Below are 109421 nucleotides of genomic sequence, written 5' to 3' on the forward strand. Positions count from 1 at the left end.
CGCGCAAGCGGGCGACCTCGATGGGCTGATTGATAAAGGCGATCTTGAGCCCCAGACCCGTTGCGGCCAAAGCGAAGCGCTGGCAGGCCTGGCCGACCCTGATCCATTGATCATGGTCCGATCGCTCGCCAAAAAAGATCGCGACCCCGGCGGAAGAGTCAATTTGACGGGCGTAGTTCTGATTTTCCTGCGCGACGTCGAATAGCCGGTCGAACGCGATCCGACCCAAGCCAGTGGGCAGCACCGGATTGCCGCTCGCGGCAGAGAAGAGCCCATCACCTCGAGCCATCGCACTGCGCGGGTTGAATCGGATCCACTGCTCCAGTTCACGCATGAACGCGGGGTCGTTCATCTGATCTTCGTTGCCGGCAAGGACGGTATCCCGAACCTTTATCATCCGTGTCCTGTCGGTAACGAGTGCGAGGCCTACACCTGGGATCGCAGCTGTTCGCTCGACTTCGACGAGGTCCGCCGCAGGGACGGCGCGACCGTCGTATTCGGCACGCGTCGATTGGCGTTTTGAAATGGCGTCGACCAGCGGGTCCACCTTTGGCGCGCCCATGACGTAATCGTAACGGACACCATCGCCGTCGGCCGTGAGCGAGGCCTCGCCCGGACGGCCTGTCGCCGCCGCGGCGAGTGCAAGGTTGGCCATGGCGCATCCCAGGCTGACATAGAGATGATGGTCGTCAGGGTCGACGACAGGAGTCCGCCTCCGAAAGTCAGGCCGTATCTCGATTGCTTGCCCTTCCAACCGGAACCGCCAGGGCTGCGTATTATGGCTGTTGGCCGCCAGGGTGGCGTAGCGGACCACGGCTTCAAGGTCGGGCGTCAGTTCGCTGTGCAATCGCGCGGTGAAAGCCTCATACTGGGCCATCGATCCGACCGCCGATCGCCAACCGGCTACACCGGCGCCCGCCGCGACAACCAAGGCGCCTGCGCCGACGAGCATCTTTCGCCTGTTCATCGTGCCCTCTCGGCCAAACTCGCAGGCAAGATAGTGCCAGTCGGAAGGTTGCCCTTTGATCTCCATCAAGGCCTGCTGGTCGACCATGCTGGCATGCAAGCCCTTGCATCCATAGCGAGCGGCAAAGCGCTTGCGGCAATGGCCCTTTCCTGCTCGGACCCAAGGTTCTGGCGCTCCCTAGGCAGCGCGTCCGTCGAATTCGAAGACCTGCACTGCGGCGAGGTCGACCCCCTCGAGGCAATTGATGTTGATGTAGGCGCTGCGCTCACTGCTTTGGCTGACATCCTCGGCGAAGGGATGGATGCCGCAGGTCCGGCAGAAGCGATGCGCGATCGAGCCCTTGCCAAAAGTGTATTTGCCGAGGTCGTCGCCCCAGGCGACCAACCGTAGGCTTTCATGCGGCACGGCCCAAAGCAGCGCGCCCTTGCGCGCGCAGATCGAACAATTGCAGTGCACGACGCCGCCGAGCTCGCCCTCGACCTCGAACGCCACCTTGCCGCAATGGCAGCTGCCTTTGTACAGCATCGGTCTCTTCCTATCACTGGCAGGTGCAAAGGCACGTTTGCCGAGTTATCCCTTGCGCAGGCCTGGCGGGCTGCATTCTTTGTTTTCACGCAATTCCGGACGGAAAACCGCTACACGCTTTTCCTGGAATTGCTTTAAAGACGTTGCATCCTTGCGGAGTCCGACATCGACATGCAATCCGTCCGCGACCGTCTCGAAATCATCCTGTCACGTCTTGCCAATCGCGCCGGCGACGAGAAGGTCTACACCAAGCTTTATGCCGAAGCGGCGTCCGCCGCCGCCGATGCGGCCGATGCCCGCAGGAAGGCGGGCGTAAGCCTCGGACCGCTCGATGGCGTAATCATTTCGATCAAGGATCTGTTCGATGTCGCCGGCGAGCCGACGAGGGCGGGCTCGCTGATGCGCGCCGGTGCCCAGCCAGCCGCGCGGGACGCGGCGATCGTGCGCCGGCTGCGCCAGGCAGGCGCCGTGATCCTCGGCAAGACCAGCATGACCGAGTTCGCCTTCACCGCCATCGGCGACAATCCGCATTACGGCACGCCGGGCAATGCCGCCGATGCCAGCCTGATCCCGGGCGGCTCGTCGTCCGGAGCGGCGGTCGCGGTGGGCGAGGGCAGCAGTGACATCTCCGTCGGCTCGGACACCGGCGGCTCGGTGCGCATTCCGGCCGCGCTCAACGGCGTCGTCGGCTTCAAGCCGACGGCACGGCGCGTGCCGCTCTCCGGCGCCTTTCCCTTGTCGGCGACGCTGGATTCGATCGGTCCGCTCGCCCGCAGCGTGGCGGATTGCATGGCTGCCGACGCGATCATGGCGGGCGAGGAGCCGACTGCTCTCCAGCCGATCCTGCTCGCCGGCCTGCGTGTCGGCATTCCGCGCGGCCGGCTCTTTGACGACACACAAGCCGAGCTCGCCGCAGCCTTCGAGCAGCGCATCGGCAAGATCGGACAAGTCGGCGGGTACGTCGCCGACCTGCCGATCGACGATCTCATCGCCGAGATGCGCGCAGCGACCAAAAGGGCTTCGATCGCGTCGATGGAAGGCGCGGAAGTGCATGCCGACTGGCTGGCGTCCGGCGCGTCGGTGCCGGTCGATCCGCATGTCAGCGGGCCTTTGTCGCGCGCGCTGACGGTTCCCGCTTCCGCCTACATCAGGACAATCCGCCGCCGGACAGAACTGGTTGCGGCCATGGAGGCCCGGCTGCAAGCGGTCGACGTGCTTGCCCTGCCCACCGTGCCGATGGTTGCGCCGTCGATCGCCGCCATGGCCGGCGATGAAGCGCTTCGGGACCGAACGGAAGGTCTGCTCTTACGCAACACGCAGGTCGCCAACCAGTTCGATCTGTGTGCCATCTCGCTGCCGATGCCCGGCACAAAGCTGCCGGCCGGACTGATGCTGGTGGCGAGGCATGGGCACGATCGTCGCCTTCTCGGCATCGCCGCGTCGGTGGAGGCTTTGCTGAAGGGCTGAGGCTGATGGCCCGGGCGGCGAGCCTCAATGTGCCGAGCAATGGCCGCGCTCGCTGTCCTTCGCTGCCCTCTCGATGCCCGTCGCGACCAGTGTCGGCAGGCTGTACCGCTTGCCGTTGAAACTATGCGGCCGGCTCTCGATCGTGCCGGCAACGACGACCTTGCCGGCATAGAGCTTATCCGACAGGTCGAGCGCCTTGTCCTGTTGCGGCAGGCCGTCAATGTCGACCGAGACGCCCTTGATGATCTTGCCGGAGGCGAGGTCGAGCGCGCTGTTCGAAGGGCAGGGCGCCATCACGCAGCGCAAGCCGTTGTCGCAGGGGACGTAGCTGCCCTGTCCGTCGGCACGGGCTTCGGCCCCGGACAGGCAGAAGCCAGCGATCAACAGGGCTCGCGCGGCACTTTTAGGCATAGCTGGAAGGTCGTCGTCAAATCCGGGAAAATTGAGGCAGGCGTCAGTCGCTCGGAAAGCGCTGCCGGTAGTGCTCGATCACTTCAGGGTTGCGCAGGTTGACCGGCAGCTTGTTGGCCAGCACCAGCAAGGCCTCGCCGGCGGCGCCGACGCCCATGCGCATCATCGATTCCTCGGTGATGCCGGCCATATGAGGGGTGACGATGACGTTGTCGAAGCCGAAATAGGGATGGTTCGGCGGCAGCGGCTGGGTCGCGAAGACGTCGAGCGCTGCACCCCCGATGCGACCCTTCCGCAGGGCTTCGATCAGCGCCTCGTCGTCGACCACCGGTCCGCGCGAGACATTGATCAAAAGCGCATTGGGCTTCATGCGGGCGATGCGCTCGCCGCTGATCAGGCCGCGCGTTTCCTCGGTCAGCGGACAGCAGAGCACGATGATGTCGCTCTGCTCGACCAGCGCGTCGATCGACAGGAAGCCGACGCGTTCCGGCGCCGGACGCAAGCTGCGCGTGGTCGCCACGACATTGAGGTCGAAACCGTGCGCCGCGATATGGCCGACGGCCTGACCGACCGCCCCAAGACCGACGATCCCGATCGTCTTGCCGGCGAGTTCGCTGGTCGAATTGGCGTGCTCGCGCCCTGCGAGCCAGCCCTTGGCGCGCAGGTCGCGATCCATCACGCGGAAGCGCCGCAACAGCGCAAGCGCCGTGAACATCACATGCTCGGCGACCGAGCGGGCATTGACGGCCGGCACGTTAGCCACCAGCACGCCGGTCGCGGTCGCCGCCTCGACCGGGATCATGTCCAGACCTGCGCCGTGGCGGATCGCCGCGCGCAGGTTTTTGGCGCCATCGAAGAGTTCCGGCGGCAGCGGCGCGCGCACGATGACGATGTCGGCGTCCTTCGCCTCGGCGGCCAGCGTCCTGGCATCGAGGGCGGACGCAATAGCCAGCCTGCCGGCGCCGGCCAGCATTTTGGTGGCGCGTGGATGCAGCGGATGCGTCGACAGGATCTTGGGCATCAGCGTTCAGGCCTTCTCGAGCGTCGCGCTTTTCGGCTCCGTCCAGCGACCTTCGATGATCCCCTTCCAGTAGCTCTCCGCGCCCTGCAGATGGGCGCTCATCAGCGCCTGGGCGAGGTTGCCGTCGCGGCGCAGCAGCGCCTCGTAGATCTGGATATGCTCGGCATGCGAGCGCACGCTGCGCTCGGGGTCGTTGAAATAGATCGGCAGGCGCTGCTCGCCCATCAGATAGTAGACGCTGCAGATATTGTGGAAGACGCCGTTCTTGGTCGCCCGCACGATCTCGAGGTGGAACTCGCGGTCTTCCTTGGCGAGGCCTTCGCCGGCGGCAATGCGCTCCTCGGAGGCCTTCAGGATCTCGCGCAGCCGCTCGAAATTCTCTTCCGTTGCGCGCGAGCAGGCAAGCTCGGCCGCCTTGATCTCATGGATCTTGCGCAGCTCGACGGTCTCGTAGATCTGCACCGGATCGAGCGGCAGACCGGCGCGGGCGAAAAGCGCTAACGCTTCTACGCTCGCCTGCTTGGTGTCGATATAGATGCCGGATTTGGCGCGGCGCTCGACGATGCGCATGGCTTCCAGGATCGCCAGCGCCTCACGGATCTGGCCGCGGCTGACGCCGAAATGCTCCGCCAGCTCGCGCTCCGACGGGGTGCGGCCCGACTCCTTGTCCGAGTTGGAGAACAGATAGGCGGCGAGTTCCGCAAGAAGGTTCTTTTCTTTCATCGTCAGATGCGTTGCGCGTGCGCCTCCAGGAATCGCTCCGAAATGGTGAATCCCAATCCGGGCTTTTCAGGGATCGCTATCATACCGTCCTTTGCTTCGACAGTCTCCTCGACCAGATCGTGTATCATCGGATTGGCGCCCAGCGAATATTCGACGATGAAGCTCGCGGGCGAGGCCGCGCAGACATGCAGCCCGGCAAAGAAGCAGGGTGCGCCGGCCCAAAGATGCGGCGCAAAGCGCAGGTTGAAGGCGCTGGCGATGGTGCCGATCTTCATCGCCTCGCTGATGCCGCCGCAGAATGCGGGGTCCGGCTGGAAGATGTCGGCCGATTTCAGCACCGCGAGGTCGCGGAAGGCGTAGCGCGTCGCCTCGCTCTCGCCGGTGGCGATGGGTATCGAGCCCGAGGCGCGCACCTCGGCCATGCCGGGCTTGTCGTCGGCGATCACCGGCTCCTCGAACCAGGCGAGATCGAGATCGGCGGTGAGACTGATGAAGCGCTTCGCCTCGGCGACCGTGTAAGTGCCGTGCGCGTCGACCATCAACTCGACGTCCGGGCCGATCGCTTGCCGCGCGGCACGCACGCGCGCGGCCGAAATATGCGGCGCGCCGTCCATGGCGCCGACGCGCATCTTCAGCGCCTTGAAGCCGCCTCTGGCGATGTAGGATTTGAGCTGCTCGCCGATCGCGTCGGCCCCGGCCCAACCGCCCGACGCATAGGCCTGCATGCGCTCGACCTTGCGGCCGCCGAGCAGCCGCCACACCGGCTGCCCCAACGATTTGCCGAGGATGTCCCAGAGCGCGATGTCGACGGCGCTGATCGCCGCCACGCTCATGCCGCGCCGCGCCAGCTGAGGCATGGCGTGGCCGCCATGGGCCGCAGTTTGATGGCGCACTCCATTGTAGAGCATCTCCCAGATGATGCCGATGTCGGCCGGGTCGCGGCCGATAAGCTGCGGCGCAATCTCGTGGTTCAGCATGTGGACCAGCGCGCCATAGCTGCCCGCGCTGCCGGCGGCGTTCTTGCCTTCGCCCCAGCCGACCAGGCCGTCCTCGGTCTCGATGCGCAGGATTGCGGCGTCGAACGTCGTCACCTGACCGAAGTCGCTGCGGTGCTGCCGCTCCGCTTCGATCGGTATGCGAACCCACCAGGCTTGGACGTTTCTGATACGCATCTTCATCCCCGGCCCCGCCGCCCGGCGAGGGCGGAAGGGCTAAGCTTCGATCGGATCCTCTACTTGATCAGCGGCAGCAACGTTTCGGCGGTGATGCGCATCTGGTCGGTGTAGAATTTCTCGGTGAGCACGCTGGAGCCGTGGTCCTGGATAAATTTGAGCTGTTCGGGCGAGATGTCGACCGGGTTGCGCTCCACCATCTCCGGATAGGGAGCGGCCGGCGTGCGGTCGACGGGCGCGACGAACTCATTGGTCAGCGCGCCGTCATAGCCGATCTCCTTCAACGTGCCGACGATCTTCGGCCAATCGATCTGGCCGAGGCCAGCGGCGAAGCGGTTGTTGTCGGCGACATGGAAGTCGTAGAGGCGTTTTCCGACCTGCCGGATGGCGTCATAGACGTTAAATTCCTCCATGTGGATGTGATAGGCGTCGAGGCAGACGCCGCATTCCGGGCTCACCGCGTCGGCGAGCGCCAGCGCCTGGGCGCCGCGGTTGAAGAGATAGGTCTCGAAGCGGTTGAGCGGCTCCACGGCGATCTTGACGCCGACCTTCTTGGCATGGGCGAAACATTCGCGCGTGGCGTCCACCACCCAGCCCCATTCTTCCGCCTCGGTGCCGTCCGGCACCACCTTGCCGACGGTCGCCGGGACCAGCGTGATGATCTCGCCGTCGAGTTCGCTCACCATGGTCAGCACGTCCTTGACGTATTGCACCGAGCGCTCGCGCTGGCCCTGGTTCTTGGCGGCAAGGTTGCGTTCGCCCAGCATCAGCGTCACCGCGCCCCAGCAGCGGATACCGTGCTCCTTCAGCAGCGCGCGCGTTTCCTTGATCCGGTACTGCTCGGGCTCGCCGGAAATCTCGATCGACTCATAGCCGAACTTCTTGATGCGCTTGAGCGTCACCTCCAGCGGCTCCGCCCGCATCCAGTTGTGCGTCGAAAGATGCATGGTCTATCCTTCCCAGAATTCGCCTGTCACTTTTGCCCCGACGCCTCCGAAAGAGCGCGCCGCACGATTCCTCCCCAAGGCGTTCCAGCGATTTTTCTTGAAAACTGGTTCGACCAATTGGGCCTGAGAAGACCTCTACAGCAAATTCACATGAACGGCAAGGAGACCGCACATGACGTCCTGTTCTCCATACAATATGTTGATTTCAATGGATTAAATCTTCCTCCCACGGTTGTGGTCGCTGCCTCTCCGCCGTTTGCTGTGGCTTGACCGGGTGGCTGGATTTGGTAATACCAGAATGACGCCATGTTTTGGCGCCGACACCGAACGACCAAACAGGCTGGCCCTCATTCCAATCGGCGCTATGCTTGGTCGCGAAAACCGAGAGAGGGAGGATGCCGATGCCGACGACAATGAAGGGTCCCGGCCTGTTTCTGGCGCAGTTCGCGGGCGACGCGGCGCCGTTCAATTCGTTGGCCTCGATCACCAAATGGGCAGCCGGCCTGGGCTACAAGGGCGTGCAGATCCCGACCTGGGACGGGCGCCTGTTCGACCTCAAGAAGGCGGCATCGTCGAAGGCCTATTGCGACGAGGTAAAAGGCATATGCGCCGACGCCGGCATCGAGATCACCGAGCTGTCGACGCACCTTCAGGGTCAGCTCGTCGCGGTGCATCCGGCCTATGACGCGCAGTTCGACGGTTTCGCGCCGGCCGAGGTGCACAACAATCCGAAGGCCCGGCAGAAATGGGCGGTCGAGCAGATGGAGTTCGGCGCCAAGGCGTCGAAGAATCTCGGCCTCAAGGCCTCGGTATCCTTCAGCGGCGCGCTCGCCTTCCCCTACCTCTATCCTTGGCCGCAGCGGCCGCCGGGGCTGATCGAGGAGGCCTTCGCCGAGCTCGGCAAGCGCTGGAAGCCGATCCTCGACGTCTATGACGAGAACGGCGTCGACGTCGGCTACGAGATCCATCCAGGCGAGGACGTTTTCGACGGCGCGACCTTCGAGATGTTCCTCGACGCGGTCGGCGGCCACAAGCGCTGCAACATCAATTACGACCCGTCGCACTTCCTGTTGCAGCAGCTCGACTATCTCGAATTCATCGACATCTATCATGAGCGGATCAAGGCCTTCCACGTGAAGGACGCCGAGTTCAACCCGACGGGACGGCAAGGCGTCTATTCCGGCTATCAGGGCTGGGTGAATCGCGCCGGACGCTTCCGTTCGCTGGGCGACGGGCAGGTGGATTTCAGCGGCATCTTCTCCAAGCTCACCCAGTACAACTACGATTCCTGGGCGGTGCTGGAATGGGAATGCTGTCTCAAGCATCCCGAGGACGGCGCCGCCGAAGGCGCACCCTTCATCCAGCACCACATCATCCGGGTGACCGAGAGGGCCTTCGACGATTTCGCCGGCGGCACGAGCGACAAGAAGCTGCTGCGGGCGATGATGGGAATCTAGCGCTACTTTCCCTCCCTTTGAGGGGAGGGTCGATCCGCAAAGCGGATCGGGGTGGGGTCGCCGGGCGTGGAGCTCGGCATGAACCGACCCCCCTTCGGGCCATCCTCCCCGAGGGGAGGCATATCCGAGACAACGAGGGAGACAAAAATGGTCGGCGCATCGAAGTCGGAAACGGGAGGCGGCCCGATCCGCTACGGCATGGTGGGCGGCGGGCAGGGCGCCTTCATCGGCGCGGTGCACCGGATCGCGGCGCGCATGGACAATGATTTCGTGCTGGTGGCCGGGGCGCTGTCGTCGAATCCGGAACGGGCAAAGGCTTCGGCCGAAGAACTCGGGCTCGATCCGGCGCGCAGCTACGGCTCCTATGCCGAGATGGCCAAGGCCGAAGCCAAGCGCCCGGACGGCATCGAGGCAGTGGCGATCGTGACGCCCAACAACGTGCATGTGCCTGCGGCGAAAGCCTTCCTCGAGGCCGGCATCCACGTCATCTGTGACAAGCCGCTGGCGACGTCGCTTGCCGAGGCGAAGAAGCTCGCGGCGCTGGTCGAAAAGACCGGCAAGGTGTTCGTGCTCACCCACAACTACACCGCCTATCCAATGGTGCGCCAGGCGCGCGAGATGGTAGCCAAGGGCCAGCTCGGCGACATCCGCATCGTGCAGTCGGAATATCCGCAGGACTGGCTGACGGAAGACCTCGCCGCCACCGGCCAGAAGCAGGCCTCCTGGCGCTCCGACCCGAAGCAGGCCGGCGCCGGCGGCGCGCTCGGCGACATCGGCACGCATGCCTACAACCTCGCTCGCTTCGTCTCGGGGCTGGAGCTCGATGCGCTCTCGGCCGATCTCGACGCCTTCGTGCCGGGCCGCCAACTCGACGACAACGTCAATGTGCTGCTGCGCTTCAAGCCGGTCGGCAACAAGCATCCGGCCAAGGGCATGATCTGGGCCAGCCAGGTGGCGCCTGGCCACGAGAATGGGCTGAAGCTGCGCATCTACGGTTCGAAGGGCGGGCTGGAATGGGTGCAGGCCGATCCGAACTATCTCTGGTACACGCCGTTCGGCCAGCCGAAGCAGTTGCTGACCCGCGCCGGCGCCGGCGCGATGCCGGTGGCGGCGCGCGTGACGCGCGTGCCTTCGGGCCATCCGGAGGGCTATCTCGAAGGTTTCGCCAATATCTACCAGGAAGCCGCCCGCGCCATTCGCGCGGCGCGCAAGAAAGGCGGCAAGCTGGCTAAGGATGTGATCTTCCCGACGATCGCGGACGGCGTCGAAGGCATGGCCTTCATCGAGGCCTGCGTGAAGTCGTCGAAGAAGAATGGGGCGTGGACCAAATTGTAGTCGCGGCGATCGGCGGAGTCCCCCTCACCCGGATTGCCAGCCGAATTGCAAGGGCAATTCGGGACAATCCGACCTCTCCCCCAGGGGAGAGGAGCTTGTCAGCGCCGGCGCCAACCTCTTCTCCCCTCGGGGAGAAGGTGGCCGCGCAGCGGCCGGATGAGGGGGAGTGCGGCGGGAACCGGTGGGACAAGTTAGCTGGCTGTCAAAGGGGGAGGGGTGTCGATGAAGATCGGCATGTGCATGTTCTTGTGGACGACCAGCGTTTCGAAGAAGCACGACGCGCTGCTGAAGGACATCAAGGCGACCGGCTTCGACGGCGTCGAGATACCGGTCTTCGCGGGCGGGGCCGACGACTATAAAAGGCTCGGCGAGATGCTCGATCGCATCGGCCTGGAGCGCACGGCGGTCTCGGCCATGGGCGATCCGGCGATGAACCTGATCTCGCCGGATGCCGCGACGCGCAAGGCCGGTATCGACTATATGAAGTGGGCGATCGACTGCAGCGCTGCGCTCGGCGCGGACCGATTGAGCGGGCCGCTGCATTCGACGCTCGGCGCTTTTTCCGGCAGCGGGCCGACGGCGGCCGAGAAGAAGCGTTCGATCGCTTCGCAGCGCGCCATCGGCGACCATGCCGGCAAGAAAGGCGTCACCATCGGGCTTGAGGCCCTCAACCGCTTCGAATGCTATCTGCTCAACACGATGGACGATCTGTCGGAGCATATCGACGCGATCGACCGCCCGCACATCAAGGCGATGTACGACACCTTCCACGCCAATATCGAGGAGGCCGACCCGATCGGCGCCTATACGCGCAACCGCAAAAACATCGTCCATATCCATATCTCGGAGAACGACCGCGGCGTGCCGGGGCGGGGCAACATCCCGTGGAAGGAAACCTTCGCCGCCATCCGCAAGGGCGGCTATGACGACTGGCTGACCATCGAGTCCTTCGGCCGCTCGCTGAAGGATCTGGCGGCGGCGACCAAGGTGTGGCGGGATTTCGCCGAGAGCCCCGAGGCGGTCTATCGCGAGGGGTATAAGCATATCAAGGATGGGTGGAGGAAGGCGGCGTAAGCCTTCCCTTCGTCATCCACGGGCGGAGCGGGAGCGAAGCGGACGCGGAGACCCGAGGATCCATTCCGTGATGTCGACGCTCCGCAACGGTGCAGAGCGGAATCCCGAGTAAGCGCCACTTTTTGAACCGCTGCATTGCATGGCCTATGTCACGGAATGGCAACTGTGTTCATGCGAATGCGGTTTTGTCGCGCATGATAGCGTTGAGGACGACCAAGAGCTTCCTTGCGACGGCGATGATGGCGAGTTTCTTGGAGCCTGATCGGGCGGCAAGTGCGCTGTAGAAGGACTTGAACCGGTCGCAGGTTCGGATGGCCGTGAGGGCTGCCATATAGAGGGCGCGGCGCACGCGTGATCGCCCGCCCTGGATCTGGCTCCTGCGGTTGAGCTTGCCACTCTTGTTGTCGAACGGGGCAAGGCCGGCGAGTGCGGCGATCGCCTTGGGTGAACGCTGGCCGAGCTCGGGCAGGTGCGCCAGGAGCGAGAGCGCGCCGACCTTGGAGACACCCGGCACGGAGATCATCAGCGTGTAATCGCGGGCGGTGTCCTCGGTTTGACGAATAACGTTGGCGATCCGGCTCTCGAGCGCATGGATGCGTGTGTCGAAGGCGGCAATCGTTTCTTCAAGGTCGGCAATGACAATCTCGTCGAAGGCCTCAGCGAGGTGCTTCTTCAGCGTTGCCCGCATCTCGACCAGATGGTCGCGGTAGCGGGCAAGCGATTGAAGCTGCTCGTTTTGTTCACACGGCGCCGGCTCGGCCGCCGGCTGATAGCGACGGCCATAGTCGCTCAGCATCCTGGCGTCGAGACGATCGGTCTTGGCGCGCCGTCTCGTCGACTTGGCATAGTGGTGGGTATGGGCCGGGTTGTGCCGCGAGAACGGCACGCCGGCCTTGGCCAGCGCGTGGCGCAGCAGCCGGTCATGCACGCCTGTCGCCTCCATGACGACGAAGTCTTGGCCGGGACGAAGGCCTGCCACATAGGCAGCGATCGCCTCAGCCTGGTTGTCGATGCGCCGAAAACGGCCGCTTGCCTCATCAAAAAAGTCTAGCCACTGCTTGGAGATGTCGCAGCCGACATAGTTCTGCACTATCATGTCCACGCCTCTTCCTGTGGTGCGGGGTCTGCTTGGAACAGCCCCGTGCAACTGTTCAGGTTGATGGTTCACCGGTGGGAAGGGACCGGGCCATGCCGCGGCCTGTCCGAAAGGACGACCAGGATCCACTCGGCCTCCTTCCCACTTCAACCATACACCGGAACCAACACACAGGATCCTCGGGTCTGCGCCGCGTCGCTTCGCTCCTTGCTTCGCCCGAGGATGACGAAGGCGCGAGACTACCCCTGCGCAGCCTGCAGCCTGTTGTAATCGTGCAGCGTGCGACTGAGCCTGCGGCGCAGGAAGTTCGAGATGTTGTCGAAGATGAAGACGACGAGCAGCGTCAGCAGAACCATGTAGAAGACGTTCGCCCAATTCGAGTTGGTGCGCATGGCTTCCCACAGCTTCAGGCCGATGCCGCCGGCGCCGACGGCGCCGATGATGGTGGCGCCGCGGGTGTTCGATTCCCACTGGTAGAGCGTCTGGCTGATGAAGATCGGCACCACTTCCGGCAGCACGCCGTAGCGCTGCACCAGGATGCCGTTGGCGCCGGTCGAGAGCACGCCTTCGCGCGGCTTATCGTCGATGTTCTCCAGCGCCTCGGAATAGGTTTTGCCGAGCGTGCCGATCTCGGTGAAGAAGATCGCGGCGCTTCCCGCCAGCGGGCCGGGGCCGAAGGCGCGGGTGAAGAACAGCGCCCAGATCAGCATGTCGACCGAGCGCATGAAGTCGAAGAAGCGCTTCAAGACCTGGCTGAGCAGGCCGCTCGGCGTGATGTTGCGGGCGGCGAAGAAGGCGAGCGGGAAGGCGACGATGCCACCGAGCAGCGTGCCGAGGAACGCCATGACGATGGTCTGCAGCAGCTTCGTCCAGACATCGCCATGCTGCCACTGGGCGTTGTTCCAGATGTTGTCGGCGGCTAAAGCGAGGTTCGATGTGCCCGGCTGGAGCTCAGGACCGGAGAGGATCAGCGAGAACACCTCGCCGGCCTGCTTGCCGAAGAAGGGCGAGCGTGTGTCGAAGACGAAATTCGCCCAGCCGATGAAGCGCTTGCGCACCTTGACGCGGTCGACGGTGACGCGCACCTCGCCGACAAAGCCCATCCTGGCGACGACCTCGTCGTCATGCACGGTGACCCAGTCCGGCACCGGATCTGTAACCTCCGGCTTGCCGCCGGTCAGCGATATCGGCACGGTCTGGCCGTTGGCGACGATCGTCGCCTTGGTCTTGTCGAAGGTGACGGATTTGGCCGCGCCGTCGATCTGCACGGTGTAGGTGCCGTCGGGATTCTTGATCACCCAATCCGGATCGGGATGTTCGCCGAGAGCGGAGAAGCGCGGATATTTCGGCGTGATCTCAGGCTGGTCGAGGCGGAATTCCGGCTGCAGGTCGTAGCTGATCCATTGCGACAGGAAGAGCGGCAGGCGCTCCCAGTGCGATTCCCTCAGCACCTGCGGCAGGCTGAAGAACCACAAGGCGTAGGCGAGATAAAGCAGGGTGCCGACGATCAGAAACAGCGGCCAGAAGCGCTTGTAGGCCGGCCGTTGGAACACCTGCGGGTGGCGATCCTCGATGGCTTTGATATCATCGACTGTCATGGCCATTTCAGGCACTCATCAAGAAGGCTTGTTCACCAACCAGCTTGCGGCGCAGCCAGGCGGAGAACTGGTCGACGAGGAAGATGGTGACGAAGAGAAGCAGCACCAGCGCCAGCGTCTTGGCGCCGAATCCGCGCGAGATGGCAAGCTTCAGCTCCTCGCCGATGCCGCCGCCGCCGACGGCGCCCATGATGGTCGAGATGCGCACGTTGATCTCGATCCTGAGCAGCGTGTAGGACATGAAATTGGGCAATACCTGCGGCAGGTCGGCGAAGCGCACCCGCTCGATCCAGTTGGCGCCGACCGCGCGCAGGCCTTCCTCGGGCCGCATGTCGATGTTCTCGTTGATCTCGTAGAACAGCTTGCCCAGCGCGCCGATCGAATGCAGGCCGATGGCGATGATGGCCGCGACCGGACCGATCGAGACGATGGCCGCGAACAAGCCGGCGATGACGATCTCCGGGAAGGCGCGCAGCAATTCCATGAAACGCTTGACGACGAGCCGCAGGATCGGGCTCGGCGTCAGGTTGCGCGCGGCGATGAAGGAGAAAGGCACGGCGAAGACGAAGCCGATGAAGGTCGAGACCAGCGCGACGTTCACGGTGGTCAGCATCAGCTCGAAATATTCGGGGATGTAGAAGCCTCCCCAGATATAGACGCGGCCGAGCGGGAAGTTGAATTCCTGCGTGCCCTTGTCGTGCGGCGAGGCGATGTCGAACAGGGCCCGCCAGACGTCGTTCCAGTCCTTCGGGATAAGCCAGCTCAGGAAGTCGAGGATGTGCGGCAGCCGCTCGAAGAAATGGCCGGCATTGGCTTCGTCGGCGAACCACATGGTCGCGACCATGGCGACCAGCAGCAGGCCGACGCCGAGCGCGGTGTAGAAGCGGCGCAGCGACGTCTGGCGCCGCCAGGCGTCGGCCTGCTGCCGCGTCGCTTCGGAATGAATTGTCGCTGTTGTCATGATCGGTGGATGCAAAAAGGGCGGCGTTGTTTTACGCCGCCCCTTTTTTCCTGATGCCGTCAGCCGCCGATCGCGGCTTTGCGGGCCTCGACGATGACTTTGTAGAAGTCCGGCTTCACGGGAACGTAGCCGGTGAAATCGCCGCCCTCGACACCTTCGAAGCAGGGCTTGTCCTTGGTCGGCAGTTGGGTGAAGAAGTCGGTGAGCTTGGCGGTCATGTCGGCGCCGAGCGCGGTGCGGACGACCAGCGGGCCGTTCGGGATCAGGCCCGAGCGCCACACTTCGACGAAGTCGTTCGGGTCGACGGCGCCCTTGGCGACTTCCTTGTGGAAGGTGCCGGAGGTGTAGCCGTTCTTGAAGTCGCCGATGCCGGAGGAATCGTCCACCGCCACGTCGACCTTGCCGTCGCGGACGGCAAGCACGTTGTTCTCATGGCCGCCGTTGAACTGGGTCGAGGCGAAGTAGCTCTCGTTGGAAGCGCCGGTGTCCTTCGGAATCTGGGTCAGCGGGATCAGGTAGCCCGAGGTCGAATCCGGGTCGGCATAGCCGAGCTTCTTGCCCTTGGCCGACTTGATATCGGTGATGCCGGAAGTCTTCAGCGCCAGGCCGATCGAATAGTAACCGGTCGAGCCGTCGGTCTGCTTGGTGGTGAGGATCGGGGTGACGGCGTTCGGGTCCTTGAGATAGACGCTGGCGTAGCCGGACGCGCCGAGCTCGGCGAAGTCGAGCGTGCCGCCGAGCAGGCCCTGGATGACGCCGTCATAGTCGGCGGCCGGGAACAGCGACACCTTCTCGAAGCCGAATTCGGCCTTCAGGTGATCGGCGAGGCACTGGTAGTTGCGCAGGCGGTCGGTCTCGTTCTCGCCGCCGAGGATGCCGACGCGAAACTCCTTGATGTCGGCGGCGTGGGCGGCGCTTGCCGCCATGGCCAGCAACGATACGGCGCCAAAAACCATTTTCCTGAACATTGATCTCTCTCCTGTTTTGCCGGCTTCGCGCCGGCAGCGTTCGAATTTTTGAGTTCAGCCTTTGACGCGGGCGGGCGATCCGGGTTGCTCTTGCCGAAATCCACGATTTGCCCGGAGCGGCTACGATCCGGGCGATGGACTCAATAGCCAGGGAAGGCCGGTTCGAGCGTTCCGGCGGATGCGGTGATCTTCGGCTTGATGTTGACGGCGGTCGACGTGATGGCCTCGGAGATCTCGACCCCGTTGGCGTCGGCGCCATAGACGGTGCGCACGGCATCGCGGTCGAGATCCTCCGGTGCGCCGTCGAATACGACTTTGCCGGCGGCCATGCCGATGATGCGGTTGCAGTAGGCGCGGGCGGTGTCCAGCGTGTGCAGGTTGGTGACGACGGTGATGCCTTCGCGCAAATTGATGTCGCGCAGCGAGTCCATCACCACCTTGGCGTTGAGCGGGTCGAGCGAGGCGATCGGCTCGTCGGCCAGAAGCACCTTCGGCTGCTGCATCATGGCGCGCGCGATCGCCACGCGCTGCTGCTGGCCGCCGGACAGCGTGCCGGCCGGCTGCAGCGCGGTGCGGGCGATATCGAGGCGCTCGAGCGCGGCCACCGCCTCTGCGCATTCGGTGCGCGAGAACATGCCGAGCAGGTTTGAAAGCGTCGAGCGATGGTTGAGGCGGCCGAGCAGCACGTTGGTCAGCACGTCGAGGCGCGGCACGAGGTTGAACTGCTGGAAAATCATGGCGCAGTCGCGCTGCCAGCGACGCAGCGGCGAGCCCTGCAGGCTGGAAACCTCGGCGCCGTCAAAAAAAATCGACCCCTGGCTAGGGTCGATGAGACGGTTGATCATGCGCAGAAGCGTCGACTTGCCGGCGCCGGAGCGGCCGATGATGCCGACCATCTGGCCCTGCGGGATCGAGACGTTGATGTCGCTGACAGCGGTGTTCTTGCCAAATCGTCGGGTTACGCCGCGGATTTCCAGCGTGGCCGATGATGCTGACATGGCAAGACTCCGGTACGTCGCGGTTTCGAAGGTCCGTTAACCTTCGCTAGCGCAGCCCCATGAAGCTGGGGTGTCGGATTGATGTCAGTTTTGTTACGACCCACAGGCTTGGCGGGTCATTCCAGGACAAGCAGTTCCTCGAAATGTTTCATGTCCTTGAAGCTGCAGAAGGCAGGCAGGCGCAATTCGATCACCGGAGCCTCGCGATCGAGGAACGCCAAGCACTCGTCGAACAGATCCTGCCAGGCGGACACTCGCTCGTCGGCAAGCCGGCGGATCTGATAGGCGAAAGTGATGTGGAAGACATAAGTGTCGTGGTCCGGATGGCGGTAGCCGAACGGGATCGAGAGCGCGTCGCGCCACAGGCGCAGGATACGATCGTCCTCCGCGGACGCACCGGCGACCGTAAGGCCGTTCGGGGTGACGCCGATGGCCTTGATCCTGAATGCGCCTTTGCCCTCGAAGTGCTGCAGCCGCTCGAGATAGAGGCGGGTCATGTCGTCGATGCTTGTGTCGAGCGGCACGTCGGCCGGCCAGTAGGGAAGGCGACGCCGGTATTCGATGATGCCTTGGAACAAGGTCATGTGCAGGCTGGAGATCGGCGTGAAGGCGAGGCGGTCGGCGTCGGGCATGGCGCGGATGCGCTCGCGCACCTCGATGACCGCGGCTTCCGATGGCGAGCCCGTGACCAGGTGGCTGACGACCGTGTTGCCAGGCTCGAGGAGGAAGTTGCCCGACGTGTCGTAGCGCATGCCGAGATGCACCGGCGGCGTCGGGTTGGTGCCTTCGAAGAAGGAGGCGAGCGAGGGTTTTGCTTTGTCGAGCATGACGATCTCCTTGGGGGACATCGCCTCCTGTCCGAGTCACATGTCAAAGGTGTGAAACCTTCGCACCTCTACAGCATGCGGTGCATCACGAAAGCGTCGACATAGCCTAGCTGCGGATGGTCGAACGCCTGCGGAATCGTGCCGACAATGGCGAAGCCCAGGCGCTGCCAAAGCTTCACCGCCCGCTCGTTGGTGCTGATGACGAAGTTGAACTGCATGGCTCGAAAGCCAAGTTCGGCGGCCCGTTGCAGGGAATGCTCGCACATCGCGGTGGCAATGCCGCGTCCCGTCGATGCGGCCGACGTGACGTAGCCGCAATTGGCGACATGCGCGCCGCCGCCGCGCTGGTTGGCATGGAGGAAGTAGCATCCGGCTATTTCGCCTGCATCCTCGGACACGAATACTTCGTTGCCTTCGGAAAACCAGTAGCCCAGCCCCTGGTCGCGGTTCCAGTCGCGGGGCAGCGCATAGGTTTCGCCCGCCCGCAGGACAGGTTCAAGTATGGACCAGATCGCATCTGCATCGGCCGGTGTGGCGGGACGAATGGTCGGCAAGGTCAAGAACCCACGTAGGATGGATCAAAGCCAGATCGTGGCGAGGATGCCGAAAAAGATCAGAACGACAAAGGCTGTCACGAATCCGGGCTTCACGCCAGAGGCCGGAGGTGCGGGAATGTCCCTTCACAAGGGCTGCATAAAACCCTCAAACATTCCGTATATTAGCATTGGTGCATTTTCCTGAACACCGACGAAAACGCGAGAGGCCGGCACTAGCCGCCATACTTCTCCAGGAAAGCCTCGGCCGAGAGCTCGCGGAAATCGTCGAGTGCCGAGCGCAGCCGGGCATGGTCCCAATCCCACCAGGCGAGCGCCTGGTAGCGTTCGGCGGTGCGGCGGTCGAAGCGCTCGCGGATCGGTTTTGCCGGCACGCCGGCCACGATGGTGTAAGGCGCGACATCCTTCGACACCACCGCGCCCGCGCCGACCGCGGCGCCGTCGCCGACGGTTACGCCCGGCAGGATGGTCGAGCCGTGACCGAGCCAGGTGTCGTGGCCGATGGTGACCCGTTTGGCGCGGCGCTGGGCAAAGAACTCGCTCTCATGCTCGGCATCGTCCCAGTAGTCCGAGGCGCGATAGGTGAAGTGGTGCAGCGTCGGCCGCGAGATCGGGTGGTTGGTGGCGTTGATGCGCACTGCGGCCGCGATGTTGGAGAACTTTCGAATGGTCGCGCACCAGACGGCGCAATCCTGCATCATGTAGGAATAGTCGCCGAGCTCGCTTTCCGAGACGCGGCTGCGCTCGGCGATCTCGGTCCAGCGGCCGAGCTTCGAGTTCTCGACCTCAGCCGTCTCGTGAACCAGCGGCGCCTCCGAAAGCTTCTTCGTCATGCGGCGATCTTTCCGGCGGCGAAGGCGGTGACATCGATGACGCGGTCGGCCACCGCGTCGCGCACGTCCTGGTCATGGAAGATGCCGAGCAGAGCAACGCCAGCCGCCTTCTTGGCGGCAATGAGCTCGACCACGACATCGCGGTTCCTGGCGTCGAGTGAAGCGGTCGGCTCGTCGAGCAGCAGGATCGGATGCTCGGTGATGAAGCCGCGCGCGATGTTGACGCGCTGCTGCTCGCCGCCGGAGAATGTCGCCGGCGGCAGCGCCCAGAGCTTTTCCGGCAAGTTGAGTTGCGCAAGCAAGGTGCGTGCTTTCTCCCGCGCCGCCTCTCTGTCCTCGCCGCGCTCGACCAGCGGCTCGGCGACGACGTCGAGCGCCGAAACACGCGGCACGGTGCGCAGGAACTGGCTGACATAACCGATGGTGTGGCGGCGCACGGAGAGCACGGTGCGCGGGCCGGCGGAGGCGAGGTCGATCAGCCCGCCACCGTGCTGGACGATGATCTGGCCAGCGTCGACGGCGTAATTGCCGTAGAGCATCTTCAGGATCGAGCTTTTTCCGGCGCCCGACGGGCCGCCGAGCACGGCGCATTCGCCGGCGCGGATCGAGAAGGAGACGCCCGCCACCACCGGCAGCGTGACGCCGTCGCGCAGATGCATGGTGAAGCTTTTGGCGACATCGGAAACGACGAGAGGGGTGGGCATCAGAGCGATCTCCGGTCATTCGTTGGCGGGACAGCACCCCCCTCTGCCTTCCCAGGCATCTCCCCCTCAAGGGGGGAGATCAGCTGTCGCATTCGGTTTCGCCATTCACCCACGTTGCAGAACGAGCGGGACATGAAAGCTGCCGATCTCCCCCCTTGAGGGGGAGATGGCCGGCAGGCCAGAGGGGGGTGACTTGGCGCCATCATCACACCTGTAAAATCGAAGACACGAGCAACTGCGTATACGGCGCGCGCGGGTCGTCGAGCACGCGGTCGGTGAGGCCGCTTTCGACGACGCGGCCGTCCTTCATCACCATCATGCGCTGCGACAGAAGCCGGGCCACGGCGAGGTCGTGCGTGACGACGATGGCCGCGAGGCCGAGATCGGTGACAAGCCCTCGCAACAAGTCGAGCAGGCGCGCCTGCACCGAAACGTCGAGCCCGCCGGTCGGCTCGTCCATGAACACCAGCCGCGGTCCCGTCACCAGGTTGCGGGCGATCTGCAGGCGCTGGCGCATGCCGCCGGAAAAGGCGCGCGGTTCGTCGTCGATGCGGTCCTCGTCGATCTCGACACGCGACAGCCAGTCGACGGCAGTGGCGCGTATCCTGCCGTAGTGGCGGTCGCCGACCGCCATCAGCCGCTCGCCGACATTGGCGCCGGCCGACACCGTCATGCGCAGGCCGTCGGCCGGGTTCTGATGGACAAAGCCCCAGTCGGTGCGCATCAGGAAGCGGCGTTCAGCCTCGCTCATGCGGTAGAGCTCGCGCCACTGGCCGTCACGCATGCGGTAGCTCGCCGTGCCGGAGGAGGGCAGCAGCCGCGTCGACAGGCAGTTGAGCAGTGTCGTCTTGCCCGAGCCGGACTCGCCGACCACGGCCAGCACCTCGCCCGGCCAGAGGTCGAAAGAGATCGCCTCGCAGCCCACGCGCGAGCCGTAGAATTTGGACAGCGCCGAGACGCGCAGCAGCGGTTCGTCGGTCATTGGGCCTCCTTACCCTCCCCCTTGTGGGGAGGGTCGGCGCGCAGCGCCGGGGTGGGGGTTGAGGAAGAAGAAAATTGGTCATGATCCCCACCCGCGCCTTCGGCGCGACCTCCCCACAAGGGGGAGGTAGGATCGCTGCGCCGCTTCTCGCAGTGATCGGTGTCCGAGCAGACGAACATGTGGCCGCCATGGTCATCGAGGATGACCTCGTCGAGATAGACGTTCTCGGCGCCGCAGAGCGCGCAGGGCTGGTCGAAGGTCTGCACCTCGAAGGGATGGTCCTCGAAATCGAGGCTGACGACGTCGGTGAAAGGCGGCACCGCATAGATGCGCTTCTCGCGGCCGGCGCCGAAGAGCTGCACGGCCGGCGAACGATGCATCTTCGGATTGTCGAATTTCGGCGTCGGCGACGGGTCCATCACATAGCGGCCCTCGACCTTGGCCGGATAGGCGTAAGTGGTGGCGATGCGGCCGTGCCTGGCGATGTCCTCATAGAGCTTTACATGCATGAGGCCGTATTCCTCCAGCGCGTGCATCTTGCGCGTCTCGGTCTCGCGCGGCTCGAGGAAGCGCAGCGGCTCGGGGATCGGCACCTGGAAGACCAGCACCTGATTGGCGGTGAGTGGCTGCTCGGGGATGCGGTGGCGGGTCTGGATGATGGTCGCTTGTCCCGTCTCGGTGGTGACCGCGACTTTGGCGACCTTCTTGAAGAAGGCGCGGATCGAGACGGCGTTGGTGGTGTCGTCGGCGCCCTGGTCGATGACTTTCAGCACGTCATCCGGGCCGATAATCGAGGCGGTGACCTGGACGCCGCCGGTGCCCCAGCCATAGGGCATCGGCATCTCGCGCGAGGCGAAGGGCACCTGATAGCCGGGAATGGCAATGCCCTTGAGGATCGCGCGGCGGATCATCCGCTTGGTCTGCTCGTCGAGATAGGCGAAGTTGTAGGTGGCGATGTCGGTCATGGCGATCACGTCCGCTTCGTGCTAAGAATTTGGTGCTCAAGACGCGGGAGCAGGCCCATATGGACTCTACCGGTTGGTTGCATCTTGGCGTGCTGTTGCTGGTGTTTGCCGGCATCGTGGCCTTTGTGCTTTGGAAGATGGTTCTGCCCGCGCCAAAGGCGCCTCCACGCGGCGAGACCGTTGCCGGCGCGCGTGGCTTTATCGGCCTGTGGTTCGGTGGCGGCGGACGTTAGGGTCATTCGGCCGCCTCCCGCTTCTCCTCTGCCTTGTCTTCATTTTCCCGCGCCTCGTATTCGGCGCGCATGCGGCGGACCAGGTCGAGTTCGGCCTGGAAGTCGACATAGTGCGGCAGCTTGAGGTGCTCGACGAAGCCGGTCGCCTGGACGTTGTCGGAGTGCGAGATGACGAACTCCTCGTCCTGCGCGGCGGCAATCACATCCTCGCCGAGCTCGGTGGCGCGCAACGCCCGGTCGCAGAGCGCCATGGCCATCGCCTTGCGCTCGCTCTGGCCGAAGACCAGTCCGTAGCCGCGGGTGAATTGCGGCGGCGCCTTGGCCGAGCCCTTGAACTGGTTGACCATCTGGCACTCGGTGACGCGGATCGAGCCCAACGGCACGGCGAAGGGCAGCTCGGGCACGTCGAGCTCCAGCTCGACCCCGCCGATGCGCACCTCGCCGACAAAGGGGTGATTGCGCGCGTAGCCGCGCTGCGTCGAATAGCCGAGCGCCAGCAGGAAACCCTCGTCGCCGCGCGACAGCGCCTGCAGGCGGATGTCGCGCGCCATCGGGAATTGCAGCGGCTCGCGGGTGATGTCGCCAGGCACATGGTCGAGCGGCATCTCGCCGTCGGCCTCGATCAGACCTTCATGGGCAAGGATCGCGGAGACGCGCGGCATGGCTTCCGCTTCGGCCGAGCGCTGCGCGGGCGTCTCGACTTCGGCGCCGGCGGCAAGCTCCGGATCGAGCAGCCGGTGCGTGTAATCGAAGGTCGGGCCGAGTACCTGGCCGCCGGGCAGGTCCTTGTAAGTGGCCGACACGCGCCGCTCGATCTGCATGGCGCCGGTGTCGACCGGGTTGGTGTAGCCGAAGCGCGGCAGCGTGGTGCGGTAGGCGCGCACCAGGAAGATCGCCTCGATCATGTCGCCCCGCGCCTGGACGACGGCCAAAGCCGCGAGCTCGCGGTCGTAGAGCGAGCCTTCGCTCATCACCCGGTCGACGCCGAGCGCAAGCTGCTCGACGATCTGATCGAGACGCAGGGCCGGCACCGAGCGGTCGCCGCGGCGGCGATCGGCAAGCAGGCGATGGGCGTTGGCGATTGCGGCCTCGCCGCCTTTCACCGCGACATACATGTCATGCCTCCATCGTCTTGATGCGGGTGGTGCGCGGCAGGCAAGCGAGGTGGCCGGGCGCCGCCAGGATGATGTCGACGCCGCGCGGGAAACGCTGGTTGTTCTGCTTCCACTGCTCGACGAAATGGCGCGGCATGCCAGTCGGCGCGGTCATCGCCGTCTTCTCGATGCCGGGGCCTTCGAGCAGCAGCGACGGACCGGAAGCGAGATCGTCGACCAAAAGGATCAACGTCGTTGAGCGGTCGGGATATTCCTGCGTGCCCTGCGAGAAACCGTCGAGCGCCGCCATCTCCGCCGGGTTGGCTACCAAAGCGAAATGCGCGTCGGCAGGCGTGTTGGCCAACGGCGCCCCGGTGTGGAAACCGAGCCAGGCCTTCACGGACGCTTCGGCCTGCAGCCGCGGATCGATCCAGATCGGCGTGTCGTTGTCGCATAGCGACAGCGCCACGGCGCCGGCAGTTTTAGACAGCGGCGCCGGCGGATGGGCAAGCGCCGGCAGCGCCTGGACGCTGCCCGGGCGCGCCATGGCGTCCATGATGGCGCGGAATACGACTTGAGCGTTGAAGACGGGATCGGCGAAGCCGCCTTCGATCGATTGCGTGGCGATATCCATCAGTCCTCTCCGCGCACCATGGTGAAGAAATCGACTTTCGTGGCCGCCGTCTCGACACGCCGTTTCTCGCGCGCCGCATCGAGCGCAGCGCGCAACGGCGCGACCAGCTTGGTCTCGACCGCCTCGCGATGAACGGGGTCCTGCCAGAGCGCGTCGGCGATCGCTGCGAGCCTGGCTTTGCCCTTGTCGCGGCCGAGCGCATAGGAATGGCCGACCTGTCCGGAGGGCAGCCGCACCGTTGCGCGGGTGACGGTCGCCTCGCCGACATTGAAGGGCGCGCCGCCGCCGCCAATCCTGCCACGCACCGTCACCAATCCGGTTTCCGGGCCGCGCAGCAGTTCGGCCTCCAAGGGCAGGCCGGAGCCGTTCCAAAGACGCGCGATCTCTTCGGGCGCTGCGTGCGCCAGCGTCGCCATAACGGCTTTTCGCTCGGCCTGCTCGCGCGCTTCCTGTCCTCGCATCGCTTCACTCCTCGCATGGAATGGATTTGTCTATTGATATAGACAACCATACAAATTATACTCATCACGTAACCGGAGTCCATGACGCGTGGATGACAAGGGGCGCAAAAGTTAGGGGCAAGACGTTGGGGGCGGGGAAATGACTGGGCTGGCGAGCAGCATCGAAAGGCGCAACGGCGTGTCGCTGTGGCGGCAGATCGCCGACAGGATTCTGCAGGGGATCGCCAATGGCGATTTCGTCGAGAATGCGGCGCTGCCGCCCGAGGTCGCCTTGGCCGAGCGCTACGGCGTCAACCGCCATACGGTGCGCAGCGCCATTGCCGCGCTGGTGCAGGAAGGCGTGCTAAGGGCCGAGCAGGGGCGCGGCACCTTCGTTTTGTCGCGCAAGCGCCTGTCCTATCCGATCGGCGCGCGGACTCGCTTTTCGACCGGTCTGCAAGGGCAGACGAGCGAGCGGCACATCGCGCTGTTGTCGTCATCGACCGAGCCGGCCAACCGCCGCATCGCCGAAGCGCTGGCCATCGCCAGGGGGGCGGCCGTGATCCGTCTGGAGACGCGCGGCGAGGCCGACGGGCATGCGGTGTCGCGCGCGACGACCTGGTTCGATGCCAAGCGCTTCGCCGGCATCGAGGCCGCTATGGCCGAGACGGGATCGATCACGGCCTCGCTGAAGCGCTTCGGCATCAACGATTATCTGAGGCACTCGACGGTACTGTCGGCGCGCCATGCCGACGCCGACGACCTTGCCGATCTCGATCTGCAGCCGGGCGCCATCGTGCTTGTCACGGTTGCCATCAATGTGACGCTCGACGGCCAGCCTATCCAGTTCGCGGAGTCGCGGTTTCCCGCGGAGCGGGTGGAGTTGAGGCTGTCGGCGTTGTAGCTGGCCTTGTCCGAGACCGTGACTTGATCTGACTCGCACTGATGTCAGACCAACTCCGGTCGCTACTTGTCAGCGGCCTGGCGTTTGAGGACCGCCTTCCCCCACTCCGTCGCCGCTTCGCGGCGCCACCTCTCCCCCTCCGGAGGGAGAGGAAAAGAGTCCGCTGGCGGCGGGAGAAGGAGGGAGCCTGGTTGAGGAGCGTTGGCTGCAAGGCTCGCGCCTTTCCTCTCCCCCGTCGATCGGGGGAGAGGTGTCGAGCGCAGCTCGACGGAGTGGGGGTCGACCAGCGCGGCGCGCCGTCAATTCGGGCCGGGTTCACCGCCCGTCATGTTACGACCCGACCTCGATAACCGCCTTGATCAGCCCCGACTTCTCATGCGCCCATCGCGCGAGATCGCGTGGCGTGCCGGCAAGGGTCGTGCGATGGGTGACGAGCTTGGCGAGCGGTACCGCGCCGTCGCGGATCGAGGCGGCGACGTGGTCGAAATCGGCATGCAAAGCGTTGCGGCTGCCGACCAGCGTCATCTCGCGTTTATGGAATTCGGGGTCGGAGAAGGTGATGTCGTCCTTGACGACGCTGACCAGCACCAGCGTGCCGCCATGCGCGACATGGGCGAAGGCCGATTGCACCGATTGCGTGTTGCCGGTGGCGTCGAACACAAGGTCGAAACCTTCACCGCCGGTCGCCTGACGCACCAGTTCGGTCGCCTGCGCCTTGGAGCCGTCGAGTGCCGCAAAGCCGAGCTCGCTTTGGGCGAAGCCGAGCCGCTCGGTGCTCATGTCGAGCAGGCTGACGTCGAGCCCGGCGATCCGGGCAAACAGCGCCGTGCCGAGGCCGATCGGCCCGGCGCCGATGACCAGAGTGCGCTGGCCGGGTGAGGCAAGCGAGCGCCGCACGGCGTGCGCGCCGATCGCCAGGAATTCGACCGCCGCAGCATCGGCCAGCGACAGGCCGTTCGCCGGGTAAAGGTTCTGCGCCGGCACCAGGATCTCGTCGCACATGGCGCCGTCGCGATGCACGCCCAGCACCTCGATGCTGACGCAGCAATTCGGCTTGCCGTGGCGACAGGCGATGCATTCGCCGCAGGCGAGATAGGGATTGATGATCACCGGCTCGCCCACGGAAAGGTCGACGCCTTCACCCCTCTCGACGACCGTGCCCGAGACCTCGTGGCCCATGATGCGCGGATAGGCGAGGAAAGGGTGCTTGCCTTCGAAAATGTGGTAGTCGGTGCCGCAGATGCCGACATGGCTGACGGCGATCCGCGCCCAGCCGGGCGGCGGCGCACCGGGTTCCGTACGGTCTTCGAGGACAAGGTCGCCGGGCGAGCGGCAGACGACGGCTTTCATGCGCTGATCCAGTACTTGCGAGAGCGCCGGCCTCGGTCGATCGAGGCCGGTGCCATTTCAGGGACGGTTATTTGCCGCGACGGCGCAGGCCGTCGAAGTAGACGATGACGATGATCAGCATGCCGGTGATGACGCGCTGCCAGAAGGTGTTGACGTTGAGCAGGTTGGCGCCGTTGTTGATCGTCGAAAGGATGAAGGAGCCGATCAGCGGCCCGTGCACCGAACCGATGGCGCCGAACAGCGAGGTGCCGCCGATCACCGACGAGGCGATCGCCTGCAGCTCATAGGTGTCGCCCTGAGTCGGGTTGCCGATGCCGATGCGCGAGGCGAGCAGCACGCCGACGAAGGCGGCGAGCAGGCCGGACAGGATGTAGGCCATGAAGATGGTGCGCGGCACGTTCACGCCGGACAGGCGCGCGGCCTCGGCATTGGAGCCGACCGAGAACAAATAGCGGCCCCAGCGCGTGTGGTGCAGGAAGACATAGGACGGTATCGCGACCAGGATCACCATCCAGAACAGATAGGGGATGCCGAGCAGCGAGCCGCGCGAGAAGGCTTGGAACGGGTCGCTGTTGATCGAGATCGAGTTGCCGTTGGTCATCAGCAAGCCGATGCCGCGCAGCGAGGTCATGGTGGCCAGCGTGATGATGAAGGGCGGCAGGCCCATCTTGACGATGCCGAAGCCGTGGAAGAGGCCGATGGCGACGCCGACCAGCAAAGTGATCAGCACCGCCGCCCAGATCGGCCAGCCGGCATTGATCAGAAGCGCGACGACGACGGTGGTGAAGCCGACCACGGCGCCGACCGAAAGGTCGATGCCGCCGGTGATGATGACGAAGGTCTGACCGACGGCGAGGATGGCGATCAGCGAACCCTGGCGCAGAAGGTTGGTGATGTTGAGCGCCGTGGCGAAGGACGGCGTGGCGACCGCCAGCACGATCCACATCAGCAGCAGAAGGCCAAGCAGCGTCAGCCCGAACAGGGCGTTGAAATTGCGCTTGGGTTTTTCGGCGGGGATCGCCTCGGTGCTCATTTTTGTCCTCCCGACTTTTCTTGTTTCTCGGCCAATGCCTGACCCAAAATGTCCTCGTGGCTGGCGGTGTGGAAGCCATGCGTGGCGACCAGCTTGCCGCGCCGGAACACATGCAGCGTGTCGGCGAGCTCATAGACTTCCGGCAGATAGGACGAGATCAGGATGATGCCGGCGCCGTTGGACAAAAGCGTCGAGAACAGCCGGTAGATCTCGGCCTTGGTGCCGACATCGACGCCCACCGTCGGTTCGTCGAAGATGAACAGCTTGGCGCCATGCGCCAGCCATTTGCCGATGACGATCTTCTGCTGGTTGCCGCCCGACAGGCTGGACGCGAGCGCATGACGCGTCGGCGTCTTGATGCGGAGATCCGCGATCTGGCGCTCGGCCTCGGCCTTCTCGCGCGAGCCGGAGATCAGAAGATTGCTCGAAATGCGCTTGTAGATCGGCAGGTTGAGGTTCATGCCGACCGGCAGGTTGAGGCAAAGGCCCTGGTCGCGGCGGCTTTCGGGGGCGAGGGCCATGCCGAGCCGGATCGCGTCGTGCTCGGAATTGACCTGCACCTCCTTGCCTTGCCACAGGATCTGGCCGGCAGACTTCCTGTGGCGACCATAGAGCGTGGTGACGAACTCGCTGCGGCCGGCGCCGATCAGGCCGTAGAGGCCGACGATCTCGCCCGCGCGGACAGTAACCGAGACATTTTCGAAGCCCTTGCCGGAGAGGCTCCTCGTCTCGACGATTGTCGCGCCCGGCGTGAAATGCTCCTTGTGGTAGATCTGCTCGATCGAGCGGTTGATCATCAGCTTGACCAGTTCCGGCTCGTTGGTCTCGGCGATGTCGCGGGTGCCGACGAGCGTGCCGTCGCGCAGCACCGAGACGCGGTCGGCAAGCTCGAACACCTCCTCCATGCGATGGCTGATATAGATGATGGTGACGCCTTCGCCCTTCAGCCGACGGATCAGCTTGAACAGCTGGTCGGCTTCCTTGCGGGTGAGATAGGCGGTCGGCTCGTCGAAGATCAGGAACTTGGTGCCGCGCACCGTGGCACGGGCGGCGGCGATCAGCTGCTGCTGGCCGATGGTAAGGTCGCCGAGCACGACATGCGCCGGCAGGTCGAAGCCCAGGCCGTCGATGATCTTCTGCGCTTCCTTGATCATGGCGCGCTGCTGCAGGAGGCCGAAGCGCGAATTCTCCTCGCCGAGGAACATGTTGGCGGCGACGGTAAGGTGGCGGCAGAGCACCACCTCCTGGTGGACGGCATTGATGCCGAGCGCCATCGCCTCGTGCGGCGTGGCGAGCCCTTCAGGCTTGCCCTCCCAGATCACCTCGCCGGAGGTGCGCGGCATGACGCCGGTGAGCAGCTTGATGAGCGTCGATTTGCCGGCGCCGTTCTCGCCGACGATGGCGTGGATCTCGGCTGCCTTGAAGGCAAGGTTCACCGGCTTCAGCGCATGCGTGCCGGGATAGCGCTTCTCGAGGCCCTTGAGTTCGAGGATAGTCCTGCCGGGCTCCAGCGTGGGTGCGGGGTGCAGTTCCTGCGCCGTCGACGTCATGACAATCCTCCCAGATTGATCTCAACCGGTGGGTACGCAGCGATGCGTCTAGCGCGCATCTAGAAGGCGGAGCCTAAACCAAGCGGGCAAATTGCCAAGCCGCCGCTGACGGATGTTTCCGGGGCGCCGACGCCCCGGAAGCGATTGTCGCGATTGCCGCTCAGTTGAGCTTCGGGTTGAGCAGCGCGTCGATCTTCGGATCCTTCATGTTGTCCTTGGTGACGAGATTGGCGCCGGTATCGACATTGGCCTCGACCTTCTCGCCCTTCGAGGCAGCGAGCGCGGTCTTGATGCCGTCGTAACCCATCCGGTACGGATCCTGGACGACGAGGCCGGAGATGACGCCGTCATTCAAGAACTTGATCAGCTTCTCGTCGCTGTCGAAGCCGATCAGCGCCACTTTGCCGGCAAGGCTGTTCTCGGCGATCGCCTGGCCGACGCCCTGCGCCATAATCAGGTTGGACGCAAAGATACCCTTGAGGTCGGGATTGGCGGTGATCAGGTCGGTCGCGATGTTGAGGCCGGTCGTGGCTTGGCCGTCGGCATATTTGTCGGCGACGAGCTCGAGGCCCGGATATTTGGCCTTCAGCTGTTCCTTGAAGCCCTGCGCGCGCTGCTCGAGCGAACCGGCGCCCGGCAGCGCGGTGATCAGCGCGACCTTGCCCTCGACCTTGCCGCCATTGGCGGCGCCGATCGCGGCGGCGAGGCCGTCAGCCGCGACGCGGCCGCCCTGGACGTTGTCGGTGGTCAGGAAGGAGGTGAAGGCCTTGGATTCGGCGCTGGAGTCGATGCCGATGACCTTGACCTTGCTTGCCGCCTCGTCGATCGGCTTGCCGAGCGCCTTGGCCTCGGTCGGCGCGATCACGACCGCAGCCGGGTTGCCGGCGACGGCGTTCTCGAGGATCGAAATCTGGCCATTGACGTCGGTCTCGGCCTGGGCGCCGAGCTCCGGCACGTTGATGCCGAGGTCCTTGCCGGCCTTGCGGGCGCCGGCCAGCACGATCTGCCAGTAGAAGGAGGTGGTGTCCTTGACGATGATCGGGATGGTCACGTCGGCCGCCGAGGCCGGCGCCGAATGCATCGCGCCGGCGAGTATCGAGGCGGCGGCCAGTGCCACGAAGGCGCGGCGGTTGAGAAGGCTGGTCACGAATTTCATTAGGTTCCTCCCTATGTCGCCTGGTGAAGGTTGCGGAAGCTCCATCTGGATAGGCGAGAACCAAACGGAACTTTATCAATAAAAAACATTTGCTTTATTTTGATAGTGCAACGGTACGGCCTATGCAAGCGCTGTTTGGTGCCGATTGCGTGATACGGGCTGGAGCGTGACACCGACATCTCAGCCAAGCCGCTGGACGATCGTGTAGGGATCGTATTTGGCGAACTCCGTCGGCGGCACCTTGATGTCGAGCAGCTCCAGGTTGCGCGTCAGGTTGGCGGGCTTGGCCGTGCCGGTCAGCACCGAGGCGACGACCGGCTCGTGCAGCGGAAACTGGAACGCCGCTGCGGCCAGCGGATAGCCGCCTTTGGCGGCGATCTTCTGCATCGCGCCGACGCGGTCGAGAATATCCTCGGTGGCTGGCAGATAATCGAAATGCGCGCCCTCGACCGGGCCGGTCGCCAGGATGCCGGAGTTGAAGACGCCGCCGATGATCAGCGAGGTCTTGCGCTCGCGGCAGAGCGGCAGCAACTCGGCCTCGGCGCTGCGGTCGAGCAGCGAGTAGCGGCTGGCAAGCAGGATGCAGTCGAGCGGCGCGCGGCGAAGCACGTCGAGACATATCCGGACCTCGTTGACGCCCAAGCCGTAAGCCGAGATCGTGCCGGACGATTTCAGTTCCTCCAGCGCCTTCAGCCCGCCGTCCATCAATTGGCGGAAATGGATTTTCGTTGCCTCTTCGCCATGCGTGTAGGTGCCGATGTCGTGGACGAACAGGATGTCGATCTTGTTGAGGCCGAGCCGCGCGTAGGAGAAGTCGACCGAGCGCATGATGCCGTCATAGGAATAGTCGTAATCGAGCGCGAAAGCCAGCGGATCGACATATGAGTGGTCGGGAACCTGGTCCTCCGGCACCGGACGGAACAGGCGGCCGACCTTGGTCGAGAGCACATAGGACGAGCGCGGCTTGTCGCGCAGGAAGTCGCCGGTGCGGCGCTCGGAAAGGCCGAAGCCGTAGAAGGGCGCGGTGTCGAAATAGCGCAGCCCGGCATTCCACGCCGTCTCCAGCGTTGCCATGGCCGCCTCGCGCGGGCAGGCGCGGTAGAGGCCGCCGATCGCCGCGCCGCCGAAGCTGATTTCGGTGACTTCGAGCGCAGTCTTGCCGATCCGGCGTTTGTTCATCAAAGCCTCCCCTTTGCCGTTCGACCGGCCGTTATTTTGACAGTGTTCAGAGCAATTCCAGGAAAGTGTGTAGCGGTTTTCCGTCCGGAATTGCGTAAAAACAAATAGTTAGAGCGTCGCGCCGAGATGCCAGGGCACGAACTCGTTGTCGCCGTAGCCGAAAGCCTCGCTCTTGGTCTTGCGGCCGGACGCCGTCTCGATGATCAGCTCGAAGATCTCGCGGCCCATGCCGGCGATCGTCTTTTCGCCGGAAGCGATGACGCCGCAATTGACATCCATGTCCTCTTCCATCTGGTGGTACATCGTCGAGTTGGTGGCGACCTTGATCGACGGCGTCGGCCGGCAGCCGAAGCAGGAGCCGCGGCCGGTGGTGAAGACGATGACATTGGCGCCGCCGGCAACCTGGCCGGTGGCCGAGACCGGGTCGTAGCCGGGCGTGTCCATGAACACCAGGCCGCTGCCTGAGACCTTCTCGGCATAGCCGAAGACGCCGTTGAGCGACGTCTGGCCGCCCTTGGCGACGGCGCCCAACGACTTTTCGAGGATGGTGGTGAGCCCGCCGCGCTTGTTGCCGGGCGAGGGGTTGTTGTCGATCGAGGCGCCGTGCTTGGCGGTATGGTCTTCCCACCATTTGACGTAGCTGTCGAGCTTAGCGGCGATCTCGGGCGAGGCGGCGCGGTAGGCAAGCAGATGCTCGGCGCCGTAGATCTCGGTGGTCTCCGACAGGATGCCGATGCCGCCGCAGCCGGCGAGGATATCGACGGCCGCACCCAGCGCCGGATTGGCGGTGATGCCGGACATGCCGTCCGAGCCGCCGCATTGCAGGCCGACCACGATCTTGCTGACCGGGATAGGCTCGCGCTGCAGCTGGCCGACTTCCTCCGCGATCTCTGCCAGCACGCCCATGGCCCTTTCGACGGATTTGCGCGAGCCGCCGGCCTCCTGGATGTTGAAGTGACGTTTTCCCGCGGCGACGCCCTTCTGGCCGTAAAGCGTGAGCTGGTTGACCTCGCAGCCCAGGCCGACCATCAGCACGCCGCCGAAATTCGGGTGGCGGGCATAGCCGGCGAGCGTGCGGTGCAGGACCATCATGCCGTCGCCGGTGGCGCTCATGCCGCAACCCTGGCCATGCACGATCGGCACGAAGCCGTCGATGCCGGGATACTTCGGCAGCAGCGTGCGGTTGGCCTCGTCGGCGATCGCGTGGCAGACAGTGGACGAGCAATTGACGCTGGCGATGATACCGATGAAGTTGCGCGTGCCGGCGCGGCCATCGGCGCGGCGATAGCCCATGAAGGTGCGCTTGCGGTCGGCCTCGGTGGCGTGCTCGGCCTCGCTCGGCGGCACCACCGGCAGGCGGCCGCTCTCGAACACCAGATTGTGCGAATGGACGTGCTCGCCCGGCGCGATGTCCTGCGTGGCGCGGCCGATCGCCTGCGCGTATTTCACCACAGCTTCGCCGGCCGCGATCTTCTTGATCGCCACCTTGTGCCCGGGGTCGATCGCGGCAGCCGCGACCGCGCCGCCCGGCAATGAAGCACCAATCTCGATGCGGCCGTTGGCGACCGCGACATTGTCGGCGGGGGAAAGCAGAATGGTGTTTGCAGCGTTCACGGGCGGCTGTCCTGGGTAAACCTGGGAATGTGGGCGGATTGACATGCGCCCGTTTGAGGATAATGTCTTTTATCGTGAAAAAACATTTTTGCGTCAATTGTTTTTTCATCGCGCGGGTCGTGCGCCTTTGGGCGCACGGTTGCCCGTTTGGCAAAGCCGGCGAAATTCGATTTACGCATTTCGCGGGCTTGCGCTAGGAACACCGATCATATCGCGCTTCCGGCGGGCCGCCGCAAGCGTTGGGGGATACGGGGCATGTCGAAGAGCAACAACGTCTACAAGGACGCCTTCAACCGCGGCCTGCGGCTGCTCGACGAGACCAGGAGCCTGCCGTCGGAGCCGGAGCTTGGAACGCTGCTCGGCGTCAGCCGCACCACGGTGCGCAGCATCCTTTCGCGCATGGAGGAGACCGGGCTGATCGCCTGGAACAAGCGCAACAAGACGGTGCTGAGGTCGCCGCGGCCGGAAGATTTCTTCCCCGAGGAGGAGACCGACTCGCTGGCCGAGATCATCGAGCGTTCCTTCATGCGCCGGCTGCTTGCCGAGGGCGCCGAGGCCGGCATGCAGATCAACGAACTGGAGCTCGCGCGCGAGATCGGCGTCGGCACCACCAGCGTGCGCGAATTCCTGATTCGCTTCTCGCGCTTCGGCCTGATCGAGAAGCGGCGCAACAGCCATTGGGTGCTGAAAGGTTTCACCCGCGCCTTCGCGCTGGAGCTGACCGAAATCCGCGAGATGTTCGAATTGCGCTCGGCGGCTGCCTTCGCCGCTCTGCCGGAGGAGAGCGCAGTCTGGGCGGACCTGGACAGGCTCGAGGAGGAACATCGCCAGTTGGCCCGCGAGATTGCAACGCGCTTCAATGAATTCTCCGAGCTCGACGAGCGCTTCCACCGGCTGATCCACCGTGCCTCGCACAACCGCTTCATCGTCGATTTCTACGATGTGATCGCGATGATCTTCCATTACCACTACCAGTGGAACAAGGCTCAGGAACGCGAGCGCAACGAGGTCGCTGTCCAGGAGCATCTGGCCTATATCGCGGCGCTGAAATCGCGCGATCCTGCAAAGGTCGACGCCGCCTGCCGCAAGCATCTGAAGTCGGCGCGCCAGACGCTGCTGAGTTCCATTCCGGAAGGGCGGCAGGCGCAGCTCGCCTGAGTCTGGCGCATCGCGCCGCGTTGCCGCAGCCTGGTTTTGCCGATTTTCCAGCCGCCCGCCCCGTGTTAGGGTCCGCCAACTTGCTTGGAAGAGGCAAACCGTTGGATATCCGGCTGAGACGATGGAGCATGCCGGCCGCGTTGGTCGCGGCGCTGCTCTTGTTGCTCCAGTCGGCGCTCGGCGCCTTCGCCTTCGGCGCGCCTTCGCAGCTCGATACCTTCGGCAACGTCATCTGCACACATGACGGGGCGGTCAAGCTTCCCGGCGACGATCCGCACCAGCAGCATATGCCGGCCTGCTGCTTGCTCGGCTGCAGCATGGTTTCGCCGGCGCATCTGCCGCCGCCGGACAGCGGCGCGCTTGCCAGGACCTCGGCATTCGAAGCGGTCGCTTTCCCGCCCCCGGCTTTCAGACATCTCGATTTCGCCCGCGACCGGTCGCCGGCCAATCCGCGCGCGCCGCCGGCAACGGTCTGACGGCACGACCCCCGCGGAACCTTTCGCGGGTGCATTCATCCAAGATCAGACTGCTCGCGACCGGAGGCCGGCGCGATCTCATAGCCATGGAGCAACCATGTCCCATTCTTTTCCAGCAACGCGCGCACAGGCCTATCCGCGTGGCTTCGAACACCTCGGCCTTGCCGTGATCGCCCTCCTTTTCCTGTTCGCCTGCATTCCCGGCGCCCTCGCGCATGAATTCAAGGCCGGCGATCTCGAAATCGGTCATCCGTGGTCGCGCGCGACGCCGCCCGGCGCCAAGGTGGCCGGCGGCTATTTCACCGTGACCAACAAAGGCAGCGCGCCGGACCGGCTGCTGTCGATTTCCTCCGACATCTCCGACAAGGCCGAACTGCATGAAATGGGCGTCAAGGACGGCGTCATGACCATGCGGCCGGTCACCGGCGGCCTCGAAATCCCGGCCGGCGGCAAGGTCGCGCTCAAGCCCGGCAGCTATCACCTGATGTTCATCGGCCTCAAGCGGCAGCCCAAGCAAGGCGAAAAGTTCCCCGCGACGCTGACCTTCGAGAAGGCCGGCAGCGTCAAGGTCGAGTTCCTCGTCGAAGGCATGGGCGAGACGGAGATGGACGAGCACGCCGATTGATCGCCCGCCCGCACCAGAAATCAGAGGGACAATTCATGAAGAAGTATCTTTTGGCGGCCGGCGCGTTGCTGTCGCTCGGCACGAACGCCGCGCTCGCCCACATCACGCTGGAAACGCAGGAAGCGGCCGTCGGCTCGACCTACAAAGCCGTTCTGCGCGTGCCGCATGGCTGCGAAGGCGAGGCGACGACGGCGGTGCGGGTGCAGATCCCGGAAGGCGTCATTTCGGTGAAGCCGATGCCGAAGCCCGGCTGGACGCTGCAGACCAAGAAAGGCAGATACGAGAAATCGTATCAGCTCTATGGCGAGACGCTGACCACCGGCGTCAAGGAAGTCGACTGGAGCGGCGGCAACCTGCCGGACGAATTCTATGACGAGTTCGTTTTCCGCGCCTCATTGGCTGCCGATCTGCCTGCCGGCCAGATGCTCTATTTCCCGGTCGTGCAGGAATGCGGCGATGCCGCGGCTCGCTGGATCGAAATTCCGGCGGCAGGCCAGGATGAGGATGCGCTGGAAAATCCGGCGCCCGGCATCAAATTGCTGCCGAAGAAATGATCTCTCGATGGCGCGCCCGTTCGGGCGCGCCATCGCCTCTCGAAAGACCGCATGAACGCAGCATCTTACCCATTCCGCCTGAGCGGCAGCCGCATCAGGCAAGTCACCGGCGGCCTGATCGCGGCTTTCGTGCTGATGCTGGCGCTGGTGTTGCCTGGCCGCGCCTTCGCGCATGCGGCGCTTGTCGCGACCGATCCGGCCGACGGCACGGTGTTGATGCAGAGTCCCGCCCGTTTGTCGCTGACCTTCAGCGAGCCGGTCTCGCCGTTGGTCCTTACTCTCGTGCGGCCGGACGGCACGCGGCTTGCCCTGACCTCCTTCCGCCTCACGGACCGGACCGTCGAGATCGACAATCCCGAGACGCTCAAATCCGGCACGCATGTGCTGAGCTGGCGGGTGATTTCGGAGGACGGCCATCCGGTCGGCGGCTCGGCGCTGTTTTCCGTCGGCGCGCCAAGTGCGGCGCCTGTCGCCGGTGAAACCGTCGACTGGTCGCTGCGCACAGCGATCTGGATCGGCAAGCTCTTCCTCTATGTCGGCCTGTTTCTCGGCGCCGGCGGCGCCTTCTCGCTCGCCTGGCTGGCCGAAAGCCGCCGCTGCGGCCGGCGTTTCGTCACAGGCGCTCTGCTCTGTGGACTGGCTGCCGCCCCGGCTTCGCTCGGCTTTCAGGGGCTGGACGCGCTCGGGGCGCCGCTCGCGCGGTTTGCGGCGCCGATCGTCTGGACGACCGCGGCTGAAACCAGTTTCGGCTGGACGGTCCTCGTCGCCCTGATCGCGCTTGGCTTCGCCCTGCTGTCCCTCGTCTGGCCCAGAGCTTTCCGCAAGCTGCTTGCGCTTGCCGGGCTCGTCGGCGCGGGCGCGGCACTTGCCGCCAGCGGCCATGCAAGCACCGCCGAGCCGCAATGGCTGACGCGGTCGCTGGTGTTCCTGCACAGCGCGGCCATCGCATTTTGGGCGGGCGCGCTGGCCCCGCTCGGCCTTGCCTTGCGATACCAGCCGGCGGAGGCGAAGGTTTTCCTACGCCGGTTCTCGCGTGCGATCCTGCCTGTCGTTGCCGTGCTTGCCGCAAGCGGCGTTGTGCTGGCGATCATCCAGGTGCAGGAGCCGGCGGCGCTGATCAACACAGCCTACGGCCGCCTGCTGCTCTTGAAGCTTGCCTTGCTGCTGTTCCTGTTCACGCTCGCCTCGGTCAACCGCTGGACGCTCACCGCGCCAGCCGAGGCGGGCGACACGGAAGTGCAGCGGCGACTGGTGCGTTCGATCGGCATCGAGACGCTGATCGTGCTCGCCATCTTCGGCGTCGCCGCCGGCTGGCGCTTCACGCCGCCGCCGCGCGCGCTGGCGATCGCCGCCGCGCAGCCGGTATCGGTCCATATCCATACGCTGCAGGCGATGGCCGATCTCAGCATCATACCCGGCCACGCCGGTCAGGTCGCCGCTTCCATGGTCATCATGACCGGCGATTTCGGGCCGCTCGACGCCAAGGAGGTGACTCTGGTGCTGTCCAAGCCGGACTCCGGCATCGAGCCGATCAAGCGTCCAGCGACCAAGCCCGGCGATGGCACCTGGCGGGTGGACAATCTCGTCATCCCTCTGCCCGGCCGCTGGAACGCCAGGCTCGATATTCTCGTTTCGGATTTCGAGATGGTGAAGATCGAGGCGCCGATCGACATCAGAGCGGAGTGACACTATTCGGCGAGGCGGTTGACGCGGTCGCGAAGGCCCGTCAATCATCCTTTGCAAAACGCGGCCTCCAACAAAAGCACTCGAAAGCAGGGAAGAAACGATGGAAGAAGCCGAAATCGGCCTGATCGGTCTTGGCACGATGGGTTCCAACCTGGCGCTCAACATCGCCGAGCATGGGCACCGCATCGCCGTCTTCAACCGCACCCCATCGCGCACCGACACCTTCGTCGAGAGCGCCGGTCCGCTGAAGGACAGGGTCGTCCCCTGCTACAGCCTGGAGGAACTTGCCGCGGCGATCCGACCGCCTCGGCCGATCATCATCATGGTGCTGGCCGGCAAGCCGGTCGACGAGCAGATCGCGGCGCTTCGCGGCGTGCTTTCCGACAACGACATCGTCATCGATGCCGGAAACACCAATTTCCGCGACACGATGCGGCGCTTCTCCGAGCTGTCCGGCTCGGGTCTGACCTTCATCGGCATGGGCGTCTCCGGCGGCGAGGAGGGTGCGCGCCAAGGGCCGTCGATCATGGTCGGCGGCACGGAAGAGTCCTGGAAGCGCGTCGAGAAGGTGCTGACGGCGATCTCCGCGAAATTCAAGGACGAGCCGTGCGCCGCCTGGCTCGGGACCGATGGCGCCGGGCATTTCGTCAAGACCATCCATAACGGCATCGAATATGCCGACATGCAGATGATCGCCGAGATCTACGGCATCCTGCGCGATGGCCTCTCCATGGGACCGAAGGAAATCGGCAAGGTCTTCGAAGACTGGAACAAGGGCCGGCTCAATTCCTACCTGATCGAGATCAGCGCCAGGGTTCTGGCGGCCGACGATCCGAAGACCGGCAAGCCGGTGGTCGACGTCATCCTCGACCGCGCCGGCCAGAAGGGCACCGGCAAATGGTCGGTCATCGAGGCTCAGCAGCTCGGCATTCCGGCGACGGCGATCGAAGCGGCCGTGGCGGCGCGTGTGCTGTCTTCCATCAAGGACGAGCGGCAGGCGGCGGAAAAGGCCTATGGCAATATCGGCGTCGAGAAGATTTCCGGCGACAAGGCAGCCCTTCTGAAGGATCTCGAGCTGGCGCTGTTCGCCGGCAAGATCGCTGCTTATGCGCAAGGCTTCGCGGTGATGAGCGGCGCCTCAAGAGAGTTCAACTGGAACCTGCCGATGCCGACCATCGCCAAGATCTGGCGCGCCGGCTGCATCATCCGCTCGCAGATGCTGGATACGATGGCGGAAGCTTTCGGCTCCGGCGGCGCTTCCACCAACCTTCTGATGGCGCCGGCCTTCATCGCCATGATGAAGGAAGCGCATCCGTCGCTCAGGCGGATCGTTGCGAGAGCCTCGGAGGCCGGCTCGCCGGTGCCGGCGCTGTCCTCGGCGCTCGCCTATTTCGACAGCTACCGGCAGGGACGCGGTACCTCGAACCTGATCCAGGCGCAGCGCGATTTCTTCGGCGCGCACGGTTTCGAGCGCATCGGCGAGCAGGGTGCGTTCCATGGGCCCTGGGGCAGCGGGGCTGCTTAGAGTCAAGCCCGAGGATGACGAAGCCGCGTGGCCTTGGCCAATCTCCAGCGTCGAGCAGAGGGCCATTCTTGACCGGCAACCAGCACTAACCCCGATAGGGCAAGACCTCGCTCGGCGTGCTGAGCGACTGCAGCGATCCGGGGTCGGCGCCGCCGATCCAGCCGAGCACCGCGCGCGCGAGCTCGGAGCCGGCGAGCCGGAAATTCTCGTTGACGACCAGCAGTTCCCGCCGAAACAGATGCAGCAGCTCCGACGACTGCTTCGAGACCACGTCGACGTCGCGGCCAAGCTTCAGGCCTGCATCCTCGATGCCGGCGACGACGGCAAGCGTGGCTGCGGCGGCGCTGCTGACGATGCCGTCCGGGCGGTCCTCCCGCCGCATGAGCTGCGCGGTCCGCATCCGGATCTGCTCGATGGTGTGGTCGATGGAGACGGTGTTGAACGGCACCTCGCTGGCGCCGACATCGCTCAGCGCGTCGGCAAAGCCGTTCACCGTATGACCGTAATAGGTGAGGCCGACCGGCGGCGTCACCAAAGCGAAGCGTCGACGGCCCATGCCGGCAAGGTGGCGCACGGCCTCGCCGGCGAAGGCGTAGTTGTCGAAGTCGTGATAGGGATGCACCAGCCCCATGTCGGTGCGGCCGTGCGTGGCAAAGGGAATGCCGCGCTCGAGCATGTAGCGGGCGCGCGGATCGTTGGGCTGCGTGCGCGAGATGATGACGCCGTCGGCGGAGCCGGTCTCCACAAGGTAGCGCACCGGATCCAGCGGATCCTGCGAGCGCGAATAGGGCGTGACGATCAGGTGATAGGGCGTGTCGGCGATCACTTCGGTGACGCCGTAGATGATGTCCGAGACGAAGCTCATCAGCTCGTGCTCGGTATTGAGCACAAGTGAGATGACGTTGGTCTTGCCGGTTCTGAGCCTCACGCCGGCGCGGTTCGGCCGGTAGCCGATCTGCTTGGCGACGAGCTGGACGCGGCGCCTGGTTTCGGCGCCGATTTCGGGCGCATCCTTCAGCGCGCGCGAGACGGTGGTGACGCCGAGCCCGGTCATGAAGGCGAGCGTCTTCAGCGTCGGCCGTTCCCTGGCCGACGTGCCGCCGTCCTTGTCCTTGGTTCGTCTGTCCATTCGTCCCGCCCATCAGGCGCATAACAGCCGCGAGGCTGACCGGCAATCCTTCGCGTCGACATTTGCGCGGCTTTCAGCCCGTGACGCGGTTCAATATACTGAAACGTTACAGGTTGCCAACGCCCCAGACTAGGCGGCTGAGCGCGATCTTCACCGCCAGTGGCGAGGAAGTGGGCCGAAAGCCACTGGAATCGCAAAGAAATCTCGGTTTCCTGCGGGTTTTGGCATCATTCGGTTGAGCTAGACACTGCCGAGCGCTTCCAGCAGAAGGATTTTGTTCGCGACTCGAAAAAATCTTGGACGAAGTTCATTCGAGGGGTTGCCTATGCCGGTCATTTGCCGTATCGAAAATCTGTAACGTTTCAGATTCTGGGAGGAAACCGAAATGCGATACAAATTCCTGACTGCCGCGTTCGCCGCGACGGTCGCGCTCAACTTCGCCGGACCGGCGGCCGCGACCGATCTCGAAGTCACCCATTGGTGGACTTCGGGCGGCGAGGCGGCGGCGGTGGCTGAACTTGCCAAGGCCTTCGACGCGACCGGCAATCACTGGGTCGACGGCGCCATCGCCGGCTCCGGCGGCACGGCGCGGCCGATCATGATCAGCCGCATCACCGGCGGCGACCCGATGGGCGCCACCCAATTCAACCACGGCCGCCAGGCGGAGGAGCTTGTCCAGGCCGGGCTGATGCGCGACCTCACCGACATCGCCACCAAGGACAAGTGGACGGAAATCGTGCGGCCGAAGAGCCTGCTCGATAGTTGCACCATCGATGGCAAGATCTATTGCGTGCCGGTCAATATCCATTCCTGGCAGTGGCTGTGGCTGTCGAACGAGGCCTTCCAGAAGGCAGGCGTGCCGATGCCTAAGGACTGGAACGAGTTCGTGGCCGCTGCGCCGGCGCTGGAAAAGGCCGGCATCACCCCGCTCGCCGTCGGTGGTCAGCCCTGGCAGGCATCGGGCGCCTTCGACGTGCTGCTCGCCGCGGTCGGCGGCACCGACGCCTTCCTCAAGGTCTACAAGGAAAAGGACGCCAAATTCGCCGGCGGCCCCGAGATCGCCAAGGTGTTCAAGGCCGCCGACGACGCCCGCAAGATGGCCAAGAACACCAATGTGCAGGACTGGAACCAGGCGACCAACCTCGTGATCACCGGCAAGGCAGGCGGCCAGATCATGGGCGACTGGGCGCAGGGCGAGTTCCAGGTCGCCGGCAAGACCGCCGGCAAGGACTACACCTGCCTGCCCGGCCTCGGCCTGAACGAGGTCATCGCCACCGGCGGCGACGCCTTCTACTTCCCGCTGCTGAAGGACGCCGACAAGGCCAAGGCGCAGGAAGTCCTGGCCGAGACGCTGCTCGATCCGAAGACGCAGGTCGCCTTCAATCTCAAGAAGGGCTCGCTGCCGGTGCGCGGCGACGTCGACCTCAACACGGCGAACGACTGCATGAAGAAGGGTCTCGCGATCCTCGCCAAGGGCGCCGTCATCCCGTGGACGGACCAGCTGCTCTCGCAGGACAGCCAGAAGCAGAAGGAGGATCTGTTCTCCGAATTCTTCGCCAAGCCCGACATGACGCTCGAAGAGGCGCAGAAGCGCTTCGCCGACATCATCGCTTCGGCCGACTGATCGACGGCGCCCCCGCCAGCTCCCGGCCCCTGCTTATCCGGGGTCGGGAGCGTGATGTCCTCATTGTCCCAGCGCGGCTGCCGAGATGAGCAACAGCGAACGCCCCAACCAGCTTTTCCGCAATCTCAATGCCAAGGTCGCGTCGATCCCGATGATCCTGACCGCGCTGGTGGTCTTCGTCGGCGGCACGGCCTGGACGGTGCTCTATTCCTTCACCAATTCGAAGCTGCTGCCACGGCTGAGTTTCGTCGGGCTCGACCAATATTACCGGCTGTGGGCGACGCCGCGCTGGCTCGTCTCGATCGAGAACCTTTTGATCTATGGCGTGATCTCGCTGGTGTTCTCGCTGGTCATCGGCTTCGTGCTTGCGGCTCTCCTCGACCAGAAGATCCGCTTCGAGGACACGTTCCGTACCATCTTCCTCTATCCTTTCGCGCTGTCCTTCATCGTCACCGGCCTTGTCTGGCAGTGGTTGCTCAATCCGGACTTCGGCGTCCAGCGCGTCGTGCGCGACCTCGGCTGGACGAGCTTCAGCTTCGATCCGCTCTACAATTCCAGCATCGTCATCTACGGCATTTCGATCGCAGCACTGTGGCAAGGCACGGGGCTGATCATGTGCCTGATGCTGGCCGGCCTGCGCGGCATCGACGAGGATATCTGGAAGGCCGCGCGGGTCGACGGCATCCCGATGTGGAAGACCTATCTCTTCATCGTCATTCCGATGATGCGGCCGGTCTTCATCACCACGCTGGTGATCATCGCAGCGGGCATCGTCAAGGTCTACGACCTCGTGGTTGCCCAGACCAGCGGCGGCCCTGGCATCGCCTCCGAAGTGCCGGCGAAGTACGTCTACGACTACATGTTCTTCGCCCAGAATCTCGGCCAGGGTTTTGCCGCCTCGACCATGATGCTGCTCTCGGTGATCATCGTGATCGTGCCATGGGCCTATCTCGAATTCGGAGGCAAGAAGCATGGCTGAGATTGCTGCTTCCATCCCCGCTAAGGCGGACGCCCTCCGGCGCGAGGCTCCGTTGCCCGATACATTGGGGCCGAGCGGAACGAAGCCGCGGCATATGCTCTCGCGCCGCAACATCTTCCTCTACGGCACGCTGATCGTCGTGGCGCTCTATTATCTGCTGCCGCTTTACGTGATGGTCGTCACGTCGCTGAAGGGCATGCCGGAAATCCGCCTCGGCAACATCTTCTCGCCGCCGCTGGAGATCACTTTCGAGCCCTGGGTGAAGGCGTGGGCGACCGCCTGCACCGGCCTCAATTGCGACGGACTTTCGCGCGGCTTCTGGAATTCGGTGCGCATCACCGTGCCGTCGGTGCTGCTGTCGATCGCGATCGCTTCGGTGAACGGCTACGCCTTGGCCAACTGGCGCTTCAAGGGCGCCGACAGCTTCTTCATCATCCTGATCGTCGGCGCCTTCATCCCCTATCAGGTGATGATCTATCCGATCGTCATCATCCTGCGCGAGATCGGCATCTACGGCACGCTCACCGGCCTGGTGATCGTGCATTCGATCTTCGGCATGCCGATCCTGACGCTTCTGTTCCGCAACTATTTCACGTCGATGCCTGAGGAGCTGTTCAGGGCGGCGCGCGTCGACGGCGCCGGCTTCTGGGGCATCTATCTGCGCATCATGCTGCCGATGTCGCTGCCGATCTTCGTCGTCGCCATCATCCTGCAGGTGACGGGCATCTGGAACGACTTCCTGTTCGGCGTCGTCTACACCCGCCCCGACACCTATCCGATGACGGTGCAGCTCAACAATATCGTCAACTCGGTGCAGGGCGTGAAGGAATACAACGTCAACATGGCCGCGACCATCCTGACCGGCCTCGTGCCGCTCATCGTCTATTTCGTTTCCGGCAAGCTCTTCGTGCGCGGCATCGCCGCCGGCGCGGTGAAAGGATGATGATGGCAGCAGCAATCGCCAATCCCAGCGTTTCGATCCAGGACCTGTCGCTCAATTTCGGCGTCATGTCGGTGCTGAAGACGCTCAACTTGGACGTCGCCGAGGGCGAGTTCATCGTGCTGCTCGGGCCGTCGGGCTGCGGCAAGTCGACCTTGCTCAACTGCATAGCCGGCCTGCTCGACATTTCGGAAGGCCGCATCTTCATCAAGGGCAAGAACGTCACCTGGGAAGAGCCGAAGGACCGCGGCATCGGCATGGTGTTCCAGTCCTACGCGCTCTACCCGCAGATGACGGTGGAGAAGAACCTGTCCTTCGGCCTGCGCGTGGCCGGCGTGCCGAAGGAGGAGATCGCCAAGCGCATCGCGCGCGCGGCCGAGATCCTGCAGATCGAACCGCTTCTGCAGCGCAAGCCCTCGGCGCTTTCCGGCGGCCAGCGCCAGCGCGTGGCGATCGGGCGGGCGCTGGTGCGCGACGTCGACGTCTTCCTGTTCGACGAGCCGCTCTCCAACCTCGACGCCAAGCTGCGCTCGGAGCTGCGCGTCGAGATCAAGCTTCTGCATCGCAGGCTGCAGAACACGATGATCTACGTCACCCACGACCAGATCGAGGCGATGACGCTGGCCGACCGCATCGCGGTGATGAAGGGCGGGGTGATCCAGCAGCTCGATGCGCCGCAGACGATCTACAACCGTCCGGTCAACCGCTTTGTCGCCGGTTTTCTCGGCTCGCCGGCGATGAATTTCCTCAAAGGAGAGTTGCAGGCGGGCGATGCTCCCCTGTTCAAGGCCGATGGTGTTTCCGTGCCGCTCGGGCGCTATCAGTTCGATGGCGACAACGGCCGTGCCGGCAAACCCTGCGTGTTCGGCATCCGGCCCGAGCACATTGCCCTGGGCGAAGCGGCCAAGGCGATGCCCTTCACCGCCGAGTCGACCGTCGAGATCGTCGATCCGATGGGCTCCGACACCCTGGTTTGGACGAAGCTCGGCGGCCAGATCGTCTCCTTCCGCGTCGAAGCGGACAAGACGCTGCGCAATGGCGATGCGATCCGCATCGGCTTTGATCCGGCGCGCGCTTCGCTGTTCGACGCCGAGACCGACAGCCGCCTTTAACCCGAAAACTCATCCCCCAAGCAGAACGGACAGGACAGATGAACTGGTCATTCCAACTCTACAGCGCCCGAAATTTCCAACCATGGGACGGCGTGCTGAAGATGCTCGGCGAGCTCGGCTACAAGGAAGTCGAAGGCTTCGGCGGCGTTTATGACGATCCCAAGGCTTTCCGCGCCGAGCTCGACAAAAACGGGCTCGCCATGCCGACCGGGCATTTCTCGATCGATGCGCTGGAAAAGGACTTCGACGACGTGCGCAGAACAGCCGATGCGCTCGGCATCTCGCTCTTGATCTGCCCCTATCTCATGCCCGATGCGCGGCCCGGCGATACTGCCGGCTGGCGCGGCTTCGGCGAGCGGCTCGCCAAGGTCGGCGAGACCGCGAAGAAAGGCGGCTACGGCTTTGCCTGGCACAACCACGATTTCGAGTTCAAGGCGCTCGCCGACGGTTCGCTGCCGCAGGACCATATCTTGTCCGCGGCGCCCGACATCGGCTGGGAGATGGACGTCGCCTGGGTGGTGCGCGGCGGCGCCGATCCGCTGCCCTGGATCGAGAGGCACGGCAGTCGCATCAATGCCGTCCACGTCAAGGACATGGCCAAGCCAGGCGAGGGGCTCGACGAGGACGGCTGGTCGGATGTCGGTCACGGCACCATCGACTGGGCCGGCCTGATCAAGACGTTGCGCGCCAGAAGCGCGGCGAAGTATTTCGTCATGGAGCAGGACAACCCCAACGACATCGAGCGCTTCGCCCGTCGCTCGATCGAATCCGTCAAGAATTACTAGGACATACCATCATGGCAAACAAACTTGGCGTAGGCGTCATCGGCTGCGGCAACATCTCGAAGGCGTATTTCTCGCTGGCGCCGCTGTTTCGCGGCATCAAGATGCGCGCCTGCGCGGACATCAACATGGACGCGGCGAAGATGCGGGCGAAGGAGTTCAAGCTCCGCGCCGAGACGGTCAACGACCTTCTCAAGGACGACGAGATCGACATCGTCGTCAACCTCACCGTTCCGGCCGTGCATTATGAAGTGTCGAAGGCGGTGCTCGAGGCCGGCAAGCACGTCTATTCGGAAAAGCCTTTCGTGCTGTCGATCGAGGAAGGGCTCGACCTCAAGAAACGCGCCGAGAAGAAGGGGCTGCGCATCGGTTCGGCGCCGGACACGTTCTTCGGCGGCGCGCATCAGCTGGCGCGCGAGCTGATCGACAGCGGCAAGCTCGGCAGGATCACCAGCGGCACCTGCCATGTGATGGGCCATGGCATGGAGCACTGGCACCCCAATCCAGATTTCTTCTTTCAGCCGGGCGCCGGCCCGGTGCTCGATATCGGTCCGTACTACGTCACCAACCTGATCCAGCTGATCGGACCGGTGAAGCAGGTTGCGGCCTTCGCGGCGACGCCAGCCAAGGAGCGAACGATCAGCTCAAAGCCCCGTGCGGGCGAAAAAATCCCGGTCAACACGCCGACCACCATCCACGCGCTGCTGGAGTTCGCGAACGGCGCCGTGGTGACGCTCAACACCAGCTGGGACGTCTGGAGCCATGGCCACGCGCCGATGGAGCTCTATGGCGAGGCGGGCACCGTCTTCGTGCCCGATCCGAACTTCTTCGGTGGCGAGGTTCGCTTCACCGATGCGACCAAGCCGGTGAAGAAGCTGCCCAAGTGGGATCATCCGTTCGGCGTGCCCAACGAGATGCACAGCCAGGGCATGATGGCCAACTATCGCACCGCAGGCCTTGCCGACATGGCGATCGCCATCGCCGAAGGGCGGCCGCATCGCTGCTCGATGGAGCTGGCGCTGCACGCCGTCGATGTCATGACCGGCATCCTGCGCTCCGGCGAAAGCGGCAAGTTCGTCACCATGCAGACGACTTGCGAGCGACCGGCAGCGCTCGGCATCAAGGATGCCAAGGCGCTGCTGGCGAAGAAAAAGTAGGTGGCGACCCCTCTCCCCGTTTCGGCGGGGAGAGGGTAAGGATGGAGGGGCAAGCATCGATTCAAGTAATGTAACGGCGATCCCCGCGCCGCTTCGATCCCGAGGATTCCCCATGCCCTATGTCGCCGCCGAGAACCGCTACGAGAAAATGATCTACAACCGTTGCGGACGGTCCGGCCTCAAGCTGCCGGCCATCTCGCTCGGGCTGTGGCACAATTTCGGCAACGACACGCCGCACAGGACCAAGCAGGCGATCGTGCGCAAGGCCTTCGACCTCGGCATCACGCATTTCGACCTCGCCAACAATTACGGCCCGCCACCCGGCTCGGCCGAGACCGCGTTCGGCGAGATCCTGCGTACCGATTTCGCCGCCTATCGCGACGAGCTGATCATCTCGACCAAGGCGGGCTACGGGATGTGGGAAGGTCCCTACGGTGAATGGGGCAGCCGCAAATATATGCTGGCGAGCCTCGACCAGAGCCTGAAGCGGATGGGGCTCGACTATGTCGACATCTTTTATTCCCATCGCTTCGATCCCGAGACGCCGCTGGAAGAGACGATGGGTGCGCTCGACCATGCGGTGCGCTCGGGCAAGGCGCTCTATGCCGGCATCTCCTCCTACAATTCGCAGCGCACGCGCGAGGCGGCCGACATTCTGCGCCAGCTAGGCACCCCTTGCCTCATCCACCAGCCGAGCTATTCGATGCTCAACCGGTGGGTCGAGGAGGACGGGCTGCTCGACACGCTGGAGGGGCTGGGCATCGGCTCGATCGTGTTCTCGCCGCTGGCGCAAGGCATGCTGACCGACAAATATCTCGGCGGCATTCCCGAGGGCAGCCGCGCATCCCAGGGCAAGTCGCTGAGGCCCGCCTTCATCAACGACCAGTCGATCGCCAACATCAAGGCGCTCAACGCCATCGCCGGCCGGCGCGGTCAAACGCTGGCGCAGATGGCGCTGGCCTGGGTGCTGCGCAAAGGCAGGGTGACGACGGCGCTGATCGGTGCCAGCCGGCCGGAGCAGGTCGAGGATTGCGTCGGCGCGCTCAAGACGCTCGAGTTCAGCGATGCCGAGCTCGCCGAGATCGACACTTACGCCCGTGAGGCCGACATCAACCTGTGGGCGGCTTCCGCCGAGCGCAGGGGGCCGCCGCGCAAGTAGTGGCTGCGCCAGGCAAGCCAACTGCGGAAACAGTGGCAAAAATGCGCATTCGTCGCTATCTCATGAGCGGAGAGCGTTTCATGTGCGCAATCGGCACGCGAAACGACGCGACGACCGGACGGACAAGATGACGGCAAGGGATGCGCTGACCAAGAACCAGCTGTGCGTGCTCGAGAAACTCGAGGCCGCCAGCGGGCCGCTCAGCGCCTATATGCTGCTCGACCAGCTGCGCGAGCGCGGCTTCCGGGCGCCGTTGCAGGTCTATCGCGCTTTAGACACGCTGGTGAAGTCAGGCTTCGTGCACCGGCTCGAAAGCCTCAACTCCTTCGTCGCCTGCGCCGAGCCGCACGACCACAGCCACTCGATGACGGCCTTCGCGATCTGCGACAGTTGCGGCCAGGTGACCGAGATGTCCGACCATGATGTCGACCATCGCCTGGACGAGTGGGTGCGCTCGACGGGTTTTGCCGCCAAGAAGGCGGTGATCGAGTTTCGCGGCCTGTGCGCGAAGTGCAGAGCTGAAGCAGCTTAGCCCCTGGAGTCGTCATCCTAGGGTGTAGCAGTCGCGAAGCGACGTCGCGGAAACCCTAGGATCCATTCCGTTACCTTGGCCGTAGAGTGCAGCGGAGCAGAATTCTGAACCGTTGCAACGCCTTAGCGTCACGGCATGGATCCTCGGGTCTGCGCGCGTCGCTTCGCTCCTTGCTCCGCCCCTGGATGACGAACGAATCTGAGGCGTTAATGCGCCTCGTCCCAATTATCCGCGGCCCGCGCATCGACATGCAGCGGCACCGACATCGATACCGCCGGCATCGGCGCGTTCTCCATCACGCGACGCACCACGGGAATCGTCGCCTCGACCTCCGCTTCCACCGTCTCGAAGATCAGCTCGTCATGCACCTGCAGCAGCATGCGGGCCGACAGCTTCGCCTTCTCCAGCGCTTCTTCCATATGCACCATGGCGCGGCGGATGATGTCGGCGGCGGTGCCCTGGAGCCTGGCGTTGATCGAGGCGCGTTCGTTGAAGGCGCGGACCGACGGGTTGGAGGACCTTATCTCCGGATAGTGGATGCGGCGGCCGAAGATGGTTTCGACGAAGCCGTATTCGCGGGCATAGGCCTTGGTTTCCTCGATATAGTCGCGGATACCCGGGAAGCGCTCGAAATAGCGCTTGATGTAGGCGCTTGCCTCCTCGCGCGGGATCGACAGCTGGTTGGCGAGGCCGAAGGCCGAGATGCCGTAGATGATGCCGAAATTGATCGCCTTGGCACGCCGGCGCACTTCCGAAGGCATGCCCTCGACCGGCACGTTGAACATTTCCGACGCGGTGATGGCGTGGATGTCGGCGCCGTCGGCGAAGGCCTGCTTGAGCTGCGGGATCTCGGCGACATGCGCCAGCACGCGCAATTCGATCTGGCTGTAGTCGGCCGAGACCAGCTTGTGGCCCTTCTCGGCGATGAAGGCAGTCCTGATCTTGCGGCCTTCCGCAGTGCGCACCGGGATGTTCTGCAGATTGGGATCGGAGGAAGACAGGCGTCCTGTCGTGGTCGCCGCCAGCGCATACGAGGTGTGTACGCGATTGGTGCCGGGATTGATGAAGCCCGGCAGCGCATCGGTATAGGTCGATTTCAGCTTGGTGAGCTGGCGCCAGTCGACGATCTTGCGCGGCAGCTCATGGCCTTCGGCGGCAAGGTCTTCCAGAAGCTGCGCCGAGGTCGACCACTGACCGGTCCTGGTCTTAGAGCCGCCGGGCAGGCCCATCTTGCCGAACAATATGTCGCCGAGCTGCTTGGGCGAGCCGATGTTGATGCGCTCGCCGACGATCCCGTATATCTCCTCCTCGACGCGGGCGGCACCCTGCGCCAGCTCGCCCGACAGCCTGGACAGGATCTGCCGGTCGATCGAAATGCCGCGCTGCTCCATGCGGGCGAGCACGGGCACCAGCGGGCGCTCCAGCCGTTCATAGACGGAGACGAGGCCCTTGGCGGCGAGCCGGGGCTTCAGCAACTGCCAGAGTCGCAGCGCCAGATCGGCCTGCTCGCCGGCATAGGCGGTGGCCCGGCCGATGTCGACCTGGCCGAAGCCGACGGCGCTCTTTCCCGAGCCGGCAAGCTCTTTCTTCGAGGCCGGTGCATGGCCGAGCCACTTCTCCGACAGCGAGGCGAGGTCGTGGCCGCCGGAGGTGCCGGCATCGAGCACATAGGAGACCAGCATGGTGTCGTCGAACGGCCCAACCTCGATGCCGTGCCGGCTCATCACGACGATGTCGTATTTCATGTCCTGCACGATCTTGAGGACCGACCTGTCCTCCAGCAGCGGCTTGAGCAGCGCCAGCGCTTCTCGGACCGGGATCTGGTCGGCCAGCAGGCCGCCGCCGAGCAGGTCGCCACTGCCGTTCATGTGGGCGATCGGCACATAGACGGCGCGGCCCGGCGCAACCGCCATGGAGAGGCCGATCAGCTCGGCCTGCATCGGGTCGGACGAGGTGGTCTCGGCGTCGAAGGCCAGAATGCCGGCCTCTTTCGCCTCGGCGATCCAGGATTTGAGCGTGGCCGTATCGCGAATGGCCGTATAGGCCGAAGGGTCGATCTTGCGCGCCGTCGCCTGTTCCAGCCGCAGCGCCGAGAGCAGGGAAGGGGTATCCCCCTGCGGCGGAGCGTCTTCCGCCCTTACTGGCGCGGCAGGCTTCGCGGCGCCGTTCGGCGTCGCCATGGCCGGCCTTGGGGCCGGCGGCGCGCCGGCGCCGACATCGGGGCCGTGCGCGGTATCGGCGCGCTCGATGGTGACGGGCGCCGCCTGCACGTCGCCGATATCGGTTCCGGTTGCTTCCGCGACGCGGCGGGTCAGCGTGGTGAATTCCATGGTCTTCAGGAAGCCGATCAGTTTCGGGCCGTCCGCCGCATGCAGGATGAGATCGTCCAGCCCTTCCTTCAGCGGCACGTCGTTCTTCAGCGTCACCAGCTCGCGCGAGATGCGCGCCTTGTCGGCATTGGCGATGATGGTTTCGCGCCGCTTGTCCTGCTTGATTTCGCCGGCGCGGGCCAAAAGCCCATCGAGGTCGCCGAATTGCTCCAGAAGCTGTGCCGCGGTCTTCGGTCCGATGCCCGGCACGCCCGGCACATTGTCGATCGAGTCGCCGGTCAGCGCCTGCAAGTCGATCATCTTTTCCGGCGGCACGCCCCATTTCTCGATCACTTCGGGGATGCTGATCCGGCGATCCTTCATGGGATCGTACATACGGACCGTCGGGCCGACGAGCTGCATCAGGTCCTTGTCGGAAGAGACGATGGTGGTGTCGGCGCCAACTTCACAGGCGAGCCGGCAATAGGTGGCGATGATGTCGTCGGCCTCGAAGCCTTCCATCTCGATGCAGGGCAGATTGAAGGCCACGGTCGCCTGACGGATCAGGCCGAATTGCGGGATGAGGTCTTCCGGCGGCGCCGAGCGGTTGGCCTTGTATTCGGGATAGAGATCGCTGCGGAAGGTTTTCGAGGAATAGTCGAAGATGACGGCGAAATGCGTCGGCGCAATGCCCACACTGGTGTTGCGGGCGTCCTGCATCAGCTTCCACACCATGTTGCAGAAGCCGAGCACGGCACTGGTCGGCAGGCCGTCGGATTTGCGGTTGAGCGGCGGCAGCGCGTGGTAGGCGCGGAAAATGTAGCCGGAGCCGTCGACAAGAAAGAGATGATCGCCTTTTTTCATGCCGGCAGGGATAGCGCGGCAGGGCGTCGCGGTCCATGCCAAAGGCTGCGCAACCCACGGGTTCCGGCAACGCCCCTGACAGATACTGTCCGTCAAAGCGCATCGGGCCGACAGGGAATCGGGTGACGCGCCTTCAGCCTATGCTTTGATGCATGCCGGGTCCCAAAACCGCCGCGCATTTCGTGCGACGTGCATAAGAATCCGGCCGCTCACGGCTATGTTACAAAAGTGTAATTTTCGTGCCCTTGAATCGCCATGTTCACGGACCCAAATAGCTGTCATCGGCAGTTTTCGCCGAAGTCCGGAGTAAGGCCCGTCCCCCGCCTATCCCGGGCAAACTGCGGCAGCCTATCCCCCCTCTCCGGGCTGCCGCAACGTTTCGAGTAAAGACCGCCGTGGTTCCCCCTCCACCACGGCGGTTCTTTTTTGCCCTGCAGCCTGCGTGTTACCGAAACCAGAGCCCTTGGTCCAACGATCACGGCTTTGCGTTTTCGGCTCGCCCCTTTAGGGTCGGGGCCAGAATCGAAAGGCTGAAGAAATGTCCAGAATCTCCCCTGTCCTCGACCGTCTCGACCAGAATCTCGACCAGAGCCTGGAGCGGCTTTTCGGCCTGCTCGGCATCAAGTCGATCTCCACCGATCCCGCCTATGCCGCCGACTGCCGCAAGGGTGCCGAATGGCTGGTCGCCGAGCTCAAGCTGATCGGCTTCGACGCCAGCGTGCGCGACACGCCCGGACACCCGATGGTGGTGGCGCATCACGAAGGGCCGGCCGGCGCGCCACACGTGCTGTTCTACGGTCATTACGACGTGCAGCCGGTCGATCCGATCGAGCTCTGGGAAACCGATCCGTTCGCACCGTCGATCAAGGAGGTCGAGCCCGGCCGCAAGGTGATCACTGGGCGCGGCTCGGCCGACGACAAGGGGCAGTTGATGACCTTCGTCGAGGCCTGCCGCGCCTGGAAGCAGGTACACGGCAACCTGCCGTGCCGCGTCACCATCCTGTTCGAGGGCGAGGAAGAATCCGGCTCGCCGTCGCTGAAGCCGTTCCTCGAGGCGAACGCAGCCGAGCTGAAAGCGGATTTCGCTTTGGTCTGCGACACCAGCATGTGGAACCGCGAGACGCCTTCGATCTGCGTTTCGCTGCGCGGCATGGTCGGCGAGGAGGTCATCGTCAAGGCCGCCAGCCGCGACCTGCATTCAGGCCTCTATGGCGGCCCGGCCGCCAATCCGATCCGGATCCTGGCCAGGATACTCGCCGACGTCCATGACAAGGATGGCCATGTCACCATCCCGGGCTTCTATGAAGGTGTCGAGGAGACGCCTAGCCAAGTGCTGAAGTCGTGGGAGGGGCTCGGCGAAACGGCCGAGACCTTCCTCGGACCGGTCGGGCTTTCCATTCCCGCCGGCGAAAAGGGCCGCTCCCTGCTCGAGCTCACCTGGGCGCGGCCGACGGCCGAATTCAACGGCATCATCGGCGGCTACACCGGCAAGGGCTTCAAGACGGTGATCGCGGCGGAAGCATCGGCGAAAGTGTCGTTCCGCCTCGTGCACAAGCAGGATCCGAAGAAGATCCGCGACGCCTTCCAGGCGTTCGTTCGCGAGCGCATTCCGGGCGACTGTTCGGTCGAGTTCCATCCGCATGGCGGCTCGCCGGCGATCCAGCTTTCCTACGACTCGCCTTTCCTGGCCAAGGCCAAGGATGCGCTGTCCGACGAATGGGAAAAGCAGGCCGTCACCACCGGCGGCGGCGGCTCCATTCCCGTGGTCGGCGATTTCCAGACCTATCTCGGCATGGAATCGCTGCTGGTCGGCTTCGGCCTCGATGACGACCGCATCCATTCGCCCAACGAGAAGTACGAGCTCACCTCCTTCCACAAGGGGCAGCGTTCCTGGGCGCGCATCCTCGACGCGCTGACCCGCTGACCCGAAATCAACCGAAGGTGTGAAAATCAACTTTCTGTTGATTTTTCTCCGGATCGCGGCGAGGACGGATTACCAGCGCAACGCGCTGCCGCATGCTTGCGCATCCCAAGCGATGCGCGGCATTGCGGCCGCGATCCGGAGAAGAGAATGACCGACATCCGTTTCCACAAGAACGATCTGCCGGACCTGTCCCGCTACAATGTCGCGGCGGTGGCCATCGACACGGAAACGCTGGGGCTCAACCCGCATCGCGACCGGCTCTGCGTGGTGCAGATCTCGCCCGGCGACGGCAGTGCCGACGTCATCCAGATCGCGCCGGGCCAGAGGAAGGCGCCGAACCTGGTCACGCTGCTCAGGAACCGCGCCGTCACCAAGCTGTTCCACTACGGCCGTTTCGACATTGCCGTGCTCTACCACGCCTTCGGCGCGATGGCCGAGCCGGTGTTCTGCACCAAGATCGCCTCGCGGCTGACCCGCACCTATACCGACCGCCACGGGTTGAAGGACATCTGCAGCGAACTGCTCGGCATCGGCCTGTCCAAGGCGCAGCAGTCGTCGGACTGGGCGGCCGAAACGCTCTCGCCCGAGCAGCTCGAATATGCCGCATCCGACGTGCTCTACCTGCACCGACTGCGCGAGGTGCTGGCCATGCGGCTGGCGCGCGAGGGCCGCAGCAAGGAGGCCGACGCCTGCTTTCGTTTCCTGCCGACGCGCGCCAAGCTCGACCTGATGGGCTGGGCGGAGGAAGACATCTTCGCGCATAGCTGACGGAACCCGGCGCGTCGAGCGACGTTCCTGCCGGTCCATTGTCGGAATGAGATGGGAGGGAATGAAATGGCAGAGCGCAAACCGATAGCGAGCGCGCCGAAGGACGGCTCCAAGGTCACCGTCATGTGGAAAGACGGCGACGGCGTGATCAACGAGTCCGTCGGCCAGTATCGCGACGGCGGCTGGTGGGTCTACACCGACAGCGACACCCAGAAAAAGGTCGATCCGACGAGCTGGCGGCCTGCATCGGGCGATGATGAAGACGACTGAAAGCGCGTCGCTATGAGCCGGATTGAGGCGACGCGCTTTTAGCCTTTTTTACGCATGTCGTTTTCCCGAAACCGCTGCTCACTTTTGGGCGGCATGCGTTGGTAGCGCCGTCGCTGGCGCCGACAAGGACTTTCGCATAGCTTGAAGTCGTTGATCTCGAAGGCGATTCGGAGCCTCGCTCCGCTCTCGCCGCTTGCCTGGAGGGAACCTGGATGGGTATCGAAAGTCTCCTTGTCTTCATCATCGTTGGCGCCATCGCCGGCTGGCTCGCCGGCCTTATCGTCAAGGGTTTCGGCTTCGGGCTGATCGGCAATATCGTCGTCGGCATCGTTGGCGCCTTGATCGCCGGATGGATTTTCCCCCGGCTGGGCTTCACCATAGGCGGCGGCATTCTCGCCGCGATCATCCATTCCACCATCGGCGCGGTGATCCTTCTGGTGCTGATCAAACTGGTGAAGCAGGCTTGATGTTCCGCATAGGCATCAAGGGCGCGCCATGAAGCAGAACATGCTCTATCTGATCATCGGCGCGCTGCTGGTCGTGATCATCGCGCTCGGCATCTATATCTACCGTGAGCAAACCCGGCCGAAGGGCGTGGAGCTCAAGATCGACGACAAGGGCATCTCGATCCAACAGAATTGAGTCGGGTCGCGTCCGCATCTCGCGGCTTGACCGGCCTGATCCGGATAACGGCTCCCATCAATCTTGCGGGAGCGGGCGGCAAACAAGATGACGTCCGGGCGGTTCGGCGATATCATTCCGGACATGGGGAGTTTGGGGCCGACCAACCTAGCCACTAGGAGGTTGCCATGAGGCACCAAACACTGGACCAGCTGCACGCCGTTGCCGAGGTCCGCACCGCCAAACCCGTCATGAGCCGAACCCAGCGCCTCGAGCGTTGGGCGGAGCTTCTCGAACGTGAGCCCAGCCGGCTCCTGACCGCGCTTACCGGCACCGAGTACCACGCCCCGGCGGAACGCAATGTCATGCGCGGCGACGGCTCGCCGATATCGGTGGCCCTGGAAGACCCGGTTTTGCACGATGAAGGTTTGAAGGGCGACAGCTATGGAGAGGCGAAGCGTTTCTTCCAGCTGACCGATTATCAGCTGCACGAGATCGTCTGCTACTGCCATGTCGGCGACGTGATGCAGGCATCGAGAGCGGCGCTGTCGGTCCGCGCCGTGCTCGACTAGTCCACGGCCGACTTGCCCGCCGGATGCAGTCCGGCAAGGAGCGCGGTCGAATCCTCACGCCGATCGCGCTCCGACAAGGCTCAAAACGCATGCAGTCTTGCCCAGGCCGTCCAGTCACGGTGACCGGAAGCTTCGCCCCACGGAACCGGACCGGATTGGGCGCTTGCCAAGCATTTGATTCTCAATCGCTTGATTCTCAATCGCTTCGATTTTTCCCCACTTAACGCGCCTTTAAACCGCCGCATCTACTCTGCAACTCGAGCGCCATCGGCACCGGGGGCAGCAAGCACAGCGCATGGCGAACCGCAGAGACAGTCGCATCGAACCGAGCTTCGAGGGGGCGCCGCGCGCGAAATCCTCCGATGGCTTTTCGGTCAGCGAGGAGGATCGCGTCGTGCCGGCAAATCGCAAATCCGCAGCAAAGCGCAAATCCGCCAGGTCGAAATCGCGCGGCCGTGGCCGCGATCGCAACCGGCGCGGGCTGTTTTCCATCTTCGGCCGTCTGCTCTACTGGTGCTTCGTGCTCTGCATCTGGGGCGGCATCGCGGCGGCCGGCATCGTCGTCTATTACGGCGCCAAGATGCCGGCGGCGACGACCTGGTCCATTCCCGACCGCGCGCCCAACATCAAGATCGTCTCGGTCGACGGCGGGCTGATCGCCAATCGCGGCATGTCGGGCGGCGAGGCCGTCGGCCTCAATGAAATGTCGCCCTACATCCCCGAGGCGGTCGTCGCTATCGAGGACCGTCGCTTCTATTCGCATTTCGGCATCGATCCGATCGGGCTGTCGCGCGCCATGGTCACCAATGTGCTCGGCGGGCATTTCTCGCAGGGCGGCTCGACGCTGACGCAACAGCTCGCCAAGAACCTGTTCCTGACGCCGGACCGCACGCTGGAGCGCAAGGTGCAGGAGGTGCTCCTGGCGCTCTGGCTGGAGCACAAGCACAGCAAGGACCAGATCCTCGAAATGTACCTCAATCGGGTCTATTTCGGTTCCGGCGCCTATGGCGTGGAGGCGGCCTCGCGGCGCTATTTCGGCAAGAGCGCGCGCGATGTCTCGCTGTCGGAGGCGGCACTTCTCGCCGGCCTGCTCAAGGCGCCGTCGCGGCTATCGCCGGCGCGCGACCCGAAGGCGGCGGAAGAGCGCGCGCAGCTCGTGCTCGCCGCCATGCGCGAGGAAGGCAAGATCAGCGACAAGGAATACAAGGTAGCGCTAAGCGCGCCGGCGACGCGCGCGCCGTCCTACTGGACCGGCTCGGAGAATTATGTCGCCGACACGGTCATGGAAGAGCTTCCGGACCTGATCGGCGACGTGCGCGGCGACATCGTCATCGACACCACCGTCGACTTGACCTTGCAGAAGCTTGCCGAACAGTCGATCCGCCGGCTGATCGACGAGAGCGGCAAGAAGCTCAACGTCACGCAAGGAGCGCTGGTGTCGATCGACGACTCCGGCGCCGTGCGCGCCATGGTCGGCGGCTACGACTATTCGACCAGCCAGTTCGACCGCGCCTCGGAAGCGCGCCGCCAGCCGGGCTCGGCCTTCAAGCCTTTCGTCTACATGGCGGCATTGGAAGCCGGCCGCACGCCGGACAGCGTGCGCAACGACGCGCCGATCAAAATCGGCAAATGGACGCCCGACAATTACGGGGGCAAATATTACGGCAAGGTGACGCTGGCCACCGCGCTCGCCAAGTCGCTCAACTCGGTGGCGGCGCAGCTCACCATGGAAGTCGGACCCGACGCGGTGGTCGAGGCGGCGCACCGCATGGGCATCCAGTCCGATCTGCAGTCGAACACCTCGATCGCGCTCGGCACCTCGGAAGTGACGCCGCTGGAATTGACCGCCGCCTACGTGCCTTTCGCCAATGGCGGCTACAAGCCGGACATCCATTTCATCCGCCGCGTCACCACGGCCGGCGGCAAGGTGCTCTACGAGAACAATGGCGGCAGCGCGCCGCGAGTCCTCAAGGCCGAGATCGTCGGCATGATGAATTCGATGATGACCGGCACGGTCGAGGTCGGCACCGCCAAGAAGGCGGCCTTCAACTGGCCCTCCGCCGGCAAGACGGGCACCAGCCAGAATTCACGCGACGCCTGGTTCGTCGGCTACACCGCCAACCTGACCACGGGCGTCTGGTTCGGCAATGACGACGGCAGCCCGATGAAGAAGGTGACCGGCGGCGCCTTGCCGGCGCAGGCCTGGCACGAGTTCATGGTCGCCGCGCATGAAGGCGTGCCTGTGCGGCCGCTGCCCGGCACCTGGAAATCGACGCCGTCCGATACGGTCGTGCCGGACGAGATACCCTCGGCTGACGCGTCGCAGCCGCCGCCGACACCGCCGGCAGCCGTAGGCCAGTCGGCGCCCGTCGCCCAGGCGCCCGCGCGCCAGGCGCGTCCGGCCCAGACGGTCGATGCCGACGGCTTCGGCATGCCGAGCGACAGCGGATCGACCGCTTCGATCAAGCATCCCGTGCCGCCCGGCGACGTCGGCGGCCCCACCAAGAAGCGCCAGACCTCGATCCTCGACATATTGAGCGGGGGTTAGACAATGGCAGGCGAACCGGCTGAGTCGACTGATGGGAAAGAATACAAGCGTCTAAGCACGTGGCAGTGGCTCTTGCTGGCCGGGATGACGGTCAGTGTGGTGGCCATTCGACACCTGCCATATCTCTATTACCCCGATCCTCGATACCTCGATCAGGAAAGAGTCGGGGCGATATACGGCTCCGTCATCCTGGGGTTTCTATTGCCTTATGGGTTGGCCTGGGGCATTGCACGCGTAGCCAGACGGTCGCGGGGAACTTTTCTAGCGGTGCTCTGGACGTTGTCGGGTCTGGTTTTTCTTCTCAATCTCGGCCTGCGCGCGGCGTGCCCGACTTGCTATTGAATGGCAATTGCTGGCCGATCTTGCGATCTCCTAGCGGCCTCTCGCCATTGTAACCATATTCGGCTAGATCACGCGCCGGAGACCGCGACATGGCCGAAATCGACAGCAGAAAAACCATCGTGCTCACCGGCGCCAGCCGCGGCATCGGCCATGCGACGGTGAAACGCTTTTCACGCGAGGGCTGGCGCGTCATCACCTGCTCGCGCCAGGCCTTCGCCGAGGATTGTCCATGGCCGGCCGGACCCGAGGACCACATCAAGGTCGATCTCGCCGACCAGGAGGATGTCGGCATCGCCATTTCGGAGATCCGGCACCGGCTGGAGGCGCATGGCGGGCAATTGCATGCGCTGGTCAACAATGCCGGCATCTCGCCGAAGCTGAAGGACGGCGGCCGGATGAACTCGATCGAGACGCCGATGCATGTCTGGCGCGACGTGTTCCAGGTCAACTTCTTCGCGCCGATCATGCTGGCCAGGGGCCTGTTCAAGGAGCTGGCCACGGCCAAGGGTTCGATCGTCAACGTCACCTCGATCGCCGGCACGCGGGTGCATCCATTCGCCGGCACGGCCTATGCGACGTCGAAAGCGGCGCTCGGCTCGCTGACGCGCGAGATGGCGCACGACTTCGGCCCGCACGGCATCCGCGTCAACGCGATCGCGCCGGGCGAGATCGACACCGCGATCCTGTCGCCCGGCACCGACAGAATAGTCGAGACGATCCCGATGCGCCGCCTCGGCGCCACATCGGAAGTGGCCGATATCATCTTCTTCCTGTGCTCGGGCCAGGCGTCCTACGTGACCGGCTCGGAGATCCACATCAACGGCGGCCAGCACGTGTGACCGACGGACTTCAGGCAAGGACTGCTCATCCGGTCATGGTGAGAACGGCCTTGCCGCTGAAGCTGCGCTGTCGCAGCGCGTCGAGCGCTTGCCCGATCTCGGTCCACGGCACAGTCAAGGCCACGCGGGTTTCCAGCCGGCCGGCCGCGACCAAGCCAAGCAGCCAGGCGATGTCGGCGCCAATGCCTGAACCGGACGTGTAATAAGCGAAAGTCTGAAGCCTGGCCCCCTCGTGGCCCGGAACGAACTGGCGGAAGCCGACCGGCGTGAGCTCGCCGCTGCTCGAACCGAACATGACGATGGTCCCGCCAGGCGCGACGCGTTCGATCGCGTGCGCGAGGCTTTTGCCGCCGACCGACTCGGTGATCAGCGAAAACGGTCCCGCGGCCAGCTCGATCGACTCGACGACTTGCTCGGCTCCCAAGCCACGCAGATCCTCGTCATACCGGGAAGTGGCGACCGCGGTCACGCGCGCGCCCTGCTCGCGGGCGATCTGGATCTGGAAACGGCCGACCGCGCCGCTTGCACCGGTGATCAGGACCTGCTGGCCGGCGAGGTCGCCGCCATGGTGCAAAGTCCGTAGCGCCGTCGTCCCCGCCACCGGAAGCGTGGCTGCGCACGCGAAGCTGACACCATCCGGCAGGACGGCGAGGCGGTCGGTTGGAACGGCGACGCGTTCGGCCCAGCCTGCCTCGTCGACCAAAGCCGTAACCCGGGTGCCGACGGCTGGCCCGGAGCCATCGGCCGCAGCGCGCTCGACAATCCCGACGATATCCTGGCCAGGTATCCAGCCGTCGGGGCGTATGGCGAGCAGGCGCAGTTCGCCACGGTTCAACGATGTTGCATGAACGCTCACCAATGCTTCATGCGCATTGCAGTTTGGCTCGTCGGTCTCGGTGAGTTTCAGCCGGTTGGGGCTGTCTGAAGAGATAGCAAGGGCAAGCATGGGCCACCGTTGGAATTGGAGATTTTGGGTCGCGGCGATATGGGCTCGAGCCTATCGACTTTCGTGACTGAAAAATTTAGATATAGAGCCAAATGATCGCTAAAAACATTCAATGAGGCGGCCGCTCCGCTGGCCCAGGCCGGACTTCGATGTCGACGACGTGCTCGCGCCGGCGATTGCCGTCCGCGTCGATGTGACCGAGACTCGGGCCGAAGTGCCCCAGCACTGGCACCGCAAAGGGCAACTCGTCTTCGCGCTCGGTGGCGGCGTCACGTGCCGCGTTCCGAGCGGCTTGTGGATGGTGCCGCCGCATTGCGGCGTGTGGATTCCGAGCGGCATGAAGCACAGCAATATCGCAACCGCCAATGCCCGGATTTTCTTCGTCTATATCGAGCCCGGAGCCGCCGACCTGCCGGACCGGTGCTGCACGCTGTCGATCTCGCCGCTGCTGCGCGAACTGATCGTCGAACTGTCGGACTGTTCGCCGGACGATGCAAGATGCGGTTTCCTGGGAGAGATTTTGCTGGCCGAGCTGCCACGCATGCCCGTGCAGCAATTGCACTTGCCGATCTCGGCCGAACCGCGGCTGCGGCGGATCGCCGAAATGTTGGCGAACGATCCCGCCGACCGCAGCACGCTGGCGCAATGGGCCGGTCGCGTCGCGCTCAGCGAGAGCAGTCTCGCGCGTCTGGTGGTGAAGGAGACAGGGCTGACCTTCGGGCGCTGGCGCCAGCAATTGCATTTGATCGTCGCAATCCGGGAGCTGGCTTCCGGCGCCAGCGTGCAGCAGGTGTCAGGCGACCTCGGCTATGAATCGGTCACTGCCTTCATCACCATGTTCAAGAAGGCGCTCGGCAAGCCGCCGGCGAAATATCTCGGCGACATCGCTCAAAATGGCGGGTCCGCATACGTCGCCTGATAGGCATCAGGCCGGCTGTGGTTTGATCTCCATGGCGGACCCAGCCGGATCGGTCGCTTTGGCCGTCACCACCTCGACGATGCCGCGCGCGATCTCGCGTTCGCCCATGATCACCGTGTCGGCGCCGAGCCCTTTCAGGTGCTCGACCTCGGCATCGGAATGGGCACGGGCAATGATGTTGATCGCCGGATTGGCGGCGCGGGCCCGAAGCACGACCTGCCCGGCCTCGAAGGCATTCGGGATGGCAAGGATCAGCCGCTTGGCGCCCTCCGGATTGGCGGCGGAAAAGACCTCCGCATTGGCGGCATTGCCGGCCACCGTCTCGATGCCGTCGGCCTTCAGCTTCGCCAGCGTCTTGTCGGCATCCTCGATGACTAGGAAGGGCAGGGCTGCCTCTTTCAGCGCGGCCCCAACAAGGCTGCCGACGCGGCCATAGCCGATCAGGATGGAATGGCCGGTCAGCGTCGACTTGGGCGGCGGGCCGTCCTCTTTCTCTGAAGTCGCCGGCGCCGAAGCCACCTGACCCGGCTCCGTCGCCGGGCCGATCGGCCCTCCCTCCGGCGTGGCCGCGCCGGCGCGCCTTTCCAGCCATGGCTGCATCCGGTCGACGACGAGGAACATCAGCGGATTGAGCAAGATCGACAGGATGGCGCCGGCAAGGATCAGGTCGCGCCCCTGCTCGGGCAACAGCTTCAGCCCGACGCCGAGCTCGGCCAGGACGAAGGAGAATTCGCCGATCTGGGCGAGGCTGGCCGAAATCATCAGCGCGGTGGCGATCGGATAGCGGAAGGCGATGACGATAACGAAGGCGGCGAGCGACTTGCCGATGACGATGATGGCAAGGGTGGCAAGTATGGGAAGGCCGTTGCTGACCAGGCTCAACGGGTCGAACAGCATGCCGACCGAGACGAAGAACAGCACCGAGAACGCGTCGCGCAGCGGCAATGATTCTTCCGCCGCGCGGTGGCTGAGCTCGGACTCGCTCATGATCATGCCGGCGAAGAAGGCGCCGAGTGCCAGCGAGACGCCGAACAGTTTCGCCGCGCCGAAGGCGACGCCGAGCGCGATGGCGAGCACCGCGAGCCGGAACAGCTCGCGCGAGCCGGTATGGGCGACATAGTGCAGGATCCAGGGGATGACCCTGCGGCCGACGACAAGCATGACGACGACGAAGGCGGCGACCTTGGCGAGCGTCACGCCGACCACGCCCCAGATGCCGTAGCTGGCAGGCAGCGACAGCGGGCTCGAGTGGTCGTCCACCTGCGGCTGGCCGCCGAGCACGCCGGCCAGCGCCGGCAGCAGCACCAGCGCCAGCACCATGGCCAGATCCTCGACGATCAGCCAGCCGACGGCGATGCGGCCGCGCTCGGTCTCGATCAGTCGCCGTTCCTGCATGGCGCGCAGCAGCACCACGGTCGAGGCGACGGATAGAGCGAGGCCGAAGACCAGGCCGGCACCCAGGGACCAGCCGAGCAGCCAGGCGAGGCCGGCGCCGAGCAGCGTGGCAAAGCCGATCTGCACGACAGCGCCGGGCACGGCGATTGCGCGGACCGACAAAAGGTCCTTCAGCGAGAAATGCAGGCCGACGCCGAACATCAGGAGGATGACGCCGATCTCGGCGAGCTCGTTGGCGAGGCTGGCGTCGGCGACGAAGCCCGGCGTGTTCGGGCCGACCAGGACGCCGGCTACCAGATAGCCGACCAGCGGCGGGATGCGGAAACGGTTGGCCAACGCTCCGAAGACGAAAGCAAGCCCCAAACCGGCGACGATGGTGGCGATAAGGGGCGTGTCATGCGGCATTGTCTATGGAGCGCCTTTCGGAAATTTACGATGTCGGATAAGCGCCGCCCGAGGCCGTCGCCCTTCGCAATATGCTGGAGAGCGCGGCGATGATGCAACCATGGCCGGGCAGAAATCGGCGCCGGGGCCGGTTCCGAAAAAAGAAAGGCACTCGGCCGCTGTCGGCAGACCGCGGCATCAAGCGCTCGATGTCCTCTGGCCATGCGGCGTTTTCAGGCCGCCAGGAGCAGACCCTCTATCTCGAAGATGGTGTGGTTGGTCAGCGTCTTGGGGATTTCGGCCTGAACTTTTTCGCAGACTTCCTTGTGCAGCTTCTGCCGCATTTCGCCCAGCACCCGCGGCGGCGCAATCAGCACGATCTCTTCGAACTGACCCCGGTGTGCAAGCTTGTAGAGCCGGTCGGCAATATCGTCAGCAAAACGTTCCTTTCCCAAGCGATGCCAGTCGGTTTCTTCGATCGCGCTGCGAGGTCCTTCGGCGTATCGGCCCGGTCTGTCGGTGCCTTGCTCACGAGTGGCAGGATTTTCCTGCTCCATCTCCTGCACGACTTGCAGGTTCGGATATTTGGTGTCGCCCTCGTTGCGCAGGAAAAGCGCCTTCTCGCCGTCAGCCACGATGACCCAAAGACCGTGTTTCAGCCTGATGCTCATGGCGCTCACTCCTTTTCGGTTTTCAGATATGTCGGTCATGCTCAAATGCGGCCTGTCGGCGGGGTAGGGTCGCTAGCCAAACGTGCCGCCGAGCGTGATTGTTCCAGCCAGGACGACGCCCGCGATCATCTCTTTGCAAAGTGCACCAACCGGTCGCCGGTGAGGGGTACGGCTTTAATCTACTAACTTAGTAGAAATTAGAAAAAAACGTTTTGCCGCGCTGAGGGGACGGCGCTAAAAATCATGCTGGATCAATGGCCGCAAGCGGGGTGCCTGGACACCTCAAGCTCCGGCGTAGAATTTTTTTCTCCTGCCTTTCGCGGCTGCGAAAAAGCGATTGCCTGCCATCACGGGATGCGCGAGTGCTTGCCTTCTGGTTTTTGCCGCGCCCGCATAAAACTGCCAGACTGTTCTCTTAATCGTTGTCGCCATGTCGCCAGCCAATGCCAAGCTCAACGCCTTCCCCGTCTTCCTGCGGGTCGACGGCGAAGCCGTGGCCATCGTCGGCAACGGCGAGGGGGCGCTTGCCAAGGCCAGGCTGCTCGCGCAGTCGAGCGCGGCGCTGCGCATCATCGCGGACGATGCCGATCCCGAACTTCTGAATTTCATCGCAACAGCCGGCGCCGTTCATGTCGATGCCGCCTATGACGCTGCCCAGCTCGAAGGCGCGGCCATGGTGTTTGCCGCCAGCGGTGACGAGGCGCTCGACCGCCGGGTCGCCGAAGATGCGCGCCGGCTGGGCATCCCGGTCAACGCCGTGGACCGGCCGGAACTCTGCGATTTCTTTACGCCGGCGCTGGTCAACCGGGCGCCGGTTGCGATCGCCATCGGCACCGAGGGCGCCGGCCCGGTGCTCGCGCAGCTGCTGCGCGTGCGCATCGACCGCATGCTGTCGCCGTCGCTCGGCCGGCTGGCTGCCTTGGCGGCTTCGTTCCGTGCCGCCGCCGAGCGGCTGCCGAAAGGCAATCGCCGCCGCCGCTTCTGGAGCGACTTCTTCGCCGGCGCTCCTGCCAAGGCTGTCGAGGCCGGAGAATTCGCCAGGGCGCATGATGCGGCGCTCGACCTTCTGGCTTCGAACGAGTTGACGGCGGGCCATATTGCGCTGGTCGGCGCGGGTCCGGGCGCGGAGGATCTCTTGACGCTGCGTGCCCACCGCCTGCTCATGGAAGCGGACGCGATCGTCTATGACGCGCTGGTGCCGGAGGCGATCGTCGCCATGGGCCGCCGCGACGCCGAGCGGCTGCCCGTCGGCAAGCGCAAGGGCTGCCATTCCAAGAGCCAGGAAGAGATCAATGCTCTGCTCATCGAGCTTGGCCGCGCCGGCAAGCGCGTGGTGCGGCTGAAGTCCGGCGATCCGCTGGTGTTCGGCCGGGCGGGCGAGGAGATGGCGGCGCTGCGCGGAGCCGGCATCGCCTATGAGGTGGTTCCCGGCGTCACCGCCGCCTTCGCCGCCGCAGCCGATTTCGAACTGCCGCTGACGCTGCGCGGCGTGACCTCCTCGATGGTGTTCACCACCGGACACGACCTCAAGGGCAATTCGCTGCCCGACTGGGCCAAGCTCGCCATCTCCGGCGCCACCGTTGCCGTCTATATGGGCCGCTCGGTCGCTGCCGAAGTTGCTGGACGTCTGATCGAAGCGGGACTGTCGCCGGACACTGCCGTCGCTGTCGTCGAGAATGCAAGCCTTGGCAATCGCCGCCGCTTCCACGGCACGCTGGCCGACCTGCCGTCGCTCGAAGCGCGCGCCGATCTCACCGGTCCGGTCATGACGATTATCGGCGACGCGGTCGCCGGCGCCAATTTCGAACGATCCGAACCGCTCGCGACACACAAGCGCGAAGACACAGGGCACCAAGACACAGGGCGCGAAGACACAGGGCATGAAGAGGCCGCCGACAGTACGGTGGCCGAAGGAGTACGGCAATGAAGGTTCTGACCGCGAACAGGCTCTCCGACGGCATAGCGGTCTGGTACGCCGATGGCGGCTGGGCGGAGACAGTCGGCCATGCCGACATCGCCCACGACAAGGTGGCTGAGGACAGGCTGGAGGCGATCGGCGCCGCGGCGGCCGCCAACAACGAAGTGGTCGACGTCAACATCATCGACGTCACCGTGGTCAATGGATTGGTCGAGCCGGTGCGGCTGCGCGAGAAGATCCGCGCCGCTGGTCCAACCATCCGCACCGATATCGGCAAGCAGGCGTCCCCGGCACCGGCCCGGGCGGCATAAGTTTCAAGGAAAGAGCGGGCGGACGCGCCCCGGAAGACGAAGCATGTACCGTTACGACGAGTTCGACCAAGATTTCGTTCGCGCCAGGGTCGCCGAGTTCAGCGACCAGGTGCAGCGCCGGCTTGCCGGCGAGATCACCGAGGAGCAATTCCGGCCGCTCAGGCTGATGAACGGCGTCTATCTGCAGCTGCATGCCTATATGCTGCGCATCGCCGTGCCTTACGGCACGCTGAACAGCCGGCAATTGCGCATGCTCGGCCACATAGCCCGCAAATACGACAAGGGCTACGGCCATTTCACCACACGGCAGAACATCCAGTTCAACTGGCCGGCGCTGTCCGACGTTCCGGCGATCCTCGCCGATCTGGCGAGCGTCGAGATGCATGCCATCCAGACCAGCGGCAACTGCATCCGCAACGTTACCGCGGACCACTTCGCAGGTGCCGCCGCCGACGAGGTCGCCGACCCGCGTCCTTATGCGGAAATCCTGCGCCAATGGTCTTCGGTGCATCCGGAGTTCTCGTATCTGCCGCGCAAGTTCAAGATCGCGGTGACCGGCGCCGAGCGCGATCGCGCCGCCATTCAGACGCATGACATCGGCCTGCACCTGAAGAAGAACGCGGCCGGTGAGCTTGGCTTTGCCGTCTATGTCGGCGGCGGCCAGGGTCGCACGCCGATGGTGGCCAAGAAGATCCGCGACTTCCTGCCGGAAGCCGAGCTGTTGTCCTACTGCACGGCGATCCTGCGCGTGTACAACCTCTATGGCCGCCGTGACAACAAGTTCAAGGCGCGCATCAAGATCCTGGTCCACGAGACCGGCGTCGAGGAGATCACCCGCCAGGTCGAGGCCGAATGGCAGGAACTCAAGGACGACGAGCTGAAGCTGCCGGATGCCGATATCCAGGCTATCAACGCCTATTTCGCGCCGCCGGCATTGCCGGACCGGCCGGAAGGCGACGCGCAGGTAAAGCAGGCGCGGCTCGATTCCAAGAGTTTCTCGGAATGGCTCGACCAGAATGTCGTGACACATCGCCACCCCGACTATGCGGCGGTGACGATCTCGCTCAAGGGTATCGGCGAGGTTCCCGGCGACGCCAGCGATAGCCAGATGGAAGCCGTTGCCGACATCGCCGAGAAATATGCCTTCGACGAGCTGCGCGTCAGCCACGAGCAGAACCTCATCCTGCCGCATGTGGCGCGCGCCGACCTCAAGGCGGTCTATGACGCGCTGGTCGAGATCGGCCTGGCGACGGCCAATTCCAACCTCATCAGCGACATCATCTCCTGCCCCGGCCTCGATTATTGCTCGCTGGCCACGGCGCGTTCCATTCCGGTGGCGCAGGAGATTTCTCGCCGCTTCGCCTCGCTGGAGCGGCAGCGCGAGATCGGCGAATTGAAGCTGAAGATCTCCGGCTGCATCAATGCCTGCGGCCACCATCATGTCGGCCACATCGGCATTCTCGGCGTCGAGAAGAAGGGCACCGAGCTCTACCAGGTGACGCTCGGCGGCTCGGCCGACGAGAACACGTCGGTCGGCGAGATCATCGGCCGCGGCTTCTCATCGGAAGAGATCACCGATGCCATCGAGCAGATCGTCGAAACCTATGTCGGCCTTCGGCTCAGTCCCGACGAACGTTTTATCGACGCCTACCGCCGTGTCGGTCCCGCGCCGTTCAAGGAGGCGCTCTATGCTGGCGAAACCAAGGCCGCTTGACCGGACGGGCGGCGTCGAGGCCGGCGTCGCCGCGGAAGCGGCAGGGCTCGACGCGCTGCTTGGCCATCTGAAGCCGATCGAGATCATCGAACGCTCGGCGCGTGAATTCTTCCGCGGCGAGGTCGCCGCCGTGTCGTCCTTTGGTGCGGATTCAGCGGTGCTCCTGCATATGATCGCCAAGATCGACCGCTCGCTGCCGGTGATCTTCCTCGACACCGGCAAGCATTTCGAGGAAACGCTGGGCTATCGCGACGCGCTGGTTGCCGATTTCGGCCTGACCGATGTCAGGGTGATCAAACCGGACGAGGCGGGGCTCGAGCGCGTCGATCCGACCGGCAGGCTGCATGAGACCGATACCGACTCCTGCTGCAACGTGCGCAAGGTCGAGCCGTTGGCGCGCGGCGTCGAGCCGTTCCGCGCCTGGTTCACCGGACGCAAGCGCTTCCAGGCTTCGACGCGCGCGGCGCTGCCGGTCTTCGAGGCGGTCGGCTCGCGCATCCGCATCAATCCGCTCGCGCATTGGACGACGTCGGACCAGGCCGACTATATGCGCGCGCATGCGCTGCGCGAAAATCCGCTGGTCGCCTATGGCTATCTCTCGATCGGCTGCTTCCCCTGCACGCAGCCGGTGCAGCCTGGCGAGGACGCGCGCAGCGGCCGCTGGGCAGGGCACGCCAAGACCGAATGCGGCATTCATCTCTCCGGACTGGAGAAGTCGCTGACCGACGCATCGCTTTAGGGTATGTTGATATTCAGGTGAGGCCGGCCTGCAGCAGGTTTCCTGCGCTTCCGGCCTCCGCCGGCCGAAGCACTGATGAGTGGCGTGGCCGTTGAATTTAGGCTACGGCCGACGTAGGCCGGTGCTCACGTACATGAAGTAAGCTCCGCTCCGGTTCTCGGAAGCCACCGCTCTCGGCTCGGCCTGACCTGACTCTCGACATATCCTTCGATTTTTTTGGACTTGGGAATTTTGATGACTGAACCGACCAAACCGGAAACCCGCCTCTGGACCCCGAAGGGCTTTCGCGAGGACGACTGGACCCACGCCGAAAGCGCCGAGACGCTTGCCGGCAATGGCCGCTTCATCCTGCCGCTGCAGGCTTTCCTGGCGCTCGATGACGAGACCCGCAAGTCGGCCAAGGAGCGCATCGGCGTGCTGTTGCTGCCCGGCGACGAACTCGACAAGATCGTCGGCCTGCTCGACCAGCTGTCGCTGGTGGCGCTGGCCTTTCCGGCCTTCAACGACGGCCGCTCCTTCTCCAAGGGCGAGCTGCTGCGCAGCCGCCACAATTTCAAGGGCGCGGTCCGCGCCACGGGCCAGGTGCTGGTCGATCAGCTGCCGCATATGCTGCGGCTCGGCTTCGACGAGTTCGAGGTTTCCAATCCGGTGCTCTTGAAGCGTCTGGAGGAAGGACGCACCGGCGGCCTGCCGGTCTATTATCAGCCGGCGGTGGAGCCGGAGGCCAAGGGGCCGAAATATTCCTGGCGGCGCAAGCGCCCAGGCTGACGCAACGGCATCTTTACAAGGTCTTCGCGCGAGTCTTCTCTCTAGGAACGGACGGAAATATCCGCCGGGGAGGGAACCATGCGTTACGACTATGTGATCGCCGGCGGCGGCTCCGCCGGTTGCACGCTTGCGGCAAGGCTTTCCGAGGATCCATCGAAGACGGTCTGCCTGCTCGAAGCGGGAGGCGACGGCAAGGATCTGCTGATCCGCGCACCGGCAGGCATCATCGCGCTGCTGCCGGGGCGGCCGAGGATCAATAATTGGGACTTCCAGACGGTGCCGCAGGAAGGCCTCAACGGCCGCAGGGGCTATCAGCCGCGCGGCAAGGCCCTGGGCGGCTGCAGCGCCATCAACGCCATGCTCTACACGCGGGGCAACCGTCGCGACTATGACGAATGGGCCGACCTCGGCTGCGACGGCTGGTCGTGGGACGAGGTGCTGCCTTATTTCCGGCGCGCCGAGGGCAACCAACGTGGCTCGGATCCGCTGCATGGCGGCGATGGGCCGCTGAGGGTGGCGGAGCAGCAGGAGCCGCGCCCTATTTCCAGGGCCTTTGTCGAGGCTTGCGGTGAAAACCAGATCAGGCGCAACGACGACTTCAACGGCCCGGACCAGGAAGGGGCAGGGCTCTATCAGGTGACGCAGTTTTGGGGCGAGCGCCGCAATGGCGAACGCTGCTCGGCGGCCGCCGCCTATCTGCATCCGGCGACCGGCCGGCGCAATCTCACCGTCGTCACCGGCGCGCATGCGACGGGCGTGGTGCTCGACGGCAAGCGCGCCAGGGGCGTTCGCTATCGCATCGGCAAGGACGAAGCCGTGGCGGAAGCCAAGCGCGAAGTCATCCTTTGCGGCGGGGCGTTCGGCTCGCCGCAACTGCTTATGCTTTCCGGCATCGGTCCGGCGGTCGAGCTCGCGGCGCACGGCATTCCGCTCGTCCACGAGCTGCCCGGCGTCGGTCGGAACCTGCAGGACCATCTCGATTTCATCCTGGCCTGGAAATCGCGGGAGACGGATCTGATGGGCATCGGCCTGCGCGGCATGCCGGGCTTGATCAGGCACATGCTGCGCTGGCGCAAGGATGGCACCGGCATGATCGCCACGCCCTATGCCGAAGCCGGCGCCTTCCTCAAATCCGATCCGGCGATCGAGCGTCCCGATCTGCAATTGCATTTCTGCATCGCCATCGTCGACGACCACGGCCGCAAGCTGCATATGGGCTACGGCTTTTCCTGCCATGTCTGCGTGCTGAGACCCTATTCGCGCGGCGCGGTAGGGTTATCGAGCACCGACCCGCTGGCGCCACCGCGCATCGACCCGCGCTTCCTGGAGGACGAGCGGGACGCCGACCTTCTGCTCAAAGGCGTGCGGATGATGCGCGCCATATTGGAGGCGCCGGCGCTGGCGAAATATCGCGCCAAGGAAATCTACACCGCCGGCGCTTCCGGCGATGCCGAGCTGATGGCGCATATCAGGGCGCGCGCCGACACGATCTACCACCCAGTCGGCACCTGCAAGATGGGCATCGACGACATGGCCGTCGTCGACCCGAAGCTCAAGGTTCGCGGGCTGGAGGGGCTGCGCGTGGTCGATGCCTCGGTGATGCCGACCTTGATCGGCGGCAACACCAATGCGCCGACGATCATGATCGCCGAGAAGGCCGCGGACATGATCCGGGCAGCAGCCTGAGCCTTGCGTGCTTGGTCGGACCAGGTTGCTTGATTCCGCCTCGGCTGAGCCGGTCCTGCCGGCTTGCTATCGGGATCGAGTCGATCTGGTCAGACCACTTATGCGATTTGCACTTCCCCTTCGGCCATATTGCCCTTAGGATAGGGTTATTATTTCGCGGTCCGAAATAAATAGTCGGCAAAGGAGGAAACGGCATGGCAGGCAAGAAGATATTGATGCTCGTTGGCGAGTTCAGCGAGGAATACGAGATTTTCGTCTTTGAACAGGCCATGCATGCAGTCGGCCACACCGTCCATGTCGTCTGCCCGGACAAGAAGGCCGGCGACGTGCTTAAGACCTCGCTGCACGACTTCGAGGGCCACCAGACCTATACCGAAAAGCTCGGCCACGACTACATCCTCAACAAGACCTTCGCCGAGGTGAATCCCGCGGACTACGATGCGGTCTACGCGGCGGGTGGGCGCGGGCCGGAATATATCCGCATCGACAAGCGCGTGCAGGCGCTGGTCAAGCACTTCCACGAGACAGGCAAGCCGATCTTCACCATCTGCCACGGCGTTCAGATCCTGATCGCGGTCGACGGCGTGGTGCGCGGCAAGGAAGTCGCCGCGCTGCAGTACTGTGAGCCGGAAGTGACCCTTGCCGGCGGCATCTATATCGACGTGCCGCCGACCGGCGCACATGTCGACGGTAATCTCGTGTCGGGCAAGGGATGGCCGGGGCTTGCCGCCTTCATGCGGGAGTGCCTGAAGGTGCTCGGCACCGAGATACGTCATGGCGAAGCGCTGATGCGCGACGAGCGCCAGGCAGCGTAGCCCTTCGGCGCCCTACGCCGTGGAACTTCACGAAGGGCGGCATGCGGCTGGAGCGTTTCACCGTTTCACGGAAACGGCGAACCGCTCTATCCCTTTGTCTTGACGCAACTCCGGACGGAAGACCGTTTTCCTGGAATTGCCCTAGAGCAGTTCATCGTTTCACGGAAACGCTGAACTGCTCTAACTATTTGTTTTTACGCGATTCCGGACGGAAAACCGCTGCGCACTTTTCCTGGAATTGCCCTAGTGACGCCGTGCGCCGCCCGCCTTATCCGCCTCCGCCCCTTCCAAGCGGTCGAGCAGGTCCGTAAGCCGCTTTGGCATCTCTTTTTCCAGGCGAAACACCGGCAGCGTGCGCAGTAAGCGCTTCGTCGCTTCCGTGCCGACTTGCCGCCTGATGTCGTTGGCGAGCTTGGCGCGCCTGTCGCCGTTGTTGCCCTTCATGGTCCCAAAATCCTGTGTCGGCTTCGAAACTCCTCCAGCCCGGCAATGGTTCCCGTACCTGCCCCCGACGGCAAGCGAAGACGCCCGGTACGGTAAAGTTTGAATTAATTTCGAACGGCCCGAGGAGGGTGGCAGCCGGTGCTTGCCCCTTGATTTTTGGCCCTTAAACCTCGATATCGGGCGCAAATCCAAACCAATCCGAATGACGGGAAACGGCGATGAGCGACCAGGCAAAAGACGAACGCGCGCCCGAGGAAATCGAAGCCAACCAGACTTCCGGCGCCAAGGCTTCCGGCGAACGTGCGGAAGGGGGCGTCGACGGCGACTATGAGGCGCTTGTGCGGCTGCTGAAGGAAAACGAGGAACTGAAGGACCGCGCGCTGCGCGCCGCGGCCGAAATGGAGAATCTGCGGCGGCGCACCGCGCGCGACGTGCATGACGCGCGCACTTACGCGGTCGCCAATTTCGCGCGCGACATGCTGTCGGTGTCGGACAATCTGCGCCGCGCGCTCGAAGCCATCCCGGCCGAGGCAAAGGCCGGCGGCGATGCCGGTTTCAAGGCGCTGATCGAGGGCGTCGACCTCACCGAGCGCGCCATGCTGGCAGCACTCGAGCGGCACGGCGTGAAGAAGCTCGCGCCGGAAGGCGAGAAGTTCGACCCGAATTTCCATCAGGCGATGTTCGAGGTGCCCAATGCCGACGTTGCGGCTGGCACCGTCGTCCAGGTGGTGCAGCCGGGCTATTCGATCGGCGACCGCGTGTTGCGGCCGGCGATGGTCGGCGTCGCCAAGGGCGGTCCGAAGGCGGCCGCCGAGGCGAAGGTCGAGCCGGGCCCGGTGAACGAGCAGGCCGAGAAGGATGCGTGATTAGGGGAGTAGGGGAGTAGGGCAGTAAGGGAGTAGGAATGGCGGCCGTACATTTGATGCGGCTTATGCTATTTATAGTCCCTACTCACCTACTCCCTTACTGCCCTACTCCCTTACCCTCATGAATCCCATCGAGCTGCTCGACCATGCCGGCGTCGCGGTCTTCGCGGCGACGGGCGCGCTTGCCGCGTCGCGAAAGGAACTCGACATCATCGGTTTCCTGTTCCTGGCGAGCGTCACCGGCATCGGCGGCGGGACGCTGCGCGACGTCATCCTCAACCTGCCGGTGTTCTGGGTCGCCAATAGCGGTTATGTGCTGATCTGCGCCGTTGTCGCCGTGCTTGTCTTCTTCAGCGCCCACCGCGTCGAATCCCGCTACAAGCTGCTGCTCTGGCTCGATGCGATCGGGCTTGCCGCCTTCGCGGTGATGGGCGCGGCCAAGGGGCTGGCGATCACCGGCTCGCCGGTCGTGTCTGTCATCACCGGGGTGCTCACCGCGACCTCCGGCGGCATATTGCGAGACCTGCTTGCCGGCGAGCCTTCCGTGCTGCTGAGGCCCGAAATCTACGTCACGGCGGCGCTTGCCGGCGCGGCGCTCTTCACGCTTTGCGATCTTGTCGGCATGCCGGCCTTGCCATCCAGCCTGCTCGGCTTCGCGGCCGCTTTCCTGGTGCGCGGCGGTGCGCTCAAATTCGGCTGGTCGTTTCCTGCGTACAAAAGCCGGCCCGGCCGGAGGCCGGAAGATATTCCGTGAAGGAGCGAGTAGCGAATAGGAAGTAGCGAATAGGGGTTGAACGGAACAGATCCCGCCACTTTTCTTCTATTCGCTATTCGCTATTCGCTATTCGCTATTCGCTATTCGCTATTCGCTATGCCGCGAAGCGCTGGCCTTCACCGCCGTAGTAGTTGACATAGCGGGCGCCGATTTCCTTGACCGGCATGACGACGAAAACGTCGACCGTCGAAAACTCGTGGTCGATGACGCAGCCGTCGCCGATGCGGGCGCCGACGCGCAGGTAACCTTTGACCAGCGGCGGCATGGCGGCGATCGCGGCCTTGGCGTTGACAGCCTCGATCGGCATCAGGTCCATCGAGCAGTAGCGGCCGGCCACCGCCCGGACGTCCCAGGCCTGATCGGTGCGGCAGTGGTGGGCGAGATAGGTGAGCGCCTCGGCATGCGCCGCCGGCACTATGCCATGGAAGGACGCGCAACCGGTCATCACGCCGATGCCGTAGTGATTGATATAGGCCCAGATGCCTTGCCAGAGCGCCTCGATGGTCCGCTTGGAACGGTATTCCGGCAGCACGCAGGAGCGGCCGAGCTCGAGGAAGCGCTGGCCCGGATGCCGCGCCACCAGCTTGGTCAGTTCGAACTCGCCTTCGGAATAGAAGCCGCCCGCGGCCGTGGCGATCTCCTGCCGCAGCAGGCGGTAGGTGCCGACGATGCGGCGATGCTCGGGACCGGGAAGCGCGGTGTCGAAAACCAGGAGATGGTCGCAGAGCGGGTCGAAACGGTCGGCATCGCGCCGGTCCTGCGCCTGGAACAGATCCTTTCTCGCGCCAAGCTCGTCATAAAATACCCGGTAGCGCACTTCCTGGGCGGCGGCGATCTCGGCCTCGTTGCGGGCGAGCCGCACTTCAAGGTTGCCGATCCGGCCCAGCGGCGCGCCGCTTGCGACAGCATCGACAGTACGCGCGGCGAGCAAGGCGCCGCTGGCGTTCGGCCGAGTGTCGCATTCAGGCATGACTGTATGCACGAGTGATTCTCCTTCGAGCCATCCCTCTTGGCACGGGGATACGGTGTAGGTGCAACAGGATTGTGACAGTACCGTGATACGGCGAGCCCGGCAATACTTCGTCGGCTGGGCAATACCCTCAACCGGCTATCTTAATGCCGTCAAAGCCAAGCAATCCAAGGCGTTCGAGAAAGTCTAAAAAAATCGTTACGCAGCAGCCTGACCCTCGACGGCCTGGACGAGCGCATCGGGGTCGAGAGGCTTGGTGACGAAGCCGCTGGCGCCGTGGGCCAGAACCGTATGGCGCGTCTTTTCCTGGCTGTCGGCGGAAAGAACCATGATCGGGACCGGCGGCACGGCAAGCGCCTCCTCATGGCGGCGGATGGCGGCGATCGCATCCAGCCCGTCCATCACCGGCATGTGCAGGTCCATCAGGACCACGTCGAAGCGATGCTTGAAGCCTGCGTCGGTGACGGCTTCGACCGCGGCCTTGCCGTTGCCGACGATCTTGACGCGGTGCCCGGCTTTCAGCAGCGTGGCGCGGGCAAGCATGGCGTTGATGTCATTGTCCTCGGCGATCAGCACGGACAGACCCTGGTCACGGCGGCGAACGGACGCGGCGCCGCGTGGTTCCGGCCGCGGCTCGGCAGGTGCCGACACATGGCTGGTCAACAGCACACGCAGCAGCGTTTCGCCGCGCACCGGGCGGGCGAGAAACGTCGCGTAGCCGTTGGCGCGGAATTCGCCAAGCATGCCGCGATCGGTCGGAGCGATCAGGGTGATTGCTTCGCAATCGTCAAAGCCGCTCTCGCGCAGGCGCTTGAGCAGACGACCGTCGCTGTTTTCAAGCGCGGCATCGATCAGAAGCACGTTGCAGCCGGCCGCGTATTGGGCGGCCTGACTGGGCGTCGCTGCGATCTCGACGGCGCCGCCGTGAGCGCGGATGGCGCGGGCGATGGCATCGGCCTCGACCGCGTTCTTCGACACGATCACCGCGCGCCGGTCCGAGAGGATGTTCTGGCGATGCGGCGGCGGCTCGGTTGCCGCGGTGGCCGGGATGTCGAAGACGAATTCGGATCCTTCGCCGAGCCGGCTCGAAACCGAGATCGTGCCGCCCATGGCGATCACCAGGCGCTTCGAGATGGCGAGGCCGAGACCCGCGCCGCCATGCACCCTGGTCGAGGTGCCGTCGGATTGTTCGAATTCCTCGAAGATGCGCTCCATGTCCTCTTCGCGCAGACCGGGACCCGTGTCGGCGATGGTGAAGCAGATGCGATCGGTGGTCTCGGTGCGGGCCCGCGCGACGGTGAGCAGCACGCCGCCAGCATCGGTGAACTTGACGGCGTTGCCGATCAGGTTGAGCAGCACCTGGCGCACCCGGCCCGGGTCGGCGGTGATCATCTGCGGCACGTCGGGCTCGACATAGCAGCCGAGCCCGATGTTCTTGGAGAAGGCCTTCGCCGCCAGGAGCTCGATGATGTTGTCGGCGATCTCGCGCAGCGAGGTCGGCTGAGGCTCGGGGTCGAAGCGGCCGGCCTCGATCTTGGAATAGTCGAGCAGGTCCTCGATCAGGGCCAGCAGCGCGCTCGCCGATGTGGAGACGGCGCCGACATAGGTGCGCTGCTCGGGCGAGAGGTCGGTGTCGGCAAGCAGCTTCGCCATTCCCATGATGCCATTCATCGGCGTGCGGATCTCGTGGCTCACCGTGGCGAGGAAGCGCGACTTGGCCTGGCTTGCATATTCGGCCCGCTCGCGGGCGGTGATCAGCGAGGATTCAGCGCGCTTGCGGGCGGTGATGTCGCGGGCGATCGCCCGGTGCGACACCGCGCCCGTATCCTTGTCGCGCACCGAGAGCTCGATCCAGGAGAACCAGCGCGGCCCGTTCGGCGTACGGATGGCGACATCGGTGGAGCTCAGGCATTCATGGTCCGAGAAGGCGGCATCGGGCACCACGCCGACGTCTATGCCGAGTTCGGAAAGCGTCTTGCCGGCGAGGTCGCGCTGGTCGGTGCCGACGAGCGAGGCGAATACCTTGTTGGCGTAAACGATGTGACCGTCGCGATTGCGATGGACGACGAGATCGCCGAGCGCATCGATCAGGCCGCGAAAACGCTCCTCGCTCTCCTGCATCTCCCACATGCGATCGGCGAGCGTCTCGATCTCGGCGCGGCTGCGGGCGGCGGTCTCATCGAGAAGTGCTGCGGCGCGATGCTCGGTGCGCCGGTTGCGCAGATGCATGGCGAGGCCGCCGAGGCCCGTCGCCAGGAGGCCGATGGTGATGAAGGCCGGTGCGCCGGTGAGATGCGCCAGCCCGGCCAACACGGCGATGGCGACGATCGTCAGGAACGGCAGGCCTTCACGGTTGTCCGCCGGCAATGTCGGGACCAGCGGCGGCGCGGCAAGCAGCTGCCGCTTCGGCGCGCCGAGGTCCAACCCGTCATCGCCTGCGGCCTTGCTGCCCTTCCTGATGCCGGAGTCCGCGAACATGCGGAAACCTTGCCAGACAGAGATTATGGAAGATTGCGGCGGATCGTTCGAATTTTAGGTTTCAGCGCGGATTCCCGCGGGTTTTGCCTTGTTTTAGGGCAATTCCGGACGGAAAACCGCCGGACACTTCCTGGAATTGCATTACATATCCACGACCACGCGGCCCCTGATCTTGCCGTCGACGATGTCGCGCGCGGCGCCGATGATGCCGTCGAAGCCGATCGACCGCGACAAGGTCGACAGCTTCTTCAAGTCGAGATCGGTGCCGATGCGGCGCCACGCCTCGAGGCGGACCGGTTTCGGCGCCATGACGGAATCGATACCGAGCAGCGAGACCCCGCGCAGGATGAAGGGCGCGACGCTCGTGGGCAGGTCCATGCCGCCGGCCAGGCCGCAAGCTGCGATCGCGCCGCCATAGGACGTCATCGACAGCACGTTGGCCAGCGTGTGGGTGCCGACGGAGTCGATCCCACCGGCCCAACGTTCCTTGGCAAGCGGCTTGGCCGGCTGGCTGAGTTCCTCGCGCGAGATCACCTCGGCAGCGCCGAGGTCGATCAGATAAGGGCTTTCGGCATTACGCCCGGTGGAGGCGATGACATGGTAGCCGAGGGTGGAGAGGATCGAGACGGCGACCGAGCCGACGCCGCCGGCGGCGCCCGTCACCACCGCCGGCCCACGATCCGGAACGATGCCGTGCCGCTCCAGCGCCATGACGGCGAGCATCGCCGTGTAGCCGGCGGTGCCGACGGCCATAGCATCATGTGGGCTCATGCCTTCGGGAAGCGGCACCAGCCAGTCGCCATTGACGCGAGCGCGCCCGGCATAGGCGCCGTAATGCGTCTCGCCGACGCCCCAGCCGTTGAGGATCACCTTGTCTCCCTTGCGCCAGTCGGCATGGGAAGAGGAGATGACGGTACCGGCGAAATCGATGCCGGGCACCAGCGGCCAGCGGCGCACAACCGGCGCCTTGCCGGTGATGGCCAGTCCATCCTTGTAATTCACCGTCGTCGCCTCGACGGCGACGGTGACATCGCCTTCCATCAGCTCGGCTTCGGTAAGTTCGACGACCTCGACCGATTGCTTCTTCTCGGCATCGCGCGAAACGAGGATGGCTTTGAAGGTATCGGACACTTTTGTCTCCTCGGTTCTGGCGATTTGTTCATGCGGCTGCGGTTGGAAAACCGCTGCACGTTTTCCTTGGAATTGCCTAAGGGCCGACTTTGGGGCGATGGCAGCTCGAGGTCAATTGCTTGGGTCCTGAGGTTTGGTCTCCCGCCGCCAGCCGATCAGCTCGTCGAAGACAACTAGTGCCGCGCCCACGGAAATGAAGGCGTCGGCGAGATTGAACACTGCGAAGGACCAGACCGGCGTGTGGAACAGGATGTAGTCGATGACGTGGCCGTAGACGGCGCGGTCGATAAGATTGCCGAGCGCGCCGCCGACGATCAGGGCAAAGCCGATCCGGGCAATGACGTGGCCGGCCGGCGTGCGCACGGCCAGATAGAGCACGAAGGCGACGACGAGCGCGGCGATGACCACCAGGCCGGTGTCACCGAAGGAGGAGAACATCGAGAAGGCGATGCCAGTGTTGTAGGTGCGGAACAGCGCCAGGAAAGGCAGGAGATCGACCTTTTCCTGGAAGGCGAGACCGTTTTCGGCCAATTGCTTGATCCACTGATCGAGCGCGATGGCGACAACGACCAGAAGGGCGTAAGGGGACCATGATTTCACTTGGCAGTCCTCATCGCGTGTCGGTAGCGGAGTCGAGCTTCAACGCGCCGCGCCGGATCTCGAACAGCATCACGCCTGTGGCAACCGCCAGATTGAGCGAATCGGCACGACCCGCCTGTGGGATCCTCAGCAGCCGGTCGCAGCTCTCGGCGAGGCTGTCGGGCAGCCCCTGTTGCTCGTTGCCCATCAGGAGCAGCACCGGGCCCCGGGAGAAGTCGACCGATCGGTAGTCGACCGCGCCCTTGAGATGCGTTCCGGCGACGAGGCCCGGAAAGTCGCGCCGCCAGGCGAGGAAGGCCTGCTCCGTCGCCTTGGCGACCGGCACGGCGAAGATCGAGCCCATGGTGGCGCGCACCGTCTCCAGCGAGAATGGGTCGGTGGTGTCGCCGACCAGGATGATGCCCTTGGCGCCGACGGCATCGACGGTGCGGATGACGGTGCCGAGATTGCCGGGGTCGCGCACGCGGTCCAGCGCAACCCAGACATCGCCGTCCGTGGCGCGGATACCTTTTAGCGGCAGCGTCTGCTGCGCGAAGACGCCGACGACCATCTGCGGGTTTTCGCGGCGGGTGATCGCGGCCAGCACCTTTTCCGAGACCTCGAGCACGGTGCCGCCGGCGGCGACCGTGCGCGCCGCGACTTTTTCTATCGCCGCGTTGCCGCGCCCGGACTTGGCGAACACCAGCGTCCTGATCGACCAGCCGAGATCGAGCGCGTCTATGACAAGCTTCAGCCCTTCGGCCATGAAGGCGTTCTGCTGGTCGCGGAATTTCTTCAGCGCCAGCGCCTTGATGTCCTTGACCAGCGGATTGGCGAGGCTGGTGACTTCCTTGACCTGGCCGACCGGCCGGTGTCCGTCGTAAGCGACCATTTCAAGCCACCCAGCGCGAGAACAGCGAGGTCGACAGCGCGCGGCCGGCCGATTTCTCGCGGATGATCAGCTCACCGGATTCGACCATGCCCCCCATGCCGGCGAAGGTATCGCGCATCAGCGCGTGGATGGCGAAGAAGGAAGCCCGGATCGAATAGGCGGTTAGAACCACCGCCAGCGGCTTCGGCGTCAGGATCGAGCGGCAGAGGTCGGCGAGGCCCGGCAAGTCCTCGAACAATTGCCAGACCTCGCCTTTTGGACCGCGGCCATAGGCGGGCGGGTCGAACAGGACGATGTCGTAGCGGCTGCCGCGGCGCTCCTCGCGCTCGGCGAATTTCACCGCATCCTCGACGATCCAGCGGATCGGCTTGTCGGAGAGGCTGGCCATCTCCTGGTTCTCGCGCGCCCAGCCGATCGCCTTCTTCGAGGCGTCGACATGGGTGACCTCGGCGCCGGCGCGCGCCGCCACCAGCGAGGCAAGCCCGGTATAGCCGAACAGGTTCAGCACTTTGACCGGACGCCTGGCCGCCGCGATCAGCCCGGCCATGTGGTCCCAGTGCGAGGCCTGCTCGGGAAAGACGCCGACATGGCGAAACGAGGTGAAGCGGCCGAGATAGTCGATGCCGTCATGCTTCATCGGCCAGGTTTCGCCGAGCGGCGTTTTTGGAAAACGCCAGCGGCCGATGCCTTCTTCGTCGGTGTCGCCGGTGAAGATGGCGTCGGCGCGCTCCCATTCCTTCGCGGGAAGCGCTCGCTGCCAGATCGCCTGGCCCTCCGGACGCACGATGCGGTAGGGGCCGTACTGCTCCAGTTTTTCCCCGGCGCCGCTGTCCAGCAGCGCGTAGTCGGCATTGGGCGCGATCTCGAGGATCAGCGGCAGACGCTCGGCGGGCAGCGGACCCTCGCGGCGCGCAAGAGAGCGCGGCGCTGGTTTCTGGTCCTGGCGATTGGCGGGCGAGGCGCCAATTCCGCGCGGCAGCTGGCCGGGGCCGGGTTTTGCTGGCTGGCGCGGGCGGTTGTCGCGGTTTCGGTCGCGAAAGGACTTCAAGAAAAATCTCCGGAACGGCAGGCCGCTTTTGGCATAGGGCCTCCGCCTTCGCAACAAGATGGTCGGGCGCCGTTCAGTCGCAATGCAATGGACCTCGCGGTTGAAACAGGCAAATCTCCGATCATGTCCCGCTCCGAACGCCTGCTCGACCTGATCCAGATCCTGCGCCGCCACCGCCGGCCGGTCAGCGGCCGCGCGCTTGCCGGCGAGATGGGCGTGTCGATCCGCACGCTTTACCGAGACATCGCGACGCTACAGGGGCAGGGCGCGCCGATCGAAGGCGAGGCGGGACTGGGCTATGTGCTGAAGCCCGGCTTCATGCTGCCGCCGCTGATGTTCACAGACGAGGAGATCGAGGCGATCGTGCTTGGCTCGCGCTGGGTGGCAAAACAGCCGGACACGCGGCTGGCCGAGGCCGCGGCGAACGCGCTGTCGAAGATCGCGGCAGTGCTGCCGGACGATCTGCGCGAGGATCTCGATGCCACGACGCTGCTGGTCGGGCCGGGTTCGGCGGGTGTCGAGGCGATCGACCTCGGCGTGGTTCGGCAGGCGATCCGCAACGAGCGCAAGCTCGGCTTCCTCTACCGCGATGCCGGAGGCGCCGCGTCGGAGCGCGTGGTCTGGCCGTTCGCGCTCGGTTTCTTCGACAAGGTGCGGGTTATGGTGGCGTGGTGCGAGATGCGCCAGGATTTCCGGCATTTCCGCACCGACCGCATGTCTCGCCTCGCCGTCACCGATATCCGTTATCCGCGCCGTCGCCAGGCAATGCTCAAGGAATGGCGGACGACGCTCGACAAACCGGGCCGGAACGCGCCGGGAGACTCCGCCGGTTGATAGCTGCTGCCAGAATCTGACAGCGGTGTCGTCTAGGGTCACTAAGGTTCAAACATCTTGGAGACAGACATGACCACGCCCAATTTCGTCATCCTCTATGTCGACAGCCCGGAACGGAGCGGTGCGTTCTACGCATCGCTGCTCGGGCGCGAGCCGGTCGAGTCCTCGCCCACCTTTGTCATGTTCGTGCTCGACAAAGGCTTCAAGCTCGGCCTTTGGTCGCGACACACCGTCGAACCGGCGGCAGCCGCGGCGGGCGGAGGCGGCGAGCTGGTGCTTGCTGTCGACAACGCGGCTGCGGTCGACACCACACATTCCGGCTGGGCAGGGCGCGGCTTGAAAATCCTGCAGGCACCGACCGACATGGATTTCGGCCGCACCTTCGTCGCGCTCGATCCGGATGGTCATCGGCTGCGTGTCTATTGGCCGAGTGAGTAGGGCAGTAGGGCAGTAGGGCAGTAGGGTGCGTCGTCCCCGGCAGTTCACATACTGCCTTATTGCCCTATTCCCCTATTCCCCTATTGCCTTGCACTGAGCGCCTTGTAGACGGCGATGCCGGCGGCGAGGTCCTCGAGCGCGGCGCCGACCGACTTGAACAGCGTGATTTCGGCGTCGCTCTGCCGGCCCTGTTTTTCGCCACGCGCGAGCTCATGCAGGTCGGCGACGATCGCCTCGGGCTTCAGCACGCCGGAAGCCAATGGCTGGACGATGTCGCCGGCCTCCTTGGTGGCGCCGGCGCGGGTGTCGACATAGACGCGGGCGCGGGAAATCGCGTCGTCGTCGCTCTCGCGCATCTGCGGCGTGAAGCCGCCGACCAGGTCGACATGGGCGCCCGGCTTCAGCAGCGCGCCCTTGATCAGCGGCGTGGTCGAGATAGTCGCCGACGAGACGATGTCCGCCTCGCCAAGCTCGGCTCCGAGATCGCCGGCCGCGCTCGCCGGAAGGCCCTCGGCGCGGAGTGCGCTCGCCACTTTTTCGGCATTGGCCGGCGTGCGGTTCCAGATGCGGATCGATTGGATAGGTCTCACCGCCGAATGCGCCTTGGCGAGGAAGGTTGATAGCGCGCCGGCGCCGATCACCAGCAGCCGCGAGGCGTCCTCGCGGGCGAGATAGGACGCGGCGAGCGCCGAGGCACAGGCGGTGCGCCATTGCGTCAGCCGCTGGCCGTCGATCAGCGCTTCCGGCTCGCCGGTCACGCCGTCGAGCAGCAGATAGAGGCCCATCACCGCCGGCTTGCCGATGGCGTTGTTGTCCGGCGACACGGTGACGATCTTGACGCCGATGTGGCCGCCCGCCGAGGTGCCGGCGGCGTTGAAATCGGTCCAGGCCGGCATCAGCAGCAGCGTCGAGGCGGCGCCGTCCGGCCGCTCGACCGCATGATGGTGGCGCACCGGTTGCACGGCGCCGTCGCGGAAGGCGGTGCGCAGCGTCTCGACCAGCCCGGGAAAGGTGAGCGCCTGATCGACCTCGGCGGCCGAAATGGTCAGCATTGAAGGCTCCGTAACGGCACGCTGTTCAGTTCGTCGGCTTGGACAGCGCCGGTCCTTTCGGTGCCTCAGGCGCGCGGCTCACCGTCTGGCGCAGGCTCTCGGCCTCCAGGCCACGCTGGCGCGCCAGCTTACGGTAGCGGCCCTGCTTCACCCAGGTCGCCATGCTGCCGACGACCATGCCGACGGCTAGAGCCAGGAACAGGAAGATGAAAAGCGGCAAGTTCAGCGTCAGCGCCGGATTACCGGGATGGAACGGGTCGAGCGTGAAGGCGACCGGCCCGCGGTTGGCGACGGCAAGCGCAATCAGGATGATGGCCAGCGGCACGAAGACCACGACGAGCACGAAGCGATTGAACATCAGATCTCCATGGTGAGGCGGTTGAAGCGCGCATGTCCTTATCCCGAAACCGGTCTCCACTTCCGGGAGGCATGCTTGAGCGCCCAGACGTCGTTTCGACCCGCCGGCGCGGCGCCTATTTGCCGCCGTTCAGCCTTTCGCGCAACTCCTTGCCGGTCTTGAAGAACGGCACCCACTTCTCCTCGACCTCGACGGATTCGCCGGTGCGCGGGTTGCGGCCGGTGCGGGCAGGGCGGTTTTTCACCGAAAAGGCACCGAAACCGCGCAGCTCGACCCTGTTGCCTTCGGCAAGCGCGTCGGTGATCTCGTCAAAGATGGCGCCGACGATGTTTTCGACGTCGCGCAGGAAAAGATGCGGGTTGCGTGCAGCAATGATCTGCACAAGTTCGGATTTGATCATGAGAACGTTCCCCGTAAACCACTGCGGTCAAATTATCAGGATGATTTTATTGCTTTTTTGGCTCGTCCCAACGGCTTGTCAAGGGTGCCAGACTGAAACGAGACCGTCAAGAAACAAGCGGTCGGCGCCAAGCTCGTGAATGACATCGGCGCCGGCGTCCGGCAGGCCGAGCGCGCTGGCGACGGCTTTGGTCATGCTCCTCGAAAACAGGTAGCCGCGCCCCTCTGTGTTCTTCCATTCGACGACCTTGAGCTTGCTGTCGACGCCCTTGGTCGCCAGCCAGCCGATCGCCTCGGTCTCGCCGCCAACCGCGTCGACAAGGTGATTGCCGAGGGCCTGGCGGCCGGTGAAGATCGAACCGTCGGCCAGCGCCAGCGCCTGCTCATGCGTCATTTTGCGCCGCTCGGCGACGATGCCGACGAACCAGTCATAGCTGTCGAGGATGAGCTTGCGCACCATGGCGCGCTCGTCGTCATTGGTCGGCTTGAAAGGCGAGGGCGAAGCCTTGAGCGGCGAGGATTTCACTTCCTCGAGCTTGATGCCGAGCTTGTCCATCAGGCCGCTGACATCGGGATACTGGATCAGCACGCCGATCGAGCCCACGATCGAGGTCTGACGGGCAACGATGTGGTCGGCAGCGCTTGCGATCATGTAGCCGGCCGATGCCGCCAGCGTGCCGACCTCGGCCACGACCGGCTTGTCGGCGGCAAGCTTGCGCACTTCCTCATAGATCGACTCGCCGCCGACCGTGGTGCCTCCGGGCGAATCGATCGACAGGATGACGCCTTTCACGGTCGGCGATTTGCGGATCGTCTCCAGCCTTTTGATCAGCTCCTCGTCCTCGGTGATGGTGCCTTCGATCTTGACCTTGGCGATGTGATCGATCGCCTGGCCGGCAAAATCCTCGTCATAGACCCATGCCGAAAAGGCGATCAGCGCCGCCGCCAGAACCACAAACGCGGCCACGCGCCAGAATGTCAGCTTGCGGCGCAAGCGGCGGCGGTCGATCAGGTCGTCGGCTCTCATTGCCATTGTCAGCCTCACAATCGGTGGGAAAAGACGCTTTTAAAGCAAGCGCCCACGCGCGGCTACCGTTTCCTGCCGGTCGCGATCCCGGCAATAGACGTTGACGGCGACCTCACGAAAAATTAACGCAGCCAGGCCCTATCTGCTATGAAAGGCTGGCAGTTCAGCCGAATTCGTCCTAGTCGTGCGGTAGTAGCCGTCACATTTTTGCAGTTTTCCTCCGCTTGTGCTTGCTTGCGGGGGCCGGCATACCACCTATAAGCGGTGTTTGGCGGGGCAAGGGCTCATTAGAAAACAGTCATGTTGGCGCGATCTGACGAAACGAGCGATGCCGAAATGGTGTCGGCTGCCGCTGGCGAAAGCGGCACGCGCGGCGACGCGTTCGACCGCGCGCAGCGGCATTCGCGCCGCGTGCGCGTGCTGAAGTTCGCGGTGCCGCTGCTCGCGGCGGCAATAGCGGTCGCTTTTCCGGTCTATTCCTATCTCGCCGCGCCGGTTTCGGTCTCGGTGCAGGCCGATGGCACCGCCTTTTCGGACGGCAAGCTGGTGATGGCCAATCCCAAGCTCAACGGCTTCACCAAGCAGAAACTGCCTTATTCGCTGACGGCGACCCGGGCGACACAGGATGTCGGCAAGCAGGACATCATCGACCTCGACGGCATCAACGCCAAATTGCCCGTCGCCAGCGACAACGTCGTGGCCGTCGATGCCGCGCATGGCATCTACAATCGCGGCGCCAACACGATGGACCTGACCAGCGATGTCTCGGTGACCACCACCGACGGCATGGTGGCCAAGTTCAAATCGGTCTTCCTAGACATGGGCAAAGGCTCTATGAAGACGAGCAATCCGGTCGATGTCAGCCGCGGCGGGTCGCGCATCACTGCCGACTCGATGTCGGTGGAAGAGAACGGCAAGGTCGTGGTCTTCGAGAACCGTGTGCGCGTCAACATCGATCCGGCCGCTCTGAAGGCGGCGGGGGTTAAGAGTGGAGAAGAGAATGCGTCGCAGTAAATCCGCGTGGCTTCTGGGCGCAGCCTCCGCACTGCTGTTGCTGGGAACGGCGAATTCGCTTGCGCAGTCAAGCGCGAGCAGTCAGATCCCCGGGCTGAAATTGTCGGGCGACCAGCCGATCCAGATCGAAAGCGACAAGCTCGAGGTTCGTCAAGCTGACAGCATGGCCGTCTTCAGCGGCAATGTGACGGTCAATCAGGGCCCGACCCTGCTCAAGTCCGGCAAGATGACGGTCTACTACGTCAAGGATGCCAACGCCCCCAAAGGCGCGGCGGCCGGCGCGTCGGCGATGACCGGTGCCGCCAACATCGACCACCTCGTGGTCGAGAACAAAGTCTATATCAAATCGAACGACCAGATCGCCACCGGCGACACCGGTACATTCGACATGAAGACGCAGGTGCTGGTGCTAAAAGGCAAGGAAGTGGTGCTGTCGCAGGGCGACAACGTGCTCAAGGGCTGCAAGCTCACCGTGCAGATGAAAAGCGGCCTCGGCAATGTCGAAGGTTGTCCTCGCGTCATCATGTCGTTCAAACCCCAGAAGCAAGGAGAGCAGCAGCAGGGAGCGTCGAACAACTAATGGCCGGCGTATCGTCGCTGCTGGCCCGCCTTCCGGGACGGGCGGCCGCAAAACCGTCCGCGCCGGCAACGGTCGGCGCCGACAAGGCGAAGTTCAAGGGCACCCTGATCGCCAAGGGCCTGACCAAAAGCTACAAGGGCCGCAAGGTGGTGAGCGGCGTGACGCTTGGCGTGCGCGCCGGAGAGGCCGTCGGCCTGCTCGGCCCCAACGGCGCCGGCAAGACCACCTGTTTCTACATGGTCACCGGTCTCGTGCCGGTCGACGAAGGCACGATCGAGATCGACGGCTTCGACGTCACCTCGATGCCGATGTACCGCCGCGCCCGCCTCGGCATCGGCTATCTACCCCAGGAAGCGTCGATCTTCCGCGGCCTCAACGTCGAGCAGAACATTCGCGCCGTTCTGGAGGTGGTGGAAAAGAGCCGCAAGGAACGCGAGCGCACGCTCGACGAGCTGCTCGAGGAATTCCACATCAGCCATCTGCGCAAGGCGCCGTCGATGTCGCTGTCAGGCGGTGAAAGGCGGCGTCTCGAGATCGCGCGGGCGCTGGCGACGCGGCCGGCCTACATGCTGCTTGACGAACCGTTCGCCGGCATCGATCCGATCGCGGTCGCCGACATCCAGCAGCTCGTCCGCCATCTCACCGCGCGCGGCATCGGCGTGCTGATCACCGACCACAATGTGCGCGAGACGCTCGGCCTGATCGACCGCGCCTACATCATCCATGCCGGCCAGGTGCTGACGCATGGCCGCGCCGACGAGATCGTCGCCAACGCCGATGTGCGGCGTCTCTATCTCGGCGAGGGGTTCACGCTTTAGAGCCTGGTGCCATCCCGACAAATCGGAATGGGCTCCATCTCTTGGTTTAAGCGTGATCTTTTCCGAAAACCGGATTCCACTTTTCGCTGACGCGGTCCTTCGGTTCGGGGTCACGCTCTAGGCGCGAAATTCCGGTTCTGCCGCAATTTCTCGCTGATTTTTTCCGGTTTCCTGCCAATTCCGCCCCGGATAACGCTCCGGTAAGCCCTTCCTGCTAGCGTTTTCCTTGACAAGCAAAAGCCGGGCCAGTTTCTATGCCCGACCGAAAAACCTTCAGTTCGATGCGTAGACGAGGCGTTTGAATCCCACCATGGCGCTGGCGGCCAAACTGCAGCTCAGACAGTCCCAGTCGCTGGTGATGACGCCCCAGCTGATGCAGTCGATCCGGCTGCTGCAGCTCACCCATGTCGAGCTCGAACGCTTCATCGACGAGGAAATCGAGCGCAATCCGCTGCTGGAGCGGGCCGAGCCGCAGGATGAGACCGGCGGCGACCAGCCGCAGAAGGACGAGACCGCGCCGGAACCGGCGGCCGGGGGCGATTGGTTCGAAGGCGAGACGGAATGGAGCGCCGAGGCGATCTCGGAAAAGCTCGACGCTTCGCTGGAAAACCTGTTTCCCGACGATCCAGGCACGAGCGAGAGGCTGGGGCCGGACCTGACGGCGCAATGGAAGTCGGCGTCCGCAGGCAGCGCCGCCGGCGCATCGTCGGAAGGCTTCGATGTCGGCGAGATGGCCGCGACCATTGTGACGCTGCGCGAACATGTCGGCGAACAGATCGCTATGGCCTTCCCCAACCCTGCCGAACGCCTGATCGCAGGCGAGCTCGCCGACAGCCTCGACGAGGCCGGCTATCTGCGTGCCGACCCGGAAGAAATCGCCGCGCGGCTGGGCGCGGACAATGCGGCCGTGGCGCACGTGCTGGAGGTCTGCCAGACCTTTGAGCCGGCCGGCCTGTTTGCCCGCGATCTCGCCGAGTGCCTGTCGCTGCAGCTTGCCATACGCGACCGGCTCGATCCGGCGATGAAGGCGCTGGTCGACAATCTCGAGCTGCTCGCGCGGCGAGATTTCCAGACGCTGAAGCGCATCTGCGGCGTCGACGAGGAAGATCTTCTCGACATGCTGGCCGAGATCCGGGCGCTCGATCCGCGGCCCGGCACGGCTTTTTCGGGCGGGGCGAGCGATGCCATCGTCGCCGATGTCGAGGTACGGGCGGCCGCCGACGGCAGCTGGGCCGTGGAGCTCAATCCCGACACGCTGCCGCGCGTTCTGGTCGACAATGTCTACTTTGCCCGTGTCTCCAGCCATGCCAAGGACCAGGCGGAGAAGGACTTTTTGGCCGAATGCCTGCAGAACGCCAACTGGCTGACGCGCAGCCTCGACCAGAGGGCGAAAACCATCCTGAAAGTGGCCTCGGAAATCGTGCGCCAGCAGGATGCATTCCTCGTCCATGGCGTGCGGCATCTCAAGCCGCTCAACCTGCGCACTGTGGCCGACGCCATCGGCATGCATGAATCGACCGTGAGCCGCGTCACCGCCAACAAATACATGCTGACGCCGCGCGGCGTCTTCGAATTGCGCTATTTCTTCACCGCTTCGATCGCCTCCGCGGAAGGCGGCGAAGCCCATTCCTCGGAAGCCGTGCGCGACCGCATCAAGCAACTGATCGACGAGGAAAAGCCCGCCGACGTGCTTTCCGACGACGCCATCGTCGACATGTTGAGGGAAAGCGGCGTCGACATCGCCCGCCGCACCGTCGCCAAGTACCGGGAGGGCATGAACATCCCTTCATCGGTGCAGCGCCGCAGGGAGAAACGGGCGCTGGCCAACGCCGGACGCTAGGTCAGTTGATGTTCAACCGGCCTGACCTATTTTGGTGCAGGCTTGAGGAATGGCGGATTTCCACAGTTTTCGTGCTTCATTGACAAGCTGCAATGAAGTGTCTAGAAGCCCGCCCGCATGAGCCGGGCCGTGATGCCCGCTCGCGAATGGGTCCGTCAAAGCAAGGCCTCGGACGGCCAAGAAGGCGACTTGTGATCAACCGGAAAGTTCGGGTCTAAAATCGGCGCGCGTGCCGCCGCAAAGCTTGTGCGCGCGCACCACGGGTATAAACTCGGGACAGTTTGAAGCCTGAGCAAGGAAGGTCAGTTTTCAGATGAATCTGCGCATTTCGGGAAAACACATGGACATCGGCGATGCGTTCCGTACGCGCATCAACGATCGTGTCAACGAAGCCATCGAAAAGTATTTCGATCGGGGTTTTTCAGGACATGTAACGGTCATCAAGGCGGGGTCGCGTTTCTCGGCCGATTGCATGATCCGTCTCGATTCCGGTGCCTCCCTGCAGGCGACCGGCGACGCCCAGGATCCCACGCTTGCCTTCGAGACGGCCGCCGATCGCCTCGAAACGCGGCTGCGGCGCTACAAGCGCCGACTGAAGTCGCACAGTTCCGGCAACGGCAATGGCGAAGCCACCGACATCGCCTACACCGTGATGGAGCCACTCGCCGACGATGACGAAGAATTCCCGGAGAATTTTGCCCCGGCCATCGTCGCCGAATCGACCGTGACGCTTCGCACCATGTCTGTGGCGTCGGCGGTCATCGAGCTCGACACCAAGGACAGTCCGGTTTTCGTTTTCCGCAACGCCGGAAACGACCATGTCAATATCGTCTACCGCCGGCCGGATGGAAACATCGGCTGGATCGATCCGTCGACGACCAAAGTCGCGCAGGGATAAAGAAAGCCGGCCGCGCGAGGGGGACGACCGGCGCGGCAGGCGAGCAAGGGATTTTTCAAGCATGGATCTCAGCGATCTCATCAGCGTCTCGGCTATCATGCCGGCGTTGAAGGCGAATTCCAAAAAGCAGCTTCTGCAATTGCTGTCGGAGAGGGCGGCGGCGATTTCCGGGATTCCGGAGCGGGAGGTGTTCGACACCATCCTGCAGCGCGAGCGGCTGGGCTCCACCGGCGTCGGCAACGGCATCGCCATTCCGCACGGCAAGCTCGCCGGCGTGAAGCGGATCGCGGGCGTGTTCGCCCGGCTGGAGACGCCGGTCGATTTCGAGGCGCTCGACGACCAGCCGGTCGATCTGGTGTTCCTGCTGCTTGCGCCCGAAGGCGCCGGCGCCGACCATCTCAAGGCGCTGTCGCGCATCGCGCGCGTGCTGCGCGATGCCGACACGGTGGCCAAGATCAGAGGGACGCGCGACGCCGTGGCGATCCACGCGCTGTTGTCGGATACCCAGGCCTCGCACGCGGCCTGAAGCTTGCTCAGCTTTGGATAAAGCCTTGTTTTGGGGATAAAACCTTCAGGGGCCGCCAGGAGCGGCCCTTTTCGATTCAGGGAACGACCAGGTCAGTGAATAGCGACCGTGGTCAAATCGTTCTCCAGCGCGCCCGCCAGCGCCCGGTCACGGGCATCGGAAAGCAGGATCGGCTGACCGTTGGCGGCAAACAGCGCCCACAGTTCCAGGCCGGGCGCGATCTCGCCGAGGCCGGGGAAGCGGCCGCGCAGATCGTCGCTCGATACTTTCCTCAGGTAAGCGACCGAACCTTCGCCGAGATGGGCGAATTCGCCGCTGGTCATGGTCAGAGTTTCGTCAATTCTGTTCATTTTCAAGCCTCCTTGGCGCGAGACGCCACTTCCGGCCGTCCCGCATTTAGAGCCATCGGCGAAGATCAGTCTTTCACCGATATGTTTATTTTCCGTACCAGCCGTTCGGCCTCCGGACGGTCGAGATCGATCGACAACAGGCCGTTCTTCAGCTCCGCGCCGACCACCCGCATGCCATCGGCCAGCACGAAGCAGCGCTGGAACTGGCGTGCGGCGATGCCGCGGTGGAGGAACTCGCGCTCGGTGTCGTCGGTCTGGCGTCCGCGCACGATCAGCTGGTTTTCCTCCGTGGTGACATCGAGGTCGCTCTCGGCGAAACCCGCCACGGCAAGCGTTATGCGCAGCCGCTCGGCATTGCCGTCGGAGGCGCTCAGGCGCTCGATGTTATAGGGAGGATAGCTGTCACCCGACTTCGCCAGACGCTCCAGCGTCTTTTCCATGGATTCGAAACCCAAGAGAAGCGGGCTGGAGAAGGGCGTCATTCGGCTCATGTTACACTGTCCTCTCAAGAGCGACATAAACTGGAAAAACCCGGATGGCATTTTTCCCGATGGTCTTGATATGGTCCGCCGCGCGAACAAGTTCAAGCCATCAAAACCCCGCCCAAAAAGACTCCCCAAAAAGGAATTGAAATGCCCCAGTCACGAAAGATCATCATCGACACGGATCCCGGCCAGGACGATGCCGTCGCCATCTTGCTGGCGCTCGGCAGCTCCGAGCTGGAGGTCGTCGGCATCACCGCCGTTGCCGGCAACGTGCCGCTGAAGCTCACCGAGAAAAATGCCCGCAAGATCTGCGAGCTCGCCGGTCGGCCCGACGTCAAGGTCTATGCCGGCGCCATCCGCCCGCTGGCGCGCGAACTCGTCACCGCCGAGGAAGTGCATGGCAAGACCGGCCTCAACGGGCCGCAACTGCCGGAACCAACCATGCCGCTGCAGGAGCAGTACGCCGTCGACTTCATCGTCGAGACGCTGATGCGCGAGGAGAGCGGCACGATCACGCTCTGCCCGCTCGGGCCGCTCACCAACATCGCCCTGGCGCTGATCCGCGAACCGCGGATTGCGCCGCGCATCAAGGAAATCGTACTGATGGGCGGCGGCTTCTTCGAGGGCGGCAACGTCACGCCGGCCGCCGAGTTCAACATCTATGTCGATCCGCAGGCGGCAGACGTGGTGTTCAAGTCGGGCATTCCGATCGTGATGATGCCGCTCGACGTCACCCACAAGGCGCTGACCTCGGCCAAGCGCACGCAGGCCTTCCGCCAGCTCGGCACCAAGGTCGGCACTGCGACCGCCGAGATGCTGGAATTCTTCGAGCGCTACGACGAGGAAAAATACGGCACCGACGGCGGGCCGCTGCACGACCCGTGCGTGATCGCCTATCTGATCAAGCCGGAGCTGTTCAAGGGCCGCCGCTGCAACGTCAGCGTCGAGACGGCCTCCGAGCTCACCATGGGCATGACGGTGATCGATTGGTGGGGCGTCACCAAGCGCGAGAAGAACGCTATGGTGATGCGCGACATCGACCACGACGCCTTCTTCGCGCTGCTGGTGGAGAGGTTGGGGCGGCTCTAGCTCCTTTCCTTCCCCCACAAGGGGAGAAGGAGAGGGTGCTCACTTCGCCTTCGAGAATGCCAGCCACAGCCCGCCGCCGACCAGGAAGCTGCCGCTGATCCGGGACATCAGCTTGACGCGGCTGGCCGACAGGATGCGTCCGGCGCGGCCGGCGGCAAGCGCGTAGGTGGAATCCGACAGGGCGGCGAAGGCCATGGCTGTCAGGCCCATGACCAGGATCTGCAGCGTGTAATTGCCGAGCGGCGCGATGAATTGCGGGAAGAAGGCGCCGAAGAAGACAAGCGTCTTCGGATTGGAGATCGCCACCAGGAAACCCTGCAGGAAGAAGCCGCCGCGCGGTTTCTTGGCCGATCCGTCGGGGTTCAGCGTGCCTTTGGCGCGAAACATCTGCACGCCCATCCAGATCAGGTAGGCGGCGCCGATCGGCCTGACGCACTCGAACCAGTGGCCCATGCCGGCGATCAGCGTGTTGAGGCCGATGCCGACGATGGCGATCATGATGGCGAGGCCGGCCTGGGTCCCGGCGACATTGGCGAGACCGGCCTTCGAGCCGTGGCGCATGCTGTTGGCGATGATCAGCGTGACCGTCGGCCCGGGTACCAGGACGATGACGATGCAGGCGACGACATAGGTGGCGTAGAGTTCCAGCGACATGATCTTCCCTCGGCACCTCTGCGGGCTGGCAGGCGGTCGCCAGAATGCATGAGCCAGGGAAGCAAGCCAACGAAATAACGCCTGGGGGCCTATCGTCCGATTTCCGCGCTTTTGCGGATTCGGCCGGTGATATCTTTGTGCAATACCGGTGGTCCCGGGGATGCTAGATTTCTGTCTATCAAGTGCAGGGAGAAGGCCATGAACACGCTGGGCCAGGACGAGAAGGCGATCTATTTCACCGCACCGGTGGGCGGGGTCGAATGCCTTTCGGCAACCTTCAAGCGCCATCGCTACCAGCCGCATGCGCATGACACCTTCGTCGTCGGCGCGCTGTCGCATGGCACGGGCACCATCTTCATCCGCGGGCGCAATCATGCAGTCCGCGCAGGCGATCTCACCCTCTACAATCCTTTCGAGGTGCATGACGGCGCGCCGGCCAATGACGGTTTCAGCTACCGCGTCAGCTATCCGTCGACGGCCCTGCTACGCGAGATCGCGACTGAGAGCACCTCGCTCGACCGCGCCGGGACGCCGACATTCCGCGAGCCGATCGTGCACGATCCGCGAGGGGCCGCGCTGTTCTTCGCCGCGCATCGCCTGTGGGAGGAGAAGTGTTCGCAGATGGAGGCGCAGGAGAGGTTGCTTTGCGCCTATGTCTACTGCCTGTCGGTGCATGCAGGAGTGCGGTTTCCTCGCTCCAGCGGCGAGCGGGGGCCTATCGCCCGTATCGTCGAGCTTCTCTCCGAGCGCTTCGCCGAGCGGCTGACGCTGGAAGAACTGGCTATTGAAGCCGGACTGTCGCGTCAGCGGCTGATTCGCGCCTTCCATCGCAGGACCGGGATGACGCCGCACGCCTTCCTGGTCAATCGCCGTGTCGACGCTGCCAAGGCGATGCTGCGCAGCGGTTTCGATCCACTGTCGGCCGCGATGGCAACCGGCTTCAGCGACCAGGCGCATCTCACCCGCATCTTCAAGGCGCGTGTCGGCGTGCCGCCTGGAGCCTATCGCGCGGCCTTCGCTGCCTGATTTCACCGACCGATCCTGCAATGAGCGCGGCGCTTCAGGCCGCAACGATGGAGCATGTCATGAGCAAACGCATTCCAGAACCCTTCCGCATCAAGATGGTCGAGCCGATCCGCATGACCGATCGCGCCTTTCGCGAGACGGCGCTTGCCGAGGCGGGGCTCAATCCCTTCCTGCTCAGGAGCGAAGACGTCTACATTGACCTCCTGACCGATAGCGGCACCGGAGCGATGAGCGACCGTCAGTGGGCAGGGCTGCTGCTCGGCGACGAAGCCTATGCCGGCAGCCGCAACTTCTACCGCCTTGCCGAAACGGTCGAGCGGTTGTTTGGCTATCCCTACATGATTCCGACCCATCAGGGCCGCGGCGCGGAACAGATCGTCTTTCCGGAATTGGTGAAGCGCCGCGGTTCAAGGGCGCCGGTCTTCATCTCCAACTACCATTTCGACACGACCAAGGCGCATGTCGAGCTTGCCGGGGCCAAGGCCGTCAATGTGCTGACCAAGGCCGCCAACGACACCGCGCATTATGACGACTGGAAGGGCAATTTCGACCTTGCCGCGCTGGCGGCGGCGATCGAAACGCATGGCGCGGAGAATGTCGCCGGTATCGTCGCGACGGTGACCTGCAACAGCGCCGGCGGGCAGCCGGTGTCGATGGCCAATCTGAGGGCCGCCTCCGAACTGGCGCGTGACCACGGCATCCCGGTGATGATCGACGCCACGCGTTTTGCCGAAAACGCGTGGTTCATCCAGCAGCGTGAGGAGGGTTATGCCGACCGCTCCATCCGCGACATCGTGCGCGAAATGATGTGCTATGGCGATCTGCTTACGCTCTCGGCCAAGAAGGACGGGCTGGTTAATATCGGGGGCTTCTGCGCCTTCCGCCAGGACGCCGGCCTGTTCCGGGCGGTGCAGGTGCGCTGCGTGCCGATGGAAGGCTTCATCACCTATGGCGGCCTTGCCGGCCGTGACATGGAGGCGATCGCCATTGGCCTCGATGAGGCGGTCGAGACCGATTATCTCGCATACCGCGTCGGCCAGGTCGCCTATCTCGGCGAACGGCTGCGGCAAGCGGGCGTGCCGATCCAGTACCCGACCGGCGGCCACGCCGTTTTCGTCGACGGCGCTGCGATGCTGCCTCATGTCTCGGCTGATCGCTTTCCGGCCCATGCTCTCGCCTGCGAGCTTTATCTGGAGGCCGGCATCCGGGCTGTCGAGATCGGCTCGCTGATGCTGGGCCGCGACCCTGCGACCGGCAAACAGGAGAAATCGCCGCTCGAACTCCTGCGCCTCACCATCCCGCGCCGTGTCTACACCAACGACCATATGGACTACATCGCCGATGCGCTGATCGCGGTCGCGAAGCGGGCAAAGACGATCCGCGGCCTTGACTTCGCGTATGAGCCGCCGATCTTGCGCCACTTCACGGCGCGGTTTCGCTGGGCCGAAAAAGCGACCGCGGTGCCACTGGCGGAGATGGCGGACGCATGAGCCCTTCGGTCAAGCGGTTCCTGGAGGAACGCGGCGCGCGTTACCAAGTCGAGACGCATGCGCCGCTGATCTCATTCGAGGATGCCAAGACGATCCTGTCGCTGGATCCGGCGAACATGGTCAAGGGCCTGACCTTCGCGCGGCCTGGCGGCTTCGCGATCGTCGCGCTGAGAGCCGCCGACCGGGCGGACTATAAGAAGATCGCCGACGCGCTCGGGTTGCGCAGGGCCGACCTGTGGCTCGCCGACGCGCAAAGCGTGCGCAGGGAACTGGACATGGAGCAGGGCGGCATCGTGCCGCTGCCGATCGGCAGCGCTCGTGTGCTTATCGACCGCGCGGTGCTTGGGCTGGACGAGATTGTCTGCGGAACGGGCCGCAACACGGCGACACTGATCATCGACCGCGACGTGTGGCTGGACATCGCCGACGGCGAGGTCGGCGAATTCGCCAAACCAGCCCCAGTTGCGATGTGACAGTGGAGCAGTTCAACATGATCGCGTCGAACTGTTCCAGCTATTTGGCTTGATGCAATTCCGGATGAGAAACCGCCTCACTTCTCGGGAATTGCTTCAGCCAGCGCCCGCCGGCCAGGGCAGCGTCGCCTCATAGGCGGCGCCGGCTTGGAGCACGGCGAGGTCGCCGCGCGGACGGCCGATCAACTGCATGCCCATCGGACGGCCCTTGCCGTCGAAGCCGACCGGCACGTTGAGCGCCGGGCAGCCGCCCAGGGTGGCGAGGGCCGAGACCTGCATCCAGCGGTGATAGCTGTCCATGGCCCGGCCGGCGACTTCCTTCGGCCAATGAGTGGTCACGTCGAATGGGAAGACCTGCGCGGTCGGCAAGACGATGAGATCGAAGCGCTCGAACAGCGACAACAGCGTGCGGTGCCATGAGGAGCGCCGGACGGTGGCCGCATGGACCTGCGGCGCGCTGAGGCGTATCGCCTGCTCGACTTCCCAAACCGCTTCCGGCTTCAGCAGCTTGCGTTTTTCCGGATCGTCATAGTGCGCCTTCAGCCCGCAGCCGCTGCTCGCCTGGCGCAGCGTCACGAAGGCCTGCCACAGCGCCTCGAGATCGACATCCGGCACCAGCGGCTCGGCATGGAAGGATGCCTCGGTGAAGCGGGCCAGCGCGCCTTCGCAAAGCTCGAGGATCCCAGGCTCCATCGGCAGGTGGCCGCCAAGATCGCCGAGCCACGCAATGCGACCGCCGGTGGTCTTCGTGCGCAAGCCTTCGAGGAAGGAGCCCGGCTTGTCGTGCGACAATGGCGCCCGTGGATGATAGCCGGCCTGTTCGTCGAGCAGCAGCGCGATGTCGGCGACGTTCCGGCCCATCGGCCCTTCCACGCCCATCTGGGCGTGGAAGACATCGATGTCGGGCCCGGCCGGCACCAGACCCTGCGAAGGGCGGAAGCCATAGACGTTGTTGAAGGCGGCGGGGTTGCGCAGCGAGCCGCCGAAGTCGCTCCCGTCGGCGACCGGCACCATGTCTAGCGCCAGCGCTACCGCCGCGCCGCCGCTCGAGCCGCCGGCGGTAAGCGTCGGATCGAAGGCGTTGAACGTCGGCCCGAACACGTTGTTGTAGGTGTTGGAACCCAGGCCGAATTCCGGAACATTGGTCTTGCCGATGATGATGGCGCCGGCCTTGCGAAGGCGCTCGACGAAGAAATCGTCCTCCTGTGGAACGAAATCGGCGAAGATTGGCGAGCCGAAGGTCGTCCTCAGGCCCTTGGTCTGGGCAAGGTCCTTGATGGCGATCGGCAGGCCGAACAGCGATCCGGCCGCGCCGCCCCGCGCCAAATGAGCATCGGCCCTGTCGGCTTCGGCGACGATGACGGCGCGCTCGCGCAGCGACACGATGGCGTTGACCAGCGGGTTCACCGCCTCGACGCGGTCGAGAAAGGCGCTGACGACTTCGCGCACCGACAGATCGCGTTGCCTGATCCTGTCGGCCAGCTCCACGGCGGACAGGCGGCAAATCTCGCTGGCCGCCGGCACGGCATGCTTGGTTGCAGGGCGCATCGCTTTCACCGTGCGGCCAGGGCGGCTTCGACATCCTTTGCCAGCGGGATCGCCGGCTGCGCGCCCGGCTTCAGGCAGGCGAGCGAGCCTGCCGCTGCAGCGCGCGTGAGCGCCTGTTCGAGCGAGAGGCCGGACGCCAGGCCGGCGCCGAAATAGCCGCAAAAGGTGTCGCCGGCGCCGACCGTGTCGACCGGGGTGATCCTCAGCGCCGGGACGGCGAGGAACTCGTCGGGAGTGGCCGCCAGCACGCCTTCGCCGCCGAGCGTGACGACGATGGCGCGACCGGTCTTTTGGGCATAGCCGCGCATCCGCGCCTGCCGGTCGCGCCCGGAGAGCGCCAGCGCCTCGCCATAGAGGTCGAACTCGGTCTCGTTGGCGACGGCATAGTCGGCCTTGCCGAGAAAGCCTGCGGCCTCGGCGCGGAAAGGCGCGGTGTTGAGCACGCTGACGGCACCTGCCGAGCGTGCTGCATCGAGTGCCGCTTCCACCGTCTGCAGCGGGATCTCATGCTGCAAAAGCACGACGTCACCCTTCTTCAGATGAGCCTTGGCGATGTCGCCCGGCAGCACGGAGTCATTGGCGCCGGGCACCACGGCGATCACGTTCTCGCCGTCGGCGCCGACCAGGATCAGCGCGGTGCCCGTGGAGGCGAAACTCTCGCCGACGCCGGAAAGATCGACACTGCCGGCTTTCAGCAGCGCCAGTGCTTCGGCGGCAAAGCTGTCCTTGCCGACGGCGCCCACCATGCGGACCCGAGCGCCGGCGCGGGCGGCAGCCAGCGCCTGGTTGGCGCCCTTGCCGCCGGGCGCGGTGGCGAAGCCGGAGCCGCGGACCGTCTCGCCAGGTTCCGGCAAGCGATCGACATTGGCGATCAGGTCGAGATTGATCGAGCCGACGATGATGATCAAGAAACGCCTCCTGCCGGAGCGGGTTGGCCTTCGACAAAAGGCTGAACCGGTCCAAGTCCTTGCTTTTACGCAATTGATTGCGCGAGGCTAGCCGCAAAGAGGGCCGGTTGCCAGATCATGTCGCTTATGCGCGCCGCCGGCCCACAGCATCATTCGCAGCGCACGGTGACCGTGCCCTGATAATTGCCTGCCGGGAAGGCGCCGGGCGATTTCATCGCCGTGAGGTCGACCTGGATGGAGTGGGTCCCATTGGTGACGCGCTGCGGCGAACTGCCTGGAATATCGAGTCCGGAGCCGTCGAGGCGGAAGACGGTGTCGAAAGTGACGTTGGTGTCGCCGCCGCTGGGAGCGGACGTAAAGGCGATCGGCGCCGGCGCGGAGACGGAATAGCAGTCGAGCAAGTTGAGGATCGTGCATAGAAGCGAGCTTGCCGTGACGGTGGCAGTGGCGCTCGACCCGCCCGCTTGCTTGGAGCCGAATATGTTGATGGAGGGGTTTGCCTTCATCGTTCCCGAGCTGCCGACGACGATGGTGCAGGTGCCGACGATCGCGGCCTGCGCGGGCGCGCAAAAGGTGGCCAGCACTGCCATGGCAAGCAGGGCGCGGCTATTTCTTCTTCTTTTTCTTGTCACTGCCTTTTGTGCCTCTGATGGTCCAGCCTTCATTGGCCCATCCGGCCGATGCAGCCTGGGGCGCAGCCGGCGCCACGCTTCCGGTCTGGCCGTCGGCGCCCACACCCATTTTGAGGAGTTTCAACTCCATCTGCAGGCGTTCGACCTCGAGCTCGTAGAGGCGGCTGCAATCGAGGCGCTTCGGCGTCCGCCCGATCGGGATCACCACGCGGCCGTAGGTGGCGATGTCGCTGTTCGACTGGCTGCTGGTGTTGTTGCCCCGGATGACACCGAGGTCGAGATAGGCGCCGCTGCCGGAAACGGCCGAGCGGCAGGTCGTGCCGTCGCTGGCATGGACTTCGTCCTGCCCCTGGGGCAGGCTGACGCCGGGCAAGCTGAACCCCGTCTGGTTTTGGTTCAGGTTCAGGATATCCTCGGCAAACCCCTGACTCACGACCGCCAAAGCAGGCAGCAGGGAGAGGGTCAGGACCTGCGATGTCCGAAGAACTTTCCGCATATCTGTGCCCTTATCTGCGTCTGCTCGCTTGGAAAGGGGATACTCTCGGTACAGATACGCACTTTACGCTCGTTCGCCCCGTCGAAGGGCACGACTACCAGCACCGGACGCGATGCCTGGCCGGCCAGAAGAAAGGCGCTGGGCGTGATCTTGGCGTCGACCGGCCGGAAATCCTGGTCATAGACATGGACCTCGACGCGAATGCGCTGGTCGTACGGGTTGCCGGGGAACACCCGCACCGCGAACGCATCCGTGAAGGATCTGACCTCGCCTCGCATCGGCGTCATCGACTGGCTCGTCGCGGCAATGGGGGACAGCACGACGGCCAGCGCCGCCGCCAGGTATCCAATCGTTCTCAAAGACGGCTCCTTTCGCGAGAGGGCTATTCGCAGCGCAGTGTCACGGTGGCCTGGTAGTTGCCGGCGGAGAAGCGGTTCGTGCCGCTCTTGGTGCCGGCAAGGTTGACGGCGACCGTCGATGTGCCCGGTACCGTCAGCGCGGTCGCGGTGCCGGTTTCCGCAATCGTCTGCGCACCGGTGGTGGCGAAGGTCGGCGTCCATGTCGTGGCGGTGGTATCCGAGGCCGGCACGGTGGTTGACGTGACCGGGTCGACGCTGAGCGTGACACCGCCCGTAGTGTCGACTTGGGCGCTGCCGGCCGAGCCGCCGGCATTGTGCGAGCTCAGCGACTGAAGATTGCTGCTGACGGTCATCGTGCCGTTGGAATTGATCGTGATCGTGCAGGTGGCGGTGATGGTGCCGTTGAACAGCACATTTCCTGTGGCGGCCTGTGCCGTCTGGCCCGTGCAAGCGGCCAGCAGGCTTGCGGCCAGCGCGGCGCGAAGGAATTTCATCGAGACCCCTCTTTCGAGCCGAACGGTCGGCTCAACTTGGGGCCATCATCCCTTTATCATGGTTAATTTAGTGTTAAGTGAAATAATAGCGCCAAGCAACTGACAATACAACCGGCGAAACCAGAGGTTGTCGCCGGTTGTGTAGCCAAAATAATCGGGGAAGTTCTGTCCCAATTATACTTGTTTATATTGAGATCCACGGTTTTTCGCAACGGTCTGCGGAAAAATCGAGGTTTCAAGCCAGCTGCCCCGCCTCCCAGCCAAGGATGGCGCGCTTGCGTGTCAGGCCCCAGTGGTAGCCGGTGAGGGCACCGGACTTGCCGAGGGCACGGTGGCAAGGAACGACGAAGGACATCGGATTGGCGCCGACCGCCGCACCCACCGCGCGGCTTGCGGTCGGGTGGCCGATGCTTGCCGCGATCGAGGAATAGGTGCAGGCCTTGCCCATCGGGATGCGCAGCAGCGCCTCCCAGACGCGCAGCTGGAAATCGGTGCCGATCATCACCACGCGCAGCGGCTGGTCGGCGCGCCATTTCGTCGGATCGAAGACGCGCGCGGCGTAGGGCTGCGTGGCCGACATGTCCTCGACGTAAGTCGCGTTCGGCCAGCGGCCGGACATATCGGCAAAGGCAGCCCGCTCGCCGCCGGCATCGCAGAAGGCAAGGCCGGCCAGCCCGCGGTCGGTGACCATGATCAGCGCGATGCCGAAGGGCGAGATGTGGTAGCCGTAGCGGATGGTGAGACCGGCGCCGCGGGTCTTGTAGTCGCCGGGCGACATCGCCTCGTGTGTGACGAAAAGGTCGTGCAGCCGGCCAGGTCCCGACATGCCGAGCTCGAACGAGGTTTCCAGCAGCGGCATGCCGGAATCGAGCAGCCTGCGCGCATGGTCGAGGGTCACTGCCTGCAGGAAAGCCTTGGGCGACAGGCCGGCCCAGCGCGTGAACAGTTTCTGCAGGCCGGTCGGCGTCTCGCCGACCGCCTCGGCCAGAACCTCCAGCGAGGGCTGATCGCGGTAGTCGAGGCTGATCTTCTCGATGGCGCGACGCACGATCTCGTAGTCGCTGCCTTCGGGGGTGATGTCGTTCTGAAGGATCGCTGACGGTTGCATCCGGGTATTCATGGTCATCTGAGCGTTCATGGCAATATCTCCCAGGGCAATATCTCGTTGGCCGCGAATATCGGTCTTCCCGTGCTTCGCCACCACCCGAAACTTGCCTTCCCTTCGCCCGCACCCAGATAGAGTCGGCTGCAACCGAAGGGCAATCATGGCCGGCGAGAAGGTAAGTCTGACCGGGGCGAGGGAGACCCTGCTGATGACGCTCTACGGCAAGGCGCTGGAGAGCAGATTGCCCCATTCGCTGCTTAACGACCACTTCGCCGACGCGGCGGTGCGCAAGATAGATTATGATTTTTCCAGGCTCATGGTCGACGGCAATCTCGGCCTCGGCTTCGCCATCAGGGCCAAGACGCTAGATGTCGCCGTTCAGGACTTCATTGCCAGAAATCCCGACGCCATCGTGCTGCATCTGGGATGCGGGCTCGATACACGCGTTTTTCGCGTCGATCCGCCGCAAGGCGTGGACTGGTTCGACGTCGACTATCCGGACGTCATCGCGCTCAGGCGCAAGCTTTACCCGCTCAGGGACCATTATCACCTCATCGCCTCGTCGGTGACCGAGCCGGATTGGCTGGCCGAGGTGCCGCGCAATCGGCCGGCGATCGTGGTGGCGGAAGGGCTGACGCCTTATCTCGCGGCCGACGAAGGGCCGCGTTTGTTCTCACGGCTCGCTGCGCATCTTGCCGGCGGCGAATTGATGTTCGACGCCTACAGCCGTTTCGGCCTGGCGCTGGTTCGCCTCAATCCGGCCGTCAAGGCGACCGGCGCCGAGGTCCACTGGGCGATCGAGGATCCGCGCGAGTTGGAGCGAGCAGTTCCGAAGCTGCGGTTCGTCGAAGAGGTTCCAGCCTACAGACCGGAGCATGGCGCGCACATGCGCCTGCGCGCGAAACTGTTCGTTCGCCTCTGGAAATACATTCCGGCGCTGCGCAAGATCGGCAGGCTGTTGCGATACCGGTTTTGACACGCGTTGGCTCAGCGCGCCTTGGCGGTCGCCAGCGCGCGCGAAAAGGCCGTCGCGAAACTCTCGCGGTCATCCGGGTTGAGGAAGCCGCCGATCGAAACGCTCCTGCCCTGCGCCTCGACGGCCATTCTGGTGATGCCGATCTCGGCGTGGCGGGCGATCGAGAACCGCGTCCAGAACGGGTTGAAGCGATGATCCTCGAAGCGGCCCGACGGCGCCGTCTTGCGGATGTCGAGGCTGGTGCGCGAGACCGATATCTCCTCGCGAGCGCGCGCGGCGCGGTAGTTGACGCGGAAGGCGATGTAGACGGCGGCCACGTCGAGCCCGAAGAAGCCGAAGACCGGCCATGCGCCATGCGCCAGGAAGATCGCGCCGGCGACCGCCCAGCCGAACATCAGCGCGCCCATCAATATCAGAAAGCCGGTGCGGCCGAGGGAACGATGCGGCGTCAGCAGGGCCTGGAAGAATGGCTTGTCGGCTTCGAACGAGGCGTTTGTGTCGCTCATGGCAAGATATTATAGGAAGGAAATGGCGCCCCCCAAGTCCAAAAATTCCTCGCCCGTCAAAAAGCGATCAGCCTCCGCCTCGGGCAATGGCGCGAAAGCAAAGGCGCCGCCCCGCAAGGGCGGACCGCGCTCGCTCTACACTCCCGCCGAGGTGCAAGAGATCTTCCGGCGCTTCTCCGTGCAGCGGCCCGAGCCGAAGGGCGAGCTCGACTATATCAACCCTTTCACGTTGCTGATCGCGGTGGTGCTGTCGGCGCAGGCGACCGATGCCGGCGTCAACAAGGCGACGAAGCCGCTGTTTTCAGCCGCGGACACGCCGCAAAAGATGCTAGCGCTCGGCGAGGCCAAGGTCGGCGACTACATCCGCACCATCGGGCTGTGGCGCAACAAGGCCAAGAACGTGATCGCGCTTTCGAAGGCGCTGATCGACGACCATGCCGGCAAGGTGCCCGAAGATCGCGACGAGCTGGTCAAGCTTCCCGGCGTCGGGCGCAAGACCGCCAATGTCGTGCTCAACGTCGCCTTCGGCCAGCACACGATGGCGGTCGACACGCACATCTTGCGCATCGGCAACCGGATCGGGCTGGCGCCCGGCAAGACACCGGAACAGGTCGAGCAGGGGCTCTTGAAAGTGATTCCGGCCGAGTATATGCGCCACGCGCATCACTGGCTGATCCTGCACGGCCGCTATGTCTGCAAGGCGCGCAAGCCCGATTGCCCGGCCTGTGTCATCGCCGACATCTGCAAGTCCAAGGAAAAGACAACCGACGTGCCGGCGCCGCTGGTGCCGATCGCGCCCTTGACGGAGACGATTCCTGTCGGGGCTTAGAGTATTTCCTGGAATTGCCTAGGTTTAGCCTCCGAGCACAGGAACTTTGACCGGTCGGCCAGGTTTGTGTTGGCAGGTTGCATGCCGTGGAGATTGGCCGAAACGCCCATCGCGATCGTCATCCTCGGGCGAAGCAAGGAGCGAAGCGACGCGGCGCAGACCCGAGGATCCTGCCATGAGGCATGAGCGCTGCTGCGGTACGGAATTCTGCTCCGCCGCGCTCTTCGGTCGGGGTTAGGAGGCTTCAGCTAATTTCAAACGGCGCGCTGATTCCATGGAAACGAGCCGTAAAATTTTACAGGCTGCAACCTGTCAAAATCCCATGTCGAGGAACTAATAGCCGTAGCCGCGCGCCATCGCCGCGGCAAAGACGGGGATGAGCAGGAAGATGAAGCCTTCGGCGCGGACGTAATTCTTCACCGAGGCAAGTTCAGCCGCCGGCACCGAGAAGGAGGAATTGCCGCTCGCCTGCCTATTCCAGGCGATGATGCGAACAGTCGGGATGATCGACAGCAGGCCGACGACGATGAAGGCGACCATCTTGGCCCAGAACACCCAGTTGTAGACGTAGAACTCCCAGCCCTTCAGGCCGAAGAACACCCGGCAGATGCCGACGACGACGATCAGCGTGGCGATGATGCCGTAGTGGCGGTCGATGCCGGCAAGGCGCTTGAGCGTCGCCGCCCCCAACTCGCTACGCACCAGCACGAACTCGGCGCCGATGATGCCGGCGAGCGAGAACACCAGAAGGTGGTGGGCGGCTGCCAGCAGAAGGTCGGTGGTGTCCATGGTCTTTTCCTGTGTTCGGGCGGCGCCGCGAGATATGGCTGAATCAGTTTCGTCAAAAGAGTAACATCGTCGGTCGAGAATCCCAGATGCCGAAATCTCAGCCGGTCGGCGACATGACCGCGCTCGTTTCCCGGCGTGGAGGATGACCCCGAGCGATCCTGGCCCTTGTTCGAACGCACTGATTTGCTAAGCGCTGCCGCCTCAATGGAGGGGAATGCCATGAGCATTGGAACGGAAGCAGGCGTGCCGATCCTCGAGACGGCGCGGACCGTGTTGCGGGCGCATCGGCTCGATGATTTCGAGACCTATGTCGCGATGTGGGCCGATCCCGGGATCACCCGTTTCATCAGCGGCAAGCCGCGCACCCGCGAGGAAAGCTGGATGCGCTTCCTGCGCCATGCCGGGCTCTGGTCGCTGCTCGGCTATGGGTTCTGGGCGATCGAGGACAAGGCGACCGGTCGCTTCATTGGCGAGGCCGGGTTCCACGATCTCAAGCGCGAGATCGAGCCGTCGATCGAAGGCGTGCCGGAAGCCGGCTGGGCGCTGGCCTCCGTCGTACATGGCCAGGGGCTTGCCAGCGAGGTCGTCGGGCGCATCGTCGCCTGGGGAGACGCGGTGTTCGGGCGAGCCAGGACCGTCTGCATCATCGATCCCGACAACGGCGCTTCGCTCAAGGTGGCCGAAAAGAACGGCTATCGCGAAATACTGCGGACCACCTATCACGACAAGCCGACGATCCTGCTGGAGCGACAGGCCGGAGGGGCGACAGGCTAAAGCGCGTCGCGATCCTTCGGATTCGCTCCCTGCGCTTTAGGCTTTTGATTTTGCGCATGTCTTTGTTCCGAAACCGGTTCACACTTTCGGGAGACATGCTTTAGGAGCGGTTCGGAAAGAAGAATCGCCGACGACCGTTTCAACCGACCTTACGGTGCAACGTCTGCGCCAAGCCTTCCCAGGAATCCGCGCTTGCGCCCCCGTCGATCCGGCCGCCGAGGAAAACCGTCGTCGCGTCGAACGGCTGGGGCCTTGCGATCGCATAACCCTGCGCGTGGTCGACACCGATCGTTCGCAAAGCCTCCATGATGCCCTCGCTTTCGACGAATTCGGCGATCGTGCGTTTTCCCGTCACCTTGCCGATGTGGTGGATCATCTCGACCATGGCGCGGTCGATGCGGTCGTCCAGCATGTCCTTGACGAAACCGCCGTCGATCTTGAGATAATCGACCGGCAGGTGCTTCAGATAGGCGAAAGACGACATGCCGGAGCCGAAATCGTCGAGGGCGAAGCGGCAGCCCAAGCCGCGCAGGTCGGCGATGAAGCGCATGGCTTCCGTCAGGTTGGCAATGGCGCTGGTCTCGGTGATCTCCAGGCAGATCGTTCCGGGCGCAATGCCATGGGCGGCCAACTGCTCGCGCATGAAGCCGAGGAACGTCTCGTCGCCGAAGCTGGCGCCGGAAAGGTTGATGGCGCAGGTGGATATCGGCATGGCGCGCGGATCGGCAAGCCTGGCCGCGAGAATTCGGAATGTGTTGCGCACCACCCAGCGGTCGATCGCCGGCATCAGCCCGTAGCGCTCGGCCGCGGGGATGAAACTCTGCGGCGTGACGAAGTTGCCGTCCTCGTCGGTCAATCTCAGCAAGATTTCGATGTGCGCGCCAACCTCGGCGACATTCTCACGCAGCGGCGAGATCTCCTGCGCATGCAGCCTGAAGCGATCCTCGTCGAGCGCGGCATGCAGGCGCTGGACCCAGGCCATCTCGCCGAAGCGTTCGCGCAGCGCCGTATCGCTGTCGCTGTGAAGCTGAACCCGGTTGCGCCCCTTTTCCTTCGCCATGTAGCAGGCGACATCGGCGGCGCGCAGCACTTCCTCCAGCGACATGCCGCAATCGGCGATCTCGACCATGCCGATGCTGACGCTGATGTTGAAGGGCCGGCCTTCCCAGGAAAAATGCAGATCCTGGACGGTGGCGCGCAGCCGTTCCGCCGTGGCGACGGCGCAGCCGGTGTCGCAATCGAAGAGCAGCACGCCGAACTCATCGCCACCAAGCCTGGCCAGTATGTCGCCGGTGGGCAACTCATTGAGGAGCAGCACCGAGATCTGGCGCAGCAGCTGATCGCCGGCCGCATGGCCGCAAGTGTCGTTGACCAGCTTGAACTGGTCGAGGTCGAGATACATCAGCGCATGCGTGCGCGGTCTCTCCGGCGGCTCCGCAATCGCGCCTGCCAGCCGGGTCTCGAAGTCGCGGCGGTTGACGAGACCGGTGAGCGCATCATGCGATGCTTGCCATGACAGGCGCTCGATGAAGTCCTGCTCGCGGGACATGTCGTGCAACGCGAGAACGGCGCCGACAATCTTGCCGGAGACGCTGAGCGGCGCACCGTTGAGCGCGACAGGCACGACCGAACGGTCGGGGCGCTCCAGGAGCTGCGGCCGCACGTTGGAACGGCGCGGCTCGCCGGCCAGGAGGCGCGGTATCAGGTCGATTTCCTCGACACCGCTGTCCTTGTCGATCAGCCGGAACAGCGAGGCGACGGGCTTGCCCTTGGCGGCGTCCAGAGGACAGGCTAGCAGGCGCTCGGCGACTGCATTCATGTAATCCAGCCGCCCGGCCGCATCGGTGCTGATGACGGCCTGGCCGATCGAGGCCAGCGTGATCTGCGCGCGCTCGCGCTCGGCGTTCAAGGCGCTTCGGAAGGCCTGCCGCTGAGCCATCAGCTTTCGCGTGCGCCATACCGCCAGCAGGATAAGCAGCGCCGCGGTGACGAGGTTGGCGGCCGTCAGCGCCATCTTGATGACGCGCGAGCCTTCGCCGAGGCTGTCGGAGAAGGCCTTGGACAAGGGTCCGATCCGGTCATCGAGCTGGTGGATGTCGGCTTTCCAGGCGCTGATCTCCGCCTGCGACGCGGGGCCTTCTTCGAGCCTTCTGTGCATATCGTCGCCAAGCTTCTCGATGGCGAGGATCATCTCGTCGGCCTCCGTCCAGTGCCGGATGGCGATGTCGAGGTAGCTGACGCGACGGAAATTCCGAAACAGCCAGATCAGGCCGGCAACGTCGTCGGCATGGTTGTTGCCGCCGAGGAAACCCAGCCGCGCCGCTTCGGTGTCAGGGTTGGTCTTTTCGAGCGCAAGCCTGGCCGAGCGATCGGCGAGCGGCACGGCGATGGCCTGGCGGTATTCGCGGAAATATTCCGCGTTGCCGGTATCAGCATAGAGGCTGAGCAAATAGATGGCGTGCTTCTGCCCCTTCGACCATTGGCTCTCGCCGCCGACATAGGCGCGAACGGCCGATAGTGTATAGAGGCTGAGGCTGGCCACCAGGGCCTGGATCAGGACGACCACGATGAAAGGCCAGACCAGCCCGATGAGACGAGGGCCGGCATCCGTCGACGAGAGCTTCATCGCATTTCCATGGAGCCTGCCGCAACCCCGTCGGCGTCTGTCCGAACGGTTCATCCGTCGGTTGAGACGATGTTCTTCCCCTCATGTCTGCCGGCAATTGGCGACACCAATCCAGATAGCGCGCCTGGTTTAACAGCCGATAAATTCCGGCAGTATTTGTTTTCGAAATTCTTCGACAAAACAGCTGGCGGCGTACGCTACGTCATGTGGAGATTTCCGCACCAGTATCGCCTGCCGAGTTGCTCTCGCCAGAATGAAGTCGAATGGGCGCGCCCAGCGATTCAACGTTTGGATTTTGCCTTGTTCAGAGCTACCGCTGCGCGGACGAGAGCCTTGAGCGCTTCCTCATCGATCTCCTCACCCTCGCGAAAATCGATGGCGCGCCTCGTGTTGCCTTCGAGGCTGGAGTTGAAGAGCCGTGAGGGATCGGGCAGCGCCGCGCCCCTGGCGAAGGTCAGCTTGACGACTGCCTTGTAGGTCTCGCCGGTACAGATCATTCCGGCGTCCTCCCAAACCGGCACCCCGCGCCACTTCCATTCCTCGGTGACGTCTGGATCGGCCTGCTTGATCAGGGCACGGAGGCGGCCGAGCATCTCACCCCGCCAATCGCCCAGTTCCTCGATGCGTCCATCGATGAGCTCGGAAGGAGATTTGCTTTCCTGCACGCCACGTTTCTCCATCTGTGTTTCTTCTGCCGGATAAATGGATCGCCGGGATGGCTCTTCAGGCGGAACCGTGCTTGATCGACAATGCGCCTACATTCGTTCGCCTGGCAATTGGCTTGCCTGTTTCACCCAGGAGACGAACTGCGCTTCATCGAGCTGGTCGTCCTCATGGATGTGGAAATAGCGCGTGTCATTGCTCTTAGATTCGCCGGGCGGCACGGGCTTCAGCGACATGCCGCGAAAGAAGGCGACCTTGATGTATCCGGTGAAACAGTGGATGCCGAGAAACCAGCCTTCGCCTTCCATCCCGTAAAACGGCGAGTTCCATTTGACGGCCTTCTGCGCGTTGGGAACGGCGTGCATGATGAGCTGGTCGAGCCGGCGGCCGACCTCGCTCTTCCACCCTGGCATCGCTGCGATATAGGCCTGCACGGGGGCGTCGCCATAGCCCTTGGCGATCTGCGGGTTGCCGCCCGAGAGCAGGACGAGTTTCGCGCCAATGGGCCCAGCGGCAACCTTCGGCGATTTCGTCTTCGCCATCAGGCCGATCCTACGCGCTCGCGCGCCAGCCCACCGCGCCATCTGGCGGCATAGGGCAGCACGAACATATAGAGGCCGCTGAACAGCAGCAGGAAGAGCGGCAGGAG

Annotated in this window: 110 protein-coding genes and 2 pseudogenes (2 of these 112 running past the window's edge); 53 read left to right on the plus strand and 59 right to left on the minus strand. The window is 64.4% G+C overall.

Features of this window, described 5'->3' with window-relative positions:
* Window positions 1-1054 carry the 5' portion of a nitroreductase family protein gene (locus tag QAZ22_RS10055; protein ID WP_347566937.1) on the minus strand. Its footprint begins 116 nt before the window's first position, so the window shows 1054 of its 1170 coding nt (coding positions 1-1054); its start codon is at window positions 1052-1054; its stop codon lies off the left edge, out of view.
* Window positions 1055-1144: 90 nt separating this feature from the next.
* The gene (locus QAZ22_RS10060) at window positions 1145-1492 is read right to left on the minus strand and encodes a GFA family protein (protein ID WP_278073779.1); all 348 of its coding nucleotides are present in this window, start codon (window positions 1490-1492) and stop codon (window positions 1145-1147) included.
* Window positions 1493-1663: 171 nt separating this feature from the next.
* Here QAZ22_RS10060 and QAZ22_RS10065 point away from each other — a divergent pair, with 171 nt between their 5' ends.
* Window positions 1664-2959, plus strand: coding sequence for an amidase (locus QAZ22_RS10065; RefSeq protein ID WP_278206594.1), 1296 nt, complete (start codon window positions 1664-1666; stop codon window positions 2957-2959).
* Between the two features lie 24 nt (window positions 2960-2983).
* Here QAZ22_RS10065 and QAZ22_RS10070 read toward each other — a convergent pair whose 3' ends face one another.
* The 5 genes from QAZ22_RS10070 to QAZ22_RS10090 form a co-directional block, all read right to left on the minus strand.
* On the minus strand, window positions 2984-3343 hold the full coding sequence (locus QAZ22_RS10070; protein WP_278206595.1) for a hypothetical protein: 360 nt from the start codon (window positions 3341-3343) through the stop codon (window positions 2984-2986).
* Window positions 3344-3413: 70 nt separating this feature from the next.
* The gene (locus tag QAZ22_RS10075) at window positions 3414-4391 is read right to left on the minus strand and encodes a hydroxyacid dehydrogenase (RefSeq protein WP_278206596.1); all 978 of its coding nucleotides are present in this window, start codon (window positions 4389-4391) and stop codon (window positions 3414-3416) included.
* 6 nt (window positions 4392-4397) lie between these two features.
* Entirely contained in the window at window positions 4398-5114 is a 717-nt protein-coding gene (locus QAZ22_RS10080) for a FadR/GntR family transcriptional regulator (RefSeq protein WP_278073783.1), read from the minus strand.
* Between the two features lie 2 nt (window positions 5115-5116).
* Window positions 5117-6286 (minus strand): mandelate racemase/muconate lactonizing enzyme family protein, encoded by a 1170-nt coding sequence (locus QAZ22_RS10085; protein WP_278206597.1) that lies wholly within the window; start codon window positions 6284-6286, stop codon window positions 5117-5119.
* A 59-nt stretch (window positions 6287-6345) separates the two neighbouring features.
* Window positions 6346-7233: a sugar phosphate isomerase/epimerase gene (locus tag QAZ22_RS10090; RefSeq protein ID WP_278073785.1), complete on the minus strand. Its 888-nt coding sequence runs from the start codon at window positions 7231-7233 to the stop codon at window positions 6346-6348.
* 401 nt (window positions 7234-7634) lie between these two features.
* Here QAZ22_RS10090 and QAZ22_RS10095 point away from each other — a divergent pair, with 401 nt between their 5' ends.
* The 3 genes from QAZ22_RS10095 (at window position 7635) to QAZ22_RS10105 (ending at window position 11099) form a co-directional block, all read left to right on the plus strand.
* Window positions 7635-8690, plus strand: coding sequence for a sugar phosphate isomerase/epimerase (locus tag QAZ22_RS10095; protein WP_278206599.1), 1056 nt, complete (start codon window positions 7635-7637; stop codon window positions 8688-8690).
* A 147-nt stretch (window positions 8691-8837) separates the two neighbouring features.
* A complete protein-coding gene (locus QAZ22_RS10100) occupies window positions 8838-10025 on the plus strand; it encodes a Gfo/Idh/MocA family oxidoreductase (protein WP_278206601.1) in 1188 nt (395 codons plus the stop codon).
* 222 nt (window positions 10026-10247) lie between these two features.
* Window positions 10248-11099, plus strand: coding sequence for a sugar phosphate isomerase/epimerase (locus QAZ22_RS10105; protein WP_278206602.1), 852 nt, complete (start codon window positions 10248-10250; stop codon window positions 11097-11099).
* 169 nt (window positions 11100-11268) lie between these two features.
* Here the strand turns inward: QAZ22_RS10105 and QAZ22_RS10110 are convergent, their stop codons facing one another.
* The 11 genes and pseudogenes from QAZ22_RS10110 to QAZ22_RS10160 form a co-directional block, all read right to left on the minus strand.
* Window positions 11269-12195 carry an IS110 family transposase gene (locus QAZ22_RS10110; protein WP_278206603.1) on the minus strand — a complete coding sequence of 309 codons (927 nt, stop codon included), beginning with the start codon at window positions 12193-12195 and terminating at the stop codon, window positions 11269-11271.
* A gap of 239 nt (window positions 12196-12434) precedes the next feature.
* Window positions 12435-13793 carry a phosphonate ABC transporter, permease protein PhnE gene (gene phnE / locus QAZ22_RS10115; protein WP_278206604.1) on the minus strand — a complete coding sequence of 453 codons (1359 nt, stop codon included), beginning with the start codon at window positions 13791-13793 and terminating at the stop codon, window positions 12435-12437.
* A gap of 7 nt (window positions 13794-13800) precedes the next feature.
* A complete protein-coding gene (gene phnE / locus QAZ22_RS10120) occupies window positions 13801-14754 on the minus strand; it encodes a phosphonate ABC transporter, permease protein PhnE (protein ID WP_278206605.1) in 954 nt (317 codons plus the stop codon).
* Window positions 14755-14813: 59 nt separating this feature from the next.
* Window positions 14814-15722 carry a phosphonate ABC transporter substrate-binding protein gene (phnD, locus tag QAZ22_RS10125; RefSeq protein ID WP_278073791.1) on the minus strand — a complete coding sequence of 303 codons (909 nt, stop codon included), beginning with the start codon at window positions 15720-15722 and terminating at the stop codon, window positions 14814-14816.
* A 140-nt stretch (window positions 15723-15862) separates the two neighbouring features.
* Window positions 15863-16720, minus strand: a complete 858-nt coding sequence (phnC, locus tag QAZ22_RS10130) for a phosphonate ABC transporter ATP-binding protein (protein ID WP_278206606.1) — start codon at window positions 16718-16720, stop codon at window positions 15863-15865.
* A gap of 116 nt (window positions 16721-16836) precedes the next feature.
* On the minus strand, window positions 16837-17547 hold the full coding sequence (locus QAZ22_RS10135) for a DUF1868 domain-containing protein (protein ID WP_278206607.1): 711 nt from the start codon (window positions 17545-17547) through the stop codon (window positions 16837-16839).
* Window positions 17548-17615: 68 nt separating this feature from the next.
* Complete coding sequence (locus QAZ22_RS10140) at window positions 17616-18107, minus strand: N-acetyltransferase (RefSeq protein ID WP_278206608.1); 492 nt, start codon at window positions 18105-18107, stop codon at window positions 17616-17618.
* 209 nt (window positions 18108-18316) lie between these two features.
* The gene (locus QAZ22_RS10145) at window positions 18317-18934 is read right to left on the minus strand and encodes a DapH/DapD/GlmU-related protein (protein ID WP_278073794.1); all 618 of its coding nucleotides are present in this window, start codon (window positions 18932-18934) and stop codon (window positions 18317-18319) included.
* Complete coding sequence (gene phnL / locus QAZ22_RS10150) at window positions 18931-19638, minus strand: phosphonate C-P lyase system protein PhnL (RefSeq protein WP_278206610.1); 708 nt, start codon at window positions 19636-19638, stop codon at window positions 18931-18933. Before phnL ends, QAZ22_RS10145 begins: the two co-directional genes overlap by 4 nt.
* A 205-nt stretch (window positions 19639-19843) precedes the next feature.
* The gene (phnK, locus tag QAZ22_RS10155) at window positions 19844-20620 is read right to left on the minus strand and encodes a phosphonate C-P lyase system protein PhnK (protein ID WP_278206611.1); all 777 of its coding nucleotides are present in this window, start codon (window positions 20618-20620) and stop codon (window positions 19844-19846) included.
* 137 nt (window positions 20621-20757) lie between these two features.
* A pseudogene (locus QAZ22_RS10160) lies at window positions 20758-21585 on the minus strand (alpha-D-ribose 1-methylphosphonate 5-phosphate C-P-lyase PhnJ); the annotation flags it as partial.
* A gap of 32 nt (window positions 21586-21617) precedes the next feature.
* Between QAZ22_RS10160 and QAZ22_RS10165 the strand changes: the two are divergent.
* Window positions 21618-21818 carry a hypothetical protein gene (locus QAZ22_RS10165; RefSeq protein ID WP_278206613.1) on the plus strand — a complete coding sequence of 67 codons (201 nt, stop codon included), beginning with the start codon at window positions 21618-21620 and terminating at the stop codon, window positions 21816-21818.
* 2 nt (window positions 21819-21820) lie between these two features.
* Here the strand turns inward: QAZ22_RS10165 and QAZ22_RS10170 are convergent, their stop codons facing one another.
* Genes QAZ22_RS10170 through phnG form a run of 3 tightly spaced genes read right to left on the minus strand, consistent with a single transcriptional unit; the run spans window position 21821 to window position 24007 of the window.
* Window positions 21821-22933 carry a carbon-phosphorus lyase complex subunit PhnI gene (locus tag QAZ22_RS10170; protein ID WP_278206615.1) on the minus strand — a complete coding sequence of 371 codons (1113 nt, stop codon included), beginning with the start codon at window positions 22931-22933 and terminating at the stop codon, window positions 21821-21823.
* 1 nt (window position 22934) lies between these two features.
* Window positions 22935-23546 (minus strand): phosphonate C-P lyase system protein PhnH, encoded by a 612-nt coding sequence (gene phnH, locus QAZ22_RS10175; RefSeq protein WP_278206616.1) that lies wholly within the window; start codon window positions 23544-23546, stop codon window positions 22935-22937.
* On the minus strand, window positions 23546-24007 hold the full coding sequence (phnG, locus tag QAZ22_RS10180; RefSeq protein ID WP_278206617.1) for a phosphonate C-P lyase system protein PhnG: 462 nt from the start codon (window positions 24005-24007) through the stop codon (window positions 23546-23548). The genes phnH and phnG overlap by 1 nt, the downstream gene beginning before the upstream one ends.
* Before the next feature lie 139 nt (window positions 24008-24146).
* On the opposite strand from phnG, the gene phnF reads away from it, so the two are divergent.
* On the plus strand, window positions 24147-24890 hold the full coding sequence (gene phnF, locus QAZ22_RS10185; RefSeq protein ID WP_278206618.1) for a phosphonate metabolism transcriptional regulator PhnF: 744 nt from the start codon (window positions 24147-24149) through the stop codon (window positions 24888-24890).
* Between the two features lie 330 nt (window positions 24891-25220).
* On the opposite strand, the gene QAZ22_RS10190 is transcribed toward phnF, so the two are convergent.
* The 6 genes from QAZ22_RS10190 to QAZ22_RS10215 all read right to left on the minus strand — a co-directional run bounded on the left by QAZ22_RS10190 (window position 25221) and on the right by QAZ22_RS10215 (window position 32772).
* Window positions 25221-26240, minus strand: coding sequence for a zinc-binding alcohol dehydrogenase family protein (locus QAZ22_RS10190; protein ID WP_278206619.1), 1020 nt, complete (start codon window positions 26238-26240; stop codon window positions 25221-25223).
* A 67-nt stretch (window positions 26241-26307) separates the two neighbouring features.
* Window positions 26308-27273 (minus strand): ABC transporter permease, encoded by a 966-nt coding sequence (locus QAZ22_RS10195; protein ID WP_278206621.1) that lies wholly within the window; start codon window positions 27271-27273, stop codon window positions 26308-26310.
* Window positions 27270-28823, minus strand: a complete 1554-nt coding sequence (locus QAZ22_RS10200) for a sugar ABC transporter ATP-binding protein (protein WP_278206623.1) — start codon at window positions 28821-28823, stop codon at window positions 27270-27272. Before QAZ22_RS10200 ends, QAZ22_RS10195 begins: the two co-directional genes overlap by 4 nt.
* Before the next feature lie 160 nt (window positions 28824-28983).
* Window positions 28984-29979, minus strand: a complete 996-nt coding sequence (locus tag QAZ22_RS10205) for an ABC transporter substrate-binding protein (RefSeq protein ID WP_278206625.1) — start codon at window positions 29977-29979, stop codon at window positions 28984-28986.
* 180 nt (window positions 29980-30159) lie between these two features.
* A complete protein-coding gene (locus tag QAZ22_RS10210; protein ID WP_278206627.1) occupies window positions 30160-31158 on the minus strand; it encodes an aldo/keto reductase in 999 nt (332 codons plus the stop codon).
* A 108-nt stretch (window positions 31159-31266) separates the two neighbouring features.
* Window positions 31267-32772, minus strand: a complete 1506-nt coding sequence (locus QAZ22_RS10215) for an altronate dehydratase family protein (RefSeq protein WP_278206628.1) — start codon at window positions 32770-32772, stop codon at window positions 31267-31269.
* A gap of 255 nt (window positions 32773-33027) precedes the next feature.
* Between QAZ22_RS10215 and QAZ22_RS10220 the strand changes: the two genes are divergently transcribed.
* The 6 genes from QAZ22_RS10220 (at window position 33028) to gndA (ending at window position 38796) form a co-directional block, all read left to right on the plus strand.
* Window positions 33028-33930: a GntR family transcriptional regulator gene (locus QAZ22_RS10220; protein ID WP_278206629.1), complete on the plus strand. Its 903-nt coding sequence runs from the start codon at window positions 33028-33030 to the stop codon at window positions 33928-33930.
* A gap of 128 nt (window positions 33931-34058) precedes the next feature.
* Entirely contained in the window at window positions 34059-34406 is a 348-nt protein-coding gene (locus QAZ22_RS10225) for a DUF2946 family protein (protein ID WP_278206631.1), read from the plus strand.
* 97 nt (window positions 34407-34503) lie between these two features.
* Window positions 34504-35031, plus strand: a complete 528-nt coding sequence (locus QAZ22_RS10230; RefSeq protein ID WP_278206632.1) for a copper chaperone PCu(A)C — start codon at window positions 34504-34506, stop codon at window positions 35029-35031.
* A 35-nt stretch (window positions 35032-35066) separates the two neighbouring features.
* Window positions 35067-35585 carry a YcnI family protein gene (locus QAZ22_RS10235; protein ID WP_278206633.1) on the plus strand — a complete coding sequence of 173 codons (519 nt, stop codon included), beginning with the start codon at window positions 35067-35069 and terminating at the stop codon, window positions 35583-35585.
* Between the two features lie 51 nt (window positions 35586-35636).
* Complete coding sequence (locus tag QAZ22_RS10240; protein ID WP_278206634.1) at window positions 35637-37271, plus strand: copper resistance CopC/CopD family protein; 1635 nt, start codon at window positions 35637-35639, stop codon at window positions 37269-37271.
* A 100-nt stretch (window positions 37272-37371) separates the two neighbouring features.
* A complete protein-coding gene (gene gndA, locus QAZ22_RS10245) occupies window positions 37372-38796 on the plus strand; it encodes an NADP-dependent phosphogluconate dehydrogenase (RefSeq protein ID WP_278206635.1) in 1425 nt (474 codons plus the stop codon).
* An 85-nt stretch (window positions 38797-38881) separates the two neighbouring features.
* On the opposite strand, the gene QAZ22_RS10250 is transcribed toward gndA, so the two are convergent.
* Window positions 38882-39925, minus strand: a complete 1044-nt coding sequence (locus QAZ22_RS10250; RefSeq protein WP_278206636.1) for a LacI family transcriptional regulator — start codon at window positions 39923-39925, stop codon at window positions 38882-38884.
* 385 nt (window positions 39926-40310) lie between these two features.
* Between QAZ22_RS10250 and QAZ22_RS10255 the strand changes: the two genes are divergently transcribed.
* From QAZ22_RS10255 to QAZ22_RS10290, 8 genes and pseudogenes are all read left to right on the plus strand, one after another.
* On the plus strand, window positions 40311-41549 hold the full coding sequence (locus QAZ22_RS10255) for an ABC transporter substrate-binding protein (protein ID WP_278206637.1): 1239 nt from the start codon (window positions 40311-40313) through the stop codon (window positions 41547-41549).
* A gap of 85 nt (window positions 41550-41634) precedes the next feature.
* The gene (locus QAZ22_RS10260) at window positions 41635-42528 is read left to right on the plus strand and encodes a sugar ABC transporter permease (protein WP_278206638.1); all 894 of its coding nucleotides are present in this window, start codon (window positions 41635-41637) and stop codon (window positions 42526-42528) included.
* Window positions 42529-42595: 67 nt separating this feature from the next.
* A pseudogene (locus QAZ22_RS10265) lies at window positions 42596-43471 on the plus strand (carbohydrate ABC transporter permease); the annotation flags it as partial.
* Entirely contained in the window at window positions 43471-44580 is a 1110-nt protein-coding gene (locus QAZ22_RS10270; protein WP_278206640.1) for an ABC transporter ATP-binding protein, read from the plus strand. The pseudogene QAZ22_RS10265 and the gene QAZ22_RS10270, both read left to right, overlap by 1 nt.
* A 38-nt stretch (window positions 44581-44618) precedes the next feature.
* Window positions 44619-45365, plus strand: a complete 747-nt coding sequence (locus tag QAZ22_RS10275; RefSeq protein ID WP_278206642.1) for a sugar phosphate isomerase/epimerase — start codon at window positions 44619-44621, stop codon at window positions 45363-45365.
* A gap of 11 nt (window positions 45366-45376) precedes the next feature.
* Complete coding sequence (locus QAZ22_RS10280; protein WP_278206643.1) at window positions 45377-46519, plus strand: Gfo/Idh/MocA family oxidoreductase; 1143 nt, start codon at window positions 45377-45379, stop codon at window positions 46517-46519.
* Window positions 46520-46631: 112 nt separating this feature from the next.
* Entirely contained in the window at window positions 46632-47678 is a 1047-nt protein-coding gene (gene mgrA / locus QAZ22_RS10285; protein ID WP_278206644.1) for an L-glyceraldehyde 3-phosphate reductase, read from the plus strand.
* A gap of 127 nt (window positions 47679-47805) precedes the next feature.
* Complete coding sequence (locus QAZ22_RS10290; protein WP_278206646.1) at window positions 47806-48210, plus strand: Fur family transcriptional regulator; 405 nt, start codon at window positions 47806-47808, stop codon at window positions 48208-48210.
* Between the two features lie 206 nt (window positions 48211-48416).
* Here QAZ22_RS10290 and polA read toward each other — a convergent pair whose 3' ends face one another.
* Complete coding sequence (gene polA / locus QAZ22_RS10295; protein ID WP_278206647.1) at window positions 48417-51383, minus strand: DNA polymerase I; 2967 nt, start codon at window positions 51381-51383, stop codon at window positions 48417-48419.
* 538 nt (window positions 51384-51921) lie between these two features.
* On the opposite strand from polA, the gene QAZ22_RS10300 reads away from it, so the two are divergent.
* The 8 genes from QAZ22_RS10300 to QAZ22_RS10335 all read left to right on the plus strand — a co-directional run bounded on the left by QAZ22_RS10300 (window position 51922) and on the right by QAZ22_RS10335 (window position 59267).
* The gene (locus tag QAZ22_RS10300; RefSeq protein ID WP_278206649.1) at window positions 51922-53307 is read left to right on the plus strand and encodes a M20/M25/M40 family metallo-hydrolase; all 1386 of its coding nucleotides are present in this window, start codon (window positions 51922-51924) and stop codon (window positions 53305-53307) included.
* 147 nt (window positions 53308-53454) lie between these two features.
* On the plus strand, window positions 53455-54075 hold the full coding sequence (locus tag QAZ22_RS10305) for a ribonuclease D (RefSeq protein WP_278206650.1): 621 nt from the start codon (window positions 53455-53457) through the stop codon (window positions 54073-54075).
* A 66-nt stretch (window positions 54076-54141) separates the two neighbouring features.
* Window positions 54142-54345 carry a hypothetical protein gene (locus tag QAZ22_RS10310; protein WP_278206651.1) on the plus strand — a complete coding sequence of 68 codons (204 nt, stop codon included), beginning with the start codon at window positions 54142-54144 and terminating at the stop codon, window positions 54343-54345.
* Between the two features lie 212 nt (window positions 54346-54557).
* Complete coding sequence (locus QAZ22_RS10315) at window positions 54558-54812, plus strand: GlsB/YeaQ/YmgE family stress response membrane protein (protein WP_278206652.1); 255 nt, start codon at window positions 54558-54560, stop codon at window positions 54810-54812.
* 28 nt (window positions 54813-54840) lie between these two features.
* Window positions 54841-54987, plus strand: coding sequence for a hypothetical protein (locus QAZ22_RS10320; RefSeq protein ID WP_278073827.1), 147 nt, complete (start codon window positions 54841-54843; stop codon window positions 54985-54987).
* 167 nt (window positions 54988-55154) lie between these two features.
* Window positions 55155-55538 (plus strand): hypothetical protein, encoded by a 384-nt coding sequence (locus QAZ22_RS10325; RefSeq protein ID WP_278206654.1) that lies wholly within the window; start codon window positions 55155-55157, stop codon window positions 55536-55538.
* A 295-nt stretch (window positions 55539-55833) separates the two neighbouring features.
* Window positions 55834-58086 carry a transglycosylase domain-containing protein gene (locus tag QAZ22_RS10330; RefSeq protein WP_278206655.1) on the plus strand — a complete coding sequence of 751 codons (2253 nt, stop codon included), beginning with the start codon at window positions 55834-55836 and terminating at the stop codon, window positions 58084-58086.
* Between the two features lie 431 nt (window positions 58087-58517).
* On the plus strand, window positions 58518-59267 hold the full coding sequence (locus QAZ22_RS10335) for an SDR family oxidoreductase (protein ID WP_278206656.1): 750 nt from the start codon (window positions 58518-58520) through the stop codon (window positions 59265-59267).
* A gap of 25 nt (window positions 59268-59292) precedes the next feature.
* Here the strand turns inward: QAZ22_RS10335 and QAZ22_RS10340 are convergent, their stop codons facing one another.
* Window positions 59293-60213 (minus strand): zinc-binding dehydrogenase, encoded by a 921-nt coding sequence (locus QAZ22_RS10340; RefSeq protein WP_278206658.1) that lies wholly within the window; start codon window positions 60211-60213, stop codon window positions 59293-59295.
* A 112-nt stretch (window positions 60214-60325) separates the two neighbouring features.
* On the opposite strand from QAZ22_RS10340, the gene QAZ22_RS10345 reads away from it, so the two are divergent.
* Window positions 60326-61132 (plus strand): helix-turn-helix transcriptional regulator, encoded by an 807-nt coding sequence (locus QAZ22_RS10345; RefSeq protein WP_278206659.1) that lies wholly within the window; start codon window positions 60326-60328, stop codon window positions 61130-61132.
* Between the two features lie 6 nt (window positions 61133-61138).
* Here the strand turns inward: QAZ22_RS10345 and ybaL are convergent, their stop codons facing one another.
* Window positions 61139-62932, minus strand: coding sequence for a YbaL family putative K(+) efflux transporter (gene ybaL / locus QAZ22_RS10350; RefSeq protein WP_278206661.1), 1794 nt, complete (start codon window positions 62930-62932; stop codon window positions 61139-61141).
* Between the two features lie 212 nt (window positions 62933-63144).
* The gene (locus QAZ22_RS10355) at window positions 63145-63582 is read right to left on the minus strand and encodes a host attachment family protein (protein ID WP_278206662.1); all 438 of its coding nucleotides are present in this window, start codon (window positions 63580-63582) and stop codon (window positions 63145-63147) included.
* A 430-nt stretch (window positions 63583-64012) separates the two neighbouring features.
* On the opposite strand from QAZ22_RS10355, the gene cysG reads away from it, so the two are divergent.
* The 7 genes from cysG (at window position 64013) to QAZ22_RS10390 (ending at window position 71533) form a co-directional block, all read left to right on the plus strand.
* A complete protein-coding gene (gene cysG, locus QAZ22_RS10360; protein ID WP_278206663.1) occupies window positions 64013-65509 on the plus strand; it encodes a siroheme synthase CysG in 1497 nt (498 codons plus the stop codon).
* Complete coding sequence (locus tag QAZ22_RS10365) at window positions 65506-65811, plus strand: DUF2849 domain-containing protein (protein ID WP_278206664.1); 306 nt, start codon at window positions 65506-65508, stop codon at window positions 65809-65811. Before cysG ends, QAZ22_RS10365 begins: the two co-directional genes overlap by 4 nt.
* Before the next feature lie 43 nt (window positions 65812-65854).
* Window positions 65855-67525 (plus strand): nitrite/sulfite reductase, encoded by a 1671-nt coding sequence (locus QAZ22_RS10370; RefSeq protein ID WP_278206665.1) that lies wholly within the window; start codon window positions 65855-65857, stop codon window positions 67523-67525.
* On the plus strand, window positions 67500-68264 hold the full coding sequence (locus tag QAZ22_RS10375; protein WP_278206666.1) for a phosphoadenylyl-sulfate reductase: 765 nt from the start codon (window positions 67500-67502) through the stop codon (window positions 68262-68264). Before QAZ22_RS10370 ends, QAZ22_RS10375 begins: the two co-directional genes overlap by 26 nt.
* Before the next feature lie 234 nt (window positions 68265-68498).
* Window positions 68499-69032: a DUF934 domain-containing protein gene (locus tag QAZ22_RS10380; RefSeq protein ID WP_278206667.1), complete on the plus strand. Its 534-nt coding sequence runs from the start codon at window positions 68499-68501 to the stop codon at window positions 69030-69032.
* 78 nt (window positions 69033-69110) lie between these two features.
* Window positions 69111-70718 (plus strand): GMC family oxidoreductase N-terminal domain-containing protein, encoded by a 1608-nt coding sequence (locus QAZ22_RS10385; RefSeq protein WP_278206668.1) that lies wholly within the window; start codon window positions 69111-69113, stop codon window positions 70716-70718.
* Between the two features lie 194 nt (window positions 70719-70912).
* The gene (locus tag QAZ22_RS10390) at window positions 70913-71533 is read left to right on the plus strand and encodes a DJ-1/PfpI family protein (RefSeq protein ID WP_278206669.1); all 621 of its coding nucleotides are present in this window, start codon (window positions 70913-70915) and stop codon (window positions 71531-71533) included.
* A 243-nt stretch (window positions 71534-71776) separates the two neighbouring features.
* Here the strand turns inward: QAZ22_RS10390 and QAZ22_RS10395 are convergent, their stop codons facing one another.
* Window positions 71777-71977 (minus strand): hypothetical protein, encoded by a 201-nt coding sequence (locus QAZ22_RS10395; protein ID WP_278206670.1) that lies wholly within the window; start codon window positions 71975-71977, stop codon window positions 71777-71779.
* 218 nt (window positions 71978-72195) lie between these two features.
* On the opposite strand from QAZ22_RS10395, the gene grpE reads away from it, so the two are divergent.
* Together grpE and QAZ22_RS10405 are read left to right on the plus strand one after the other, a co-directional pair.
* A complete protein-coding gene (gene grpE, locus QAZ22_RS10400) occupies window positions 72196-72843 on the plus strand; it encodes a nucleotide exchange factor GrpE (protein WP_278206671.1) in 648 nt (215 codons plus the stop codon).
* Between the two features lie 121 nt (window positions 72844-72964).
* Window positions 72965-73597, plus strand: coding sequence for a trimeric intracellular cation channel family protein (locus QAZ22_RS10405; protein WP_278206672.1), 633 nt, complete (start codon window positions 72965-72967; stop codon window positions 73595-73597).
* 115 nt (window positions 73598-73712) lie between these two features.
* On the opposite strand, the gene QAZ22_RS10410 is transcribed toward QAZ22_RS10405, so the two are convergent.
* The 6 genes from QAZ22_RS10410 to QAZ22_RS10435 form a co-directional block, all read right to left on the minus strand.
* Window positions 73713-74600 carry a GNAT family N-acetyltransferase gene (locus tag QAZ22_RS10410; protein ID WP_278073846.1) on the minus strand — a complete coding sequence of 296 codons (888 nt, stop codon included), beginning with the start codon at window positions 74598-74600 and terminating at the stop codon, window positions 73713-73715.
* Window positions 74601-74786: 186 nt separating this feature from the next.
* Entirely contained in the window at window positions 74787-77066 is a 2280-nt protein-coding gene (locus QAZ22_RS10415; protein ID WP_278206673.1) for a PAS domain-containing sensor histidine kinase, read from the minus strand.
* 141 nt (window positions 77067-77207) lie between these two features.
* Window positions 77208-78197 (minus strand): MDR family oxidoreductase, encoded by a 990-nt coding sequence (locus QAZ22_RS10420; protein WP_278206675.1) that lies wholly within the window; start codon window positions 78195-78197, stop codon window positions 77208-77210.
* Between the two features lie 111 nt (window positions 78198-78308).
* A complete protein-coding gene (lspA, locus tag QAZ22_RS10425) occupies window positions 78309-78797 on the minus strand; it encodes a signal peptidase II (protein WP_278206676.1) in 489 nt (162 codons plus the stop codon).
* Window positions 78798-78807: 10 nt separating this feature from the next.
* Entirely contained in the window at window positions 78808-79668 is an 861-nt protein-coding gene (locus QAZ22_RS10430; RefSeq protein ID WP_278206677.1) for an RNA methyltransferase, read from the minus strand.
* Between the two features lies 1 nt (window position 79669).
* Window positions 79670-80716 (minus strand): class I SAM-dependent rRNA methyltransferase, encoded by a 1047-nt coding sequence (locus tag QAZ22_RS10435; RefSeq protein ID WP_278206678.1) that lies wholly within the window; start codon window positions 80714-80716, stop codon window positions 79670-79672.
* A 123-nt stretch (window positions 80717-80839) separates the two neighbouring features.
* Here QAZ22_RS10435 and QAZ22_RS10440 point away from each other — a divergent pair, with 123 nt between their 5' ends.
* Window positions 80840-81550: a YafY family protein gene (locus QAZ22_RS10440; RefSeq protein WP_278206680.1), complete on the plus strand. Its 711-nt coding sequence runs from the start codon at window positions 80840-80842 to the stop codon at window positions 81548-81550.
* A 69-nt stretch (window positions 81551-81619) separates the two neighbouring features.
* Window positions 81620-81988 (plus strand): VOC family protein, encoded by a 369-nt coding sequence (locus QAZ22_RS10445; RefSeq protein WP_278206682.1) that lies wholly within the window; start codon window positions 81620-81622, stop codon window positions 81986-81988.
* An 80-nt stretch (window positions 81989-82068) separates the two neighbouring features.
* Here the strand turns inward: QAZ22_RS10445 and QAZ22_RS10450 are convergent, their stop codons facing one another.
* The 4 genes from QAZ22_RS10450 to sppA all read right to left on the minus strand — a co-directional run bounded on the left by QAZ22_RS10450 (window position 82069) and on the right by sppA (window position 84830).
* Complete coding sequence (locus QAZ22_RS10450) at window positions 82069-83040, minus strand: ornithine cyclodeaminase family protein (protein WP_278206684.1); 972 nt, start codon at window positions 83038-83040, stop codon at window positions 82069-82071.
* 25 nt (window positions 83041-83065) lie between these two features.
* A complete protein-coding gene (locus QAZ22_RS10455) occupies window positions 83066-83398 on the minus strand; it encodes a DUF1049 domain-containing protein (protein ID WP_278206686.1) in 333 nt (110 codons plus the stop codon).
* Between the two features lie 115 nt (window positions 83399-83513).
* Window positions 83514-83798, minus strand: coding sequence for an integration host factor subunit beta (locus QAZ22_RS10460; protein ID WP_027165368.1), 285 nt, complete (start codon window positions 83796-83798; stop codon window positions 83514-83516).
* Window positions 83799-83876: 78 nt separating this feature from the next.
* Window positions 83877-84830 carry a signal peptide peptidase SppA gene (gene sppA, locus QAZ22_RS10465; protein ID WP_278206687.1) on the minus strand — a complete coding sequence of 318 codons (954 nt, stop codon included), beginning with the start codon at window positions 84828-84830 and terminating at the stop codon, window positions 83877-83879.
* A 294-nt stretch (window positions 84831-85124) separates the two neighbouring features.
* Here sppA and lptC point away from each other — a divergent pair, with 294 nt between their 5' ends.
* The 6 genes from lptC to ptsN all read left to right on the plus strand — a co-directional run bounded on the left by lptC (window position 85125) and on the right by ptsN (window position 90500).
* Entirely contained in the window at window positions 85125-85838 is a 714-nt protein-coding gene (gene lptC / locus QAZ22_RS10470; RefSeq protein ID WP_278206688.1) for an LPS export ABC transporter periplasmic protein LptC, read from the plus strand.
* Window positions 85825-86418: an LptA/OstA family protein gene (locus QAZ22_RS10475; RefSeq protein ID WP_278206689.1), complete on the plus strand. Its 594-nt coding sequence runs from the start codon at window positions 85825-85827 to the stop codon at window positions 86416-86418. The genes lptC and QAZ22_RS10475 overlap by 14 nt, the downstream gene beginning before the upstream one ends.
* Window positions 86418-87236: an LPS export ABC transporter ATP-binding protein gene (gene lptB, locus QAZ22_RS10480; RefSeq protein ID WP_278206690.1), complete on the plus strand. Its 819-nt coding sequence runs from the start codon at window positions 86418-86420 to the stop codon at window positions 87234-87236. The genes QAZ22_RS10475 and lptB overlap by 1 nt, the downstream gene beginning before the upstream one ends.
* A 310-nt stretch (window positions 87237-87546) precedes the next feature.
* Entirely contained in the window at window positions 87547-89076 is a 1530-nt protein-coding gene (gene rpoN / locus QAZ22_RS10485) for an RNA polymerase factor sigma-54 (protein WP_278206691.1), read from the plus strand.
* A gap of 313 nt (window positions 89077-89389) precedes the next feature.
* Window positions 89390-89974 carry a ribosome-associated translation inhibitor RaiA gene (raiA, locus tag QAZ22_RS10490; protein ID WP_278206692.1) on the plus strand — a complete coding sequence of 195 codons (585 nt, stop codon included), beginning with the start codon at window positions 89390-89392 and terminating at the stop codon, window positions 89972-89974.
* 61 nt (window positions 89975-90035) lie between these two features.
* Window positions 90036-90500 carry a PTS IIA-like nitrogen regulatory protein PtsN gene (gene ptsN, locus QAZ22_RS10495; protein WP_027165361.1) on the plus strand — a complete coding sequence of 155 codons (465 nt, stop codon included), beginning with the start codon at window positions 90036-90038 and terminating at the stop codon, window positions 90498-90500.
* Window positions 90501-90592: 92 nt separating this feature from the next.
* Here the strand turns inward: ptsN and QAZ22_RS10500 are convergent, their stop codons facing one another.
* Both QAZ22_RS10500 and QAZ22_RS10505 read right to left on the minus strand, forming a co-directional pair.
* Window positions 90593-90850, minus strand: coding sequence for a DUF1150 family protein (locus QAZ22_RS10500; RefSeq protein ID WP_278073862.1), 258 nt, complete (start codon window positions 90848-90850; stop codon window positions 90593-90595).
* A 65-nt stretch (window positions 90851-90915) separates the two neighbouring features.
* Window positions 90916-91341, minus strand: coding sequence for an Hsp20 family protein (locus QAZ22_RS10505; RefSeq protein ID WP_278206693.1), 426 nt, complete (start codon window positions 91339-91341; stop codon window positions 90916-90918).
* Between the two features lie 141 nt (window positions 91342-91482).
* On the opposite strand from QAZ22_RS10505, the gene QAZ22_RS10510 reads away from it, so the two are divergent.
* Complete coding sequence (locus QAZ22_RS10510; protein WP_278206694.1) at window positions 91483-92424, plus strand: nucleoside hydrolase; 942 nt, start codon at window positions 91483-91485, stop codon at window positions 92422-92424.
* A gap of 39 nt (window positions 92425-92463) precedes the next feature.
* On the opposite strand, the gene QAZ22_RS10515 is transcribed toward QAZ22_RS10510, so the two are convergent.
* Window positions 92464-93078 carry a LysE family translocator gene (locus tag QAZ22_RS10515; RefSeq protein ID WP_278206695.1) on the minus strand — a complete coding sequence of 205 codons (615 nt, stop codon included), beginning with the start codon at window positions 93076-93078 and terminating at the stop codon, window positions 92464-92466.
* Between the two features lie 198 nt (window positions 93079-93276).
* Here QAZ22_RS10515 and QAZ22_RS10520 point away from each other — a divergent pair, with 198 nt between their 5' ends.
* From QAZ22_RS10520 to QAZ22_RS10530, 3 genes are read left to right on the plus strand one after another with little or no spacing between them, the layout of a single operon-like run.
* Window positions 93277-94104 carry an AraC family transcriptional regulator gene (locus tag QAZ22_RS10520; protein ID WP_278206696.1) on the plus strand — a complete coding sequence of 276 codons (828 nt, stop codon included), beginning with the start codon at window positions 93277-93279 and terminating at the stop codon, window positions 94102-94104.
* A 59-nt stretch (window positions 94105-94163) separates the two neighbouring features.
* Window positions 94164-95594, plus strand: coding sequence for a tryptophanase (locus QAZ22_RS10525; protein WP_278206697.1), 1431 nt, complete (start codon window positions 94164-94166; stop codon window positions 95592-95594).
* Window positions 95591-96067, plus strand: coding sequence for a YbaK/EbsC family protein (locus tag QAZ22_RS10530; protein WP_278206698.1), 477 nt, complete (start codon window positions 95591-95593; stop codon window positions 96065-96067). Before QAZ22_RS10525 ends, QAZ22_RS10530 begins: the two co-directional genes overlap by 4 nt.
* A gap of 96 nt (window positions 96068-96163) precedes the next feature.
* On the opposite strand, the gene QAZ22_RS10535 is transcribed toward QAZ22_RS10530, so the two are convergent.
* From QAZ22_RS10535 to QAZ22_RS10565, 7 genes are all read right to left on the minus strand, one after another.
* Window positions 96164-97615 carry an amidase gene (locus tag QAZ22_RS10535; RefSeq protein ID WP_278206699.1) on the minus strand — a complete coding sequence of 484 codons (1452 nt, stop codon included), beginning with the start codon at window positions 97613-97615 and terminating at the stop codon, window positions 96164-96166.
* A gap of 5 nt (window positions 97616-97620) precedes the next feature.
* The gene (locus QAZ22_RS10540) at window positions 97621-98523 is read right to left on the minus strand and encodes a ribokinase (RefSeq protein ID WP_278206700.1); all 903 of its coding nucleotides are present in this window, start codon (window positions 98521-98523) and stop codon (window positions 97621-97623) included.
* Between the two features lie 149 nt (window positions 98524-98672).
* The gene (locus tag QAZ22_RS10545) at window positions 98673-99113 is read right to left on the minus strand and encodes a hypothetical protein (protein ID WP_278206701.1); all 441 of its coding nucleotides are present in this window, start codon (window positions 99111-99113) and stop codon (window positions 98673-98675) included.
* A gap of 16 nt (window positions 99114-99129) precedes the next feature.
* Window positions 99130-99651 (minus strand): hypothetical protein, encoded by a 522-nt coding sequence (locus QAZ22_RS10550; protein WP_278206702.1) that lies wholly within the window; start codon window positions 99649-99651, stop codon window positions 99130-99132.
* On the minus strand, window positions 99618-100010 hold the full coding sequence (locus QAZ22_RS10555) for a hypothetical protein (RefSeq protein WP_278206703.1): 393 nt from the start codon (window positions 100008-100010) through the stop codon (window positions 99618-99620). The genes QAZ22_RS10550 and QAZ22_RS10555 overlap by 34 nt, the downstream gene beginning before the upstream one ends.
* Window positions 100011-100033: 23 nt before the next feature.
* On the minus strand, window positions 100034-100504 hold the full coding sequence (locus QAZ22_RS10560; protein ID WP_278206704.1) for a hypothetical protein: 471 nt from the start codon (window positions 100502-100504) through the stop codon (window positions 100034-100036).
* Between the two features lie 235 nt (window positions 100505-100739).
* Window positions 100740-101642, minus strand: coding sequence for a methylated-DNA--[protein]-cysteine S-methyltransferase (locus QAZ22_RS10565; protein ID WP_278206705.1), 903 nt, complete (start codon window positions 101640-101642; stop codon window positions 100740-100742).
* A gap of 127 nt (window positions 101643-101769) precedes the next feature.
* Between QAZ22_RS10565 and QAZ22_RS10570 the strand changes: the two genes are divergently transcribed.
* Window positions 101770-102585, plus strand: a complete 816-nt coding sequence (locus tag QAZ22_RS10570) for a class I SAM-dependent methyltransferase (protein ID WP_278206706.1) — start codon at window positions 101770-101772, stop codon at window positions 102583-102585.
* Window positions 102586-102596: 11 nt separating this feature from the next.
* Here QAZ22_RS10570 and QAZ22_RS10575 read toward each other — a convergent pair whose 3' ends face one another.
* Complete coding sequence (locus QAZ22_RS10575) at window positions 102597-103091, minus strand: DUF2244 domain-containing protein (RefSeq protein ID WP_278206707.1); 495 nt, start codon at window positions 103089-103091, stop codon at window positions 102597-102599.
* 22 nt (window positions 103092-103113) lie between these two features.
* Between QAZ22_RS10575 and nth the strand changes: the two genes are divergently transcribed.
* Window positions 103114-103920, plus strand: coding sequence for an endonuclease III (gene nth, locus QAZ22_RS10580; protein WP_278207814.1), 807 nt, complete (start codon window positions 103114-103116; stop codon window positions 103918-103920).
* A gap of 333 nt (window positions 103921-104253) precedes the next feature.
* Here nth and QAZ22_RS10585 read toward each other — a convergent pair whose 3' ends face one another.
* Window positions 104254-104709 carry a DUF2214 family protein gene (locus QAZ22_RS10585; protein ID WP_278206708.1) on the minus strand — a complete coding sequence of 152 codons (456 nt, stop codon included), beginning with the start codon at window positions 104707-104709 and terminating at the stop codon, window positions 104254-104256.
* Window positions 104710-104928: 219 nt separating this feature from the next.
* Here QAZ22_RS10585 and QAZ22_RS10590 point away from each other — a divergent pair, with 219 nt between their 5' ends.
* Window positions 104929-105483: a GNAT family N-acetyltransferase gene (locus QAZ22_RS10590; protein ID WP_278206709.1), complete on the plus strand. Its 555-nt coding sequence runs from the start codon at window positions 104929-104931 to the stop codon at window positions 105481-105483.
* A gap of 139 nt (window positions 105484-105622) precedes the next feature.
* Here QAZ22_RS10590 and QAZ22_RS10595 read toward each other — a convergent pair whose 3' ends face one another.
* The 4 genes from QAZ22_RS10595 to QAZ22_RS10610 form a co-directional block, all read right to left on the minus strand.
* A complete protein-coding gene (locus QAZ22_RS10595) occupies window positions 105623-108109 on the minus strand; it encodes an EAL domain-containing protein (protein WP_278206710.1) in 2487 nt (828 codons plus the stop codon).
* A 281-nt stretch (window positions 108110-108390) separates the two neighbouring features.
* Window positions 108391-108789, minus strand: coding sequence for a DUF1801 domain-containing protein (locus QAZ22_RS10600; protein ID WP_278206711.1), 399 nt, complete (start codon window positions 108787-108789; stop codon window positions 108391-108393).
* Between the two features lie 75 nt (window positions 108790-108864).
* Window positions 108865-109314 carry a DUF1801 domain-containing protein gene (locus tag QAZ22_RS10605; RefSeq protein ID WP_278206712.1) on the minus strand — a complete coding sequence of 150 codons (450 nt, stop codon included), beginning with the start codon at window positions 109312-109314 and terminating at the stop codon, window positions 108865-108867.
* Window positions 109314-109421, minus strand: the end of a protein-coding gene (locus tag QAZ22_RS10610; RefSeq protein ID WP_278206713.1) for a hypothetical protein. It continues 126 nt past the right edge of the window; only the last 108 of its 234 coding nucleotides appear in the window; the start codon falls outside the window, past its right edge — the gene reads right to left on this strand; its stop codon occupies window positions 109314-109316. Before QAZ22_RS10610 ends, QAZ22_RS10605 begins: the two co-directional genes overlap by 1 nt.

It is taken from the genome of Mesorhizobium sp. WSM4906 (genome assembly GCF_029674625.1).
Taxonomy (GTDB): domain Bacteria; phylum Pseudomonadota; class Alphaproteobacteria; order Rhizobiales; family Rhizobiaceae; genus Mesorhizobium.

What these genes read in the sequence shown, in the direction of transcription:
- QAZ22_RS10345 (WP_278206659.1), top strand. Translation starts at nt 60,326, where the DNA reads ATGAGGCGGCCGCTCCGCTGGCCCAGGCCGGACTTCGATGTCGACGAC.
- QAZ22_RS10545 (WP_278206701.1), bottom strand. Translation starts at nt 99,113, where the DNA reads ATGGCAGTGCTGGCCACCTTTTGCGCGCCCGCGCAGGCCGCGATCGTC.
- QAZ22_RS10065 (WP_278206594.1), top strand. Translation starts at nt 1,664, where the DNA reads ATGCAATCCGTCCGCGACCGTCTCGAAATCATCCTGTCACGTCTTGCC.
- QAZ22_RS10270 (WP_278206640.1), top strand. Translation starts at nt 43,471, where the DNA reads ATGATGGCAGCAGCAATCGCCAATCCCAGCGTTTCGATCCAGGACCTG.
- cysG (WP_278206663.1), top strand. Translation starts at nt 64,013, where the DNA reads ATGTCGCCAGCCAATGCCAAGCTCAACGCCTTCCCCGTCTTCCTGCGG.
- phnF (WP_278206618.1), top strand. Translation starts at nt 24,147, where the DNA reads ATGACTGGGCTGGCGAGCAGCATCGAAAGGCGCAACGGCGTGTCGCTG.
- QAZ22_RS10510 (WP_278206694.1), top strand. Translation starts at nt 91,483, where the DNA reads ATGCCCCAGTCACGAAAGATCATCATCGACACGGATCCCGGCCAGGAC.
- lptB (WP_278206690.1), top strand. Translation starts at nt 86,418, where the DNA reads ATGGCCGGCGTATCGTCGCTGCTGGCCCGCCTTCCGGGACGGGCGGCC.
- QAZ22_RS10330 (WP_278206655.1), top strand. Translation starts at nt 55,834, where the DNA reads ATGGCGAACCGCAGAGACAGTCGCATCGAACCGAGCTTCGAGGGGGCG.
- QAZ22_RS10310 (WP_278206651.1), top strand. Translation starts at nt 54,142, where the DNA reads ATGGCAGAGCGCAAACCGATAGCGAGCGCGCCGAAGGACGGCTCCAAG.
- QAZ22_RS10605 (WP_278206712.1), bottom strand. Translation starts at nt 109,314, where the DNA reads ATGGCGAAGACGAAATCGCCGAAGGTTGCCGCTGGGCCCATTGGCGCG.
- QAZ22_RS10305 (WP_278206650.1), top strand. Translation starts at nt 53,455, where the DNA reads ATGACCGACATCCGTTTCCACAAGAACGATCTGCCGGACCTGTCCCGC.
- raiA (WP_278206692.1), top strand. Translation starts at nt 89,390, where the DNA reads ATGAATCTGCGCATTTCGGGAAAACACATGGACATCGGCGATGCGTTC.
- QAZ22_RS10105 (WP_278206602.1), top strand. Translation starts at nt 10,248, where the DNA reads ATGAAGATCGGCATGTGCATGTTCTTGTGGACGACCAGCGTTTCGAAG.
- phnE (WP_278206604.1), bottom strand. Translation starts at nt 13,793, where the DNA reads ATGACAGTCGATGATATCAAAGCCATCGAGGATCGCCACCCGCAGGTG.
- QAZ22_RS10240 (WP_278206634.1), top strand. Translation starts at nt 35,637, where the DNA reads ATGAACGCAGCATCTTACCCATTCCGCCTGAGCGGCAGCCGCATCAGG.
- QAZ22_RS10135 (WP_278206607.1), bottom strand. Translation starts at nt 17,547, where the DNA reads ATGCTCGACAAAGCAAAACCCTCGCTCGCCTCCTTCTTCGAAGGCACC.
- QAZ22_RS10200 (WP_278206623.1), bottom strand. Translation starts at nt 28,823, where the DNA reads ATGACGTCGACGGCGCAGGAACTGCACCCCGCACCCACGCTGGAGCCC.
- phnC (WP_278206606.1), bottom strand. Translation starts at nt 16,720, where the DNA reads ATGTCAGCATCATCGGCCACGCTGGAAATCCGCGGCGTAACCCGACGA.
- QAZ22_RS10315 (WP_278206652.1), top strand. Translation starts at nt 54,558, where the DNA reads ATGGGTATCGAAAGTCTCCTTGTCTTCATCATCGTTGGCGCCATCGCC.
- QAZ22_RS10520 (WP_278206696.1), top strand. Translation starts at nt 93,277, where the DNA reads ATGAACACGCTGGGCCAGGACGAGAAGGCGATCTATTTCACCGCACCG.
- QAZ22_RS10500 (WP_278073862.1), bottom strand. Translation starts at nt 90,850, where the DNA reads ATGAACAGAATTGACGAAACTCTGACCATGACCAGCGGCGAATTCGCC.
- phnD (WP_278073791.1), bottom strand. Translation starts at nt 15,722, where the DNA reads ATGTTCAGGAAAATGGTTTTTGGCGCCGTATCGTTGCTGGCCATGGCG.
- QAZ22_RS10250 (WP_278206636.1), bottom strand. Translation starts at nt 39,925, where the DNA reads ATGGACAGACGAACCAAGGACAAGGACGGCGGCACGTCGGCCAGGGAA.
- QAZ22_RS10225 (WP_278206631.1), top strand. Translation starts at nt 34,059, where the DNA reads ATGCCGGCCGCGTTGGTCGCGGCGCTGCTCTTGTTGCTCCAGTCGGCG.
- ybaL (WP_278206661.1), bottom strand. Translation starts at nt 62,932, where the DNA reads ATGCCGCATGACACGCCCCTTATCGCCACCATCGTCGCCGGTTTGGGG.
- QAZ22_RS10290 (WP_278206646.1), top strand. Translation starts at nt 47,806, where the DNA reads ATGACGGCAAGGGATGCGCTGACCAAGAACCAGCTGTGCGTGCTCGAG.
- QAZ22_RS10600 (WP_278206711.1), bottom strand. Translation starts at nt 108,789, where the DNA reads ATGGAGAAACGTGGCGTGCAGGAAAGCAAATCTCCTTCCGAGCTCATC.
- QAZ22_RS10255 (WP_278206637.1), top strand. Translation starts at nt 40,311, where the DNA reads ATGCGATACAAATTCCTGACTGCCGCGTTCGCCGCGACGGTCGCGCTC.
- QAZ22_RS10300 (WP_278206649.1), top strand. Translation starts at nt 51,922, where the DNA reads ATGTCCAGAATCTCCCCTGTCCTCGACCGTCTCGACCAGAATCTCGAC.
- QAZ22_RS10560 (WP_278206704.1), bottom strand. Translation starts at nt 100,504, where the DNA reads ATGAAATTCCTTCGCGCCGCGCTGGCCGCAAGCCTGCTGGCCGCTTGC.
- QAZ22_RS10565 (WP_278206705.1), bottom strand. Translation starts at nt 101,642, where the DNA reads ATGAACGCTCAGATGACCATGAATACCCGGATGCAACCGTCAGCGATC.
- QAZ22_RS10275 (WP_278206642.1), top strand. Translation starts at nt 44,619, where the DNA reads ATGAACTGGTCATTCCAACTCTACAGCGCCCGAAATTTCCAACCATGG.
- QAZ22_RS10535 (WP_278206699.1), bottom strand. Translation starts at nt 97,615, where the DNA reads ATGCGCCCTGCAACCAAGCATGCCGTGCCGGCGGCCAGCGAGATTTGC.
- QAZ22_RS10060 (WP_278073779.1), bottom strand. Translation starts at nt 1,492, where the DNA reads ATGCTGTACAAAGGCAGCTGCCATTGCGGCAAGGTGGCGTTCGAGGTC.
- QAZ22_RS10405 (WP_278206672.1), top strand. Translation starts at nt 72,965, where the DNA reads ATGAATCCCATCGAGCTGCTCGACCATGCCGGCGTCGCGGTCTTCGCG.
- QAZ22_RS10395 (WP_278206670.1), bottom strand. Translation starts at nt 71,977, where the DNA reads ATGAAGGGCAACAACGGCGACAGGCGCGCCAAGCTCGCCAACGACATC.
- QAZ22_RS10440 (WP_278206680.1), top strand. Translation starts at nt 80,840, where the DNA reads ATGTCCCGCTCCGAACGCCTGCTCGACCTGATCCAGATCCTGCGCCGC.
- QAZ22_RS10505 (WP_278206693.1), bottom strand. Translation starts at nt 91,341, where the DNA reads ATGAGCCGAATGACGCCCTTCTCCAGCCCGCTTCTCTTGGGTTTCGAA.
- QAZ22_RS10515 (WP_278206695.1), bottom strand. Translation starts at nt 93,078, where the DNA reads ATGTCGCTGGAACTCTACGCCACCTATGTCGTCGCCTGCATCGTCATC.
- QAZ22_RS10170 (WP_278206615.1), bottom strand. Translation starts at nt 22,933, where the DNA reads ATGTATGTCGCGGTGAAAGGCGGCGAGGCCGCAATCGCCAACGCCCAT.
- QAZ22_RS10205 (WP_278206625.1), bottom strand. Translation starts at nt 29,979, where the DNA reads ATGAAATTCGTGACCAGCCTTCTCAACCGCCGCGCCTTCGTGGCACTG.
- rpoN (WP_278206691.1), top strand. Translation starts at nt 87,547, where the DNA reads ATGGCGCTGGCGGCCAAACTGCAGCTCAGACAGTCCCAGTCGCTGGTG.
- QAZ22_RS10325 (WP_278206654.1), top strand. Translation starts at nt 55,155, where the DNA reads ATGAGGCACCAAACACTGGACCAGCTGCACGCCGTTGCCGAGGTCCGC.
- QAZ22_RS10085 (WP_278206597.1), bottom strand. Translation starts at nt 6,286, where the DNA reads ATGCGTATCAGAAACGTCCAAGCCTGGTGGGTTCGCATACCGATCGAA.
- QAZ22_RS10110 (WP_278206603.1), bottom strand. Translation starts at nt 12,195, where the DNA reads ATGATAGTGCAGAACTATGTCGGCTGCGACATCTCCAAGCAGTGGCTA.
- QAZ22_RS10585 (WP_278206708.1), bottom strand. Translation starts at nt 104,709, where the DNA reads ATGGACACCACCGACCTTCTGCTGGCAGCCGCCCACCACCTTCTGGTG.
- QAZ22_RS10220 (WP_278206629.1), top strand. Translation starts at nt 33,028, where the DNA reads ATGTCGAAGAGCAACAACGTCTACAAGGACGCCTTCAACCGCGGCCTG.
- nth (WP_278207814.1), top strand. Translation starts at nt 103,114, where the DNA reads ATGGCGCCCCCCAAGTCCAAAAATTCCTCGCCCGTCAAAAAGCGATCA.
- QAZ22_RS10380 (WP_278206667.1), top strand. Translation starts at nt 68,499, where the DNA reads ATGACTGAACCGACCAAACCGGAAACCCGCCTCTGGACCCCGAAGGGC.
- QAZ22_RS10530 (WP_278206698.1), top strand. Translation starts at nt 95,591, where the DNA reads ATGAGCCCTTCGGTCAAGCGGTTCCTGGAGGAACGCGGCGCGCGTTAC.
- QAZ22_RS10390 (WP_278206669.1), top strand. Translation starts at nt 70,913, where the DNA reads ATGGCAGGCAAGAAGATATTGATGCTCGTTGGCGAGTTCAGCGAGGAA.
- QAZ22_RS10570 (WP_278206706.1), top strand. Translation starts at nt 101,770, where the DNA reads ATGGCCGGCGAGAAGGTAAGTCTGACCGGGGCGAGGGAGACCCTGCTG.
- QAZ22_RS10525 (WP_278206697.1), top strand. Translation starts at nt 94,164, where the DNA reads ATGAGCAAACGCATTCCAGAACCCTTCCGCATCAAGATGGTCGAGCCG.
- QAZ22_RS10090 (WP_278073785.1), bottom strand. Translation starts at nt 7,233, where the DNA reads ATGCATCTTTCGACGCACAACTGGATGCGGGCGGAGCCGCTGGAGGTG.
- mgrA (WP_278206644.1), top strand. Translation starts at nt 46,632, where the DNA reads ATGCCCTATGTCGCCGCCGAGAACCGCTACGAGAAAATGATCTACAAC.
- phnK (WP_278206611.1), bottom strand. Translation starts at nt 20,620, where the DNA reads ATGACCGACGAACCGCTGCTGCGCGTCTCGGCGCTGTCCAAATTCTAC.
- gndA (WP_278206635.1), top strand. Translation starts at nt 37,372, where the DNA reads ATGGAAGAAGCCGAAATCGGCCTGATCGGTCTTGGCACGATGGGTTCC.
- QAZ22_RS10385 (WP_278206668.1), top strand. Translation starts at nt 69,111, where the DNA reads ATGCGTTACGACTATGTGATCGCCGGCGGCGGCTCCGCCGGTTGCACG.
- QAZ22_RS10210 (WP_278206627.1), bottom strand. Translation starts at nt 31,158, where the DNA reads ATGAACAAACGCCGGATCGGCAAGACTGCGCTCGAAGTCACCGAAATC.
- QAZ22_RS10100 (WP_278206601.1), top strand. Translation starts at nt 8,838, where the DNA reads ATGGTCGGCGCATCGAAGTCGGAAACGGGAGGCGGCCCGATCCGCTAC.
- QAZ22_RS10455 (WP_278206686.1), bottom strand. Translation starts at nt 83,398, where the DNA reads ATGTTCAATCGCTTCGTGCTCGTCGTGGTCTTCGTGCCGCTGGCCATC.
- phnL (WP_278206610.1), bottom strand. Translation starts at nt 19,638, where the DNA reads ATGCCCACCCCTCTCGTCGTTTCCGATGTCGCCAAAAGCTTCACCATG.
- sppA (WP_278206687.1), bottom strand. Translation starts at nt 84,830, where the DNA reads ATGGCAATGAGAGCCGACGACCTGATCGACCGCCGCCGCTTGCGCCGC.
- QAZ22_RS10190 (WP_278206619.1), bottom strand. Translation starts at nt 26,240, where the DNA reads ATGAAAGCCGTCGTCTGCCGCTCGCCCGGCGACCTTGTCCTCGAAGAC.
- QAZ22_RS10450 (WP_278206684.1), bottom strand. Translation starts at nt 83,040, where the DNA reads ATGCTGACCATTTCGGCCGCCGAGGTCGATCAGGCGCTCACCTTTCCC.
- QAZ22_RS10080 (WP_278073783.1), bottom strand. Translation starts at nt 5,114, where the DNA reads ATGAAAGAAAAGAACCTTCTTGCGGAACTCGCCGCCTATCTGTTCTCC.
- QAZ22_RS10550 (WP_278206702.1), bottom strand. Translation starts at nt 99,651, where the DNA reads ATGCGGAAAGTTCTTCGGACATCGCAGGTCCTGACCCTCTCCCTGCTG.
- QAZ22_RS10320 (WP_278073827.1), top strand. Translation starts at nt 54,841, where the DNA reads ATGAAGCAGAACATGCTCTATCTGATCATCGGCGCGCTGCTGGTCGTG.
- QAZ22_RS10595 (WP_278206710.1), bottom strand. Translation starts at nt 108,109, where the DNA reads ATGAAGCTCTCGTCGACGGATGCCGGCCCTCGTCTCATCGGGCTGGTC.
- QAZ22_RS10145 (WP_278073794.1), bottom strand. Translation starts at nt 18,934, where the DNA reads ATGACGAAGAAGCTTTCGGAGGCGCCGCTGGTTCACGAGACGGCTGAG.
- QAZ22_RS10415 (WP_278206673.1), bottom strand. Translation starts at nt 77,066, where the DNA reads ATGTTCGCGGACTCCGGCATCAGGAAGGGCAGCAAGGCCGCAGGCGAT.
- QAZ22_RS10335 (WP_278206656.1), top strand. Translation starts at nt 58,518, where the DNA reads ATGGCCGAAATCGACAGCAGAAAAACCATCGTGCTCACCGGCGCCAGC.
- polA (WP_278206647.1), bottom strand. Translation starts at nt 51,383, where the DNA reads ATGAAAAAAGGCGATCATCTCTTTCTTGTCGACGGCTCCGGCTACATT.
- QAZ22_RS10475 (WP_278206689.1), top strand. Translation starts at nt 85,825, where the DNA reads ATGCGTCGCAGTAAATCCGCGTGGCTTCTGGGCGCAGCCTCCGCACTG.
- QAZ22_RS10375 (WP_278206666.1), top strand. Translation starts at nt 67,500, where the DNA reads ATGCTGGCGAAACCAAGGCCGCTTGACCGGACGGGCGGCGTCGAGGCC.
- QAZ22_RS10095 (WP_278206599.1), top strand. Translation starts at nt 7,635, where the DNA reads ATGCCGACGACAATGAAGGGTCCCGGCCTGTTTCTGGCGCAGTTCGCG.
- QAZ22_RS10445 (WP_278206682.1), top strand. Translation starts at nt 81,620, where the DNA reads ATGACCACGCCCAATTTCGTCATCCTCTATGTCGACAGCCCGGAACGG.
- QAZ22_RS10430 (WP_278206677.1), bottom strand. Translation starts at nt 79,668, where the DNA reads ATGGTCGCTTACGACGGACACCGGCCGGTCGGCCAGGTCAAGGAAGTC.
- QAZ22_RS10195 (WP_278206621.1), bottom strand. Translation starts at nt 27,273, where the DNA reads ATGAGCACCGAGGCGATCCCCGCCGAAAAACCCAAGCGCAATTTCAAC.
- QAZ22_RS10075 (WP_278206596.1), bottom strand. Translation starts at nt 4,391, where the DNA reads ATGCCCAAGATCCTGTCGACGCATCCGCTGCATCCACGCGCCACCAAA.
- phnG (WP_278206617.1), bottom strand. Translation starts at nt 24,007, where the DNA reads ATGCGAGGACAGGAAGCGCGCGAGCAGGCCGAGCGAAAAGCCGTTATG.
- QAZ22_RS10590 (WP_278206709.1), top strand. Translation starts at nt 104,929, where the DNA reads ATGAGCATTGGAACGGAAGCAGGCGTGCCGATCCTCGAGACGGCGCGG.
- QAZ22_RS10230 (WP_278206632.1), top strand. Translation starts at nt 34,504, where the DNA reads ATGTCCCATTCTTTTCCAGCAACGCGCGCACAGGCCTATCCGCGTGGC.
- lptC (WP_278206688.1), top strand. Translation starts at nt 85,125, where the DNA reads ATGTTGGCGCGATCTGACGAAACGAGCGATGCCGAAATGGTGTCGGCT.
- ptsN (WP_027165361.1), top strand. Translation starts at nt 90,036, where the DNA reads ATGGATCTCAGCGATCTCATCAGCGTCTCGGCTATCATGCCGGCGTTG.
- QAZ22_RS10280 (WP_278206643.1), top strand. Translation starts at nt 45,377, where the DNA reads ATGGCAAACAAACTTGGCGTAGGCGTCATCGGCTGCGGCAACATCTCG.
- QAZ22_RS10365 (WP_278206664.1), top strand. Translation starts at nt 65,506, where the DNA reads ATGAAGGTTCTGACCGCGAACAGGCTCTCCGACGGCATAGCGGTCTGG.
- QAZ22_RS10235 (WP_278206633.1), top strand. Translation starts at nt 35,067, where the DNA reads ATGAAGAAGTATCTTTTGGCGGCCGGCGCGTTGCTGTCGCTCGGCACG.
- phnE (WP_278206605.1), bottom strand. Translation starts at nt 14,754, where the DNA reads ATGACAACAGCGACAATTCATTCCGAAGCGACGCGGCAGCAGGCCGAC.
- QAZ22_RS10340 (WP_278206658.1), bottom strand. Translation starts at nt 60,213, where the DNA reads ATGCTTGCCCTTGCTATCTCTTCAGACAGCCCCAACCGGCTGAAACTC.
- QAZ22_RS10460 (WP_027165368.1), bottom strand. Translation starts at nt 83,798, where the DNA reads ATGATCAAATCCGAACTTGTGCAGATCATTGCTGCACGCAACCCGCAT.
- QAZ22_RS10260 (WP_278206638.1), top strand. Translation starts at nt 41,635, where the DNA reads ATGAGCAACAGCGAACGCCCCAACCAGCTTTTCCGCAATCTCAATGCC.
- QAZ22_RS10370 (WP_278206665.1), top strand. Translation starts at nt 65,855, where the DNA reads ATGTACCGTTACGACGAGTTCGACCAAGATTTCGTTCGCGCCAGGGTC.
- QAZ22_RS10355 (WP_278206662.1), bottom strand. Translation starts at nt 63,582, where the DNA reads ATGAGCATCAGGCTGAAACACGGTCTTTGGGTCATCGTGGCTGACGGC.
- grpE (WP_278206671.1), top strand. Translation starts at nt 72,196, where the DNA reads ATGAGCGACCAGGCAAAAGACGAACGCGCGCCCGAGGAAATCGAAGCC.
- QAZ22_RS10575 (WP_278206707.1), bottom strand. Translation starts at nt 103,091, where the DNA reads ATGAGCGACACAAACGCCTCGTTCGAAGCCGACAAGCCATTCTTCCAG.
- phnH (WP_278206616.1), bottom strand. Translation starts at nt 23,546, where the DNA reads ATGGATATCGCCACGCAATCGATCGAAGGCGGCTTCGCCGATCCCGTC.